Annotated in this window: 105 protein-coding genes, 1 tRNA gene and 2 pseudogenes (1 of these 108 running past the window's edge); 42 read left to right on the forward strand and 66 right to left on the reverse strand. The window is 71.6% G+C overall.

Annotation, left to right across the window (positions count from 1 at the left end):
- Positions 1-137 precede the first annotated feature (137 nt).
- Together IF22_RS0104630 and IF22_RS0104635 are read right to left on the reverse strand one after the other, a co-directional pair.
- Entirely contained in the window at positions 138-1,508 is a 1,371-nt protein-coding gene (locus IF22_RS0104630; RefSeq protein ID WP_030328739.1) for a cystathionine beta-synthase, read from the reverse strand.
- A gap of 72 nt (positions 1,509-1,580) precedes the next feature.
- Positions 1,581-1,937, reverse strand: a complete 357-nt coding sequence (locus IF22_RS0104635) for a YkvA family protein (RefSeq protein ID WP_030328742.1) — start codon at positions 1,935-1,937, stop codon at positions 1,581-1,583.
- A 150-nt stretch (positions 1,938-2,087) separates the two neighbouring features.
- On the opposite strand from IF22_RS0104635, the pseudogene IF22_RS0104640 reads away from it, so the two are divergent.
- From IF22_RS0104640 to IF22_RS0104650, 3 genes and pseudogenes are all read left to right on the forward strand, one after another.
- Positions 2,088-3,151, forward strand: a pseudogene (locus IF22_RS0104640) (SGNH/GDSL hydrolase family protein); the annotation flags it as partial.
- Positions 3,137-3,949 (forward strand): SGNH/GDSL hydrolase family protein, encoded by an 813-nt coding sequence (locus tag IF22_RS0104645; RefSeq protein ID WP_030328747.1) that lies wholly within the window; start codon positions 3,137-3,139, stop codon positions 3,947-3,949. The pseudogene IF22_RS0104640 and the gene IF22_RS0104645, both read left to right, overlap by 15 nt.
- Before the next feature lie 78 nt (positions 3,950-4,027).
- Positions 4,028-5,290, forward strand: a complete 1,263-nt coding sequence (locus tag IF22_RS0104650) for an acetyl-CoA C-acetyltransferase (protein ID WP_030328749.1) — start codon at positions 4,028-4,030, stop codon at positions 5,288-5,290.
- Between the two features lie 7 nt (positions 5,291-5,297).
- On the opposite strand, the gene IF22_RS0104655 is transcribed toward IF22_RS0104650, so the two are convergent.
- From IF22_RS0104655 to IF22_RS0104670, 4 genes are all read right to left on the reverse strand, one after another.
- Entirely contained in the window at positions 5,298-5,618 is a 321-nt protein-coding gene (locus IF22_RS0104655; protein ID WP_030328751.1) for a hypothetical protein, read from the reverse strand.
- A gap of 46 nt (positions 5,619-5,664) precedes the next feature.
- Positions 5,665-6,423 (reverse strand): Bax inhibitor-1/YccA family protein, encoded by a 759-nt coding sequence (locus IF22_RS0104660; protein ID WP_030328753.1) that lies wholly within the window; start codon positions 6,421-6,423, stop codon positions 5,665-5,667.
- 154 nt (positions 6,424-6,577) lie between these two features.
- The gene (locus IF22_RS0104665; RefSeq protein ID WP_030328756.1) at positions 6,578-7,393 is read right to left on the reverse strand and encodes a Bax inhibitor-1/YccA family protein; all 816 of its coding nucleotides are present in this window, start codon (positions 7,391-7,393) and stop codon (positions 6,578-6,580) included.
- A gap of 107 nt (positions 7,394-7,500) precedes the next feature.
- Positions 7,501-7,581 (reverse strand) — tRNA-Leu (locus IF22_RS0104670).
- 101 nt (positions 7,582-7,682) lie between these two features.
- Here IF22_RS0104670 and IF22_RS0104675 point away from each other — a divergent pair.
- Positions 7,683-9,533, forward strand: coding sequence for a hypothetical protein (locus IF22_RS0104675; protein ID WP_030328759.1), 1,851 nt, complete (start codon positions 7,683-7,685; stop codon positions 9,531-9,533).
- Between the two features lie 133 nt (positions 9,534-9,666).
- Here the strand turns inward: IF22_RS0104675 and IF22_RS0104680 are convergent, their stop codons facing one another.
- From IF22_RS0104680 to IF22_RS0104740, 13 genes are all read right to left on the reverse strand, one after another.
- On the reverse strand, positions 9,667-10,998 hold the full coding sequence (locus IF22_RS0104680; protein ID WP_030328762.1) for an NAD(P)/FAD-dependent oxidoreductase: 1,332 nt from the start codon (positions 10,996-10,998) through the stop codon (positions 9,667-9,669).
- 102 nt (positions 10,999-11,100) lie between these two features.
- On the reverse strand, positions 11,101-11,661 hold the full coding sequence (locus IF22_RS0104685; protein WP_030328764.1) for a hypothetical protein: 561 nt from the start codon (positions 11,659-11,661) through the stop codon (positions 11,101-11,103).
- A 16-nt stretch (positions 11,662-11,677) separates the two neighbouring features.
- Entirely contained in the window at positions 11,678-13,120 is a 1,443-nt protein-coding gene (locus IF22_RS0104690; protein WP_030328766.1) for a DUF58 domain-containing protein, read from the reverse strand.
- Positions 13,120-14,127, reverse strand: a complete 1,008-nt coding sequence (locus IF22_RS0104695; RefSeq protein WP_030328768.1) for an AAA family ATPase — start codon at positions 14,125-14,127, stop codon at positions 13,120-13,122. Before IF22_RS0104695 ends, IF22_RS0104690 begins: the two co-directional genes overlap by 1 nt.
- A complete protein-coding gene (locus IF22_RS0104700; RefSeq protein ID WP_030328770.1) occupies positions 14,127-14,711 on the reverse strand; it encodes a hypothetical protein in 585 nt (194 codons plus the stop codon). The genes IF22_RS0104695 and IF22_RS0104700 overlap by 1 nt, the downstream gene beginning before the upstream one ends.
- On the reverse strand, positions 14,708-15,484 hold the full coding sequence (locus IF22_RS0104705) for a DUF4129 domain-containing protein (protein WP_030328772.1): 777 nt from the start codon (positions 15,482-15,484) through the stop codon (positions 14,708-14,710). Before IF22_RS0104705 ends, IF22_RS0104700 begins: the two co-directional genes overlap by 4 nt.
- A 22-nt stretch (positions 15,485-15,506) precedes the next feature.
- Positions 15,507-16,247 carry a uracil-DNA glycosylase gene (locus IF22_RS0104710; protein ID WP_030328775.1) on the reverse strand — a complete coding sequence of 247 codons (741 nt, stop codon included), beginning with the start codon at positions 16,245-16,247 and terminating at the stop codon, positions 15,507-15,509.
- Positions 16,240-16,926, reverse strand: coding sequence for a dienelactone hydrolase family protein (locus tag IF22_RS0104715; protein ID WP_030328776.1), 687 nt, complete (start codon positions 16,924-16,926; stop codon positions 16,240-16,242). Before IF22_RS0104715 ends, IF22_RS0104710 begins: the two co-directional genes overlap by 8 nt.
- A gap of 198 nt (positions 16,927-17,124) precedes the next feature.
- Entirely contained in the window at positions 17,125-17,661 is a 537-nt protein-coding gene (locus IF22_RS0104720) for an LppU/SCO3897 family protein (RefSeq protein WP_030328778.1), read from the reverse strand.
- A gap of 130 nt (positions 17,662-17,791) precedes the next feature.
- Positions 17,792-18,799, reverse strand: a complete 1,008-nt coding sequence (locus tag IF22_RS0104725) for an HAAS signaling domain-containing protein (RefSeq protein WP_030328780.1) — start codon at positions 18,797-18,799, stop codon at positions 17,792-17,794.
- Positions 18,796-19,128, reverse strand: coding sequence for a PadR family transcriptional regulator (locus IF22_RS0104730; protein ID WP_030328782.1), 333 nt, complete (start codon positions 19,126-19,128; stop codon positions 18,796-18,798). The genes IF22_RS0104725 and IF22_RS0104730 overlap by 4 nt, the downstream gene beginning before the upstream one ends.
- Positions 19,129-19,292: 164 nt before the next feature.
- On the reverse strand, positions 19,293-20,234 hold the full coding sequence (locus IF22_RS0104735) for a Ppx/GppA phosphatase family protein (RefSeq protein ID WP_036410843.1): 942 nt from the start codon (positions 20,232-20,234) through the stop codon (positions 19,293-19,295).
- A 22-nt stretch (positions 20,235-20,256) separates the two neighbouring features.
- Positions 20,257-21,297, reverse strand: coding sequence for an ArsR/SmtB family transcription factor (locus IF22_RS0104740; protein WP_051708185.1), 1,041 nt, complete (start codon positions 21,295-21,297; stop codon positions 20,257-20,259).
- A gap of 142 nt (positions 21,298-21,439) precedes the next feature.
- Between IF22_RS0104740 and IF22_RS0104745 the strand changes: the two genes are divergently transcribed.
- On the forward strand, positions 21,440-22,285 hold the full coding sequence (locus tag IF22_RS0104745) for a CE1 family esterase (protein ID WP_245233527.1): 846 nt from the start codon (positions 21,440-21,442) through the stop codon (positions 22,283-22,285).
- Here the strand turns inward: IF22_RS0104745 and IF22_RS0104750 are convergent, their stop codons facing one another.
- The 4 genes from IF22_RS0104750 to eno are packed head-to-tail and all read right to left on the reverse strand — an operon-like array spanning position 22,286 to position 25,360.
- The gene (locus tag IF22_RS0104750; protein ID WP_030328789.1) at positions 22,286-22,807 is read right to left on the reverse strand and encodes an amino-acid N-acetyltransferase; all 522 of its coding nucleotides are present in this window, start codon (positions 22,805-22,807) and stop codon (positions 22,286-22,288) included.
- The gene (locus IF22_RS0104755) at positions 22,804-23,361 is read right to left on the reverse strand and encodes a DUF501 domain-containing protein (RefSeq protein ID WP_030328791.1); all 558 of its coding nucleotides are present in this window, start codon (positions 23,359-23,361) and stop codon (positions 22,804-22,806) included. Before IF22_RS0104755 ends, IF22_RS0104750 begins: the two co-directional genes overlap by 4 nt.
- A 44-nt stretch (positions 23,362-23,405) precedes the next feature.
- Positions 23,406-24,044: an FtsB family cell division protein gene (locus IF22_RS0104760; RefSeq protein ID WP_030328793.1), complete on the reverse strand. Its 639-nt coding sequence runs from the start codon at positions 24,042-24,044 to the stop codon at positions 23,406-23,408.
- 32 nt (positions 24,045-24,076) lie between these two features.
- The gene (gene eno / locus IF22_RS0104765; protein WP_030328795.1) at positions 24,077-25,360 is read right to left on the reverse strand and encodes a phosphopyruvate hydratase; all 1,284 of its coding nucleotides are present in this window, start codon (positions 25,358-25,360) and stop codon (positions 24,077-24,079) included.
- A 213-nt stretch (positions 25,361-25,573) separates the two neighbouring features.
- On the opposite strand from eno, the gene IF22_RS0104770 reads away from it, so the two are divergent.
- Complete coding sequence (locus tag IF22_RS0104770; RefSeq protein WP_030328797.1) at positions 25,574-26,266, forward strand: hypothetical protein; 693 nt, start codon at positions 25,574-25,576, stop codon at positions 26,264-26,266.
- A 143-nt stretch (positions 26,267-26,409) separates the two neighbouring features.
- On the opposite strand, the gene IF22_RS0104775 is transcribed toward IF22_RS0104770, so the two are convergent.
- The 4 genes from IF22_RS0104775 to mfd form a co-directional block, all read right to left on the reverse strand.
- Positions 26,410-28,029, reverse strand: coding sequence for a DUF885 domain-containing protein (locus IF22_RS0104775; RefSeq protein WP_030328800.1), 1,620 nt, complete (start codon positions 28,027-28,029; stop codon positions 26,410-26,412).
- Positions 28,030-28,137: 108 nt separating this feature from the next.
- Positions 28,138-29,124, reverse strand: a complete 987-nt coding sequence (locus IF22_RS0104780; RefSeq protein WP_030328802.1) for a nucleoside triphosphate pyrophosphohydrolase — start codon at positions 29,122-29,124, stop codon at positions 28,138-28,140.
- Between the two features lie 2 nt (positions 29,125-29,126).
- Positions 29,127-29,933: a hypothetical protein gene (locus tag IF22_RS0104785; protein ID WP_030328805.1), complete on the reverse strand. Its 807-nt coding sequence runs from the start codon at positions 29,931-29,933 to the stop codon at positions 29,127-29,129.
- Positions 29,934-29,996: 63 nt separating this feature from the next.
- The gene (gene mfd / locus IF22_RS0104790; protein ID WP_030328807.1) at positions 29,997-33,626 is read right to left on the reverse strand and encodes a transcription-repair coupling factor; all 3,630 of its coding nucleotides are present in this window, start codon (positions 33,624-33,626) and stop codon (positions 29,997-29,999) included.
- A gap of 297 nt (positions 33,627-33,923) precedes the next feature.
- Between mfd and IF22_RS0104795 the strand changes: the two genes are divergently transcribed.
- The 3 genes from IF22_RS0104795 to ppc all read left to right on the forward strand — a co-directional run bounded on the left by IF22_RS0104795 (position 33,924) and on the right by ppc (position 38,983).
- Complete coding sequence (locus IF22_RS0104795) at positions 33,924-34,844, forward strand: cyclase family protein (RefSeq protein ID WP_030328810.1); 921 nt, start codon at positions 33,924-33,926, stop codon at positions 34,842-34,844.
- A gap of 53 nt (positions 34,845-34,897) precedes the next feature.
- The gene (locus IF22_RS35770) at positions 34,898-35,809 is read left to right on the forward strand and encodes a helix-turn-helix domain-containing protein (protein WP_051708186.1); all 912 of its coding nucleotides are present in this window, start codon (positions 34,898-34,900) and stop codon (positions 35,807-35,809) included.
- A 387-nt stretch (positions 35,810-36,196) separates the two neighbouring features.
- On the forward strand, positions 36,197-38,983 hold the full coding sequence (gene ppc, locus IF22_RS0104805; protein ID WP_030328814.1) for a phosphoenolpyruvate carboxylase: 2,787 nt from the start codon (positions 36,197-36,199) through the stop codon (positions 38,981-38,983).
- Between the two features lie 68 nt (positions 38,984-39,051).
- Here ppc and IF22_RS0104810 read toward each other — a convergent pair whose 3' ends face one another.
- Complete coding sequence (locus IF22_RS0104810; RefSeq protein WP_030328816.1) at positions 39,052-39,879, reverse strand: hypothetical protein; 828 nt, start codon at positions 39,877-39,879, stop codon at positions 39,052-39,054.
- Positions 39,880-39,933: 54 nt separating this feature from the next.
- On the opposite strand from IF22_RS0104810, the gene rmuC reads away from it, so the two are divergent.
- Positions 39,934-41,109, forward strand: coding sequence for a DNA recombination protein RmuC (rmuC, locus tag IF22_RS0104815; RefSeq protein WP_030328818.1), 1,176 nt, complete (start codon positions 39,934-39,936; stop codon positions 41,107-41,109).
- A 137-nt stretch (positions 41,110-41,246) separates the two neighbouring features.
- Positions 41,247-44,534, forward strand: a complete 3,288-nt coding sequence (locus IF22_RS0104820; RefSeq protein WP_030328820.1) for a S8 family serine peptidase — start codon at positions 41,247-41,249, stop codon at positions 44,532-44,534.
- Positions 44,535-44,604: 70 nt separating this feature from the next.
- On the opposite strand, the gene IF22_RS0104825 is transcribed toward IF22_RS0104820, so the two are convergent.
- Together IF22_RS0104825 and IF22_RS0104830 are read right to left on the reverse strand one after the other, a co-directional pair.
- The gene (locus tag IF22_RS0104825) at positions 44,605-45,039 is read right to left on the reverse strand and encodes a hypothetical protein (RefSeq protein ID WP_030328822.1); all 435 of its coding nucleotides are present in this window, start codon (positions 45,037-45,039) and stop codon (positions 44,605-44,607) included.
- A gap of 40 nt (positions 45,040-45,079) precedes the next feature.
- A complete protein-coding gene (locus IF22_RS0104830) occupies positions 45,080-46,066 on the reverse strand; it encodes a 4-hydroxy-3-methylbut-2-enyl diphosphate reductase (RefSeq protein ID WP_030328824.1) in 987 nt (328 codons plus the stop codon).
- 143 nt (positions 46,067-46,209) lie between these two features.
- On the opposite strand from IF22_RS0104830, the gene xseA reads away from it, so the two are divergent.
- Together xseA and IF22_RS0104840 are read left to right on the forward strand one after the other, a co-directional pair.
- Positions 46,210-47,442, forward strand: coding sequence for an exodeoxyribonuclease VII large subunit (gene xseA, locus IF22_RS0104835; protein WP_245233528.1), 1,233 nt, complete (start codon positions 46,210-46,212; stop codon positions 47,440-47,442).
- A 45-nt stretch (positions 47,443-47,487) separates the two neighbouring features.
- A complete protein-coding gene (locus IF22_RS0104840; RefSeq protein WP_030328827.1) occupies positions 47,488-47,709 on the forward strand; it encodes an exodeoxyribonuclease VII small subunit in 222 nt (73 codons plus the stop codon).
- A gap of 39 nt (positions 47,710-47,748) precedes the next feature.
- Here IF22_RS0104840 and IF22_RS0104845 read toward each other — a convergent pair whose 3' ends face one another.
- Both IF22_RS0104845 and IF22_RS0104850 read right to left on the reverse strand, forming a co-directional pair.
- Positions 47,749-48,594: a hypothetical protein gene (locus IF22_RS0104845; protein ID WP_030328829.1), complete on the reverse strand. Its 846-nt coding sequence runs from the start codon at positions 48,592-48,594 to the stop codon at positions 47,749-47,751.
- 208 nt (positions 48,595-48,802) lie between these two features.
- Positions 48,803-49,450 carry a DUF4245 domain-containing protein gene (locus IF22_RS0104850; RefSeq protein ID WP_030328831.1) on the reverse strand — a complete coding sequence of 216 codons (648 nt, stop codon included), beginning with the start codon at positions 49,448-49,450 and terminating at the stop codon, positions 48,803-48,805.
- Between the two features lie 159 nt (positions 49,451-49,609).
- Between IF22_RS0104850 and glpX the strand changes: the two genes are divergently transcribed.
- Together glpX and IF22_RS0104860 are read left to right on the forward strand one after the other, a co-directional pair.
- Positions 49,610-50,641, forward strand: coding sequence for a class II fructose-bisphosphatase (glpX, locus tag IF22_RS0104855; protein WP_030328833.1), 1,032 nt, complete (start codon positions 49,610-49,612; stop codon positions 50,639-50,641).
- Positions 50,638-51,609, forward strand: a complete 972-nt coding sequence (locus IF22_RS0104860; RefSeq protein WP_051708187.1) for a DMT family transporter — start codon at positions 50,638-50,640, stop codon at positions 51,607-51,609. Before glpX ends, IF22_RS0104860 begins: the two co-directional genes overlap by 4 nt.
- 163 nt (positions 51,610-51,772) lie before the next feature.
- Here IF22_RS0104860 and IF22_RS0104865 read toward each other — a convergent pair whose 3' ends face one another.
- The 7 genes from IF22_RS0104865 to IF22_RS0104895 form a co-directional block, all read right to left on the reverse strand.
- Positions 51,773-53,605 carry a hypothetical protein gene (locus IF22_RS0104865; protein WP_030328837.1) on the reverse strand — a complete coding sequence of 611 codons (1,833 nt, stop codon included), beginning with the start codon at positions 53,603-53,605 and terminating at the stop codon, positions 51,773-51,775.
- A 65-nt stretch (positions 53,606-53,670) separates the two neighbouring features.
- Complete coding sequence (locus IF22_RS0104870) at positions 53,671-54,639, reverse strand: NAD(P)/FAD-dependent oxidoreductase (protein WP_030328840.1); 969 nt, start codon at positions 54,637-54,639, stop codon at positions 53,671-53,673.
- 106 nt (positions 54,640-54,745) lie between these two features.
- On the reverse strand, positions 54,746-55,399 hold the full coding sequence (locus IF22_RS0104875) for a rhomboid family intramembrane serine protease (RefSeq protein WP_030328841.1): 654 nt from the start codon (positions 55,397-55,399) through the stop codon (positions 54,746-54,748).
- Positions 55,400-55,504: 105 nt separating this feature from the next.
- Entirely contained in the window at positions 55,505-56,182 is a 678-nt protein-coding gene (locus IF22_RS0104880; RefSeq protein WP_030328842.1) for an aggregation-promoting factor C-terminal-like domain-containing protein, read from the reverse strand.
- Between the two features lie 277 nt (positions 56,183-56,459).
- Positions 56,460-57,875, reverse strand: a complete 1,416-nt coding sequence (phoH2, locus tag IF22_RS0104885; protein ID WP_030328848.1) for an RNA 5'-3' helicase PhoH2 — start codon at positions 57,873-57,875, stop codon at positions 56,460-56,462.
- Positions 57,876-58,290: 415 nt separating this feature from the next.
- Complete coding sequence (locus IF22_RS0104890) at positions 58,291-58,626, reverse strand: hypothetical protein (protein WP_030328854.1); 336 nt, start codon at positions 58,624-58,626, stop codon at positions 58,291-58,293.
- A 31-nt stretch (positions 58,627-58,657) separates the two neighbouring features.
- A complete protein-coding gene (locus tag IF22_RS0104895) occupies positions 58,658-59,002 on the reverse strand; it encodes a hypothetical protein (RefSeq protein WP_030328857.1) in 345 nt (114 codons plus the stop codon).
- A gap of 264 nt (positions 59,003-59,266) precedes the next feature.
- Between IF22_RS0104895 and IF22_RS0104900 the strand changes: the two genes are divergently transcribed.
- The 3 genes from IF22_RS0104900 to otsB all read left to right on the forward strand — a co-directional run bounded on the left by IF22_RS0104900 (position 59,267) and on the right by otsB (position 61,118).
- Positions 59,267-59,710 (forward strand): XRE family transcriptional regulator, encoded by a 444-nt coding sequence (locus tag IF22_RS0104900; protein WP_030328859.1) that lies wholly within the window; start codon positions 59,267-59,269, stop codon positions 59,708-59,710.
- 162 nt (positions 59,711-59,872) lie between these two features.
- Complete coding sequence (locus tag IF22_RS0104905) at positions 59,873-60,226, forward strand: hypothetical protein (protein WP_030328864.1); 354 nt, start codon at positions 59,873-59,875, stop codon at positions 60,224-60,226.
- Positions 60,227-60,293: 67 nt separating this feature from the next.
- Positions 60,294-61,118 carry a trehalose-phosphatase gene (gene otsB / locus IF22_RS0104910; protein ID WP_030328865.1) on the forward strand — a complete coding sequence of 275 codons (825 nt, stop codon included), beginning with the start codon at positions 60,294-60,296 and terminating at the stop codon, positions 61,116-61,118.
- A 75-nt stretch (positions 61,119-61,193) separates the two neighbouring features.
- Here otsB and IF22_RS0104915 read toward each other — a convergent pair whose 3' ends face one another.
- The 4 genes and pseudogenes from IF22_RS0104915 to IF22_RS0104930 form a co-directional block, all read right to left on the reverse strand.
- Complete coding sequence (locus tag IF22_RS0104915; RefSeq protein WP_030328867.1) at positions 61,194-61,964, reverse strand: isoprenyl transferase; 771 nt, start codon at positions 61,962-61,964, stop codon at positions 61,194-61,196.
- A gap of 31 nt (positions 61,965-61,995) precedes the next feature.
- A complete protein-coding gene (locus tag IF22_RS0104920; RefSeq protein WP_030328869.1) occupies positions 61,996-63,138 on the reverse strand; it encodes a geranylgeranyl reductase family protein in 1,143 nt (380 codons plus the stop codon).
- Between the two features lie 406 nt (positions 63,139-63,544).
- Positions 63,545-64,393: pseudogene (locus IF22_RS0104925) on the reverse strand (hypothetical protein); the annotation flags it as partial.
- A gap of 36 nt (positions 64,394-64,429) precedes the next feature.
- Entirely contained in the window at positions 64,430-66,274 is a 1,845-nt protein-coding gene (locus IF22_RS0104930) for a phosphoenolpyruvate carboxykinase (GTP) (RefSeq protein WP_030328874.1), read from the reverse strand.
- A 440-nt stretch (positions 66,275-66,714) separates the two neighbouring features.
- Between IF22_RS0104930 and IF22_RS36390 the strand changes: the two genes are divergently transcribed.
- From IF22_RS36390 to IF22_RS34905, 3 genes are all read left to right on the forward strand, one after another.
- Entirely contained in the window at positions 66,715-67,251 is a 537-nt protein-coding gene (locus IF22_RS36390) for a GtrA family protein (protein WP_030328876.1), read from the forward strand.
- A gap of 63 nt (positions 67,252-67,314) precedes the next feature.
- Entirely contained in the window at positions 67,315-68,022 is a 708-nt protein-coding gene (locus tag IF22_RS0104940) for a GtrA family protein (RefSeq protein ID WP_030328879.1), read from the forward strand.
- Positions 68,019-68,795, forward strand: coding sequence for a MaoC/PaaZ C-terminal domain-containing protein (locus tag IF22_RS34905; RefSeq protein ID WP_051708188.1), 777 nt, complete (start codon positions 68,019-68,021; stop codon positions 68,793-68,795). The genes IF22_RS0104940 and IF22_RS34905 overlap by 4 nt, the downstream gene beginning before the upstream one ends.
- Positions 68,796-68,840: 45 nt before the next feature.
- Here the strand turns inward: IF22_RS34905 and IF22_RS0104950 are convergent, their stop codons facing one another.
- Positions 68,841-69,413, reverse strand: a complete 573-nt coding sequence (locus IF22_RS0104950; protein WP_030328888.1) for a PH domain-containing protein — start codon at positions 69,411-69,413, stop codon at positions 68,841-68,843.
- Between the two features lie 188 nt (positions 69,414-69,601).
- Complete coding sequence (locus IF22_RS0104955) at positions 69,602-70,477, reverse strand: biotin--[acetyl-CoA-carboxylase] ligase (protein ID WP_030328890.1); 876 nt, start codon at positions 70,475-70,477, stop codon at positions 69,602-69,604.
- Positions 70,478-70,561: 84 nt separating this feature from the next.
- On the opposite strand from IF22_RS0104955, the gene IF22_RS0104960 reads away from it, so the two are divergent.
- The gene (locus tag IF22_RS0104960; protein ID WP_030328892.1) at positions 70,562-72,145 is read left to right on the forward strand and encodes an acyl-CoA carboxylase subunit beta; all 1,584 of its coding nucleotides are present in this window, start codon (positions 70,562-70,564) and stop codon (positions 72,143-72,145) included.
- 30 nt (positions 72,146-72,175) lie between these two features.
- Here IF22_RS0104960 and IF22_RS0104965 read toward each other — a convergent pair whose 3' ends face one another.
- From IF22_RS0104965 to IF22_RS0104980, 4 genes are all read right to left on the reverse strand, one after another.
- A complete protein-coding gene (locus IF22_RS0104965; RefSeq protein ID WP_030328894.1) occupies positions 72,176-73,057 on the reverse strand; it encodes a hypothetical protein in 882 nt (293 codons plus the stop codon).
- Complete coding sequence (locus tag IF22_RS0104970) at positions 73,050-73,550, reverse strand: SigE family RNA polymerase sigma factor (RefSeq protein WP_030328895.1); 501 nt, start codon at positions 73,548-73,550, stop codon at positions 73,050-73,052. Before IF22_RS0104970 ends, IF22_RS0104965 begins: the two co-directional genes overlap by 8 nt.
- Positions 73,551-73,612: 62 nt before the next feature.
- Positions 73,613-74,596, reverse strand: coding sequence for a ketopantoate reductase family protein (locus IF22_RS0104975; protein ID WP_030328897.1), 984 nt, complete (start codon positions 74,594-74,596; stop codon positions 73,613-73,615).
- Positions 74,597-74,657: 61 nt separating this feature from the next.
- Entirely contained in the window at positions 74,658-75,401 is a 744-nt protein-coding gene (locus IF22_RS0104980) for a M50 family metallopeptidase (RefSeq protein WP_030328900.1), read from the reverse strand.
- 222 nt (positions 75,402-75,623) lie between these two features.
- Between IF22_RS0104980 and IF22_RS36280 the strand changes: the two genes are divergently transcribed.
- Both IF22_RS36280 and IF22_RS0104990 read left to right on the forward strand, forming a co-directional pair.
- Entirely contained in the window at positions 75,624-75,812 is a 189-nt protein-coding gene (locus IF22_RS36280) for a PDDEXK family nuclease (protein ID WP_247675686.1), read from the forward strand.
- Between the two features lie 124 nt (positions 75,813-75,936).
- The gene (locus IF22_RS0104990) at positions 75,937-76,689 is read left to right on the forward strand and encodes a GH25 family lysozyme (RefSeq protein WP_030328902.1); all 753 of its coding nucleotides are present in this window, start codon (positions 75,937-75,939) and stop codon (positions 76,687-76,689) included.
- A gap of 83 nt (positions 76,690-76,772) precedes the next feature.
- Here the strand turns inward: IF22_RS0104990 and IF22_RS0104995 are convergent, their stop codons facing one another.
- A complete protein-coding gene (locus IF22_RS0104995) occupies positions 76,773-77,000 on the reverse strand; it encodes a hypothetical protein (protein WP_030328904.1) in 228 nt (75 codons plus the stop codon).
- A 65-nt stretch (positions 77,001-77,065) separates the two neighbouring features.
- Complete coding sequence (locus IF22_RS0105000) at positions 77,066-79,105, reverse strand: serine/threonine-protein kinase (protein ID WP_030328906.1); 2,040 nt, start codon at positions 79,103-79,105, stop codon at positions 77,066-77,068.
- 90 nt (positions 79,106-79,195) lie between these two features.
- Between IF22_RS0105000 and IF22_RS0105005 the strand changes: the two genes are divergently transcribed.
- From IF22_RS0105005 to IF22_RS0105025, 5 genes are all read left to right on the forward strand, one after another.
- Positions 79,196-79,390 carry an acyl-CoA carboxylase subunit epsilon gene (locus IF22_RS0105005; RefSeq protein WP_030328908.1) on the forward strand — a complete coding sequence of 65 codons (195 nt, stop codon included), beginning with the start codon at positions 79,196-79,198 and terminating at the stop codon, positions 79,388-79,390.
- Between the two features lie 91 nt (positions 79,391-79,481).
- Entirely contained in the window at positions 79,482-79,940 is a 459-nt protein-coding gene (locus IF22_RS0105010; protein ID WP_030328910.1) for a hypothetical protein, read from the forward strand.
- Positions 79,941-81,339: 1,399 nt separating this feature from the next.
- Positions 81,340-82,482 (forward strand): S8 family serine peptidase, encoded by a 1,143-nt coding sequence (locus IF22_RS34200; protein WP_245233530.1) that lies wholly within the window; start codon positions 81,340-81,342, stop codon positions 82,480-82,482.
- Positions 82,483-82,700: 218 nt separating this feature from the next.
- A complete protein-coding gene (locus IF22_RS0105020) occupies positions 82,701-83,432 on the forward strand; it encodes a Maf family protein (protein ID WP_081883710.1) in 732 nt (243 codons plus the stop codon).
- Positions 83,429-84,082: an O-methyltransferase gene (locus IF22_RS0105025; protein WP_030328914.1), complete on the forward strand. Its 654-nt coding sequence runs from the start codon at positions 83,429-83,431 to the stop codon at positions 84,080-84,082. The genes IF22_RS0105020 and IF22_RS0105025 overlap by 4 nt, the downstream gene beginning before the upstream one ends.
- A 157-nt stretch (positions 84,083-84,239) precedes the next feature.
- On the opposite strand, the gene IF22_RS0105030 is transcribed toward IF22_RS0105025, so the two are convergent.
- The 3 genes from IF22_RS0105030 to IF22_RS0105040 all read right to left on the reverse strand — a co-directional run bounded on the left by IF22_RS0105030 (position 84,240) and on the right by IF22_RS0105040 (position 86,705).
- Positions 84,240-84,995, reverse strand: a complete 756-nt coding sequence (locus IF22_RS0105030) for an ABC transporter permease (RefSeq protein ID WP_030328917.1) — start codon at positions 84,993-84,995, stop codon at positions 84,240-84,242.
- A gap of 17 nt (positions 84,996-85,012) precedes the next feature.
- The gene (locus IF22_RS0105035; RefSeq protein WP_030328919.1) at positions 85,013-85,972 is read right to left on the reverse strand and encodes a daunorubicin resistance protein DrrA family ABC transporter ATP-binding protein; all 960 of its coding nucleotides are present in this window, start codon (positions 85,970-85,972) and stop codon (positions 85,013-85,015) included.
- A gap of 121 nt (positions 85,973-86,093) precedes the next feature.
- Positions 86,094-86,705, reverse strand: coding sequence for a PadR family transcriptional regulator (locus IF22_RS0105040; RefSeq protein ID WP_030328921.1), 612 nt, complete (start codon positions 86,703-86,705; stop codon positions 86,094-86,096).
- 150 nt (positions 86,706-86,855) lie between these two features.
- Between IF22_RS0105040 and IF22_RS0105045 the strand changes: the two genes are divergently transcribed.
- Entirely contained in the window at positions 86,856-88,607 is a 1,752-nt protein-coding gene (locus IF22_RS0105045) for an acetyl/propionyl/methylcrotonyl-CoA carboxylase subunit alpha (protein ID WP_030328923.1), read from the forward strand.
- An 18-nt stretch (positions 88,608-88,625) separates the two neighbouring features.
- Here the strand turns inward: IF22_RS0105045 and IF22_RS0105050 are convergent, their stop codons facing one another.
- Entirely contained in the window at positions 88,626-89,519 is an 894-nt protein-coding gene (locus IF22_RS0105050; RefSeq protein WP_030328926.1) for a LysR family transcriptional regulator ArgP, read from the reverse strand.
- A gap of 70 nt (positions 89,520-89,589) precedes the next feature.
- Between IF22_RS0105050 and IF22_RS0105055 the strand changes: the two genes are divergently transcribed.
- Together IF22_RS0105055 and IF22_RS0105060 are read left to right on the forward strand one after the other, a co-directional pair.
- Positions 89,590-90,186, forward strand: coding sequence for a LysE/ArgO family amino acid transporter (locus tag IF22_RS0105055; RefSeq protein WP_030328928.1), 597 nt, complete (start codon positions 89,590-89,592; stop codon positions 90,184-90,186).
- Between the two features lie 157 nt (positions 90,187-90,343).
- Positions 90,344-91,783 (forward strand): GuaB1 family IMP dehydrogenase-related protein, encoded by a 1,440-nt coding sequence (locus IF22_RS0105060; protein WP_030328931.1) that lies wholly within the window; start codon positions 90,344-90,346, stop codon positions 91,781-91,783.
- A gap of 94 nt (positions 91,784-91,877) precedes the next feature.
- Here the strand turns inward: IF22_RS0105060 and IF22_RS0105065 are convergent, their stop codons facing one another.
- Complete coding sequence (locus IF22_RS0105065; RefSeq protein ID WP_030328933.1) at positions 91,878-92,438, reverse strand: TetR/AcrR family transcriptional regulator; 561 nt, start codon at positions 92,436-92,438, stop codon at positions 91,878-91,880.
- An 83-nt stretch (positions 92,439-92,521) separates the two neighbouring features.
- On the opposite strand from IF22_RS0105065, the gene IF22_RS0105070 reads away from it, so the two are divergent.
- The 4 genes from IF22_RS0105070 (at position 92,522) to IF22_RS0105085 (ending at position 97,308) form a co-directional block, all read left to right on the forward strand.
- Positions 92,522-92,968, forward strand: a complete 447-nt coding sequence (locus IF22_RS0105070) for a DoxX family protein (protein WP_030328935.1) — start codon at positions 92,522-92,524, stop codon at positions 92,966-92,968.
- A 25-nt stretch (positions 92,969-92,993) separates the two neighbouring features.
- Positions 92,994-93,476: a MarR family transcriptional regulator gene (locus IF22_RS0105075; RefSeq protein ID WP_030328938.1), complete on the forward strand. Its 483-nt coding sequence runs from the start codon at positions 92,994-92,996 to the stop codon at positions 93,474-93,476.
- The gene (locus tag IF22_RS0105080; RefSeq protein WP_030328940.1) at positions 93,470-95,203 is read left to right on the forward strand and encodes an ABC transporter ATP-binding protein; all 1,734 of its coding nucleotides are present in this window, start codon (positions 93,470-93,472) and stop codon (positions 95,201-95,203) included. The genes IF22_RS0105075 and IF22_RS0105080 overlap by 7 nt, the downstream gene beginning before the upstream one ends.
- A gap of 179 nt (positions 95,204-95,382) precedes the next feature.
- Entirely contained in the window at positions 95,383-97,308 is a 1,926-nt protein-coding gene (locus IF22_RS0105085) for an ABC transporter ATP-binding protein (RefSeq protein ID WP_425339840.1), read from the forward strand.
- Between the two features lie 47 nt (positions 97,309-97,355).
- Here IF22_RS0105085 and thrS read toward each other — a convergent pair whose 3' ends face one another.
- Entirely contained in the window at positions 97,356-98,573 is a 1,218-nt protein-coding gene (thrS, locus tag IF22_RS0105090; protein WP_030328944.1) for a threonine--tRNA ligase, read from the reverse strand.
- A gap of 502 nt (positions 98,574-99,075) precedes the next feature.
- On the opposite strand from thrS, the gene IF22_RS0105095 reads away from it, so the two are divergent.
- Positions 99,076-99,696 (forward strand): DedA family protein, encoded by a 621-nt coding sequence (locus tag IF22_RS0105095; protein ID WP_036410846.1) that lies wholly within the window; start codon positions 99,076-99,078, stop codon positions 99,694-99,696.
- A 182-nt stretch (positions 99,697-99,878) separates the two neighbouring features.
- Positions 99,879-100,520, forward strand: coding sequence for a DUF998 domain-containing protein (locus IF22_RS0105100; protein WP_030328949.1), 642 nt, complete (start codon positions 99,879-99,881; stop codon positions 100,518-100,520).
- Positions 100,521-100,559: 39 nt separating this feature from the next.
- Here the strand turns inward: IF22_RS0105100 and IF22_RS0105105 are convergent, their stop codons facing one another.
- Positions 100,560-101,963, reverse strand: a complete 1,404-nt coding sequence (locus tag IF22_RS0105105) for an NAD(P)H-quinone dehydrogenase (RefSeq protein WP_030328951.1) — start codon at positions 101,961-101,963, stop codon at positions 100,560-100,562.
- A 106-nt stretch (positions 101,964-102,069) separates the two neighbouring features.
- Between IF22_RS0105105 and IF22_RS0105110 the strand changes: the two genes are divergently transcribed.
- The gene (locus IF22_RS0105110) at positions 102,070-102,525 is read left to right on the forward strand and encodes a gamma-glutamylcyclotransferase family protein (RefSeq protein ID WP_030328953.1); all 456 of its coding nucleotides are present in this window, start codon (positions 102,070-102,072) and stop codon (positions 102,523-102,525) included.
- A gap of 75 nt (positions 102,526-102,600) precedes the next feature.
- On the opposite strand, the gene IF22_RS0105115 is transcribed toward IF22_RS0105110, so the two are convergent.
- From IF22_RS0105115 to IF22_RS0105130, 4 genes are all read right to left on the reverse strand, one after another.
- Entirely contained in the window at positions 102,601-103,560 is a 960-nt protein-coding gene (locus IF22_RS0105115) for a GNAT family N-acetyltransferase (protein WP_030328955.1), read from the reverse strand.
- Between the two features lie 60 nt (positions 103,561-103,620).
- Positions 103,621-104,355 carry an SCO6745 family protein gene (locus IF22_RS0105120; RefSeq protein WP_030328958.1) on the reverse strand — a complete coding sequence of 245 codons (735 nt, stop codon included), beginning with the start codon at positions 104,353-104,355 and terminating at the stop codon, positions 103,621-103,623.
- A gap of 104 nt (positions 104,356-104,459) precedes the next feature.
- A complete protein-coding gene (locus IF22_RS0105125; protein WP_030328962.1) occupies positions 104,460-105,434 on the reverse strand; it encodes a coiled-coil domain-containing protein in 975 nt (324 codons plus the stop codon).
- Positions 105,435-105,438: 4 nt separating this feature from the next.
- On the reverse strand, positions 105,439-106,071 hold the full coding sequence (locus IF22_RS0105130; protein ID WP_030328964.1) for an MBL fold metallo-hydrolase: 633 nt from the start codon (positions 106,069-106,071) through the stop codon (positions 105,439-105,441).
- A 92-nt stretch (positions 106,072-106,163) separates the two neighbouring features.
- On the opposite strand from IF22_RS0105130, the gene IF22_RS0105135 reads away from it, so the two are divergent.
- Positions 106,164-107,126, forward strand: coding sequence for a DUF4349 domain-containing protein (locus IF22_RS0105135; RefSeq protein ID WP_081883711.1), 963 nt, complete (start codon positions 106,164-106,166; stop codon positions 107,124-107,126).
- Here the strand turns inward: IF22_RS0105135 and IF22_RS0105140 are convergent.
- Both IF22_RS0105140 and IF22_RS0105150 read right to left on the reverse strand, forming a co-directional pair.
- Positions 107,083-108,342 carry an amidohydrolase gene (locus IF22_RS0105140; RefSeq protein WP_030328968.1) on the reverse strand — a complete coding sequence of 420 codons (1,260 nt, stop codon included), beginning with the start codon at positions 108,340-108,342 and terminating at the stop codon, positions 107,083-107,085. The genes IF22_RS0105135 and IF22_RS0105140 overlap by 44 nt on opposite strands.
- 459 nt (positions 108,343-108,801) lie before the next feature.
- Positions 108,802-110,385, reverse strand: coding sequence for an acyl-CoA mutase large subunit family protein (locus IF22_RS0105150; RefSeq protein WP_030328970.1), 1,584 nt, complete (start codon positions 110,383-110,385; stop codon positions 108,802-108,804).
- A gap of 206 nt (positions 110,386-110,591) precedes the next feature.
- Here IF22_RS0105150 and IF22_RS0105155 point away from each other — a divergent pair, with 206 nt between their 5' ends.
- Complete coding sequence (locus tag IF22_RS0105155) at positions 110,592-112,661, forward strand: serine/threonine-protein kinase (RefSeq protein ID WP_030328973.1); 2,070 nt, start codon at positions 110,592-110,594, stop codon at positions 112,659-112,661.
- A gap of 48 nt (positions 112,662-112,709) precedes the next feature.
- Positions 112,710-114,377 (forward strand): phospho-sugar mutase, encoded by a 1,668-nt coding sequence (locus tag IF22_RS0105160; protein ID WP_030328976.1) that lies wholly within the window; start codon positions 112,710-112,712, stop codon positions 114,375-114,377.
- 130 nt (positions 114,378-114,507) lie between these two features.
- Here the strand turns inward: IF22_RS0105160 and IF22_RS0105165 are convergent, their stop codons facing one another.
- Positions 114,508-115,185, reverse strand: coding sequence for a GOLPH3/VPS74 family protein (locus IF22_RS0105165; protein WP_030328978.1), 678 nt, complete (start codon positions 115,183-115,185; stop codon positions 114,508-114,510).
- Between the two features lie 72 nt (positions 115,186-115,257).
- Positions 115,258-115,343: the final stretch of a uracil phosphoribosyltransferase gene (gene upp / locus IF22_RS0105170; RefSeq protein ID WP_030328980.1), read on the reverse strand. Its footprint extends 547 nt past the window's final position; only the last 86 of its 633 coding nucleotides appear in the window; the start codon falls outside the window, past its right edge — the gene reads right to left on this strand; the stop codon is at positions 115,258-115,260.

Genomic DNA, 115,343 nt, shown 5'->3' on the forward strand with positions numbered 1-115,343 from the left:
GCCCCCGCCCCCGCCCTCCTGTCCCGCCGATCTTGCACTTTTTTTCGCCGCAATTCGGGGCACAAGCCGCTTATGGTCGACCGAAAACGCAAGATCGGCGGGACAGGAGGGCGGGGGCGCGGGGCTGGGGTTGGGGGTTAGTGGGCTCCGAGGTGGGACAGGAGGTCCTGGCGGGTCAGGACGCCCTTGGGCTTGCCGTCGACCAGGACCAGCGCCGCGTCGGACTTCTCCAGCATGCCGACCGCCTCGCTCACCGGCTGACCCCCACCGATCATCGGCAGTGGGTCGCCCATGTGCCGCTCGATGGTGTCGTGCAGGTGAGCCTGACCGGTGAACAGCGCGTCGAGCAGGTCCCGCTCGGCGATCGAGCCGGCGACCTCACCGGTCACCACGGGTGGCTCGGCCTTGAGCACCGGCAGCTGCGAGACGCCGTACTCGCGCATGTAGTCGATCGCGTCGCGGACCGTCTCGGTCGGGTGCACGTGCACCAGCTCAGGCAGCCCGCCCGGCTTGCTGGCCAGCGCGTCGGCCACCGTCGGCTCGGCGCCGGAGTTGTCGAGGAAGCCGTACCGGGCCATCCACGAGTCGTTGAAGATCTTGGATAGGTAGCCTCGGCCGCCGTCGGGCAGCAGCACCACCACCACGTCGTCCGGGCCGGCCCGGCGGGCGACGTCCAGCGCGGCGACCACCGCCATCCCGCAGGAACCGCCGACCAGCAGCCCCTCCTCGCGGGCCAGTCGCCGGGTCATCTCGAACGACGCCTTGTCGGAGACCTCCACGATCTCGTCGGCGACGCCCCGGTCGTACGTCTCCGGCCAGAAGTCCTCGCCGACGCCCTCCACCAGGTACGGACGGCCGGTGCCGCCCGAGTAGACCGAGCCCTCCGGGTCGGCCCCGACGACGCGCACCCGACCCTCGGAGGCCTCCTTCAGGTAGCGGCCGATGCCGGAGATGGTGCCTCCGGTGCCGACGCCTGCCACGAAGTGGGTGAGCTCGCCGTCGGTCTGCTTCCACAGCTCCGGGCCGGTCGTCTCGTAGTGCGACCGAGGGTTGGCTGGGTTGCTGTACTGGTTGGGCTTCCAGGCGCCGGGGATCTCCCGGGTCAGCCGGTCCGAGACGTTGTAGTACGAGCGCGGGTCCTCCGGCGCGACGGCGGTCGGGCAGACCACCACCTCGGCGCCGTACGCCCGAAGCACGTCCTGCTTGTCCTGGCTGACCTTGTCGGGGCAGACGAACACACACCGGTAGCCCTTGAGTTGGGCCACCAGGGCCAACCCGACACCGGTGTTGCCGCTGGTCGGCTCGACGATGGTGCCGCCGGGCTTGAGCAGACCGGCAGCCTCGGCGTCCTCCACCATCCGCAGCGCGATCCGGTCCTTCACCGAACCACCCGGGTTGACGTACTCCACCTTGGCCAGCACGGTGGCCTGGATGCCCTCGGTGACGTTACGCAGACGCACCAGCGGGGTGTTTCCGATCATGTCGACGACGTTGTCGTAGTACTGCACGGTGTGCCCTTCGTTGCGGTGCCGACGGTGGCGACCGGGAAGACGGTTCCTCGCCGCCCAGCGTACGTGTCGTCAGGGCACCAACCCCCCGGGGATGACCGAGCTGCGACGGGCCTCCCACTCCAGGAAGCGATCGGTTTCGGCGAGCACGCTGCCGGCCAGCCAGGTGACCATGACCGCGTCGTCGGCCAGCCCGAAGATCGCCAACGGGATCTCCGGGAGCAGGTCGATCGGCGAGACGATGTACGCCGTCGCCGCGGTCATCAGGGCCAGCCGAAGGCCGCCGTCGTACTCCCCCTTGGCGGTGGCCCGGATCATCCGGGGCAACGCGGCCAACCGGGTGCCGATCGACGGCCCGTTGCGCGCCCCCGCCGCCAGGGCCCGCGCCAGGGCCGTGAACGCCGCGCTGCGCTTCAGTGTCTTACCCATCGTCGCGCTCCTCTCCGCCGGATCAGCGTGGCGGGTCGGCGCAAGTCGGCCGGCCTCTCCCATTCAGATACCCCGTCGCGTCGGGTTCCAGGCACCCGGGTGCCGTCACGACGACAGCGGGGTGTCGGACCAGCGCGATAATGTCGCGGTATGGGGGTGGCAGATTCCGTCGTACCCGGTAGTGATCGCTGGCGGCAGGCCCGGCGGTTCGTCCGGCTGGCAGCCATCGGGACAGGCGCCACCGCGGCGGCCGTGGTGGCGACCGGCGGGGTGCTGGTCGGCCAGGCCCGGCAGGCTCGACGGACCATCCCGATGGCCGAGGCGCCGCCACCCCGCTGCGATGGGATGTACGGCGCGAAGTTCCCCGGCCCGGCGCTCACCATGGTGGTGCTCGGTGACTCGTCGGCGGCCGGCTACGGCGTGCACCGCCGCCGGGAGACGCCTGGGGCGCTGCTCGCCACGGGCCTGTCCCGTCGACTGCACCGGCCGGTTCAGCTGCACCGCTTCGCAGTGGTCGGCGCCATCTCGGCGGCGCTACGCCACCAGGTGGAGGCGGCGCTGGAGTGCCGGCCCGACATCGCGGTGATCCTCATCGGCGGCAACGACATCACCAACCGCACCCCGCGCGGCCTCGCGGTGCGCTACCTGGTCGAGGCGGTGCACACCCTGCGTGACGCCGGGTGCGAGGTGGTCGTCGGCACCTGCCCCGACCTGGGCGCGATCCGCCCGATCCAGCCACCGCTGCGCTGGCTGGCGCACCGCTGGAGCCGCCAGCTCGCCGCCGCCCAGACGGTGGCAGTGGTCGAGGCGGGCGGCTGGACGGTCTCCCTCGGTGACCTGCTCGGCCCCCGGTTCGCGGCCGAGCCGACCCGGATGTTCGCCTGGGACCGGTTCCATCCCTCCGCCGAGGGGTACGCGATGGCTGCCGCCGCGCTCCTGCCGACGATGCTCTCCGCCCTCGGCGCGACCCCGGAACGACGGGCCACACCGATGCGCGGCGACGGCGTACGGTCGCTGCCGGAGGCCGCGCAGGAGGCGGCTCGACACGCCGGCACGGAGGTCAGCGGCGTCCAGGTGCGGGGCCGCGACCGAGGGCCGGCCGGCCGGTGGGCGCAGCTGCGCCGACGGGCGTTCTTCGGTGTCGGTGCGGTGCCGCAGCACGGGTCCGCCTCGGACACCTCGACAGTGGAGGGACTGGCATGAACGAGCGCAGCGCGCGGAGCGTGACCTCCGGCCTCGCCGGCCGGCTGGGTCGGGCGGCGGCGTTCTCGCTGCTCGCCGGCACTGTCGGAGGCGCCGCCGTCCTCGCCGGTGAGGCGTTCGTCGCCCGGCACCGACGCTACGCCCAACCGGAGCTGGGCCTGGCCCTGCGCGCCACGATCGGCCGGGCGGGCGCTGCACCGCTGCGACTGGTGCTGCTGGGTGACTCGTCGGCACTCGGTGTCGGTGTGGACCGGCTGGAGGACACCATCGGCGGGCAGTTGGCCAACCTGCTCGCCGAGGGCCCGACCGGCCGCCGGGTGCACCTGTCCAGCGTCGGCGTGTCCGGGTCCCGCTCGACCGACCTCGCCACCCAGGTGGCCCGGGCCCTGCTCGGTGAGCGGCCCGACGTGGCGTTGATCCTGATCGGCGCGAACGACGCCACCGGGCTGCGCCGGCCCGCCGACGCGGCGGCCTACCTCGGTGCGGCGGTGCACCGGCTGCGTGAGGCGCGCGTCGAGGTGGTCGTGGGCACCTGCCCCGACCTCGGCGCGGTGCGTGCGATCGCTCCCCCGCTGCGCCAGGTGGTCGGCTGGTCCGGGCGTCGGGTGGCCCGCGCGCAGACCAGCGCCGTGTTGCAGGCGGGCGGCTCGGTGGTCGACCTGGGCACCGAGACCGGGCCGGTGTTCCGGGCCGATGCGGGGACGCTCTGCCCGGACCGTTTCCACCCCTCCGCCGATGGTTACCGGGTGTGGGCGCACGCGCTGCTGCCCGCCATCGTCGCCGCGGCGGCGGCCACCACCCGGCGCTAGATCGTCGCCGGCCGCTGGTGACATTTCCCGCTGTGCCGGCTTCTTCCGCGCATGTTACCGGCGGGTTAACGTTGGTCCATGCCGATTGAGTCGTCCCGCGACGCCGTCATCGTCGCCACCGCCCGCTCCCCCATCGGCCGGGCGCACAAGGGTTCCCTGCGCGATGTCCGCTCCGACGACCTCGCCGCGACCATCGTCCGAGCCGCGCTGGACAAGATCCCCGCGCTCGATCCGACCACGATCGACGACCTCTACCTCGGGTGCGGCCTGCCCGGCGGCGAACAGGGCTTCAACATGGCCCGGGTGGTGTCCACCCTCCTCGGCCTGGACACTGTCCCCGGCGCCACGCTGACCCGCTACTGCGCCTCCTCGTTGCAGACCACCCGGATGGCGATGCACGCGATCCGGGCCGGCGAGGGCGACGTGTTCGTCTCCGCCGGCGTGGAGATGGTCTCCCGCTACGCCCGGGGCAGTTCCGACGGGCTGCCGCCCGAGGCGCAGGCGCTGGTCGGCGGCGGCTGGGAAAACCCGCGCTTCGCGGCGGCCGGCGAGCGCTCGAAGCGCCGCGCGCAGGGCGGCGCCGAGGTGTGGACCGACCCGCGCGAGGCCGGTGAGCTGCCCGACATCTACCTCACCATGGGGCAGACCGCGGAGAACCTGGCTCAGGTGTACGACGTCACCCGCGCCGACATGGACGAGTTCGGCGTACGCAGCCAGAACCTCGCCGAGAAGGCCATCGCCGACGGCTTCTGGGCCCGGGAGATCACCCCGGTCACCGCGCCGGACGGCACTGTGGTGAGCACCGACGACGGGCCCCGGGCCGGCGTCACCCTCGACGCGGTCGCCGGTCTGAAGCCGGTGTTCCGCCCGGACGGTCGGATCACCGCCGGCAACTGCTGCCCGCTCAACGACGGTGCGGCGGCAGTGGTGGTGATGAGTGCCCAGCGGGCCGAGGAGCTCGGGATCACCCCGCTGGCCCGGATCGTCTCGACCGGTGTGACCGCCCTGTCGCCGGAGATCATGGGCCTCGGGCCGGTCGAGGCGTCCCGGCAGGCGCTGCGCCGGGCCGGTATGACGATCGACGACGTCGACCTCGTCGAGATCAACGAGGCGTTCGCCGCGCAGGTCATCCCCTCCTACCGCCAGCTGGGCATCCCCGAGGAGAAGCTGAACGTGATGGGTGGGGCCATCGCTGTCGGCCACCCGTTCGGCATGACCGGCGCGCGGATCACCGGCACCCTGCTCAACGCGCTGGAGTGGCACGACAAGACCATCGGTCTGGAGACCATGTGCGTGGGCGGCGGCCAGGGCATGGCCATGGTGCTCGAACGGCTCAGCTGAGTCGCCCTCAGAGCGCGCTGCGGGTCGCCGTCACCTCGGCGGCGGCCCGGGTCAGCGCCTCGGCCCCCGGGTCGGCGGCCAACAGGTCCGCCGTGACCACCCGCAGCTGGTCGGGCAGGGCCAGGTCGTTGTCGAGCCGGGGCACCACCCGCCGGGGCTGCCCCTCGGCGTCGGCCGCCAGGTTGGCGACCTCCTGCACCAGGCGGTGCACGAGGTCGGCGCGGGACACGTTGCCGGCGGTCGCGGCCGCCGCCCACCTCGGCTGCTGCCAGTGCGCGATCTGACCGACCAGCAACCGCACGGCCTTGTCCAACTCCGCTGCGCTCATCGCCGCCGAGTCTACGGCCGACGCCTGCCGCTGCTGTTCGGGCCGGTCAGCGACGCAGGTAACTGAGCAGCCGCAGCAGCTGCCAGTAGAGAAAGACCAACCCGGTGAGCAGGCCGAACGCGCTCAGCCACGCGTACCGGCGGGCTCGACCGTCGCGCACCGAACGCTCGACGAGATCGAAGTCGAGGATGAAACTGAACGCCCCGGCGATGATGGCCACCACCGAGATCGCGTACGGCACCCAGCCGACCTCCCCGCTGACGCTGTAACCCGCCAGGCCCGGTCGCCCGCTGATCAGGTACGACACCAGGTTGACCACGCTGAGCACGGCGATGCCGAGCAGGGTGCCGATCACCAGGCGGGCCAGCCGGGGCGTCGCCCGGATCACCCGGGCCCGGTACAGCGCCGCCATGCCGAGGAAGACGCCGAAGGTGCCGGCCACCGCCTGCACCACGATGCCCGGATAGACCTGCTCGAAGGTGCGGCTCGCCACCCCCAGCAGCAGGCCCTGCAGGATGGCGTAGCCGACGATCGGCACCGGGTTGGTGATTCCCCGCAACGAGATGACCAGGACCAGCGCGATCGAGGCGAGCGCGCTGCCGGCCAACGCGGCACCCAGCCACACGGCGTCGGGAATCACCGCCCAGGACACCGCCGCGGCGACGCCGGTCACCAGCAGCAACCCGACGGTACGGACCACCACGTCGTCGACGGTCATCGGCTCGACGTCACGGGAACCGAGCACCCGGGCCTCCACCCGGCCGGCCTCGTCCAGCCGGTTGAGCACCGGGTTGTTGCTGCGCACCGTCGCCTCCTCCACCCGCGTACCCCAGGGCTTGTGTCAAAGCCTCGCAGTCACTCTGCCCCGGGCGGGCCGGCGGCGGCGGGGAAACGGCGCGGACGACGGCGCCCGCCCCCAACGACGTTGGAGGCGGGCGCCGGTCGCAGTGCGGACGAGGTCAGTCGTCGCCCTGGAAGTAGCTCAGCAGGCGCAGGATCTCGATGTAGAGCCAGACCAGGCTGACCAGGATGCCGAACGCGGCCGTCCAGGAGTAGCGCTGGGGCAGGCCCATCCGGACGCCGTCCTCGATCTCCTTGAAGCTGAGCACGAAGCTCAGCGAGGCGACCACGATGCAGACCAGGCTGAAGCCGATGGCCAGCGGGCTGCCGTCACGCAGGCCCGTGTTGACGCCGAACAGCGCCAGCACCAGGTTGATCATCATGACGGCGAAGAGACCGACCATCACGGCGATCATGCCCTTGACGAAGGCCGGGGTGGCCCGGATGACCTTCGCCCGGTAGAGCATCGCCATCAGGAAGAAGATGCCGAAGCTGGCCGCGGCGGCCTGGAGCACGATGCCGTCGTAGGCCGTCTCGAACGCCTTGCTGACCATGCCGACGAAGACACCCTCGACGACCGCGTACGCGATCACGAGCGCCGGGTTGGCCATCCGGGAGAACGAGATGATCAAGCCGAGGACCAGGCCGACCACCGCCGCGCCGATCCAGGCGGTACCGACCAACGCGTCGGGCACGAGCACCCAGGCGGCCGCGGCGGTGATGCCGAGGATGCCGAGCAGAGCGACCGTCTTGACGACCACGTCGTCGACGGTCATCGGCGCCACGGTCGGCGGCGCGGCCGGGTAACCGGCCTGGGACGGGTACTGCTGGGGAATGCCGGGCTGTCCGTACGGCCCGGCCGGGGCGTACCCGGCGGAGCGCTCCCGCTCGGCCGCCTGGCCGAGCCGGGCGAGCACCGGGTTCGAGGTCTTCACTGTCTGGCCTCCCTCAGGGGGTCGTGTGCACGTGAACGTGCCCTCCAAGAGTAAACGGCGCAGTCACGTCTTGGAGATCACGGATGAGAATGGGTGAGGTCGACCGGTGCCCGGGGCGGGGGTCGAACCCGCACGCCTTTCGGCAGCCGCTTTTAAGGCGGCCGTGTCTGCCGTTCCACCACCCGGGCGAGTGACACCGGCGCGCCGACACGCCTGGTGCAATGTCACCGTAGCCGGTCTGCGGCGACCCGGCGTACCCCGCCGGCCTGGCCACATTAGGGTCGATGCCGTGAGCAGCGCAGCCCCCACGGCCCCCGACGCCGCGCCTGAGCAGGCATTCCGCCTCGCCGATCAGGTCAACCGCCGGCCCCGGGCCACCCGGCTGCTGGCCGCCGTCCGGTGTCACCGGGCGGATCTGCTGGCCGCTCTGATCTTCGCGGTGCTGGCCGGTTGGCTCACCCACGGGCTGTGGCCCGACCCGGGAGCCCGCACCCTGGCGCTCAACCCGGAGGACCAGACCCTCTACGAGTGGTTCCTGGCGGTGGACGCCCGCGCGCTGCTCGGCGACTTCGATCTGCTCACCGACCGGCTCAACGCCCCCGACGGGGTCAACCTGATGGCCAACACCACGGTGATCGCGCTGGGCGTCGTCTTCGCGCCGGTCACCCTGCTGCTGGGCGCACCGGTCACCTTCGCGCTGATCGCCGCCGCCAACCTCGCCGGCACCGCCCTCGCCTGGTACCTGCTGTTCCATCGGACGCTGCGCGCCCGTCGGTTGGCCGCCGCACTCGGCGGCGGGCTGTGCGGCTTCGGACCCGGCATGGTCTCGCAGACCAACAGTCACCTGCACATGACCGCCCAGTGGCTGGTGCCGGTGATCGTCTGGCTGGTGGTCCGGCTGCTGAGGGCGGCCGACCCGGGGCCCGGGACACCCGACGGGACCGGCGCCACCGGGCCGGACCGACGACGGTTGTTCACCTCGGCGGCGGGGCTGGCCGGCGCGGTCACCGCGCAGGTCTTCATCGGCGAGGAGGTGCTCTTCCTCGCCGCGATCACGCTGCTGGTGATGTCGATCAGCTATGCCGTGGTGGACCGGGACCTGGCCCGCCGGGCGCTCCCCGGGTTCGCCGCAGGGTTGGCGATCACCGCCGGGCTCGCCCTGCTGGTGCTGGGCTATCCGCTGTGGTTCCAGTTCGCCGGGCCGCAGGGAGTCGCCGACGGGATGTTCACCCCGGCCTACTTCTCCGCCGACCTGAGCAGCTGGTGGACCCTCTCCCCACTGTCGGTGGCCGGCAGCGCCGAGTCCGCCCGGCTGACCACCGGCCCCGCCGAGTACAACACGTTCCTCGGCTGGCCACTGCTGCTGGTCGCCGCGGCCTGCGCGATCTGGGCCGGGCGACGCCGGCTGGTCTTCGCCTGCGTCGTGGCGGGCCTGGTGATGGGGTCGCTCTCGCTCGGCCCCGAGGTGGTGTTCGGCGGCACCAGGACGGCGATCCCCGGTCCGTACGCAGTGATCGCCGGGCTGCCGGTGGTGGACGGGGCGTTGCCGATGCGGTTCGCGCTGGCGTTGCTGCCGATCGTCGCGACGCTGCTGGTGCTCGCTGTCGACCGGGCCCTGGGCAGCTCCGGTCGGGCACGACGGCTGGTACCACTGGCCGTCGGGGTGGCGCTGCTGCCGCTCTTCCCGACCCCGCTGCCCACCGCCGGACGACCAGCCGTGCCGACATTCATCAGCGGCGGCCACTGGCGGCAGTGCGTACCACCGGGCGGGGTGTTGGTCCCGGTGCCGTTGCCGACGCCGAAGGAGCCCTGGCCGATGCGCTGGGCGACCGCCGCCGACGCCGGTTTCGGGCTGCCGGAAGGCTTCTTCATCGGCCCGTACGGAAGGCGCGGCACCGCGGCGATGGGCACCTTCAAACAGCCCACCTCCGCACTGCTCGCCGATGTCGCCCGGCGCGGCGACCAACCGGCCATCGGCGATGAGCAGCGCCGCCAGGCCGCCCGCGACGCGGACTTCTGGGGTGCCTCCTGCGTGGCGCTGACCGACGACGCTCCGCACGCGGAGAGCCTGCGGGCAACCCTGGAACAGCTCTACGGCCCGCCCACCCGCATCGCCGACGCCTGGACCTGGCGGGTCTGAGCCCGCCTCGCCGGACCCAAAAACCCCGCCGATCTTGCACTTTCTGCTCGGACAAGACGGGCCAAAAGGCGCATCACGGCATCCGAAAGTGCAAGATCGACGGGGTTGGAGGGTCTGGGTTTTTGGGTTCTGGTCAGACGCGGGGCGCACCGACGGGCTGGGACGCCTCGACGAACTCCTCGCGCGGGTCGTGCAACTGACCCAGGGCGACCACCTCACGCTTGAGGAAGAACGCCAACGACCAGTCCACCACCACGCGGATCTTGCGGTTGAACGACGGGATCCGGCTCATGTGGTACGTCCGGTGCATCACCCAGGCCGGCCAACCGGTCATCTTGATCCCGTACACCTGGGCCACGCCCTTGTGCAGGCCGAGGCTCGCCACGCTGCCGACGTGCTTGTGCTTGTAGTTCACCGGCTCACGGCCCCGGACCACGGCCACGATGTTGTCGGCCATCCGGGCGGCCTGACGCACCGCGTGCTGGGCGCTCGGCGAGCAGAAGTTGCCCGGCTCCTTGGTGAGGTCCGGAACGGCGGCGCAGTCACCGGCGCTCCAGGCACCCTCGACCACCTGGTCACCGTCGACCACCTGCAGGGTGGGCAGGCAGGTGATCCGCCGACGGTCGTCGCGCGGGAAGTCGGTCGCGTCCAGCATCGGCGACGGCTTCACACCGGCCGTCCAGACGATCGTGTCGGAGCGGAAGCTGTCACCGTCGGAGAGCTTGACCACCCCGTCGACGCAGGACTCGAGCCGGGTGTCCAGCCGGATGTCCATGTTCCGCTTCAGCAGCTGCTGCACGGTGTAGGCACCCATGTCCCGGTCGACCTCGGGCAGCACCCGCTGGGTCGCCTCGACCAGCACCCACCGAACCTCGTCCTGCTTGAGCTCCGGGTAGTAGCGCAGGGCGTCGCGAGCCATGTCCTCCATCTCGGCGAGCGCCTCGATGCCGGCGTACCCACCACCGACGAAGGTGAAGGTCAGCGCCGAACGGCGGACGTCCGGATCCGGCGTGGCAGCCGCCACGTCGAGCCGATCCAGCACGTGGTTGCGCAGGTAGATCGCCTCACCGATGGTCTTGAACCCGATGCCCTGCTCGTGCAGGCCGGGAATCGGCAGGGTGCGGGAGACCGAACCCGGGGCCACGATCACGTGGTCGTAGGTGATCTCCCGGGCCGGGCCGCTGATCGGCTGCACGGTGGCCACCTTGCGGTCGTGCTCGATCCGCGTGACCGTACCGGCCACCATCTTGCACCGGCGCAACTCCCGCCGCAGCGGCACCACGGAGTGCCGCGGGGAGATGTTGCCCGCCGCCGCCTCGGGCAGGAACGGCTGATAGGTCATGTGGGGTTGGGGGTCCACCACCATGACCTCAGCCTCACGGGAGCTGAGCTTCTTCGACAGGCGCAGGGCGGCGTACAGACCGACGTGCCCGGCACCAACCACAAGGATCCGCTTCGGATTCACGTTGTCTATCTTTCCCCGGCCGGCTCAGGTAATCCCGCTCGCGCCCCCCATCTGTGACGGAGCACAACCCATGTGACCTGCGTAACCCTCAGGTCACAGCGGTCACCGACGCCGCAGGAGCCAACCGAGCAACGCCGCCGTCCCCACCGCCACCAGCAACCCCAGCACGGTGACCCACTGGTATCCGGCTCCCCCACCCGTCCCCGCCGCCTGCAACAGCAGCACGCCCAACACGGCGGCACCCAACAGCACGGCGGCCGAGCGCACCAACCATCGGCTGATCAACTCCGGGTCCACCACCGCGTCGTAGGGCAGCAGCGCGGCCAGCGCGCAGAGGGTGTGGCCCAGATACAGCAGGGCCGCGACGGCCAGCAGCCGCCAGAGCGCGACCGGACGGCCGTACCCGTCGGTGGCGAGCAGCCAACCCCCGACAGTGACCAACGCCGTGAAGGTCATCCAGACCCGACGCGGGCCGAACGCGGGCAACAGGGCGGCGAACGCCAGGAAGAGGATCGGCCGGCCGGAAAGCACCTCCGCCGGAAACGCCAGGGCGAACCCGGCAAGCACGATGACGAAGATCGCCGCCCGCACCAGCAGCGGGGCGACGCTGATCCGGGCGACGGCGTTCCGCGTCGCCCGAGCCCGCTCCACGACCGGGTTCACCGCACTGACCTTTCGTTCACCGGCCACCCACCCTGGGGGCCGTCGCCAACCGCGCCACGTCCCGCAGCACCTGGTCCAGGCTGCCGGCGCCCGCCCAGCGGACCACCGGCACGCCGTGCTCGCGGAGCTGCCCGATCATGATCTCCCGGTCCAGGCGCCACAGCCGGTACGCCACCTCGGCCCAGCCCCGGTCCTTCGGTGACGCCAGGTCCGTCGGCAACGTGTCGACGGCCACCACGAACCGCCCGCCGCGAGCCAACCGGGCGAGCATCTGCGCCGACCGTTCGTCCAGCAGCGGGGTGAGCACCACCACCAACGCGTCCGAGGAGAGCAACTGCGGGCCGAAGACCTGGTCGTACGGTTCGTGCGCGGACGCGTGCACCCGGACGTCGAGCAGCCACTCCAGGACGGTGAGGTACTGCCGCCGCCCGGCGGCCGGCCGGAGCCGACGGGCGGCCGGCCCGTACTCCAGCAGGGAGACCCGGTCGCCACGGTGCAGGTAGTGCTCGGCGATCGCGGCGGTGGCCCGGACGGTGGTGTCCAGCACCGAGGCGGCACCGTCCACCCCACCGGAGCGGCCCGCCTCGGCGAGCACGTCGAGCAGCACCACCACCTCTGCGTCCCGGTCGGAGAGGGTGGCGGCCACGTGCAGTTGCCGGGCCCGCAACGAGACCCGCCAGTCGATGCGGCGCAGCCGGTCACCGGGGGCGAAGACGCGTACGCCGGCCAGCTCGCCGCCCTCTCCGGGTCGGCGGGAGTGGTGCGCCCCGACCAGGCCGGCTGCGCGGGGCATCGCCTCCACCGCCTCGAACGGCTCGGTACGCGGGTACACCCGCACCCGGACCGGCTCGGTGATCACCGCCCGGGAGACCAGCAGACCGCCCGCCGTGGCGACTCGGGCACCGGCGGGGCCTATCGGGTGCCGGCCCCAGCGCAGGGCCCTGCCGGCCAACTCAAGGTCGACAGCGGCACCGATCGGCACCGAGGTCACGAACGGTCGGTCGGCGACGGAACGGCCCCCGTTGTTACCCGGAGCGGTCACCCCGGTCGCCGCGACGGCACTCTGTGCCCCGTCGCCGGCGGCCTCGTCGCTGGCGAAGCCGGCCCTGTCGATCCGCAGCCACGGCGACACCCGGGACCGCATCACCACCAGGTCGTAGTCGACAGTGTCCGGGTTGCCGACGCTCACCGCCGCCGCCACGTCACCGCCCTCGACAAGCGGCCCGCCGTCACCCTGGGTGATCCAGACCTGGGGCAGCGCCGTGGGCCGTCGACGCAACGCGTACGCGGTGCCCAGCGCGAACGGAGCGGCCAGCACGATCAGGTCCACCCTGCCCAGCAGCACGCCGGCCACCAGCAGCAGGCCGGCGAGCAGCACCGCGCGGCCGAGCGCCGGGGTGGGCGCCCAACCGGCGGCCGGTTCCGCTTCGGTGGCCCTCGGCACTGTCGGTCCGGTCATCAGTGCCGGGGCCCGCCGGCGGCGTAGCTGGGCAGCGCGCCACTGGCCGGGGCGGGAGTCGCCTCCAGCACCTCGCCCACCACGAACGCCGGGTCGACCCGGCGCAACCACATCTCCGGGCGCAGGGTGATCCGGTGTGCCAGGGCGGGCGCGGCCACCGACTTGACGTCCTCCGGCACCACGTAGTCCCGGCCGCCGAACACCGCGCGGACCCGGGCCAGCAACAGCAACGCCAGCGAACCACGAGGTGAGGCGCCGACCAGCACCGACGGGTGCTCCCGGGTGGCCGCGGTGAGCGACACGATGTAGCGGCCGATGGAGTCCTCCACCACCACGTCCTCCAGGGCGGCCTGCATGGCCCGCAGCGTCGCCGCGTCGACCACCGGCTTGATGTCCGCCTCCTCCCGGCGACGGCCCATCCGGCGGCGCAGCACCTCCCACTCCTCTTCGTGCTGCGGGTACCCGAACGAGACCCGCAGCAGGAACCGGTCCAGCTGCGCCTCGGGTAGCGGGTAGGTGCCCTCGTACTCGATGGGGTTGGCGGTGGCCAGCACGTGGAACGGCTCGTCGAGCTTGTAGGTCACCCCCTCCACCGACACCTGCTTCTCCTGCATCGCCTCCAGCAGCGCGGACTGGGTCTTCGGCGGCGTCCGGTTGATCTCGTCGGCGAGGAGCAGGTTGGTGAAGACCGGGCCGGCCCGGAAGCTGAAGTCGCCGTTGCGCTGGTCGTAGAGGAAGGAGCCGGTGACGTCGGCGGGGAGCAGGTCGGGGGTGAACTGCAACCGACGGAAGTCCAACCCGAGCGCCTGGGCGAACGATCGGGCGGTGAGCGTCTTACCGAGCCCCGGCAGGTCCTCCAGGAGCACGTGCCCGCCGGCGAGGATGCCGGCGAGGACCAACTCCAACGCGTCCCGTTTGCCGACCACGACGGTGCCGACCGCATCCAGGACCGCCCGGGCCAGGTGCCCGACCTCGGCGGGGGCAATGCTCCGGTCCACGTCGTTCATCAAATACTCTCCAGTTCGGCGACGATCACCGCGAGGTCGCGCGGCGACGGGGTGCGGCGAGGCGGGGTCTCCAGGAACGTCCACAGGCGCTCACCCAGCAGGGCGCGAGCGCGGGCGGGATCCGACTCACGGGTCACGCCGTGTTTCAGCCGCATCCGCTCGTCGGCCAGTTCACCGATCCGGGGCAGGACCGTCCCGGTGAACCGTTCGGGTCGGGTCGAGGACCAGTCCAGCGGCCACTCCCACCTGTTGATCGCGCTGCGCAGCGCGTCCCGGGCACCCCAGTTGTAGCTGCCGTCCTCCTCGCCGGTGCCGACCCGAGCACCGCCCGGCGGCGGGGGCGGCGGCGCGAGCAGTGCGGTGACCCGGCGCACCGCCAACACGGCGAGCACCCCGGCGATCAGTACCGGCAGCGAGACCTGAAGGCCCACCGCGCGGAGGCCGACGAGCAGGACCGCGACCAGCGCGGCGGCCCAGGCGAGGGAACGCAGCATCGGACGCCAGCGGGAGTCGCGCGCCCCCGGACCGGTCGGCGCCGCCTCCTCCTCGAAGGCGAGCAGATCGTCGATGCTGGTGCTGCTCATGGGGTCACCACCGCGGTGAGTTCTCCGCGCAGCCGGCGAAGTGCGGCGCGGGCCTGGTCCCGGGTGCGTTCGTCGACCGGGTGGGTGGCGTACCGGGCCTCCCGGTAGACGTGCGCGAACTCCGCCAGCACGTCGGTGCTGGCGATGGCCGGCACGCCCGCCTCCGGGTCGCCCTGCAACAGCCGGCTGACCAGGTCGGTGGGGGTGTCCCCGGCGAGCCTCGGCACACCGGCCGCGGCGGCGGTCTCCTCCAGCCGCACCCAGCAGGCGATCACCGCCACCCGGGGGTCGGTGTCCCGGTCGTCGAGTTCCACCAGGCCGGCGTCGAGGGCGGCGACGACCTCGCGGGCGGTGCCCTCGGCGGTCCGACGGCCCCGCTGCGCCGGTAGCGCCCGGGTGGTGCGGCGCAGCGCGCCCCGGACTAGGACCCAGCAGAGGTAGCCGAGCGCGGCCAGGATGGCCAGCCCGAGCAGGGCCACGGCCACCTTGCCGACCCACTCCGGAATGTGCGCCTGGGTGGCCTCGCCCGCGTCGCGTGGCTCGATCGGGATGGACGGTGACGGCTCGACGGTCGGGTACTCCGGAACCCAGGGAACGTTGTCCGCGGCCGGCGGGATCCGACTGGCCCCGATCGACGAGTGGGCGGACGCCAGCGCGGCACCGGCGAGCAGGACGGCGACCGCGCCGACCGGCCACCACCGGCGGAGCAGGCCGAGCACCGGACGCAGCGCCGGCTCGGCCAACGGCGCGGGCGGGCGGGTTCCGTCTGTCATCGCCACCACCCCACGCGTCGTCTCAGTCCACTCCGGCCAGCTGTTTAGCCTGGCCGAAGACGTCGTCCAACATCCCTGGTGTCAACCGCCCGGTGAAGGTGTTCTGCTGACTGACGTGGTAACAGCCCAGCAAGTCCGGGGCGTCCGTGCCGGACCAGTGTGCCCCATGACCGAACGCCGGTCGCGGGCTGGGCGGGCGCTGCCCGTACACCGCGCGGAGCACCGGCCACCACGCGGCCCAGGCGAACGCGCCCAGCGCGACCACGACCCGCAGCGTGGGCTGGACCAACGCGACCTCACGGTGCAGCCAGGGCGCGCAGGTGTCCCGTTCCGCCGGGGTCGGCTTGTTGTCCGGTGGCGCACACCGGACGGCCGAGAAGACCCGCAGGTCCCGCAGGGCGAGCCCGTCGTCGGCGGCCACACTCGTCGGCTGGTTGGCCAGCCCGGCTCGGTGCAGCGCGGCGAACAGCACGTCACCCGACCGGTCACCGGTGAAGATCCGGCCGGTGCGGTTGCCACCGTGCGCGGCGGGCGCCAACCCGAGGATCGCGATCCGCGCGTCCGAGGTGCCGAAGCCCGGCACCGGCCGACCCCAGTACTCCTGGTCGCGGAAGGCGGCCCGGCGGGTGCGGGCGACCTCCTCCCGCCACCGGACCAGCCGTGGACAGGCGAAACAGTCGCTCACCGCCGCGTCGAGGTCGGCCAGGTCGGCCGCCCGCGGTGCGCGGGCGACCACCTGTTCGGGGGTACGCGTCTCAGCCAAGCTTGGCCCGGAAGAGTTCCAGGGTGCGGGCCCAGGCGCTGGCGGCGGCGCGCTGGTCGAACGCCTCCGGCCGGTCGTCGTTGAAGAAGGCGTGCGAGGTGCCCGGGTAGTCGTAGAGGTGGCAGTCACCGCCGGCCTCCTCGATGGCCCGACGGGCGGTCTGCACGCCCTCGGCGGTCGAGGTGCCGTCCTCTTCGGAGCAGTGGATGACCGCTGCCTTGCCGGCGTAGTCGGCCCAGTCGGGGCGCATCGACTCCCAGGGCAGCACGGGATAGAACCCGGCGGTGGCGACGATCCGCTCGGAGATGGTGGCCGACCAGAGGGCCAGGCTGCCACCGGCGCAGAAGCCCACGGCACCGACCTTACCGGTGACCTCGGGCCGCCCGGCGAGATAGTCGGCCGCTCCGGCGATGTCCTTCGCCGCCTCGTCCATCCGCATCGCCAGCAGCAGCCGCTGCGCCTCGTCCGGCTCGCTGGTCGTCTCACCGTGGTAGAAGTCCGGGGCGAGGGCCACGAAACCGGCCTCGGCGAACCGGTCGGCCACCGACCGGATGTGCGGGACCAGACCCCACCATTCCTGAATGACGATGACGGCGGGGCTGGCCGTGCCGCTGGCGGGTATCGCGAGATACCCCTCGCTCGTGCCCCCGTTGCTGCGGTAGCTCACCATTTCGCCCATGGGCCGTCCTCCTAGCGGTCAGTCATCGTTGGCTGGTCGCCCAGTGGTCCTACGTGCCGGTAGCCTGCCACGCCACGCGGCCGTCGGGAAGACGCCGGAACAGTGGCATTCACCTCCTGTTCGCCCCCTGGTGACTCCGGGTACGCCGACGGCGGCGGGATGTCTCCCGCCGCCGTCGACACCGGTCCGCCGCTCCGGTCAGACCTTCTTGGTCAGGCAGAGCACGTAGCCCGTCTTGCCCGGCTCGATGCTGGAGAAGATGTACCCCTCCTCGCCCTCCTTGAAGAACTGGGTGCAGGTGGTGTCGGCCTTGGCCTGAGCCTCGCTCTGGCCGTCCACCCGACCGACCACGTTGTACGCCGCGTCGGTGGAGGTGCACTCGACGACCTTGGCGCCGTCGACCTCCTCCTGCTCGGTGCCGGTGATCTCGGGCAGCTCGGCGATGCAGTCGCCGGTCTTGGCGTCCGCGGTCTCGTCCTTGTTGAAGTAGTTGCCGATCGCCGAGGCGACGCCGAACTTCAGGCCGGCGATGACGACGACGGCAAGGACCGCACCGACGATGCCGAGGACCTTCCTACCACCGGACTTCTCCGCCTTCGGCTCGGCTGGCTGCGGCTCGGTCGCCTGCGGCGACTCGCCAGCGGGTTGCTGCGGCGCGGCCGCTTGCGGCGTCTCGACGGCCGGCTCAGGGGTTGCGGCGTCGGACGCGGGGGGCGGTGCGACCTGCTCTGACACGGGGGTTCCTTCCGAGGGGTTGATGAGCAGACGACACCGTAACGATCATTGATTTTCGGTGCCGTCCCGCTCGCCTCGTCCGTTCAGCTATTTCCCAGCTTCACCCGCATGATCCAGTTCACACCTCGGTTCACCGGGTCGGGGTGGGGGTTGGTGTCCCGCTCGGCGGCACTGCGGTGGGCGTACCGTCTGGCGGCGGCGTCCCGGTCGGCCCGGGTGTGCCGCTCGGGTCCGGGGTGCTGGTCGGGTCCGGAGGGCTGGTCGCTGAACCGCGCGGGAGGGGTGCGCCGGGCGCGCGGGGCACGAAGGGCGCCTGCTCCGGGCAGTACGGGTACGCCCGCAGGTTCGGCTTGTCATAGACCTCTTCCGAGCAGTCCGGGTAGCCGAGCCGGATCGGATTGCCGTTCTGGTCGAAGAGTCGGGCGTTCTCCACCAGTCGGCCCTCGCTGTCGTAGACGAAGACGTCCCGGACCCGGTCGTACTGGCTGTCGACCGAGGTCTGGTCGTAGCCGTAGTCGCCGTAGCGCATCCGGTCCTCGGCCTGCATCAGCGCGGCGAACGCGAAGATCACCAGCACCACGCTGCCGACCTGCACGGCCGAGCGCGGCCAGCGGGTCAGCTGAGCCGAGCGGCGGCCGATCCAGATGGAGGCGACCACGAAACCGATCAGCATGATCATGCCGGCGAGCAACTCACCGCCGAACCTCGGCAGCAACCCGAAGCTGCCGCCGGTGCTGATCACGGTGACCAGCATCGCCGCCAGGTAGCCCCGGAGCACCCACCAGCCGGGGCGCAGCAGGTGGAGGAAGTCGCTGGCCGTCGCGTACCCCAGGGGTGGGCCGAGACGGGTGTCCAGGGTGCGCAGCCGGCCGCGGACCCGGGCCATCGCGGTGGCCACCCGCTGGTCGAGGTTGCGCCCGCCGCCCGGTGCGGCGCCGGCCGCGGCGCGCAGCTCGGCGGCGTACGTCTCGGGCTCGCCCAGTCGCTCGAGAAGGGTGCCCTCGGCCTCGGCGGCGACCTCGGTGAGGTGGTCGGCGAGGTCCTCGGTCAGCTCGTCGCGTTGCGCGGTCGGCAGGTCGGCCAGAGCGGCCCGGACCCGCGCCACGTAGTCGGTGATCTCCTGCTCCGTGACGGTCATGCCGCCATCCCCCGATCGTCGAGCAGACTGTCCATGGTGGTGGCGAACGAGCGCCAGAGCTTGCCGGAGCGGGTCAGTTGGTCGCGCCCCGCGGCGTTGAGTGAGTAGTACTTGCGGTGCGGCCCGGATTCGCTCGGCACCACATAGGTGGTGAGCAGGCCGGCGGCGAAGAGGCGACGCAGCGTCCCGTAGACCGAGGCGTCGCCGACCTCCTCCAGGCCGGCCTCGCGCAACCGGCGCAGGATGTCGTAACCGTAGCCGTCCTCCTCCCGGAGAACAGCCAGGACGGCCATGTCGAGCACGCCCTTCAGCAGCTGTGTGGTGTCCACGCATTGCACACTACTGTGCAATGCGAAATAGCGTCAACGAATCCGCCTCAACACGCCGAGCCGGTCAGGCGCGCGGAAGATTGATCGACTCGGTTTTCAGGAAGTCGGGGCATCCGAGGCACACGGATACCGCGACTTCAAGGAAGGCGAGTTGATCGAGCCGGCTAGCGCGTGGCCGGCTGGAGGCTCCAGGCGATGCCGTCGAGGATGTCGTGCTCGGATGCCACCACCGACGGCATCCCGGCCCGTTCCATGATCACCCGAAGCACCAGCGCGCCCGCACCGATCACGTCGGCCCGGCCCGGGTGCATCACCGGGTTCGCCAACCGCTGCTCGCGGGTCTGACCCAGCAGCTCAGCGGTCACCCGGGCGACCTCCTCGTACGACACCCGGGCGTGGTGGATGCGCTCCGGGTCGTACTCCCGCAGGCCCTGCGCGAGCGCGACCACAGTGGTGACCGACCCGGCTAGGCCGACCAGGGTGGCCGCCTCGCGACCGGGCACCACGGCGAGCGCCCGGTCCACCACTGCCGCGATGTCGGCCTGCGCCGCCGCTACCTGCTCGGGCGTCGGCGGGTCACCGGGCAGGTGCCGCTCGGTCATCCGGACGCAGCCGATGTCGACCGAGATCGCCGCACGCACCCCGTCGGCCCGGCCGCCGACCACGAACTCGGTGGAACCACCACCGATGTCGACGACCAGGAACGGCTCCTTCGCGTCGGCGGGCAACCCACGCACCGCGCCGGTGAACGACAACCGGGCCTCCTCGTCGCCGCTGACCACCTCGGGCTCGACACCGAGGGTGGCCCGCACCATCTCGGTGAAGTCAGCGGCGTTGGCGGCATCGCGGGAGGCCGAGGTGGCACACATCCGCACCCGCTGGGCGCCCAGCTTCTCGATGTCGGCGGCGTACGACGCCAACGCCACCCGGGTCCGCTCGATCGCCTCCGGCGCCAGTCGACCGGTGCGGTCCACGCCCTGCCCCAGCCGGACGATCTCCATCCGCCGGGTCAGGTCGACAAGCGGCGCCTGCGGCCCGGCCGACGCGTCGGGCAGGTCGGCGACCAGCAGTCGGATCGAGTTGGTCCCGCAGTCGATGGCCGCCACACGCGTCGTCACGGCAGCAACCTTACGGCAGGACGGGCGGCCACCTGGCGGCTTGGCCGGCCGTGGGCACCGACTCGCCCGCGTCGCCCGACGGGCCCCGTAACAAGCTCGCCCCCAGCGCGGTCAGGTGATGTCGGACGGCCCCGCCCTCGCGCACGCTGGCCACCAGACCGGCGGTCCGCAGGGCGTGGGCGTGCTCCGAGGCCGAGGAGAGACTGATCCCGACCGACCGGGACAACACGGTGGTGGTCAACCCGCCGTCGGCCGCCAGCCGGCGCAGCACCAGCGCCCGGGTGACGCCGAGCAGCCGACCGAGGGAATCGGCGGCGGCGGAGGCCCCGAGCGTGGGCATGACCACCGGATAGACGAGCAGGATCGGATGACCCTGCTGGAGCAGCACCCGGGGCCGTGGCCCGGCCAGCGGGGAGGGCAGCAGGATCAGCCCGTGGCCGGTGCCGGGGAGATCACCGTCCCACCACGTGTGTACCTCCAGCACCGGCTCCCGCCACCGGATCCCCGGGTGCAGACCCGAGAAGAGGCGGGCCAGGCCATGCTGCGCCAGCCGCTGACTGGCAGCCGCCACCTGCTGGCGGTACGCGGACGTCAGCTCGGCCCAGTGCGGTTCGAGGACCGCGTCGAACCAGGCCCGCACGGCCCCGCCGAACAGGTCCAGCACCTCCGGGTCGGCCGCCGCGAACCGCCGCCGCAGCGGGCTGACCGGCGTGTCCGCGTACGCCATGGTGACCTCGGCGCGGACCCGCCGTGCCGGGGTGGCCCGAATCGCCTCCAGGCCGGCCTCCACCGACTCCAGACCGGCGAAGGGCGTGACGAAGTCCGGCAGACGCCCCTGGCCGGGCAGCAGGTGCCGCAGGATCGCGGTGGCAGCCTGGGCGGCAGGCGTGCCCTCGGCCGCCACCGCCCGCTCGGCCAGCGCCGGCGCCAGCGCCGCGACAGTGGGATCGCGCAGCCACTGACCGGCCAGCAGCGCGTTCGCGACCGGGTGGAGCCGGTCGGCGAACCGCACCCGGCACAGGTCGGCCGACCCGAGCTGGAGGCGAAGCATGACACCAGCCTGCCCGCCTTCGGCCAGGACCGAAAGGGTTGTTTACCGGCCGAAGGATCTCCAGTGTGGACGGCGGGGTCGACGGGGGGTGACCGGCGTGCGGCGATCGGTGGCGGTGTTGACGGGGCTTTGCCTCCTGATCGTGGCCGCAGCCTGTAGTGAGCGGGGGCAACCCTCGTCGGCCCCGCCAGCCGCGCCGTCCGCGTCGAGCGAACGACCGGCGGCCGGCGACCACCAGCTCACCCTGAAACACAACGGGCTCGACCGCACCTACCTGCTGCACGCGCCGGCAGGGTACGACCCGACCCGGTCACCCGCACTGGTCATCGCGCTGCACTTCTATCCCGGCACCGGCTCCGCGATGCGGGAGCTGGCGGGCCTGGACGCCAGGGCCGACAAGGACAACGTGCTGGTCGCCTACCCCGACGGGCAGGGCGGCGGTTTCAACGCTCTCATCTGCTGCGGCAGCGCCGACGACGTCGGCTTCCTCGACGCCCTCACCGACCATCTGGTGCAGACCTGGCACGCGGACCCGAACCGGGTGTTCCTCACCGGCATCTCGAACGGCGGCGACATGAGCTTCCGGGCGGCGGTGGAGAGCACCGGCACCTTCGCCGCGATCGGGGTGGTCAGCGGTGGCTACAGCGGGGAGTTGACCACGGCCGGTAGCTACGTGCCGAAGAGCCCGGTCTCCGTGATCACCTTCATCGGCGGTCAGGACCGGTACGCCACGATCTTCCAGACCGGGATACGGACCTGGCAGCAGCGGCTCAACTGCCGGCCGAGCCCGAAGGCAGCCGGGGTGCCGGGCGTGACGCACACGGTGGCGGGCTGCGCGGACGGCAGCGAGGTCAGCGTCTACACCCTCGCCGACATGGGTCACAGTTGGCCGGGCGCGACAGCGGGCCAACTCGCCGCGTCCTCCGCGGGGCTGTCCGCCACCGACCTGATGTGGGACTTCTTCGCCGCCCACCCCCGCAAGGGCTGATCACAGGCGCAGCAGCATCCGGGTGTTGCCCAGCGTGTTCGGCTTGACCCGCTCCAGGTCGAGGAACTCCGCGACACCCTCGTCGTACGACCGCAGCAGCTGCTCGTAGACCGGCTGCGGCACCGGCGCGCCGTCGATCTCGCGGAAGCCGAACGAGGCGAAGAACCGGGTCTCGAAGGTGAGCACGAAGATGCGGGCCACGCCCAACTCCCGGGCCGCGTCGATCAGCTCACCGACCAGCCGGTGACCGATCCGCCGGCCCCGGCAGGACGGGTCCACCGCCACCGTGCGGATCTCCGCCAGGTCCTCCCACATGACGTGCAGCGCCCCGCAGCCCACCACGACGTCGTCCTCGGCCCGGACCGCGACCCGGAACTCCTGCACGTCCTCGAAGAGGGTGACGGTGGCCTTGCTCAGCAGCCGCCGGTCGTCGGTGTAGGTGTCGACGAGTCGCCGGATGCCCCGCACATCCCCGGTGCGTGCCCGCCGTACCGTGATCTGATCCGCAGTCGGCGTGCTCATTCGCCCGCCGGCACGTCCACGCACGGCCCCGTCGACCACCAGGGCTCGACCAGCTCCAACGTCTCGTCGCCGAACGGGTTCACCCCGGGGCCGGCGCCCAACGCGTGGCCCAGGTGCACGTGCAGGCACTTCACCCGGCCCGGCATCCCGCCGGCCGAGATGCCGGCGATCTCCGGCACCTCGCCGATCGCCTCCCGGCGGGTGAGGTAGTCCTCGTGCGCCGCACGGTAGTGGGCCGCCAACTCCGGGTCCGTCGTCAGCCGGTCCGCCATCTCCTTCATCAGCCCCGCCGACTCCAGTCGGCTGCACGCCGCGGTGGCCCGGGGGCAGGTCAGGTAGTAGAGGGTCGGGAACGGGGTGCCGTCGGAGAGGCGGGGGGTCGTCTCCACCACGTCCGGCAGGCCGCACGGGCACCGGTGGGCGACCGCCCGGGTGCCGCGGGGCGTCCGGCCCAGCTGTGCGGCCACCGCGGCCAGGTCGGCCTCGGTGGCCGGCTCACGCTGCGGCAGGGGTACGGAATCCGCCGCCGGCTCCGACGGTGGTACGACAGTCACGGTGCCATCTCTCCTGGTGCGGTGCGGTGCGGTGGGTCGGTGGCTCACTTGCCCGGCTGCTGGCTGTCCGCCGCCTGCACGCTCGACCAGAGCGTGTCGTACCAGGTCACCGGCCCGGCCGGGGCGGCCGAGCCGGCCGGCTTCCCGGCGTCCCGGGCGGCGCCCTCCGGGTCGTGCAGCACCACCATCATCTTCTCGCCCGGCCGGCCCATGAAGAACCGTTCCCGAGCCTGCGTCTTGATGTACTCGGGGTCCTTCCAGTTGGCGGCCTCGGCGGCGAGCTTGGCGATCTCCGCCTCCTGTGCCGCCTGGGCGGCCTCCATCCGCTCGATGTCGGCCTGCTGGTCCAGGTAGACCCGGACCGGGTAGGTGTAGGCCAGCGCGAGCGCGATCAGGACCGCGAACAGCACCGTGGCCCGACCGGTGAAGCCACGGGGGTGGGGTGCGGCGAGCCGCTTCACGGCACCGCCGGCGGCGGTACGCCGAGCGGCGGCCGGACGGTTCGCGGAGCGCACGCCCTCGGCGCCCCGGGCAGCACCCGGCGCGCGACCGGCGGCGCGCGGCTCGGCGCGTACGCCGGCCTCCCGGACCGATCCCCGCGTGGCGCGCCCGCCGCCCGGCCGGCCGGACTGACCCGGCCGGCGAGCGGGACGCTGACCACCCGGTGTGCGGCGCTGCTGCATCGTCACACCCCTCCCCCGAGGCTTCGTGCGTCTCAGGCCGAACGGTAGCGCGGGAACGCGCCAGCGCCGGCGTAGCGCGCCGCGTCGGCCAGCTCCTCCTCGATCCGGAGCAGCTGGTTGTACTTGGCGACCCGGTCCGAACGGGCCGGCGCGCCGGTCTTGATCTGGCCGCAGCCGGTGGCCACCGCCAGGTCGGCGATGGTGGTGTCCTCGGTCTCGCCGGAACGGTGGCTCATCATGCACTTGAAGCCGGCCCGGTGGGCCAGGTCCACCGCGTCCAGGGTCTCGGTCAGCGAACCGATCTGGTTGACCTTGACGAGAACCGCGTTCGCCGCCTTCTCCGCGATGCCGCGGGCGATGCGCTGCGGGTTGGTCACGAACAGGTCGTCGCCCACGATCTGCACCCGGTCACCGATCGAGGCGGTCAGCGTCTGCCAACCGCTCCAGTCGTCCTCGGCCAGCGGGTCCTCGATCGACACGATCGGGTACTCGTCGGCCAGCTTGGTGTAGTAGGTGCTCATCTCCTCGGCGGACTTCGCGGCGCCCTCGAAGGTGTAGGTGCCGTTGTCGAAGAACTCCGTGGCCGCCACGTCGAGCGCGAACACGATGTCGGTGCCGAGCCGGTAACCGGCCTTCTCGACCGCCTCGGCGATCAGGTCCAGGGCCGCCGCGTTCGTCGGCAGGTTCGGCGCGAAGCCACCCTCGTCGCCGAGCCCGGTGGAGAGGCCCTTCTTCTTCAGCACCGACTTCAGCGCGTGGTAGACCTCCGCGCCCGAGCGCAGCGCCTCCCGGAACGTGGGCGCGCCGATCGGCGCGATCATGAACTCCTGGATGTCGACGTTCGAGTCGGCGTGCGCGCCACCGTTGAGGATGTTCATCATCGGCACGGGCAGGAGGTGCGCGTTCGGGCCGCCCAGGTAGCGGAAGAGGCTCAGCTCGGCGCTGCCGGCAGCGGCCTTCGCCACCGCCAGGGAGACCCCCAGGATGGCGTTCGCGCCCAGCTCCGACTTGCTGTCGGTGCCGTCGATGTCGAGCATCTTCTGGTCGATCAGCCGCTGCTCGCTGGCCTCGTACCCGATGATCTGGTCGACGATCTTGTCTTCGACGTTGGAGACCGCCTTCTCCACGCCCTTGCCCTGGTAGCGGTCGGCGTCACCGTCGCGCAGCTCGATCGCCTCGAAGGCGCCGGTGGAGGCGCCGGAGGGCACGGCGGCGCGGGCTACCGTGCCGTCGTCCAGACCGACCTCGACCTCGACCGTCGGGTTGCCCCGCGAGTCGAGAATCTCCCGGGCGACGATTCCCTCGATGGTTGCCACTAAGTCGCTCCTCGTTGTTGTTATCCGGTCCGTGGGTGGGCCGCGACGGTGCGGCTGAGGCAGGTGTTGAACGCAGCGTATCGGGCGGCGCGAACGGGCACGGCGTCGCCCGCGCACCCGGGTCACCCCGCGTTGACGGACATTCCCGGATTTCCGGGCGTCAACCGGCAACGGGTTTGCGCTGCACGGACCAAATCCACCAGGCTGGTCGCCATGCCCGCCGCCTCGACCACCCTCCGCATGCTCGCCGTGTCGGTCATCGCGTCGCTCACGGTCACCGGCTGTCAGACATTCGAGGACGCCGGAGTCGCCATGGGCCGCTCGGAACTCGTCAACGATCTCGCCGCCCGGCTCGACCGGGCACTGGAGTTGACCTACTCGGCCACCTACCAGTTGCCCGGCGGCCAGCGCGCCGCGATCGTGCAGGCACAGGACCCGGCGCGATCCACGTACACCTACCCGGGCGGGCAACTCACCGTCACCCCGGACGCCATCACCCGGTGCACGACAACCGGCACCCGCCCGGAGTGCACGCTGGTCGCCCCGCCGACCCCGGGCAGCAAGCCCACCGTGACGCTGTTCGGCGAGGCCAACCGGCAGGGCCTCGTCACGCCGCCGGTGGTGGTCGGCCTGCTCACCGCCGCCGCGCTCGACCCGCAGGCGGTCATCAAGCAGAGCGACACCACGGTCGCCGGGCACCACGCCGCCTGCGTGGCGGTGGAGAGCTCGTCCGGCGACTTCACCGCCTGCGTGACCACCGAGGGCGTGCTCGGCAGCTTCACCGGGCCGGTCGACGGCAAGCCGGTGGAGCTGGCGTTGAGCGACTACTCCGCGACCGTCGACGAGGACGCGTTCGAGCCGCCCGCCGGTGCCGGCGTCGTCGACCGCCGCCCCGGCGGCTCCTGACCGAACCGGCCGAGCCCAGGCCGGGCGACCGCCCGGCGGCGGGCCCGCGTCCGGCGCAACCGCTGCCCGCGTACGCCATCTCGCGCCGGCACATCGACGCGACGGTGACCGACGGCGGCGCCAAGCCCGCGCGGCGGCCCTGCTCAGAGACCGAGCAGGGTGCGCAGGTGGCGCGGGGGCGGGCAGTCGTGGGCGAGCATCGCGTCGTGCCAGTCGCGGACCGACACCCCGTCCGGGCGGGCGGCGGCGATGTCGGCCACCTCGCTGTAGCCGACGAAGTAGGTGGACAGCTGGGTCGAGGTGAGTTGGGCACGCCGCCACTTGCCGGCCGCCTCGCCCTCCTCCTGGAAGCCGCGCCCGGTCATCAACGCCATCGCCTCGGCCTCGGGCAGGTCCTCGGCGTGCACCAACTGGTCGAGCAACGCGTTGATGGTCATCCGTAGCTGCATCTTGAGCTGCTGCAACCGCACCGGCAGACCACCGAAGCCGAGACCCGTCATCACCTCCTCCGCGTAGACCGCCCAGCCCTCGATGAACGGGCCGGACTCGGCCAGCGCGCGGACCCGGGTGCCACCGACGTAGCGGCGGGCGTGGGCGAGTTGGAGGAAGTGCCCCGGCATCGCCTCGTGCACCGTCAGGTTGCGGATCATGTGGTCGTTGTATTCGCGGTAGAACGACTCGACCCGGTGCGCCGACCAGTCCGACGGCGTGGGCGCGATGCAGTAGAAGGTCGGCACGGCGGCGGTCTCCAGCGGGCCGGGCGCGTCGCAGTACGCCACCGCGACGCCCCTGGCGAACTCCGGCATCTCCTGGATCACGCACCGGTCGTCGACCAGGGTGACCAGGTCGTGTGCGCGGACGAAGTCGGTGGCCTCGTCCAGTGTCACAGCGGCCAGCTCGACGATCGTCGCGTCGTTCGGGTGCTCGGCGGCGAGCAGGTCCAGCGCCCGCCGTACGGACGCGTCGTCGGCCGGCCCGCCGACCAGCTCGACGGCCGCCGCACGGATCTCGGCGGTGACCCGGTCCAGGTTGGCCCACGCGCGCCGCTGGATCTCGGCGGCGCCCAGCTCGGTGTCGAGGGTGTGCCAGAGCCGGGCCTCCCAGCGACGTCGGCCCAGTCGCGGGTCACGGCCGGGACCGGCATCGGCGGCCAGGCCGGCCCGGAGCCAGGCGACGAACTCGTCCAGCGCGGCGATCGCGGCGGTGGCCGCCGGCTCGACCCGGTCGAGCTGGCTCGGCGCCTGGGCGAGCAGCGCCGGCAGCTCGTCGCGGATCAGCGCGGCCGTGCCGGTGAACTGCCCGACGGCCGTCTCCGCGTGGATCCGCGGCATGTCCCGCAGCGTCGCGCGGGCGGTGGCGAGGGCGTCCGGTACGGCGGCGAGCCGCCCGGCCAGTTGGGTCAGTCGCACCTCGGCGGGGGCGTACGGGCGGGCCAGCAGCGGGTGCAGCAGCGGGCCGGGGTTGTGCCGCAACGGATCCCACTCGTGCGACCGGATCTCGGTCAGCTCGAACAGCTCCCGGTCCACGAATGAGGTGAGCAGCGCGTGGTCGACCTGTTCGTCGACGTCGAGGGAGTCCGGGTCCAGTTCGGACAGCGCGTTGGCCGCGTCGGAGAGCATCGCCCGGTCGGCGGTCAACCCGTCGGCGGACAGGTCCGGCAGCCGGTCGTCGAACCGGTGGTCCCCGGCGGCGGTGGCGACCCCCGGCCGCGACTCCAGCAACGCCTCGACGACCCGCTCAGCCAGCACCCCAAACGCTTCCACCCGCCCACCCTACCGACCGCCCCACCGTGGTCGGCCGGTTCCGCCCCGTTCCGTCGATCATGAAGTTGTTGCCGTTCGCCTCGGCGTGTCGGGGCAACAACTTCATGGTCAACGCGGGTCTGCCGGTGGCGGTTCGGCGGTGCGGATGAGATCGGCGTGGGCCAGGGTGGCGCGGCGGAGGGCGGCTTCGGGGTCGAGGCCTGCCTCGCGGGCCGCCGCGACCGTGGCCAGCAGGCTGGCTCCCAGCCTCGCTTCGGCGTCCGGTTGGGCGTCGGGCAGCGGCGGCGCAACCTCGATGCCCCGGCGGGCGGCACGGTCCAGGATCTGCGCCGCCAGAGCCAGCGCGGGCTGACTCAGGGCCACGCCGTCCAGCACCGAACTTCGCGCCTTCTCCGCGCGCTTGATCCGCTCCCAGTTCTCGGTGATCTCCTCCAGGGTGCCCACCTCGGCACCGGCGAAGACGTGCGGATTACGCCGGATCATCTTGTCGACCAGGCCACCGGCCACGTCGTCGATGGACCACCGCTCATCCTCGGGCAACTCCTCGGCGAGCCGCGCGTGCAGCACCACCTGCAACAACACGTCGCCCAACTCCTCGCGCAGCGCGTCGGTGTCGTCGGCGCTGATCGCGTCGTACGCCTCGTAGCTCTCCTCCAGCAGGTAGCCGGCGAGGCTGCGGTGCGTCTGCGCCCGCTTCCACGGGTCGCCACCCGGCGAGGCCAGCCGGTCCAGCACGGCCACCGCGTCGAGCAGCCGGGCGCCCGGCGGATCCCACGAGCCGTACATCAGCTCCATCTCGGCCAACCCCGGTTGCCGGGCCAGCCGCAGGCCCAACTCCCGGGCCAGCGCCTCGTCACCCGTCGGACCGGCCAACCACACCACGGTGCCGTGCGCCGCCACCGCGTCCAGCAACGGCTGCGTGGCCGGGCCGTCCACCACAGTGACCTCGGCGCCCGCCTGACGCACGGCCGTGACCATCTCACTGTCCGAGCCGGTCAACACCGGGTGCTGGCGTACGACGTCCCAGGCCGCGGAGGTCAACAGGCCGGCCGGCAGCCGGGGTGAGGTGACCAGCAGGACGATCCGCGCCGACATGCTCAGCTGGCCGTGCCCTGCTCCGGTGCGGGAGCCTCGTCGCTCGGCGCGCCGCTCGACGGCAGCGGCTCCGGGGTGGAGATGTCAGTGACCGGGCCGGCCTCGTTGATGTACGGCAGCGAGTAGAAGACCAGCGACTGGCCGGTGCTCACCACCGACGGCACGCCCACCGCCCGGTAGCGCGGGTTGATCGTGACGTCGACCCGGCGCGCCTCTTCCTCGAGCGCGGTGCTGAGGGCGGTGGCGCTACGCACGAAGCCGCCGTCGCCGAACGCCTGACGGACGTTGGCCACCGACATCCCGGCGTCGATCGCCCCGGTCTTGGTCAGGGCGTCGTAGACGGCCATCAGCGAATCGTCGCTCAGCTCGGCCGGCGGGAGCTGCTGGTTGAGCACCTGGAGCAGGTCGATCCAGTCACCCCAGAGCTTGGCGTACTCGGTGCTCGCCGGCACCCGCAGGTTCTGCTCAAGCTGCTGCGGGCTGACCTCGTCGGGCACCTGGATGTTCTTCGCCGCCGCCACCCGCTTGCCGAGGTCCAGGCTGACCAGCAGGTTGACCACGTCCTGACGGGTCACCGCGGCGCGCAACTGCTCCGGAGACGGCGTCGCCCCCGCCTGACCGGCCTCCCGCCGGACGGCGTCACCGTACTTCGTCTGCGCGTCGTCGTAGATCGCGTCGACCCGGTCCACGGAATAGGCGGTGTCACCGACATAAGCGGCGATGTTCGGTGCGGACTTGCCGCAGGCAGCGAGGGAGAGGACACCCAGGGCCGCGACGCTGGCGGCGGCGATCACACGGCGAGCACGCATACCCGTCACTCTCTCATGCCCTCCCCCAGCCTGTGACGGCCCCCACCACACCACGGACCCGCCTCAACCCGCCGCGACGGCGAGCGGGGCGGGAGCACCGAGCACATCGGAGAGCAGTTGTGCACACCACTGCAGCAGCGCCTGGTCCCGCAGCGGCTCGCCGCCGATGCGCCGGGTGGTCGGTCGGGGCACGCTGACCTGGTCGGTGGCCTGCTTGTAGACGGCATCCGGGTGGTAGCGCTTGAGCCGCATCTGCTTCGAATCCGGCAACGGCAACGGCCCGAAGCGGACGTGCTTGCCCTGCATGGACACGTCGGTCAGGCCGTAGCGGCGGGCCAACAGGCGGAACCGGGCCACCTCCACCAGGTTCTGCACCGGGGCCGGCGGCTCGCCGTACCGGTCGGTCATCTCGGCGATGACCTCGCCCAGTCGCTCCTCGTCGCGCGCCTCGGCGAGCTTGCGGTACATCTCCAGACGCAGTCGCTCCACGCTCACGTAGTCGTGCGGCAGGTGCGCGTCGACCGGCAGGTCGATCTTGACGTCGGTCTCCTCCTCCGACCGCTCACCCTTGAACGCGGAGACCGCCTCGCCGACCATCCGCACGTACAGGTCGAAGCCGACACCCTCGATGTGCCCGGACTGCTCGCCACCGAGCAGGTTGCCGGCGCCCCGGATCTCCAGGTCCTTCATCGCCACGTACATGCCGGCACCCAACTCGGTGTGCTGGGCGATGGTCGCCAACCGCTCGTGGGCATGCTCGGTCAGCGGCTTCTCCGGCGGGTAGAGGAAGTAGGCGTACGCCCGCTCCCGGCCCCGGCCGACCCGGCCGCGGATCTGGTGCAGCTGGGCCAGGCCGAGCAGGTCGGCCCGCTCCACGATCAGGGTGTTGGCGTTCGGGATGTCGATGCCCGACTCGACGATCGTGGTGCAGACCAGGACGTCGAACTCCTTCTCCCAGAAGCCGACCATGACCTTCTCCAGGGCGTCCTCGCCCATCTGGCCGTGCGCCACCGCTACCCGCGCCTCGGGCACCAGCTCCCGCAGCCGCCGTGCCGCCCGGTCGATCGACTCGACCCGGTTGTGCAGGTAGAAGACCTGCCCGTCGCGGAGCAGCTCACGGTGGATGGACGCGGCCACCTGCCGGTCGTCCTGCGCGCCGACGAAGGTGAGCACCGGGTGCCGCTCCTCCGGTGGCGTGGCGATGGTGGACATCTCCCGGATGCCGGTGATCGCCATCTCCAGCGTGCGCGGGATCGGGGTGGCCGACATGCTCAGCACGTCGACCGACGCGCGCAGCGTCTTCAGGTGCTCCTTGTGCTCCACACCGAAGCGCTGCTCCTCGTCGACGATCACCAGGCCCAGCTGCTTGAAGCGGGTGGCGGTCTGGAGCAGCCGGTGGGTGCCGATGACGATGTCGACGGTGCCGTCGGCGACCATCTCCAACGTCCGCTCGGTCTCCTTCGCCGTCTGGAACCGCGACAGCTGCCGGATCTGGACCGGGAACTGGCTCATCCGCTCGGCGAACGTGTTGTAGTGCTGCTGCACCAGCAGGGTGGTCGGCACCAGCACCGCCACCTGCTTACCGTCCTGCACCGCCTTGAACGCCGCCCGGACCGCGATCTCGGTCTTGCCGTAGCCGACGTCGCCGCAGATCAGCCGGTCCATCGGGACGGTCTGCTCCATGTCCCGCTTGACTTCCTCGATGGCGGCGAGCTGGTCCGGAGTCTCCTGCCACGGGAAGGCGTCCTCCAGCTCCCGCTGCCACGGCGTGTCCGGGCCGAACGAGTGACCCTTGGACGCCTTGCGGGCGGCGTAGAGCTGGATGAGCTGCGCGGCGATCTCCCGGACCGCCTTGCGGGCCCGGGCCTTGGACTTCTGCCAGTCCGAGCCGCCCATCTTGTGCAGGGTCGGCTGCTCACCGCCCACGTAGCGGGAGAGCTGGTCGAGCTGGTCGGTGGGGACGAACAACCGGTCGCCGGGCTGGCCCCGCTTGCTGGCCGCGTACTCGATGACCAGGTATTCCCGGCTGGCCCCGTTGACGGTCCGCTGCACCAACTCGACGTAGCGGCCGATGCCGTGCTGCTCGTGCACCACGAAGTCGCCGGCCTTGAGCTCCAGCGGGTCGATGGTGTTGCGCCGCCGGCTCGGCATCTTGCGCATGTCCCGCGTCGAGGTGCCCCGACCGCCTGTCACATCGTTGCCGGTGAGCAGCACGAAGCGCGACGCCTCGTCGACGAACCCGCTGCCCAGCGCGCCGCAGGTGACCACCAGCTCGCCGGGGGCGGGCGCGGTCGGCACCTCCTGCACCAACCGGGCGCCGAGGCCGGCGTCGCGCAGCACCTCCACCGCCCGTTGGGCGGGGCCGTGCCCCTCGAAGACCAGCGCGATCGACCAGCCGTCGCCGGACCAACGCTTGAGGTCCTCGACGACCCGCGAGGTCTCACCGTGATAGAGCGGTGCCGGCTGGGCGGAGAGGGTCACCGCGATGGCGTCGTCAGGGGTGACGGCGGCCTGCTCCGGCGCGTCCTCCCAGGGCTGCCGCGTCTCGGCCGTCTCGCCCTCCACCAGACCGAACGGGGACAGCGTCCACCACGGCTGGCCGAGCTTGCCGGCGGCGGCGCGTACCTCGCCGAGGGTGCGGAAGGCGGCGGCGCCGACGTCCACCGGGGCCTGGCCGCCGACCGCGGCGGCGGCCCAACTGGCCTGCAAAAACTCCTCCGAGGTACGCACCAGGTCGTGCGCCCTCGTGCGGATCCGCTCCGGGTCGCAGAGCAGGACGTGGGTGCCGACCGGCATGGCGTCCAGCAGCAGCTCCAGCGAGTCGGGACCGACCAGCACCGGGGCCAACGACTCCATCCCCTCCACCGGAATTCCCTCGGCCAGCCTGTCGAGGATCTCGGCCAACTCCGGGTGCTGCTCGGCGAGCGCGGCGGCCCGGTCGCGCACCGCCGGGGTGAGCAGCAGCTCGCGACACGGCGGCGCCCACAGCAGCGGGACCTGTTCGATGGTCCGCTGGTCGGCGACGGCGAAGGTGCGGATCTCCTCCACCTCGTCGCCCCAGAACTCGACCCGGGACGGGTGCTCGTCGGTGGGCGGGAAGACGTCCAGGATGCCGCCGCGTACCGCGAACTCGCCGCGCTTGGTGACCAGGTCGACCCGGGCGTACGCCATGTCGATCAACCGGCGGGCGACCTCTTCCAGGTCCGCCTCCTCGCCTGCGGCGAGCTGCACCGGCTCCAGGTCACCGAGCCCTTTGAGCTGGGGCTGGAGCAGCGAACGCACCGGGGCCACGACCACCCGCAGCGGCCCGGTCCGGCCGTGCGCGTCGGCAGACTCGGGGTGCGCGAGGCGGCGCAGCACGGCCAGCCGTCGACCCACGGTGTCCGAGCGTGGGGAGAGCCGCTCGTGCGGCAGCGTCTCCCAGGAGGGGAAGACCACTACCTGTTCGGCCGGCAGCAGCCCGCCGAGCGCGGCGGCCAGGTCGTCGGCCTCCCGGGTGGTGGCGGTCACCGCGAGCACCGGGCGCCCGGCCCCGTCGTTGTCGGCGGCGACCGCCGCGACGGCGAACGGGCGCAGCGCCGCCGGGGCGGTGATGTCGAGGCCGTCTACCTGGGCGGCACCGGAGCGCGCCAGGTCACGCGCCCGGGCCAGCCCGGGGTCGGCCAGGGCGGCGGAAAACAGACCGGTGAGCAAGGGAAATCCTTCCCGGGGAGTCGACGCACACGACGGCGGCCCCTCGTCCAGTCGGACGGGGGGTGCACGACGACAAGCCTAGCCCCGTCGACCGACAGTCACCCCCTTCCGCCCAGGTCCACGCCGCCCCGCGCCCCGCGCCGAAGATCGCGCTCGAACCAGGATGTAGTGGCCTCAGCGACGCGCCGATGCCACTACATCCTGGATATTGCGAGATCTTGGGACCGCGCCGCCCGGCGCCACCAGCCCTCGCAGCGGATCTTGACCGAATGGCGGCTGGCGTGGTCGGGTTTCGGGATGGGTGAGCAGTGGCGGGCACAGTTCGACGCGGAGGTGAGCTTCGCCAACGGCGGCGGGCTGCGTACCGAGGGGTTCCGACTGGACATTCCCGGTCGGCAGATCAGCGACGACGACCTGGCGGCGTTGTTCGTCCGGCACCTCGGGCTGCTGATGGTGGCCGAGGTTCGGATCAGCGCCAAGACGATCATCGAGGAACCGCACAAGGGCGGCCGGGGCGTCGCCGTCGATCAGCCGACGTCCGGCCGCAGGCTGGTCGAGCTGAGCCACGTGATCAGCGAAGGGATGACCACCCTGCCCGGTTGGCCGGGCCCCCGGATCACCGACTGGTTGACCTTCGCCGCCTCCCGGGAGCGGTACGCCCCGGGCACCGAGTTCCACGTGGCCCGAATCGACATGATCGCCAACACCGGCACGTACCTGGACACGCCCGCTCACCGATGGGCCGGCCGGGACGACCTGACCGCTGTGTCGCTGGACCGTCTCGCCGACCTACCGGGGGTGGTGGTCCGGGTGCCGGCCGGCATCCGCGCGGTTGACCGGCTCATGCTGGCCCCGTACGAGGTGGCCGGTCGGGCGGTGTTGCTGCACACCGGGTGGGATGCGCACTTCGGCACCGAGCGGTACGGCGCGCCGGAAGCGCCGTACCTGACCGGGGACGCCGCCCAGGCGCTTGTCGAGGCTGGGGCGGCGCTGGTCGGCATCGACTCGATCAACATCGACGACATGGGCCCGGCTGCCGCCGGCGTACGCCCCGCGCACAGCGCGCTGCTCGCCGCCGGCATCCCGATCGTGGAGCACCTGACCGGCCTGGGCGCGTTGCCGCCGAGCGGGTTCCGGTTCACGGCGGCCCCCCCGATGGTGGCCGGCATGGGCACGTTCCCCGTTCGCGCCTTCGCCGTCGTCTCCGCCGGCACGTGAGGCCCGACAGCAGCGACACCTGACCCACCACCGTCACGTCTGGGGAGGGAACGATGCCCGCCGAGGGAGTCGGCAGTGATCCGCGTCGCCGCACCACACCCGCCCGGTGGCGGGTGCTGGGGCACCCGGAGGGGATGCTCGCCTACCAGGCGCGGTGCATCGTGGAGGACCACGGCTGGACGGAGTCCACCGTCGTGGACCGGCACAAGGTCATCCTGGGCCGTTCCGGGGCGTACCGGCGTCGGCTCAACGGTCGGGTCGAGCTCTCCGACGCCACCTCGGTGCTGCTCACCCGCCCCGGCGACGAACTCGCCGTGGCCCACCCGTTCGGCTGCGGTGACTCGTACACCTGCCTGGAGATCGACCCGGTGGTGCTGGCGGCCCGCCCGGACGCGGAGGGTTGGCTGGACCGGGGTGGGTGGTCCGGATCCTCCGACGCGGCGCTGGACCTGGCGCACCGGCTTCTGGTGGCGGAGTTCCGGCGCGGGCTGGACGGGTTCGAGATGGCCGAGCGGCTGCACCGGTTCCTGACCCACCTGCTGCGGCACAGCCCGCTCGGCGCGGACGAGGGGCTCGACCCGGCGGTCCGCCGTCGACCGGCGACGCTGGTCGCCCACCGGCGGTTGGCCGACCGGGCTCGGGAGGTGCTGGCCAACTCCGGTTTCACGCTCAGCCTGGACGAGGTCGCCCGGGAGGTGGGCAGCTCGCCGCACCACCTCAGCCGGGTCTTCCACCGGATGACCGGCAGCAGCCTGACCAGTTACCGGAACCGGCTGCGGGTACGGGCGGTGCTGGACACGCTCGCCGAGCCCGACGGTCGTCCGCTCGGTGCGTTGGCCACCGAGTACGGGTTCGCTGACCAGGCACACCTGACCCGGGTGGTCCGGGAGCAGGTGGGCCATCCACCGGCCCGCCTGCGCCGGTTGCTCACCCCCGCGGTCGAGACCCGGACCGGGTCGGGCTGACCCGTCGGCGGGTGCGGACACCGTCGGGGAGGCCCCGTCAGCGGACCTGCGGCGCCCTCTCGGGCACGCGCGACCGGGGCGTCGGGCCTCCCCGAACAGGCCCGCGTGCCCCCGCCGCCAGGACGGCCTCCGGTCCGGCAGGAACCATCCTCGGGCCGTCGGGCCGCCGCGTCTTGAAGAAAATTGCTCAGTAGCGCCCTATGTTCCGGTCCCGGCGCACACCACCGTCTGCCCGCGCGGACCGATCATGGTGGTTGAGATCACGCCGCAAAACACACGTCCGGAGGCAGTGGATCACCCGGGGGCCCTCCAGACATCCGGTCCGCGCGGATACCATCCAGTAAGTCGGACAGCGCTGTCCTTCGTACCCACGCAAGGGAGCGCATCGTGACCGACCAGCACGACCACGACGGCCCGGACGCCGCACTGCGCGCCGACATCCGCCGACTCGGCACCCTGCTCGGCCAGACCCTGGCCCGCCAGGAGGGTCGCCCGCTGCTCGACCTCGTCGAGGAGATCCGCGCCCAGGTCCGCAGCGACGCCCCGGCGGCCGCGCAGCGCCTCGGCGGGCTCGACGTGACCACCGGCACCAAGTTGGCCCGCGCCTTCTCCACCTACTTCCACCTGGCCAACATCACCGAGCAGGTGCACCGCGCCCGGGATCTGCGCCGCCGTCGCGCGGTGCAGGGCGGCTGGCTGGACCAGGCCGCCAAGATGATCGCCGAGCGGGGGGTGCCGGCCGAGGAGATCGCCAACGCCGCTCGCCGGCTCGCGGTGCGACCGGTCTTCACCGCGCACCCGACCGAGGCGGCCCGTCGGTCGATCCTGTCCAAGCTGCGGGCGATCGCCGACGAGTTGGACACCGAGACCGCCAACGCGATCCTCTACGGCGCCAGCGACGAGGGCCCGGCCAACCGCCGGTTGGCCGAGCTGCTCGACCTGATGTGGCAGACCGACGAGCTGCGACTCGACCGGCCGGACCCGACCGACGAGGCCCGCAACGCGATCTACTACCTGCGCGACCTGTACGCGGAGGCCGCCCCGCAGGTGCTCGACGATCTGGCCGACACGCTGCGCACGCTCGGCGTGGAGACCTCACCGACGGCCCGGCCGTTGAGCTTCGGCACCTGGATCGGCGGCGACCGCGACGGCAACCCGTTCGTCACCCCGGCGGTCACCCGCGAGGTGCTGACCATCCAGCACGAGCACGGCATCGCCGCCACCGAGAAGGCGATGGACCACCTGATCAACGAGGTCTCGGTGTCCCGCCGACTGCGCGGGGTGTCCCTGGACCTCTCCGCCAGCCTCGCCGCCGACCTGGACGCGCTGCCCGAGGTGGCGCAGCGTTTCCGCCGGGTCAACGCGGAGGAGCCGTACCGGCTCAAGGCGCGCTGTGTGAAGGCGAAGCTCGCCAACACCCGGCTGCGGTTGCGTCAGGGCACCGCGCACGTGCCCGGTCGGGACTACCGGGGCTCCGCCGAGCTGGTCGCCGACCTGGACCTGCTGCGCGCCTCGCTGGCCCGCAACTCCGGGCAGCTCACCGCGGTCGGCCGGCTGGCCTCCACCATCCGTACGGTCTCCGCGTTCGGCCTGCACCTGGCCACCATGGATGTCCGGGAGCACGCCGAGGCGCACCACGCGGTGCTCGCGCAGCTCTACGAGGCGGTCGGCGAGGTCTCCGACTACCCGGCGCTGACCCGGCTGGAACGCACCAAGCTGCTCGCCGACGAGCTGACCGGCCGCCGGCCGCTGTCCACGCTGGACACGTCGCTCACCGAGCCGGCCCGCAAGACGTTCGACGTGTTCGGCACCATCCGGGAGGCACAGGACCGGTTCGGCGCCGAGGTGATCGAGTCGTACATCATCTCGATGACCCTGGGCGTCGACGACGTGCTGGCCGCCGTGGTGCTGGCCCGCGAGGCCGGCCTGGTGGACGTGCACAGCGGGCGGGCCCGGATCGGGTTCGTGCCGCTGCTGGAGACCCCGGCCGAGCTGAACGCCGGCGGTGAGCTCCTCGACGAGTTGCTGTCACTGCCCGCGTACCGGGCGCTGGTCACCGCCCGCGGCGACGTGCAGGAGGTCATGCTCGGCTACTCCGACTCGAACAAGGAGGCCGGGATCACCACCAGCCAGTGGTCGATCCACCGGGCGCAGCGCGCGCTGCGCGACGTGGCCGCCCGGCACGGCGTGCACCTGCGGCTCTTCCACGGCCGGGGTGGCACGGTCGGGCGTGGTGGCGGTCCGACGCACGAGGCGATCCTGGCGCAGCCCTACGGCACGATGGACGGCGCGATCAAGGTGACCGAGCAGGGCGAGGTGATCTCCGACAAGTACACCCTGCCCTCGCTGGCCCGGGAGAACCTGGAGTTGACCCTCGCCGCGGTGCTCCAGGCGACCCTGCTGCACACCGCGCCCCGGCAGCCGGCCGAGATGTTGGAGCGCTGGGACGCGACGATGGACGTGGTCTCCGAGTCGGCGTTCCGGTCCTACCGGTCGCTCGTCGAGGACCCGGACCTGCCGGCGTACTTCTGGGCGTCCACCCCCACCGAACTGCTCGGCGCGCTCAACATCGGCTCCCGGCCGGCGAAGCGCCCGAACACCGGCGCGGGACTGTCCGGGCTGCGGGCCATCCCGTGGGTGTTCGGCTGGACGCAGACCCGGCAGATCGTGCCGGGCTGGTTCGGCGTCGGTTCCGGGCTGGCCGCCGCCCGCGAGGCGGGGCTGGCGGACGTGTTGGCCGAGATGCACCGTAACTGGCACTTCTTCCGCACGTTCCTGTCGAACGTCGAGATGATGCTGACCAAGACCGACCTGAGCATCGCCCGCCGGTACGTCGAGACGCTGGTGCCGAAGAAGCTGCACCCGATCTTCGAGCAGATCGAGCGGGAGTACGAGCTGACCAAGCGGGAGGTGCTGGCGGTCACCGCCTCACCGGCCCTGCTGGAAAACTCGCCGGTGCTCCAGCGCACCCTGGCCGTCCGCGACACCTACCTGGAGCCGCTGCACCACCTGCAGGTGGCGCTGCTGCGGCAGTACCGGGAGTCGGGTGCCGCCGGGCGGGCCATCGCCACCGCCCCGGGTGGTCGACGCGCACCGAGCGACGGCACCGCCCTGGAACGCGCGCTGCTCACCACCGTGAACGGCATCGCCGCCGGAATGCGCAACACCGGCTGATCATCAGGTACGACGACGGGCCCCGGTCGCTGTGACCGGGGCCCGTTTCGTGGGTCTGCGGACGACTGTCAGAAGTCGCCGCCGCCGAAATCCCCGCCCCCGAAGTCACCGCCGCCGAAGCCCCCACCGCCGAAGTCACCGCCGCCGAAATCCCCACCGGCGTAGTCGCCGCCGCCGAAATCCCCACCCTGGTCGCCGCCGCCGAAGTCCTGGTCGCCGCCGTCGCCGCCCTGGTCGACGCCGTCACCGAAGCCCTCCTGGTAGCCGGCGTCGTAGCCGTACCCGGGGTCGGCGAAGGCGGGCGAGAAGAGCGCGTCGGCGATCAGGATGCCGCCGAGCACGCCGGCCCCGGCGCCCAGCGCCGTCTTCCACCACGGCGTCGAATACCAGCCGGCGGGCACCGGCCGACCCTGATAACGCCCACCGGGGTAGTAGTAGGGCGTTTCCCGGCCGGGTTGCGGCCCGGCCCGGAAGGTCTGCCCCTGCACGTCGACCTCGCGCTCCTTGGTGAGCTGCCCCACGCCCCGCGCGGCGGCCAGGGTCGGCAGTTCGGGGCCCGGGTCGATGCCCAACGCCGTACGCGCCGCCCGGATGTACGCCAACCCCTCCAGCGCGGTCTCCCGGGCCAGCGCGAACTGGTGCGGCGTGGACGCCTGCTCCAGTTGGGAGCCCGCCGCGTTGTACCGCTCACCGGCGTCGGCCAGCGCCTGGCGCACCGCCGGGTCGTCGCCGTGCAGGTTCATCAACTGGCCGCCGAGGCGCTCGTACCACCGCTGCGCCTCCGCGCGGGCGTCGCCGAGCTCGGTGCGTCGGCGGGCACCGGCCTGGGCGCGGATGAGCGCGGCTGCGCCCAGCGCGCCGACCAGCACCACGGCGAGGCAGAGCAGAAGTTCCATGTCATCGAACGTACCCCCGGGTGTCACGTCGTATCCGTCTGGCAAGCTCCGGTGATGGACGTCTCGACGCTGCTCCTGGTGATCGTGTGCCTCGGTGTCGGCGGGGCGGTGGGCTGGCTCGCGGCCCGGTCCCGCTCGGCGGCCGACATCGCCCGCCTCGACGCCACCCTGGCCGCCACCCGGGAGGGCGAGGGCCGGCTGGAGCAGTCCATGCGGGCGTTGAGCTACGAAGCCACCGCGCAGTCCCAGGAGGCGGTGGCCCGGGCGGTCGCGCCGCTGCACGACACCCTGCGCCGCTACGAGCAGCGGGTGGCCGAGCTGGAGCACGACCGGGTCGACGCGTACGCCGAGCTGCGTGAGCAGGTCCGCTCGATGAACGCGGTCTCCGGTGAGCTGCGCACCGAGACAAAGCAGCTGGTGGCGGCGCTGCGCGCACCGCAGGTGCGGGGCCGCTGGGGCGAGCACCAACTGCGCCGGATCGTCGAGGCTGCCGGCATGCTGGAGCACTGCGACTTCTCCGAGCAGGTCACCGCCGACAACGACGGGCAGGTTGTCCGCCCGGACCTGGTGGTCCGGCTGCACGGCGGTCGCTCGGTGGTGGTGGACGCCAAGGCGCCGTTCGACGCGTACCTGACCGCCATGGAGGCCCGCGACGAGCGGGGCCGGGACACCCACCTCGACGCGCACGCGCGGCACCTGCGGGGGCACGTGGACGCGTTGGCCGCCAAGTCGTACTGGTCGGCGTTCGACAGCGCACCCGAGTTCGTGGTGCTGTTCGTCCCCGCCGACCCGTTCCTCGACGTCGCGCTCCAGCGTGACCCGACGCTGCTGGAGCACGCCTTCACCCGCAACGTGGTGCTCGCCACGCCGGCCACGCTCGTCGCCCTGCTCCGCACCGTCGCCTACTCGTGGCGGCAGGAGGCGCTGGCCCGCAACGCGCTCGCGGTGCACACCCTCGCCCGGGAGCTGTACGGCCGGTTGTCCACCCTGGGCGATCACGTGGGCAAGCTCGGGTCCTCGTTGGCGGGCGCGGTGACCGCCTACAACCGGGCGGTCGGCTCGCTGGAGGCCCGGGTGCTGGTCAGCGCCCGCAAGCTCGCCGAGTTGGGCGTCTCGGACGACGAGTTGGCCACGCCGGCCCAGGTCGAGCTGACGCCCCGGCAGCCGCAGGCACCCGAGTTGGTCGATCCGACCGACGGCGAGGTCGAGGCCCGCTCACCGGCCATGTGACAGTGCGTGTGCCCTCATGTCACGAAGTGGTCACAAGGGACTGACCGGTAGTGACAGTGTTCATCGATACCACGAAAGATTCTGCTCACCCGAGCGCCCTTCTCTGAGGGGCCCTGTTCTCTGGAGGTAAAGAGAACGTGAGCAGACTCCGAAACCTGAGCCGGCGCACCTCAGCCGCGCTCTTCGCGTCGGTCCTGGCGGCGAGCGCCGTCGGCGGTGCCGCCACCGCGGCCGCCGCTCCCGCCACCACACCTGACGCTTCCCCGGCCACCGCCGCCGAGACGCTGGGCGCGCACGACGCCAAACTGCTCGGCGAGGCCCGCGCCAAGAAGGCCCCGACGGTCACCCTGATCGTCGCCACCGAGAAGGGTGAGGCAGGGGACGTCGCCGACAGCCTGACCAAGCTCGGCGGGACGGTCAGCCAGCGGCAGGACCGGGTCGGCTTCGTGCTGGCCAAGGTCCCGACCGACAGCGTTCTCAAGGCGGCGCGGCTGCCCGGCGTCTCGGCCGTCGACCTGGACGAGGTCATCCAACTGCCGGACCCGACCCCGGAGCGCACCACCACCGGCACCGCTGGCGCTCGGCAGGCCACCGTCGGGGCGCCGGGAGCGACCACCCCGGCCGACAACCCGTACATGCCGACGAACGAGACCGGCGCGGTGGCGTTCACCGCGGCCCACCCGGAGTGGGACGGCCGGGGCGTCACGATCGGCATCATGGACTCCGGCGTGGACCTGGCCCACCCGGCCCTGCAGCAGACCACCACCGGCGAGCGCAAGATCGTCGACTGGGTCACCGCCACCGACCCGCTGGAGGACGGCACCTGGCGGCGGATGCAGGCCGAGGTCGCCGGCCCGTCGTTCACCGTCGCCGGTGGCACCTGGACGGCGCCGGCCGGCGCGTACCGGTTCAACCTGTTCAGCGAGTCGGTGACCACCAACAGCGACGCCCGGGGTGACGTCAACCGCGACGGCGACACCACCGACACCTGGGGTGTGCTCTACGACCCGGCCACCAACAACATTTGGGTGGACGCCAACCAGAACCTCAACTTCACCGACGACCCGATCATGCGGCCGTACAAGGAGAAGTACGACATCGGCTACTTCGGCACCGACAACCCGGCGACGCCGGTCGCCGAGCGGCAGCCCTTCGTCGTCGAGTTCCGCAAGAACGTGAACACCACGCCGATCGGGCTGCCGGGCACCTACGACTACGTCAACATCGGCATCGTCGAGAGCACCCACGGCACCCACGTCGCCGGCATCACCGCCGCCAACGACATGCTCGGCAACGGGGCCTTCGACGGCGCCGCGCCCGGCGCCAAGCTGGTCTCCGCCCGGGCCTGCTCCTGGGGCGGCGGCTGCACCGCGGCGGCCCTCACCACCGGCATGATCGACCTGGTGGCCAACCGTGGCGTCGACATCGTCAACATGTCGATCGGTGGCCTGCCGGGCCTGAACGACGGCAACAACGCGCGGACGAACCTCTACAACGAACTGATCGAGACGTACGGCGTGCAGTTGGTCATCTCGGCCGGCAACTCCGGCCCGGGTCTCAACACCGTCGGCGACCCGTCGGTGGCCAGCAACGTGATCAGCGTTGCCGCCTCCATCAGCAAGGACACCTGGCTGGCCAACTACGGCTCGGTCGTCAAGAAGAAGAACGCCCTGTTCAACTTCTCCTCCCGTGGCCCGCGCGAGGACGGCGGCTTCAAGCCGAACATCGCCGCCCCCGGTTCGGCCATCTCCACCGCACCGACCTGGCAGCTCGGCGCTCCGGTCCCCGAGGCCGGATACGCGCTGCCTCCGGGCTACGCGATGCTGAACGGCACGTCGATGGCGTCCCCGCAGACCGCTGGCGCTGGCGCACTGCTGCTGTCGGCCGCCAAGGCCACCGACCGGGGCGTCAGCCCGGCCGCGCTGCGGCGGGCGCTGTTCAGCTCCGCCAAGCCGATCGCTGACGTGCCGACGTACGCGCAGGGCTACGGCATGGTCAACGTTCCGGGTGCCTGGCAGCTGCTGCGTCAGGGCGTCGAAACCCGGTCGTACGTCTCCGACGCGCCGGTCTGCAGCCCCCTGGCCGACCAGCTGACCATCTGGAACGGTGTGAAGTTCGTGCCGAACCCGGGTCGGGGCACCGGCGTCTACAACCGTTGCACCTCGTCCGAGGGCGGCCACAGGGTCGGCCAGAGCAAGACCTACCCGGTCAAGCTGACCCGCACCAGCGGGCCGGCCGGCACCATCAGGCACGACGTCACGCTCCAGGGCAACGACGGCACCTTCAAGGCACCGAAGAGCGTCGCGTTGCCGCTCAACAAGACCGTCACCATCAGCGTCACCGCCAAGCCGGCCATCGAGGGTGCGCACGGGGCGATCATGCGGATCGACGACCCGGCCACCAACGTCGTCGACTTCGAGGTGTCCACAGTGGTGGTGGCCTCGAACGACGTGAAGAAGCCCACCTTCTCGTACGCCAACGAGGGCTCGGTCGACCGGAACGGCTTCACGTCGTACTTCGTCACGGTGCCGGAGGGCGCCAAGGCGCTCCAGGTGAACCTTTCCGGGATCGCCACCGGTTCGCAGACCCGCTTCATCGCGATCAACCCGCTGGGTGTGCCGGTGGAGGCCACCACGAGCACCGTCTGCTACACCAACTTCTCCGACGTCAACGTCTGCAAGCCGCAGGAGCGTGACTACCAGAACCCGCTTCCCGGGGTCTGGGAGATCGAGGTGGAGTCGCGGCGGACGTCCCCCGCGCTGAACAACCCGTTCAAGCTCCAGGTGCGGGTGCAGGGCCTGACTGTCGAGCCGGCGCTGGTCGAGCTGCCCAGCGTCGAGGCCGGCGAGCCGACCCCGGTGAGCTGGAACGTCACCAACGCCTTCGGCCCGGTCTCGGTCAGCGGCCGCAGTGGCGCGCTGACCGGTGTCCGCACCGAGCGTCCGACCATCACCGAGGGCGGCCCCAACCAGGAGTGGACCGTCGAGATCCCGGCGGGCACCTCGACGTTCACCGCCCGGATCGGCAACCCCGCGAACGCGGGCGCAGACCTGGACCTGTTCGTCTACCGGGGTGCCACCGAGGTCGGTCGGGCCGCCGACGGCGACTCGGAGGAGGCGGTGACGTTGAACAACCCGCCGGCCGGCACCTACCGCGTCGTGGTGGAGCCGTACGGGGTCGACGGGCCGGGCACGAGCACCGCCTACGACTACTACGACGCGTTCGCGTCCGCGTCGCTGGGCACGATCACCGCTCCGGCCGTCGCGGTGCCGCTGATGCACGGCGAGTCGGCCACCATCACCGGCACGGTGACCGCGGTGGCCGTTCCGGCCGACGGGCGTCAGCTCTCCGGTGAGCTGGCGATCGTCACGTCCGAGGGCGCGATCGTGGGTCGCGGCAACGTGTCCATCGGGGCCGTGAACTGATCCGCTGGTAACGCCGGCAGGAGCCCGTCCCCATGTTCGGGGGCGGGCTCCCGCGTGTCAGGGTGGGTGGTCAGGACCGGTGGGCGCTCTCCACCACGAACGGGGTGCCCTGCTGGCAGGTGGTCATCATGCCGGGCTCCACCCGACCGGTGACCTCGACGCGTGCGCCCGGCGTCAGCACGTCACGCGGGCCACCGAGCAGCAGGTATTCGCCGAGCAGTACGCACCCGGGCTCCACACCGCTCTGCACGGTGCCGCTCACCGTGGTGGCCCCGACGCCCGGCGGCGTGCTCGGGCCGCCCGGTTTCGGAGTCTTTCCTCCGGGCGGCGGGGTGGGGGTGACTGTCGCTGGCGAGACGGTCGGGTCGGGCGTGGGCTGGCTGGTCACCGGCTGCGCTCCCGTCGGGGTGGGGGTTGGTGTGCCGCCCACCCCGCCCTGGTTGCCGCAGGCGCTCAGCGCCACGCAGACAGCAAGCGCGGGGACGGCGAACCGAAGAGTCCTCATGCCGAATCTGACGTACGCCGACCCGAGTTCGTTCCCGTGTTCAGCCGCGCGCCGCAGCGGCCTTCATGTCCCGCTTCAGCTCCTGCGGCAGCGAGAACGTGAGCCGTTCGTTGGCGGTGGTGATCTCCTCCACGTCGGCGAAACCGCGCGCGGCGAGGTGGGCCAGCACCTCCTGGACCAGGTCGTCCGGGACGCTCGCGCCCGAGGTCAGGCCGACGGTGGTGGCGCCCTCCAGCCAGGCGTCGTCGATCTCGTGCGCGAAGTCGACCAGGTGACCGGCGCGGGCGCCGGCGTCCAGGGCGACCTCGACCAGGCGCACCGAGTTGGAGGAGTTCGTCGAGCCGACGACGATCACCACGTCACAGTCGGCGGCGATCTCCTTGACCACGTGCTGCCGGTTGGAGGTGGCGTAGCAGATGTCGTCACTGGGCGGGGACTGCAACAGCGGCAGCCGCTTCTTGAGCCGGGCCACCGTCTCCAGCGTCTCGTCGACCGAGAGCGTGGTCTGGGAGAGCCAGACCACCTTCTCCGGATCACGTACGGTGATCTTGTCGGCGTCGTCCGGGCCGTCCACCAGCTGGATGTGCGCGGGGGCCTCACCGGCGGTGCCGATGACCTCCTCGTGCCCCTCGTGGCCGATGAGCAGGATGTCGTAGTCCTCGGCCGCGAAGCGCCGCGCCTCGTGGTGCACCTTGGTGACCAGCGGGCAGGTCGCGTCGATCGCCTTCAGCGAACGCGCCTTGGCCTGCTCGTACACCTCCGGCGCCACGCCGTGCGCAGAGAAGATGACGGTGGCGCCCTCGGGCACCTCCTCGTTCTCCTCCACGAAGATCGCGCCCTGGGCCTCCAGGGTCTGCACCACGTGCTTGTTGTGCACGATCTGCTTGCGCACGTAGATGGGGGCACCGTAGAGCTTCAGCGCCTCCTCCACGGTCTGCACCGCGCGGTCGACACCCGCGCAGTAGCCGCGGGGCTTGGCCAGGAGCACGCGCTTGCCGGTCCGGTGAGTCGCCTGAGCCTCAGTCACCACCCCATCGTACGTGCCGGCTTTCCCACCGGCAGTGGGCCGCGACCCGCCCAGAGCCCCGGTGATCAAGAGGTTTGCGTCAAAAACGCGCCCAGCACTGACGCAAACCTCTTGATCACCGGGAGGGTCCGTAGGGTGGGCGGGTGAGCGGAGACGGGCGGGTGGGGGGCGGCGGGGCCAGCAGCGCTGAGGAGCCCTGGCCGGTACGGGTGGTCAGCCAGAAGGTGGGTGCCTGGATCGCCAAGCTGGGCTGGGTGTGGGTGGACGGGCAGGTGGCGCAGATCAGCCGTCGCCCCGGAGCCAGCACCGTCTTCCTCACCCTGCGCGACCCGTCGGCCGACCTGAGCCTCACCGTCACCACCAACCGGGACGTCCTGGACGCCGGCGCACCCGAGCTGCGCGAAGGCGCCCGCGTGGTGCTGCACGCCAAGCCGGAGTTCTACGCCGCGCGGGGCACGCTGAGCCTGCGCGCCGACGAGATCCGCCAGGTGGGCCTCGGCGAGCTGCTGGCCCGGCTGGAGAAGCTCAAGAAGCTGCTCGCCGCCGAAGGACTCTTCGACCGCGCCCGCAAGCGTCGGCTGCCCTTCCTGCCCGGCCGGATCGGGCTCATCACCGGTCGCGCCTCGGCGGCCGAACGGGACGTGCTGACCAACGCCCGACGGCGCTGGCCGGCGGTCGAGTTCCGGACGGTCAACGTGGCAGTGCAGGGCCCGTCGGCGGTCCCGCAGATCGTCGACGCGCTCAAGGTGCTGGACGCCGACCCGAGCATCGATGTGATCATCATCGCCCGGGGTGGCGGCGGCATCGAGGACCTGCTGCCCTTCTCCGACGAGGCGCTCTGCCGCGCGGTGTTCGGCTGTCGTACGCCGGTGGTCAGCGCGATCGGCCACGAGACGGACGCGCCACTGATCGACTACGTGGCCGACGTCCGCGCCTCCACCCCGACCGACGCGGCCAAGCGGGTCGTCCCCGACCTCACCGAGGAGGTACGCCTCATCGGTCAGGCCCGACACCGCCTCGAACGAGCGGTGCGCAACCTGGTCGACCGGGAGACACACCGGCTCGACGGGCTGCGGTCCCGGCCGGTGCTGGCCCGGCCGCAGGTGATGGTGGAGCACCGGGCGACCGAGCTGACCGCGTTGCGGCAGCGAGCCGGCCGATGCCTGGAGCACCGGCTCACCGCCGCCGAGGATGACCTGCGGCACACCCTCGCGCGGCTGCGCGCCCTGTCCCCCGCCGCCACCCTCGACCGGGGGTACGCGATCGTGCAACGCGCGGACGGCCAGGTGGTCCGCGCGGCGGCGGAGGTCGGCAAGGGCGACCCGCTGCGGGTACGCCTGGCCGACGGCGAGCTGGCCGCCACAGTCGATGGCTGAGTGGCGACGCGCCGCAGCGGGGAGGGGTGTGCTGAGATGAACGCGATGACTGACGACACGAAGGCCGGGCCGGACGAGCGGCTCAGTTACGAGCAGGCCCGCGCCGAGCTGGCCTCGGTGGTGGAGCGGCTGGAGGCCGGCGGCACGTCCCTGGAGGAGTCGCTGGCGCTCTGGGAGCGCGGCGAGGCGCTGGCGGTGATCTGTCAACGCTGGCTGGATGGCGCGCGGGCGCGGATCGACGCCGCCCGGCAGGAACCAGCTTCCTGACCGCCGGTGGGGCGGCCGGAGCCGCCCCACCGGGGCAGGTCAGTTGAACAGGCTGTACAGCTCGGCCGGCGCCTCGACGACCTGGTCCGCCGGCGGCTTCTGCGCGGCGGTGGCGGCACCGTAGTCGGAGTACGTCATCTTGATCTCCTGGGCGGCGGTCTGCCCGGCGGCCGGCAGTTGCAGCACCAGCTCACTGAGCCGGCCCTGCGGGTCCACCTTCGCGGTGAACGGGACGGTCTTCGCCTGGGTGCCGAGCGCGGCGATCGTGGCGGCGTTCAACGAGCCCGCCTCGGCGGCCTTGGTGACGTCGATGGTGCCGGCGTACGTGCCGGTGCCGGTGCTGCGGACCTCGGTGATGCCCTGGGTGAGCACCGCGCTGCCGGCCGGGTCGACCTTGTCGAAGTCGAAGCCGAGGTTGCGGTTGCCCTTGATCCGGTTCTGGTCCAGGTGCTGGTACTTGCCGAGGTTGAGCTGCTTGATGGCGGGCAGGCTGTTGGCGGTGGGGCCGGTCAGCTCCAGCTTGACCCAGCTGTCCGGCTTGTAGTGGATCACGTCGAGCTTCATCGCCAGGTCGGACGAGGGACCACCGATGGCGATCTTCAACGCCGCGCTCTGGCTCGGCTGGTGCACCAGCCCCTCCGCCGTCGAGCCGGCGCCGGCCAGCGTGAACCGGAAGTTCCCGTTGCTGATCTCCTTGGTGGAGTCGAGCAGGGCCTGCTTGGCGTCGCCCGCCACCGGGGCACCGGACGGGCTCGCCGTGCCGGACGCCGTCACCGTCGGGGACGGCGTCGAGCCGGTGGTGCCGGTTCCGCTGGCGCAGGCGGCCAGTGCGGGCGTGATCAGAGCGGCGGCTACCAGGCCGGCGCCAAGTCGTCGAACAGTCATACGTGTCTCCCAAGGGGGTCACCCGACGACCTGGACGGCGCCGGAAACCGGGCGACGCAGCAGCACCGTCGGCTGCGTCGCGCGATCCGGGCCGAGCAGCGCGCCCGGATCACCCCCTCCTTGTTCCCTGTCGAGGCGTCGGACAATCACCCTTCGGGCTGGTTGCCCAGATTCGGCGCCGGCGGGTCCATCGACCGCCGAGGTCCCCTCAGCGCAGTGAGCCGGCCAGTTCGCGTAGTTCGTTGTCCCGGGCGTCGCCGACGACGATCACCGTGCGGGTCGGCTCCAGCAGGACCAGCGCCTGTTGGTTGCCCCGCGCGGTGTAGAGCTGCCAGGTGCGCCCGGCCAGCTCGGTGGGGCCCTGCGGCTGGCCCTGGCTGGTCAGCTCGGCGGGGAGCAGACGATCCGCCGGGACGCTGCTCTGCAGCAGTTGGACGCCGCGCCCCTCCGGGGTGAGGTAGCCGAGTCGCAGGTTCGCGCCGTTCTCGACGGTCTGGTAGCGGGCGCTGACCGTCTTCCAGTCGGAGCCGAGCCCCTGCGGCTGGCTCACCGGGAAGACGTTCGCCGACCGGGCCTGCTCGATCGCGGGCGCCGGATCGACGGTGGTGGCCTGGTCGCCGCCGAGGAATCCCCGGTAGAACGCCAGCAGGAGCGCGATCGGGACGAGCAGCACCAGCAACGAGATCGCCATGTCCTTCGGCGACCGCTCGGACTTGCCGGCCGCCGCCGCTGGCGGCGGGGTCGGGGTCGGATCGGTCGCGGCGGGCTCACCACCGGCGGGGACGTCGGCCGGCGGCTGACCGTCGGGCGGCGTGCGGTCGGCGGGTACGCGGTCGGCTGGCTGTGCGGGTTCCACCCCGCTATCTTCGCAGCCGCCCGACCGGCGGTATCCGGGCCATCACCGCCCCGCGCCGACGCCCCGTCGGCCATCGTGTGAGGATCAGCGACAAAGCTGGCGGTGGGGGCCTCCCCGCGGCCGGTCGTCCCCGCACCGTCGCGAGGAGGAGTAGCCGTCATGACGAACACCAGGACGCGGATCCCACAGGATCTCGACCGTAACCTTGCCCTCGACCTGGTCCGGGTCACCGAGGCCGCGGCGATGGCCGCCGGCCGGTGGGTCGGTCGGGGCGACAAGGAGGGCGGCGACGGAGCAGCTGTCGACGCGATGCGCAAGCTGATCAACTCGATCCAGATGCGCGGTGTGGTGGTGATCGGCGAGGGCGAGAAGGACAACGCCCCGATGCTCTTCAACGGCGAACATGTCGGCGACGGCACGGGCCCGGAGGTGGACGTCGCCGTCGACCCGGTGGACGGCACCACCCTGATGAGCAAGGGCATGCCGAACGCCGTGGCGGTGCTCGCCGTCTCCGAGCGGGGTGCGATGTTCGACCCCAGCGCCGTGTTCTACATGGAGAAGCTCGCCGTCGGGCCCGCGTACGCCGACGTGATCGACATCAACGCCGGGGTGGCGGAGAACCTGCGCCGGATCGCCAAGGTCAAGGGCACCGACGTCTCCGAGGTGACGGTCTGCGTGCTGGACCGCAGCCGCCACGACGACCTGGTCACGCAGATCCGCCGGGCCGGGGCGGGTATCCGGTTCATCTCCGACGGCGACATCGCCGGCTCCATCGCCGCCGCCCGGGGCGAGTCGGACGTGGACGTGCTGATGGGCATCGGCGGCACCCCGGAGGGCATCATCTCCGCGTGCGCGCTCAAGTGCATGGGCGGTGCGATGCAGGCCAAGCTCTGGCCGCGCGACGAGCAGGAGCGGGAGAAGGCGATCGCCGCCGGGCACGACCTGGACCGGGTGCTGGGCACCGATGATCTCGTCACCGGCGACAACTGCTTCTTCGTGGCGACCGGGGTCACCTCCGGCGACCTGCTGCGCGGTGTGCGGTACCGGGCGGGCGGGGCGTACACCCAGTCGATCGTGATGCGCTCGAAGAGCGGCACCATCCGGGTGATCGACTCGTACCACCGGCTGGAGAAGCTGGCGCTCTACTCCGCTGTCGACTTCGATGGTCGACCGCTGGCTGAACAGGAGTGACAGCCACCGACACGGCGACCCCGCAGACCCTGTCGGCCGCCCGCCGGATCACTGGCGTCGCGCTCGCGTCGGCCTCCGGGGTCGCGGTGGCGGTGCAGTCGCGGATCAACGGCGAGCTGGGGGTACGCCTCGAGGACGGTTTCGCCGCCGCGGTGGTGTCGTTCGGCCTCGGCCTGCTGGTGCTGCTGGTGCTGGTGCCCGCGACCCCTGGTGGCCGGCGCGGGCTGGCCGCGACCCGGCGGGCCCTGCGGACGGGCGCGTTGCGGCCGTGGCAGTGCCTCGGTGGCATGTGCGGGGCGTTCCTGGTGGCCACTCAAGGGCTCACCATCGGCACGTTGGGCGTGGCGGTCTTCACCGTGGCGGTGGTGGCCGGCCAGACCGGCAGCAGCCTTGCCGTGGATCGGGCCGGGATCGGGCCCACCGGCCGGCAGCCGGTCACCCGGCAGCGGCTGGCCGGCGCGGTGCTCACCGTGTTGGCGGTCTGCCTGGCGGTCGGTGACCGCCTGGGCGACCCGGGCGCGCTGGCGCTGGCTCTGCTGCCGCTGCTCGCCGGGGTGGGCATCGCCTGGCAGCAGGCCGTCAACGGTCGGGTCCGGGCGGCGGCCGACAGCGCGTTGACCGCCACGCTCGTCAACTTCGCCGTCGGCACTGTCACCCTGCTGGTCGCGTTCGCGATCGACATCGCCGTACGCGGCTGGCCCGGCGGCCACCTGCCGTCCGAGCCGTGGCTCTACCTGGGCGGCCCGATCGGCATCGTGTTCATCGCGATCGCCGCCGCGATCGTGCGTTTCACCGGTGTGCTGCTGCTCGGCCTGGCCACCATCGCCGGGCAGATCGTCGGCGCCGTGCTGCTGGACCTGGTCCTCCCCACGGCGGCCTCGCACCCCGGGGTGAACACCCTGCTGGGGGCGGCGCTGACCATGGTGGCAGTGCTGATCGCCGCGCTCGCCCCGCCGGCCCGCCGCTGAGCCGTCAGCGGGCCGGCGACGCAACTGGCGCGGATCGGCCGCCCAGGGCCCCCACGGTCGCCGTGAGCGCACCGGGGTCGACTTCGTCATCGTGCGGCCGGGCCGAACGGCGCCAGCCCGCACCACGGCACCCGGACCTCAAACACGCGCCGACCTGAGCGGCCTACCCCGACTCGGCTGACGGATCCGGCACGGAAGGCCGGAGCACCGGATGGGACGACTCCGGCGGCGCCGGGGATGTCGGGGGCGTCGGGGGCGCTGGCGGCGTCCTAGACGACAGCCGATCCGGCGGTTCGAACGGGTAGGGCGGGTCGAGCGGGTAGGACGGATCGGGCACCGCGGGCGGGTGCGGTGGGTAGGGCGGGTAGGGCCGATCGGGAACCGCGGGCGGGTGCGGCGGGTACTGCGGGTAGGGCGGATCGGACGGGTGCGGTGGGTATCGGCGCCCAAACGCCCGGGCCGGGTCGTACAGCCGGGCGATCCGGACGGCGAGCAGCACGCCCGGCACCAGGGCCAGCAGGGCGAGCGCCACGGCGACCCTGCTCTGCGCAGGGTTCCCGCCCAGCCAACCCACGAGCGGCACCAGGGACAGGAGCGCGGTGAGCAGCAGCCCGGTGAGTGCCCATCCGCTCCATCGGGTCAGTGCGTCCTGGTAGGAGACCCGAACGAGCATGGCCGTCGCTGTCACGACGTTCAGGGGCAGAACGACGAACAGCAGGGCCATGCCCGTCGAGGAGTCATCGTTGCGCCCCCAGGCGCCGGCCAGCACGATCCCCGCGACCACTATCGCCCCGCTGCCGGCGACCCCCCACCAGCGCGGACCGCCCCCGCGACGGATCGCCAGATGACCAGCGAGCACGGTGACCGTAACGCCGAGGGTCAGCGCGAGCGCGAGGGCGAGCTGCAGGTCCGTGTCGCGGCTGCCGAGCCCGCCGTCCAGCGCGGGCGGCTCGGTCCAGCCTCCGTCGTCCGGTCCCGCGTGATGTCGGAAGCCGTCGCGTTGCCATCCGCCGTCCGCTCTCCGGTGCAGGATGCCGTCGCGCCCGTTGGCGACCAGCACCTCGTGGCCGCCACCGGCGGCCGGATAGACGATCAGATCGCGGGAGGCGAAGTGCCGGCGGATGTCACCTGGGTTGGCGAACCGGCGGGCCATCCCCTCGCGGCGCGCGTCCGACACCTCCCAGGCCACCTGCCAGGTCACGCCCGCGTCGTCACTCTGCTCCACCCGCAGGTGCTCGGCGACCGCCCGGTAGCACCGCTGCGGCTCGGTGGGCACACACGCCTGCCGCTGCCCGGGGCCCTGGCGGGACAACCGCTGTTCCTCGCCGTCGGCGGCGGGCCGCCAGGTGTTCCCCCCGTCCTGGCTGATCGACCATCGGCCGTCAGCCGGCCCCTCCGGCCAGGTCCGATCGTTGTATCCCACGCCGATCGAGATCGCCGGGTGACCGTCGAGCAGGGCGGTGCCCACGGCGTACGGGTACTGGTACTGGCTGGTGGCGGCCACCGCGAAGACCGCCGGTGGCAGCACCACCAGCATCCGGACCAGCCGGGCGGTCCGTCGGCGCACCGGGCGGCGACGTGACCGCCGCCAGCTCCACCAGGCCAGGCCGAGCGCCGGCAGGGTGAACAGGTCGGTCCAGTCGGCCCGGACCAGCGACGGCCCGGCCAGCACGGTCCAGGCCGAGGAGGCGAGTTCGGCGGCGTACCCACTGGATTTGACCACCGCGAACCCGGCACCCACAGTGGCCAGGGCGACCGACGCGGCCCTCCGGGCCGGCAGTCGTGGCAGCAGGAGGGTCAGCAGCACCGCGACCAGCGGTGGGGCGAGCACCAGCCCGGCGACGTCGCTCAGCTTGCCGGTCACCGGGCCGGGGAAGGCCGCCTTCAGCACATGATCGTTGACCAGCAGCAGGGCCAGCGCGAACAGGGTGGCAGGGTGGCAGAGCCAGGACAGCGTGGTGGGTGCGCCGTCCTGGGGAGTGGCGGAACCCGTCATCCCCTCAGGATCGGGTCGACCCGTCTCGATCCGGACTCAGGTCGGTCTGGGTCCGGTACCGACGCTCAGCCGGCATCGGAGGAGTGCCCCGGGAAGAGGTGGGCGCTCGGGTCGATGGCCACCGCCGCGTTGTTGACCGCCGTCGCCGCCTCACCGAAGCCGGTGGCGATCAGCCGGACCTTGCCCGGGTACTCGGTGATGTCGCCCGCCGCGAAGACCCGGGGCAGGTTGGTGGCCATCGCGCTGTCCACCAGGATGTGGCGGCGGTCCAGCCGTAGCCCCCACTCGGCGAGCGGGCCCAGGTCGGCGGTGAAACCGAGGGCGGCCACCACCACGTCCACCGGCAAGGTTTCGGTGGCGCCGCCGCGCACTGTCACCTCGGCACCGGTCACCGTGCCGTCCCCGAGCAGCCTGGTGACCTCGGCGTTGACCACGACCCGCACCGGCAGCGCGAGCACCCGGGCGACGGTCGAGGCGTGCGCCCGGAACTTCTCCCGTCGGTGTACGAGGGTCACCGACCGGGCCAGCGGTTGCAGGGCCAACGCCCAGTCGAAGGCGGAGTCGCCACCACCGACGATCAGCACGTCCCGATCGGCCAGCTCGGTCGGCTCCGTCACGAAGTAGACGATCCCTGACCCGGGGGCGCCGTCGGCGCACGGCAACGGCCGAGGGCTGAAGCTGCCGAGCCCGCCGGTGACCACTATCGCGCCGCAGGCGAGTTGCTCACCGCCGGCCAGGCCCAGCACCGGTCGGCCGTCAGCGTACGAGAGCTTCTCCGCCCGGGTGCCGAGCAGGTACCGCGGATTGAACGGCGCTGCCTGGGCCACCAGGTTGGCCACCAGATCACGGCCCTTGACGGCGGGAAAGCCGGCGACGTCGAGGATCAGCTTCTCCGGGTACATGGCAGTGACCTGGCCGCCCGGTTCGGGCAACGCGTCGATCACCGCCACCGACAGCCCTCGGAACCCGGCGTAGTACGCGGCGAAGAGGCCGGCCGGACCGGCCCCGATCACGGCGACATCGACCTCGCGCATGGCGTACCGTCGCTTTCCGCTTACGGATCAACGCGTGCTGATCTCGACCGTAGGCGGGCGGCGACAGTCGGGCAAGGACGTCCCAGAGGCGCGCCGGAGAATCGGCTCAGGGCAGGCTGAGCGTGGAACCTGAATAGTCCGGGCCGTCCACCGCCGGTCGCCGCCGCCGGAACAGGATCGCCGCCACCACCCCGCCGAGCAGGCCGAACAGGTGACCCTGCCAGGAGATCCGCTCGTCGGTGGGGAGGATGCCGACCAGTTGCCAGCCGTAGAGCAGACCGACCAGGAGGAAGACCGCGAAGTTCCACCAACTGCGCTCGACGATGCCTCGGGTGAGCAGGATGCCCAGGTAGCCGAAGATGACACCGCTGGCGCCGACCACCACCGAGTTGGGCGAGCCGGTGAACCACACGCCGAGCCCACTGACCAGGATGATGATCAGGGTCGACCAGAGGAACCGGCGGGCACCGGCGGCGAGGACGAAGGTGCCCAGCAGGATCAGCGGGATGCTGTTGCTGTAGAGGTGGTCGAAGCCGTGGTGCAGGAACGGGGAGAAGAAGACCCCGTCCAGCCCGTCGATGCGTTGCGGGATGATGCCGGCGGTGGCGTCCAGGCCGAACGCCAGCCCCTGGTCGACGGCCTCGATGAGAAACAGGAACGGGACCACCGCGCACATGGCGACGAAGGCCCGGCCGAGCGAGGCGTAGAACGCCTCGGTGCCGAACCGGAACGGGTCGCCGCTTGACGGGTGCAGGGTCACCGTACAACTGCTATCAGCAAAAGCGGCCGACCGCCACTCACGTCCCGACCGGGGTACGCGCGACAGCGGGGCGGGTGGTCTCCCACCCGCCCCGCGTCGAGAGCGTCAGTAGTGCCCGTTGTTCTGGAAGTAGGTCCAGGCACCGCAGGGCGTCTTGTACCTGCCCTTGATGTAACCCAACCCCCACTTGATCTGGGTGGCCGGGTTGGTTCGCCAGTCGGATGCGACGGAGCCCATCTTGCTGCCCGGCAGCGACTGCGGGATGCCGTACGCACCGGACGAGGAGTTGCTGGCCTTGTGGTTCCAGCCGCTCTCCTTGGTCCAGAGCTTCTCCAGGCAGGGGAACTCGGAGATGCCGAAGCCGGCGTCGATCATCAGAGCGCAGCCGGTCTTGCGGTTGCCGCTGTACTCGGCGCAGGACGCCGGGATCGGCCCGTCGTACGGCTTGGCGGCCGCGTTCGCGGCCGCGCGCTCACGTTTGCGCGACGCCGCGGCGGCCTCGGCCTGGCGTGCCCGCTCGGCGGCTTCCTTCGCGGCCTGCTTCGCCCGCAGCTTCGCCTGGTACTCGGCGGCGCGTTGCTTGGAGAACTGCACCTGGTGCGCGGCCTGCCGCTCACGCTGGTACGCGAGGTCGGCCCGGTCGACCTCGACGCTGACCTTGTCGGTCAGGCCCTGTTGCTGGGTTTCCCGGTCTTCGCCCAGGTAGAAGCCACCGGCAACGCCCACGGAGAGCAGCGCTACAGCAGCCGTACGGGCGCCCAACCGGCTCCACAGCCGACTCACGAAGTGGTCCCTTCGTCGGGAGCAAGGACGTGGCGCGGCGCGGGCCGCAGGTGGGCCGTCAGCCGTGCCACGAGCGCCCCGACCGGTTGCCGGTCGCGCTGACGCACCGATCTTCGCTGATGTCGTCCGTCTCGCGACGTTCGATCACCAACGATTCCTCTGATGCGTGGACGCTCGTGGGACACGATTGCGCACAGTGAGGCTGATGGGAAACGGACCGGGCCGTTTGTGACCTGGGCCACACCGAAAATAGGGACGAAACTCCGCAAAGCGCCCGTCAGATCGGGATGTCCTCCAGGAGGTCGGTGACCATCGCGGCGATCGGCGACCGCTCCGAACGGCTGAGGGTGACGTGTGCGAAGAGCTGATGGCCCTTGAGTGCCTCGATGACAGCCGTCACCCCATCGTGTCGACCGACCCGCAGATTGTCCCGCTGGGCCACGTCGTGGGTGAGCACCACCCGCGAGCCCTGCCCAATCCGGGACAGCACCGTCAACAACACCCCGCGCTCCAGCGACTGGGCCTCGTCCACGATCACGTAGGCGTCGTGCAGGCTGCGCCCCCGGATGTGGGTCAGCGGCAGCACCTCCAGGATGCCCCGCGAGGTGACCTCCTCCAGCACGTTCTCGTGCACCACCGCGCCGAGCGTGTCAAAGACCGCCTGCGCCCACGGCGACATCTTCTCCGACTCCGAACCCGGCAGGTAGCCCAACTCCTGGCCACCTACCGCGTACAGCGGGCGGAACACGATCACCTTCTTGTGCCGACGACGCTCCATCACCGCCTCCAGCCCGGCGCAGAGCGCCAGCGCCGACTTTCCGGTGCCGGCCCGGCCGCCCAGCGAGACGATCCCGATCGACTCGTCCAGCAGCAGGTCGAGAGCGATCCGCTGCTCGGCCGAGCGACCGTGCAGCCCGAACGCCTCCCGGTCGCCCCGGACCAGCCGCACCGACTTGTCCGGCAGCACCCGGCCGAGCGCCGAGCCACGCGCCGAGTGCAGCACCAGACCGGTGTGACAGGGCAGCCCGGCCGCCTCGTCGAGGTCGAGCGTCTCGCCGGCGTAGAGCTGGCCGATCTGCTCCTCGCTCAACTCCAGCTCCGACATGCCGGTCCAGGTCGGGTCACTGGCCTGGCCGTGGCGGTACTCGTCGGCGCGCAGGCCCACCGAGGCGGCCTTGACCCGCAGCGGCATGTCCTTGCTGACCAGGGTCACCTCCCGCCCCTCGGCGGCGAGGTTCAGCGCGACGGAGAGGATCCGGGCGTCGTTGCTCTCGGTGCGGAAGCCGGGCGGCAGGACACCGTCGTCGGTGTGGTTCAGCTCCACCCGCAGGGTGCCGCCGACGTCGTTGGCGGGCACCGGGTGGTCGAGTCGACCATGCCGGACCCGCAGGTCGTCGAGCATCCGCAGCGACTGCCGGGCGAACCAGCCCAGCTCCGGATGGTGCCGCTTGCCCTCCAGCTCGGTGATGACCACCAGAGGCAGCACCACCTCGTGCTCCGCGAACCGGTGGAATGCCGCCGGATCGGAGAGCAGCACCGACGTGTCCAGGACGAAGGCCTGGCCGGCTGGTCGTGGCTCCTTGGGGTCGGCCGGCGCGGCGGCCGCCGAACGGCGGCTCCTGGTGGCGCGGCGGGTCGTGGCAGTCGCGGCCGGGGTCTGGTCGGCACCGGCGATGGTACGGCGAGTCGTCACAGGCCTGCTCCGACGGATGGGCACCCGCCACCCGTGTTCCGCCTCCTCCGGCGCCCGGGGACACGGGGTCGGATGCGGAACCCCGTGCGCGAGGTCGCAGATCCGGGCGGACCGGCTGGCTCGGGAGAACCCCGTGCCATGCCTAGACGCTAGCCCCGCCGGACCTTCCCGGCTAGAGGCCGAACGTGGATCTCCCACGGCGCGCTCGTGAACAGCGCCGCGCCGACGCCGGCACCAGCCGAAAGGCACCGTCGCGGGCACGGCGGAACCGGCCGGGATGCATGCCCCCTGCGCGCATCCCGGCCGGTTGGGGCCACCGTCACCGGTCTGACGTGACCCCGACGGTGCGTGTCCGCCGCGGACGACGCACCGCGTTCGTGGCGCCGGTCGGCGGGGCGGACCCCGCCGACCGACCTCAACCGGTCCGTCGGACGAGCGTGCCGGTCGGGTGCCGCCCGGTGATCGGGGCGGCCGGCGCGCTGAACGACGAGCCGGTGTACGTGGTGCCGGGGCGGGCGACGGCACCAGCGGAGCGGACCACTCCCGCGGGCGAGACCGACAGGGCCGAGGCGATGGCCGCCTGGGCGTCCCGCCGACGCCGGTTCCAGGCGCCCCGGTCACCGTCGAAGTAGCCCTGCCGGTAACCGAAGCGGTAACCGATGCGGTAGCTGAGCTGCCCGTGCAGCCGCCCGGCCGCGTAGCTGGTGGCGCCGAGCACCAGGACGAGGAACACCGCGAGAAAAGGGCTCATCGGGCAGCTCCGGCCCAGCCGGGACGCCAGGTCATCGCTCCTCCGGCTCGATCGTGGTGGGGTCGGCGACGAGCAGCCGGTCCAGGTCGTCGGTGCTGACCTCTTCGACCAGCTCGACGCTGATCCGGCAGCCGTCCAGCACGACTTCGGCCACCGAGGACCGGCGGATCTCGCCGCCGGCGTCGTAGACCCGGACACTCAGCTCGGGGCAGCCGAGATGGGTACGCCAGGCGTTCCACTCGGCACGATCGCCGACGCTCAGCGACAGGTAACGGCAGCCTCGGGCGAGGTAGAGGCGCCAGGGGGCGGTCAGCCCCGCAGCGACGCCCTCGGCGATCAGCCCGAAGGCCTGGGCGCGGGTGGCGAGCTCGGTCACCACGGCCCCCTGGCACCGGGGGCGTGACGCATGTGAGCACCAGTCGTCTCATGCACGTGACACACCGTAGATTGTCCCATGGACGTGACAGTATCAGCTTTTCGTCCGGTTACGTTTGCCACTACGTTCATCTATTCTGCCCGCGTGACACCCCTCAACAGTGGCACTGACTCGTTTACCGGAAATCCGAACACCTCGTCACGTCCGCGTGACAGTGGCGAGCCGGCGTACCCACCCTCCGCCGGCTGGCCGTACCGTCACGGAGTGACCGAGACGGCCAATGCGCGGAAGATCGCCTTCGCCACCTTCGTCCGACGGGCCCTGGACGAGGCACGGGCGACCCGAGCCTGGAGCGGCACCGAGGTGTCCCGGCGCACCGGCGTCTCCCGGCAGACCATCAACCGCTGGGTCCGGGGCGACTGGGCCAGCGACCCGGAGGCCGAACGGGTGGTCGCCTTCTGCGAGGGGCTGGGCCTGAACCCGGCCGCCGCCTTCGCCGCCCTCGGCTGGGACCGCACCGCGACCGGCCCCCGCACCGGCCAGGCCGCCCCTCCGATGGACCCCGACGTCGAGGCCCTGCTGCGCCGCCTGGTCGACCCGCAGGTGTCGGACGCGGAGAAGTTCCACATCCGCGAAACCATCAGATACCTCGCATACCGCCCAACGCTGCCGGTCGATGTCCGAAAAAGGGGCAATCAGGCGGGCTAGTTCCTCAGATAGCGAAAGAACGCCTGGTCAGGTTCATTCGTTTACCTCCGGGGTTGGAACGGGCACGCTAGCGTCCCTATTCGTACTGCTTGGGCTCGTCATCGGCGGGGGGACGGGACAAGGCCGAACCCAGCCCTGCGGGACAGAAGGAGGGGTCTGTCCATGACCCTGAAGTGGTTGGCAGTCGTGGTCGCAACGGTGTCGGTGACATTGTGGGTGACCGGCAACACAGTGACCCTCGTGGTCGACGGCGGGCAGCTTCCGCTGCTCGTCAACCTCTTTGCGCTCATCACCGCCGGCACCGCGGTCGTCCTGGCCGTCGTCGCCGAGCTGCACGAGCGCCTGAACAACCGGATCAGCGCGCTCACCGAGTTCCTGGTGGCCCGGCTCAACGAGATCGAACACCACACCGGCGATCGGAACACCGGGTTCGTGGAGGGCTACCTGTTGAGCCACGGCCAGGAGGCGGCGGTGGTGCCGTTCGGCCGGCGCGGACGAGGAGCTGCCGAACGCTGATCGCCTACCGCACAACGGGTCCGCTCGGCCAGGAATGAGCCTGGATCGCCGGGGTACGCTGACGCGCGTGCCGCCGTTGAATCTGGGCAATCAGCAGCCGAAAACCCCGTTGGACGCCGACCAGGCCTGGCGGGCAACCGCCAGTCGGGCGGCCGGGACCGTGCTCTTCTTCGACTTCGACGGCACGCTCGCGCCCGTCGACGACGATCCGACCGCGGTACGCCCGGCTCCCAACGCGTTGGCCGCGATCGAGGCGCTCGCCCCGGTCGTACAGCGGGTCGCGATCGTCTCCGCCCGACCCGTCGAGTTCCTTCGGGACCAGCTCGGCGGGCTCGCCGGCGTGGACCTCTACGGTCTCTACGGGCTGGAGCACAGCCACTCCGGCGGGGAGACCGTCACCGAACCGACGGCGCTGCCCTGGGTTCCGACAATGTCCGAGCTGGCCGACCTGGCCCGGGCGGAGCTGCCCCCCGGCACGCTGGTGGAGTACAAGCGGCTCTCGGTCGCGCTGCACTGGCGTACCGCCCCGCAACTCGGCCCGACGGTGCAGCAGTGGGGTCAGGCGCAGGCCGACCGCCTGGGGTTGCGTTCGCAGGCCGGGCGGATGGTGCTGGAGCTCAAGCCGCCGGTCGACCGGGACAAGGGCATGGTCATCGGCGAGGCGATCAAGGGCGCCACCGGCGCCTGGTACTTCGGCGACGACGTCTCCGACATCAAGGCCTTCGCCGCGCTGCGCGCTCGCGCCGCCGCCGATCCGGACTTCCTCGGCGTGTGCGTGGCGGTGGCCAACTCGGAGACCGGACATGAGGTGGCCAACGCCGCCGACCTGACGATCGAGTCGCCGGCCGCCCTGGGCGACTTCCTCACCCGGGCGCTGACCCACCTGCCCTGACCGGCCTTGCTCTGTACCGGCCTGCTCTGACCGGGCTGCTCTGATCGAGCGGCGACCGACGGCGTCGCCGCCCGGTCAGGTGCCGTAGCGGCGTTGCCTGTTGGCGTACGAGCGCAGGGCCCGCAGGAAGTCGATATGCCGGAAATCCGGCCAGTTGAGCTCGCAGAAGTAGAACTCCGAGTGCGCGGACTGCCACAGCATGAAGTCGGAGAGCCGCTGCTCGCCGCTGGTGCGGATGACCAGGTCAGGGTCGGGCTGGCCGCGCGTGTAGAGGTGCTCGCTGATGTGCTCGACGTCCAGCACCTCGGCCAGTTCCTCAAGGGTCCCGCCGGCGGCTGCGTGTTCCAGCAGCAGGGAGCGGACCGCGTCGGTGATCTCCCGCCGACCGCCGTAGCCCACCGCGATGTTCACCTCCGCCCCTCCGCTGCGGTCGAGGGTGCGTTCCTCGGCGCCCTTGAGCGCCGCCGCGGTCTGCGCCGGCAGCAGGTCGAGCGCACCGACCATGCGCAGCCGCCAGGGGTTGCCCTCCTCGGCCAGCTCCACCACCAGATCCTCGATGATCTTCACCAGTGGATCCAGCTCGCTCGCCGGGCGACGCAGGTTGTCGGTGGCCAGCAGGTAGAGGGTCACGTGCCCGACGCCAGCCTGGTCACACCAGGCGAGGACATGCTTGATCTTCGCGGCGCCGACCCGGTGCCCGTCGTTCGGGTCGACGAAGCCCATCTCCCGCGCCCAGCGGCGGTTGCCGTCGCACATCACCCCGACATGGCGGGGCACGGGCTTACCGGCGAGCTTTGCCGTGAGCCGGCGCTCGTACACGGAGTAGATAAGGTTCCGCAGCGTCATCACCTAGCAGCGTAGCGACCCTTGCGCCAGTTCACCGCCTCGGAGCCCCATCCCCACCGCCCAGACCGATGCCGATCATCGCGAGCGTACGAGCGGTGAGGCGTCCGTCACCCAGACCCAGCTCGACCACGTCGTAGAAGACCCGGTCGTCCCGACGGGCCGCCCGGACCGCCGCGTCCACCACCCGGCGTCGCCGGGCCAACCAGGCCGCGACCGAACTGTGCCGCAGGTGGGTGCCGAGACGGCGACGCAACCCGTGGGCGTAGCGGCCGGCGGCGTCCTCGGGCGACCGGGCCGCCGCCGACCCGGCCAGCGCGCCGGAGAGCAACGCGTAGAAGATCCCCTCCCCGGTGAACGGGTTGATCAGCGACAGGGCGTCCCCGGCCAGCAGGGTGCGCCCCCGCCCCGGCGACGGCCGGTGCGTGGAGAGCGGCAGGTGATGGGCCCGCAACGCGGTCACTGTCGCCAGGTCGGTGCCGGGTAGCAGCGCGGCCAGCCGGTCCAGCAGGTACGCCCGGCTCAGCGGCTCACCGCGCAGGACCTCCCCGTACCCGACGTTCGCCCGTCCGTCACCGATCGGAAAGGACCATGCGTACGCCGGCCAACGCGCCTTCGAGGTGACGATGAGCTGCTCGGACGGGCCGGGCAGCGCCGGGGCGTACCCCCGGATGGCCAGCGCGAGGTGCCGGTCGGGGTTCTGCGGGTGGCCGAGCGCCCGACGCACCACCGAGCCGGCGCCGTCCGCACCGATCACCACCCGCCCGGACACCTGCCCGTCGAGCACCACCCGGTCGGCTCGTGGCTCGACCTGGCGCACGGTGTGCCGGCGCAGCTGCGCGCCGGCGGCCACCGCGGCCGCCACCAAGCGCGCGTCGAAGACCTCCCGGGGCACTGTGTACGCGGGTCGGGGCAGCGCCCGGGCCACCGCACCGCCTCCCGGCGAGATCATGCGGAGCGCCGGCAACGGCGCGTAACCCGCCACCGCCTCGGTCACCCCCAGCTCGGCGAGCACGTCCACCGAGTGCGCGGCGATCCCGTCACCACACGCCTTGTCCCGGGGGAAGTCCGCCCGGTCCAGCAGCAGCACGCTGGCACCGGCCCGGCACGCCGTCAGCGCCGCTGCCGCGCCGGCCGGCCCCGCCCCCACCACCACCACGTCGAACTCGTCGTCCACCGCGCGCCTCCCTCCAGTCCGACGCGGCGCGGCCGCTCCCGCCGGGCGACCTGGTCGGCCCTCCGGCCGGCCACACCGACGATCTCCGCAGCTGCCCCGACGCCGATCGCTGTGACCGACGCCACCCGCCATCCTGCCCCCTGCCCGCCCGAGAAGACCGTTCCCGCACTGGACCGACAGGTCTCACCGCCCTCCTTTGCTCTGCACCCGCGGACGCGACGGTTACCGTCCGCCACTGTCGCCTATAGAGGTGCAGAGCAAAGGGGGAATGGGCCGTGGTCGGGCCTGCGCCGTGGTCGGGCCTGCGCCGTGGCCGGGCCAGCGCCATGGCCGGGCCAGCGCCATGGCCGGGCCAGCGCCATGGCCGGGCCAGCGCCATGGCCGGGCCAGCGCCATGGCCAGGTTGGGCGGCGTCGGGGGCGCGGGCGGCGCGGCGCAGGCCGTACAGGGTCAACCCCGCCGCCGCGACCAGGGGGCCGCCGTCGCGGACCAGGCCGTCGACCCCCAGCAGCCACCAGCACAGCGGCAGATCCACAGCGAGTACGGCCACCGTGACGACGATCAGCAGGCCACGGGCCCAGTCCTTGCCCCGCATCAGGAACGCGGTGCAGAACAGCACGGCGTAGCTGGCCGTGATGCCAGCGCCGAACCAGAACAGCACGGCCGGCACCGCGGTCAGCCGACCGTCCAGGATGGAGCCCCCGGCCACCAGCGCTGGCACCAGCATCAACGGGCTGTAGGTGAAGGCCGCCACGCGACTGGTCAACAACCAGGCGCTGGCCTGTGGTCGGCGGGGCGGGGTCTCCCGCCAGGAGATGCCGTCCCGGTCGATGACGAGACGCGGACGGTGCCGGACCAGGTGCCCGGCCAACGCCGACGAGCGGTAGAGCAGCCAGACCACAGCGACACAGAGCGCCGTGAGGATCGCGAAACCGAGCAGGCCGGGCAACGGCGGCACCCCCTGCCGGGGCACGATGAGCCGGCCGACCGCGAAGATCGTGGTGACCGCGAGGATCAGCCCGAACGGGCGGGCCACCGTACGACCCCGTTGCACATGCCCGATCAGCAGCAGGAAACCGAACGAGCGCAGCAGTGCCCAGCCGGTCCGGACGGCCAACCCGAAACCCTGCTCCGGGGCGTACCACCAATTGAGCAGCTCGACCACGACGGTGGCCGCCGCCGTCGTGGCCAGCAGGATGACGAGCACCCGGACGGCGGACGGCCGCCGGACCTGGGTCTCGGCGGCCGTCCTCATGAAATCGATGTTGCCCGCGAAGGGCCTCGTTCACACCTACCGCTGCGGCTGTGCGGCGTCCAGGCGCGCGCGCAGTGCGTCCAGCTCGGCCCAGAGCACGCCGGGCAGCTTGTCACCGAACTTCTCGAACCAATCGGTGATCATCGGAAGCTCGTTGCGCCACTCGTCCGGGTCGACCTTCAGCGCGATCCGGACATCCTCTGGGGTCATGTCCAGGCCCTCGACATCCAGGGCGTCCGGCGCGGGGACCATGCCGACCGGCGTCTCGACCGCGTCGGCGGTGCCCTCGATCCGCTCCACGATCCACTTGAGCACCCGCGAGTTCTCGCCGAAGCCGGGCCAGAGGAAGGAACCGTCCGGGTCCTTGCGGAACCAGTTGACGTAGTAGATCTTCGGCAGCTTCGCCTCGTCGCCGTCGGTGCCCTTGCCCATCTCGATCCAGTGCCGGAAGTAGTCACCGGCGTGGTAGCCGATGAACGGCAGCATCGCCATCGGGTCCCGGCGGACCACGCCGACCGCGCCGGACGCGGCGGCGGTCGTCTCCGAGGAGAGCGTGGCACCCATGTAGACGCCGTGCACCCAGTCGCGGGCCTCGGTCACCAGCGGGACGGTGTCCTTACGGCGTCCGCCGAAGAGGATCGCGTCGATCGGAACGCCGTTCGGGTCGAAGTACTCGTCGGCGAGGATCGGGCACTGCGTGATCGGAGTGCAGAACCGGCTGTTCGCGTGGGACGAGAGGCTGTCGCTCTCCGGCGTCCAGTCGTTGCCCTTCCAGTCGATCAGGTGCGCCGGCGGCTCGCCCATGCCCTCCCACCAGATGTCACCGTCGTCGGTGAGGCCGACGTTGGTGAAGATCGAGTTGCCCCGGTCCAGGGTGCGCATGGCGTTGGCGTTGGTCTTCCAGTCGGTGCCGGGCGCGACGCCGAAGAGACCGTACTCGGGGTTGACCGCGTAGAGGCGGCCGTCCGGGCCGAACCGCATCCAGGCGATGTCGTCGCCGATGGTCTCGACCTTCCAGCCGGGGATCGTCGGCTCCACCATGGCGAGGTTGGTCTTGCCGCAGGCCGACGGGAACGCGCCGGCGATGTGGTAGACCCGGCCCTCCGGCGAGGTGATCTTCAGGATCAGCATGTGCTCGGCGAGCCAGCCCTCGTCCCGGCCCATCACGCTGGCGATCCGCAACGAGTAGCACTTCTTGCCCAGCAGCGAGTTGCCGCCGTAACCCGAGCCGAACGACCAGATCTCCCGGGTCTCCGGGAAGTGCGAGATGTACTTGGTGTCGTTGCACGGCCAGGCGACATCCTCCTGGCCGGGGGCGAGCGGGGCGCCGATGGAGTGCAGCGCGTGCACGAAGTCCGCGTCGTCGCCCATGGCCTCAAGGACCCGGGCGCCCATCCGCGTCATGATCCGCATGGAGGCGACCACGTACGGGCTGTCGGTGATCTCCACACCGAACATCGGGGACTCGGCCTCCACCGGGCCCATGACGAACGGGATGACGTACATGGTGCGACCGCGCATGGAGCCCCGGTACAACTCCGTCATCGTCCGCTTCATCTCGGCCGGCGCCATCCAGTTGTTGGTGGGGCCGGCATCCGCCTCGTCGACGGAACAGATGTAGGTGCGCTCCTCGACCCGGGCGACGTCCGTCGGGTCGGTGCGCGCGTAGAACGAGTTGGGCTTCTTCTCGGGGTTGAGCCGGATCAGAGTGCCGGCCTCGACCAGTTCATCGGTGAGGCGGCGCCACTCCTCGTCGGACCCGTCCACCCAGACGACACGGTCGGGGGTGGTCAGTTCTGCGACCTCACGGACCCAGGCGAGCAGTTTCGGGTGGGACGTCGGGGCCTGATCGATTCCCCGCACAACAGCCGGAGCAACCATGACACATCTCCTTGTGGTCGACGCTGACCGATCTATGGGATGCACGAGACTCGGCGGCGCGAAGCGTCGCCTTCGTGGAAACCTGGGATTGGCCTCAGCGTAAACCGGGCAGCCTTCCGAGTCAGTGGGACAGGTTGTGAAGAACTGCACAAGCTACGGCCTCGCTGCGGCATCACGAGCTGATACCCGCTTTCCCGCGCAGTTTCACGCAAATCTTGTTGTGCACCCCGGCGGCGGCTTGTTGCGGTCGGGCCGTGGACCTGCCCCGCCGACCGGTGCGAGGATTCCCGTTCCGCAGCGGCTCAGTCCTCCCAATTGGCTACGCTCTGTGCAGTGGTCACGTACGCAGACGCTGGGCCCCTCCGGGACACCGCGCCCGCTCGCCGTTGCTACCCCTCTGACTGGCCGGCAGCCGGTAGGCTCCCTGCGTGGCCGCCACGATGACCGGGGAACAACCGGGTTCCCCGCAGACCCGACGGGGTCTCGTCGGCACACTGCTCGACCGCTTCGGTCATCTCCTCCGCGAGCTGAGCAAGTTCGCCACCGTGGGTGGTTTCGCCTTCCTCATCGACTTCGCGCTCTTCAACTACCTGACGAGCAGGCACGGCGTCGAGGAGCTGACCGCGAAGACGATCTCCACAGTGATCGCGGCCACCGTCGCCTTCGTCGGCAACCGGTTCTGGACGTGGCGGCACCGTCAGCGCAACAACGCGGCCCGCGAGTACGCGCTCTTCTTCTTCTTCAACGCGGTCGGCCTCGGCATCACCGTCGCCTGCCTGGCGCTGAGCCGCTACGGGCTCGGGGCCATCTGGCCGGCAGTGTTCCAGACCCGCCTCGCCGACAACCTCGCCAGCTACATCGTCGGCACGGGGCTCGCCACGCTGTTCCGATTCTGGTCCTACCGGCGGTTCGTCTTCGTCGAAGCGGGAACCCCGACCGTTCCGCAGGTGAATCCCGACCGTGACCACGGGGCGTGACCTGCCGCCCACCTCGTTCGGCCGGTGATCGCCGGCCGCACCGACTGCCCTAAGGTGTTTCGCATGCGTCTTGTCCGTCTGCTGCCTGAGCGCTGGCAGAAGTTCATCCACGAGGCGCTCAAGTTCGGCATCGTCGGCGGCATCAACACCGTCATCAATTACGCGGTGTTCAATGCCCTCGCACTGACCGTTTTCGTCAATGGTCAGTTGAAGGCGACCGTGATCGCGACCATCGTCGCGACCATCACGTCGTACCTCATGAATCGGCACTGGACGTACCGCGATCGCCCGAAATCGGCGCTTCGTCGGGAATATCTGCTCTTCTTCCTTTTCAACGGCGCCGGCCTGCTCATTGAGCTGGGTGCCGTGGCGGCCGCCAAGTACGGTCTCGGCGTACACGGCCTGCTGGCGCTGAACGTGGCCAAGACCGTCGGCGTCATGCTGGCCACGCTGTTCCGGTTCTGGTCCTACCGGACCTTCGTCTTCCAACCTGTCGCACCAGCAGCGGACGAGGCTGCGAAGCCCCAGTCCACCTGGCACAGCATTCCGCGCGACGAGTGGGACACCATGGCGGAGATGGACCCGGTCGCCGAGCTCGCGGAATCCGTGTCCGAGCTGGAGGAGTCGGAGCCCGCACAGCGCGCCGACTACCCGCCCGGCACACCCGCCCAGGGCCGGCCCCCGCACCTGAGCGTCAGCCCCGCCGCCGACCTGGACGCGGAACTCGCCGCGGAACTGCACGTCGGCACCCGTCGCGCGCCCCGCCGGTGACCACACCCGACGCCCGCTCTGGCACGGGCCGACCAGCCGAGCTGTTCTTCGAGGACCTCGTCCCGGGGCTGACCGTCGATCTCGGCGTGGTCACCGTGGACGCCGACGAGATGGTCGCCTTCGCCCGCCGCTTCGACCCGCAGTGGTACCACGTCGACAGCGACCTGGCCGCGGCGAGCCGGCACGGCGGTGTGATCGCCAGTGGCTTCTACACGGTCAGCCTGTTCATGCGCGCGTACGTCGACCACCTGCTGTCCCGGGCCGCCGCGGACGCGTCCCCCGGCCTGGAGGAGCTGCGGTGGCTCGCCCCCGTGCGGGCCGGCGACCGGCTCGCCGTCCGGGTCGACGTGATGGGCGCCCGACCGTCGACCGCCCGTCCCGGGCTCGGCACCGTCAGCCTCACCGGCACCATGCTGCGCCTCGGCCCGGACGACCGGCCGGAGCAGGAGGTGCTGCGGACCCGCTTCCGTGGCTGGTTCGCCGTCCGGCCGGTCGAGGCCGACCCCGCCGAAGCCGAAGCTGTCGGAGCCGCCCCTGTCGGAGCCGCCGCGGCCGACGCTGACCGGCCCGGAGCTGACCGGCCCGAAGCTGACCGGCCCGGAGCTGACCGGCCCGAAGCTGATCGGCCCGCCGACGGCCCGATCGCGGCGGACCCGTCCGCCGCCGTGCCGTCCGCCGTCGCGCCGTCCGCCGCCGTGCCGTCCGCCGCCGCGCCGTCCGACGGTGACCCGACGGAGATCAGCGGCTCCGCCGAGGCACAACGACACGACTGACCCGCCCCCGACACCGTGGCAGGGGGCGGGTGTCAACCGCACCGGTCAGGTGGTGGTGTCGCGCAGCGACTTGCCGTCCTGCATGTCGGCGAGCATGTCGCGCATCTCGCCATCGCCCAGTGAGTGCTTGTCGTGCTGTGCCTCGACCAACTCGTACAGGGTGGTCTGCACCTTTCCGACGTCCGGCACGTCGGAGAGCACCGACTGGCCGCGCTCACCGGCCGACTCGATGGTGAGCGTGCCGCAGCCGAGCAGACGCTCGACGAAACGCTGGTTCATCGAGTGGTCGTTGACGCGGGCGAGCGGGAGGTCCCGCCGGTCCCGGGAGAAGACACCCTGCTGGAGCAGGACCCGCTCGTTCGTGAACAGGTAGTGGGTGGTGCGCCAGACCAGGAACGGCCACAGCGCGAGCCAGAGCACCGCGACCAGGGCGATCGCCCCGATCACGGCCAGCACGATCGAACCCCCGCTGCCCTCGGGCAACAGGACCACGCCGACCACCACCGCGGCGATGGCCAGCACCAGCACCGCGATCGGCCGGATCAACGCCTTCCAGTGCGGGTGCAGGTGCAGCACGACATGCTCGTCCTCGGTGAGCACGTCCTCAGGAAACGCCACGGGAACCTCCAACGCGATTTTCTAGACGCGCAGACGGTAAACCCCACAAGCCCCACCACAACATCCGCCACGCGGCCCCCACCCGTGCTTCCGCGATCTTGCACTTCCGGTCGCCGTTACGCGGCTTTCACCCCTTGTGCCGCGACAGGAAGTGCAAGATCGCGCGGTTGGGGGTGGGGCGGGGTGGGTTAGCGGAGGTGTAGGACGTCGCCGGCTGCCAGGGTTCGGGTTTCGGTGGGGGTGGTGACGATGAGTTGGCCGTCCGGGTCCACTCCGGTGGCGGTGCCGGTCAGGGAGTCGCCGTTGGGGAGCAGGACGCGTACCTCCCGACCGACCGTCGCGCAGGCCGCCAGGTAGGCGTCGCGCAGGCCGCTGGCCACCGCGTCGCCGCCCGCCGAACGCCAACGGTCGTACCAGTCGGCGACCGCCCGCAGCAGCGCCCGCAGCAGCGGATCCCGATCGGTGGCCGCCGCGCCGGCCAGCTGGAGCGAGGTGGCCGGCAGCCCGGTCGGATTCACCGGCAACTCGTCGGCGCGCAGCGTCACGTTGAGCCCGATGCCCAGCACGATCGCCGGCGGTTGGTCCGGCGTACGTCCGGGCACCGCCTCGGCCAGCACGCCGGCGCACTTCGCGTCGTCGATCAACAGGTCGTTGGGCCACTTCAGGGTGGCCTCCAGCTCGGCCAGCCGGGCCACCGCCTCGACCAGCGCCACGCCGGCCAGCAACGGCAGCCACCCGTACCCCGTGGGTGCGGCCGGCGACCAACCGCGGTCCGGCACGGCCTCGCCGGGCCGCAGCAGCACGCTCGTCGCGATGCCGGCCCGGGCCGGCGACTGCCAGACCCGACCACGGCGACCACGACCAGCGGTCTGCCGTTCGGCGACCACCACCAGGCCCTCGGGCTCGTCGGTCCGGGCCGCCTCGGCCACGTCGGCGTTGGTGGAGCCGGTCTCGGCACGCAACTCCAGCCGGGCCCACGGCCCGTTCGGCGCGACCAACGCGCGGCGCAGCCGGGCCGCCGACAGCGGCGGCCGGTCCAGATCGGTGTACGGGGAACCCGGCATTCCGCCAGCCTACGGCGGTGCCCTGATCGACACTGAGGCGTACTGCACAGGGGCACCCACCTGAACCATCGTTATATTCCCAGGGTGACTACCGAGACCGGGACCAACATGCACAGCACCGCGGGCAAGCTGGCGGACCTGGAGCGCCGGGTCGACGAGGCGGTGCACGCCGGGTCGGCCCGCGCCGTGGAGAAACAGCACGCGCGCGGCAAGAAGACCGCCCGCGAGCGGATCGAGATGCTGCTCGACGAGGGATCCTTCGTCGAACTCGACGAACTGGCCCGGCACCGGTCCACGGCCTTCGGGCTGGAGAAGAACCGGCCGTACGGCGACGGTGTGGTCACCGGCTACGGCACGGTGGACGGCCGGCAGGTGTGCGTCTTCGCCCAGGACTTCACGGTCTTCGGTGGTTCGCTCGGCGAGGTCTTCGGCGAGAAGATCGTCAAGGTGATGGACCTGGCCATGAAGATCGGCTGCCCGGTGGTCGGCATCAACGACTCCGGTGGCGCGCGCATCCAGGAGGGCGTCGTCTCGCTCGGCCTCTACGGTGAGATCTTCTTCCGCAACGTCCGGGCCTCCGGTGTCATCCCACAGATCTCGCTGGTGATGGGCCCCTGCGCCGGCGGCGCGGTCTACTCCCCCGCGGTCACCGACTTCACAGTGATGGTCGACCAGACCTCGCACATGTTCATCACCGGCCCCGACGTGATCAAGACGGTGACCGGCGAGGACGTCGGCATGGAGGAGCTGGGCGGCGCGCGTACGCACAACTCCCGCAGCGGTAACGCGCACTACCTCGCCACCGACGAGGAGGACGCTGTCGACTACGTCAAGGCGCTGCTGTCGTACCTGCCGTCGAACAACCTCGACGAGCCGGTCGTCGTCGAGGCCCCCGCCGACCTGACGATCACCGACGAGGACCGCGAGCTGGACACCCTCGTCCCGGACTCCGCCAACCAGCCGTACGACATCCACACCGTCATCGAGCACGTCCTCGACGACGGGGAGTTCCTCGAGGTCCAGCCCCTCTACGCGCAGAACATCGTGGTCGGCTACGGCCGGGTCGAGGGGCGACCGGTCGGTGTGGTCGCCAACCAGCCCATGCACTTCGCCGGCACCCTGGACATCGCCGCCTCGGAGAAGGCAGCCCGGTTCGTGCGCACCTGCGACGCGTTCAACATCCCGGTGCTGACCTTCGTGGACGTACCCGGCTTCCTGCCCGGCACCGGCCAGGAGTGGGACGGCATCATCCGCCGGGGCGCCAAGCTCATCTACGCGTACGCCGAGGCCACCGTCCCCAAGGTCACGGTGATCACCCGCAAGGCGTACGGCGGGGCGTACGACGTGATGGGCTCCAAGCACCTCGGCGCGGACCTGAACTTCGCCTGGCCGACCGCGCAGATCGCGGTGATGGGTGCGCAGGGCGCGGTGAACATCCTCTACCGCTCCGAGCTGGCGGGTGCCGAGGACCCGGCGGCGGTCCGGGCCGAGAAGATCGCCGAGTACGAGGACACCCTGGCCAACCCGTACGTGGCCGCCGAGCGGGGGTACGTCGACGCGGTGATCCCGCCGCACGAGACGCGCACCCAGATCGTGCGGGCGCTGCGCATCCTGCGCACCAAGCGGGAGACCCTGCCGCCGAAGAAGCACGGCAACATCCCGCTGTAACGCGGGGTCCAGTTCCTTCGATCCGCGCCCTCAGCAGTTCGGGGGTGGGGCGTTGGCGTTCGGGCACAGGCGCGCCACGGCCGCGACGGCGAACTGTTGGAGTTCCGCCTCGGTGCCGTCGCGACCGAGGCTGAGCACCGAGACGAGATCGCCGACCTGCACCACCGCAGTGTTGGTCGGGCGCGTCTCGTCGTCGAGCGTCGCGCCGGTGTTCACGTCCCGGGCCTGGGAAATCGTGTGGGTCAGCAGGACGCCGCCTTGCCCCCCAGAGTCCAGCGGCCGGACCTGCCACCGGTGCACCACCTCCGCCGTACCGGTCTGCCCCTTCCGCTCGTACGGCCCGCGGCTGCGCCACTCGTCGCACGGGTCCACCAGACCCTGGAGGGTCACGAGGGCCAACGTCGCCTCGTCCTGTGTTGCCATCCGGTAGACGTCCTGCATCACGAGAACGTCGGCGTTGCCGGGCTCGGTTCCGGCGGGACGCGCCCGAAGCAGGGTCTGTGAGCGGGACAGGCGGGAGAACCGCCACCCCTCCGGCAGCCCCAGGTTCGCCCGGCACTGATCGAGCATCGCGTCGACCCGGACCGGCTCTCCCATGCCCGCCTGGCTGAGCTGCACCTCGATCGGGCGCGTCAGGTCGGCCGGCTGGAGCAGGGCGTCGGTGGTGATCTCGTGCTGGGTCGGCGTGGCGTCGGGCGAGGCGGAGGCGGCCGGAAGAGCCGACGGCGGAGATGTCCTCGGCGCGGCGACCGCGGCGGCGGACACCCCGGCGAGGGCCAGCACGACGGTGGCCGCCACGATCCTGCGCTGGCTGCGGCGACGGGCCCGGGCACGGATCTCCTCCGGGCCGAGCCAGCGCACGTCCCGCAGGTCGCGCTGAATCTGTTCGACCAAGGTCGGGTCGTCACGCATCGGTGGCCTCCTCCAGGTCAGAGACGGCGAGCAGACCGGCGAGCGCAGCGCGCCCCCGGGAGAGTCGGGCCTTCACCGTGCCCACCGGGGCCGCGGTCTCCCGGGCGACCTCGGCGACAGGCATGCCCACCAGGTAGTAGAGGGCGATGGCGACGCGTTGCTCCTCGGGCAGCCGGCGCAGGGCGGCGACCACCGCGACGGTGTCGGTGCCCGGCCCGGGAACGCTCTCGGTGGCCCCGTGTCGCAGGTAGGCACGGGCCCTGCTCCGCAGACTGCGCCAGCGGCTGACCGCGATCCGACTGGCCACCACCCGAACCCACGCCTCCGGGTCGTCGTACGCGCTGATCGTCGACCAGCGCTGCCACGCCCGGACGTACGCCTCCTGCACGGCGTCCTGCGCCTCGCCCCGATCGCCGGTGAGGGCGTAGACGAACCCGAGGAGTCGTTGTCGACTCCCCCGGTAGAACTCGTCGAACCCGTCGACGTCCGGCACCAGCTACCTCCCCGTGTCGGTCGCTGGGAACACGCACCGCGCGGGGTGGTCGGTTGCCCCGGTCAGGCGATCATCTTCTCCAGCTCGGCGAGCGGGAACGCGCCGGCCGCGATCCGCTCCCGGGCCGCCCGGCGTACGGCCCGCTGCACCGCCACGTTGGCCGGTGTCGGTACGCCGTGCAGCCGGCCGAGCAGGGCGATCTCCCCGTTGAGGTGGTCGACCTCGGTCGAGCCGGTGCCCCGGGCCAGGCTCTGCCAGGTGGAGCCGCCGGAACGGGCCTCTCCGGCGACCGGGCGTTGCCCGACCAGGTCGCCCCGTTCGGCCTTCTCCTCCTCCGGCGAGGTGTGCGCGATGCCGGCGGCGGCGAGCGCGGCGACGCCCTCGGCGCGTACCCGCTCGGCCAGCGCGTCCGGGATGTCCCGGCCGAGCAGCGCCTGGAGGCCGTTACCGAGGTTGCTGAGCAGCTTGCCGTACTTCCAGCGCAGCACGTCGGCGCGGACCGGGGCGACGAAGCCGGCGGCGGTCAGGTCGGCGGCGATCGCCCGGTCGGTGTCGTCGGCACCTGCGGGGTACCGGCCGATGTGGAGCATCCCGGGGTGCGGGTACCCGTTGGCGACCACCACGCCCGGGTCCAGGTGGGTGGCCGGCAGCCAGACACAGACCGGGTGCACGTCGGCGAAGAGCCGCAGCGCGGCCCGCTCGTTGGCCACCCCGTTCTGCGCGGTCACCAGCGGCAGACGTTCGCCGGCCGTGCCGCCGCCGACCACCGGCGCGTCCACCCAGGTGGCCAACCCGCCGGCGGTGTCCTGCGACTTCACGGTGAGGATCAGCACGGTGTCCGCTGGCAGCGGCTGGTCACCGGGCCGGTCCACCGCCGCGAGCCGGGCGGTGACCTCACCGTCGGGCTGCCGCAGGGTCAGACCCCGCCTCCGGATCGCGTCCAGGTGGGCGCCGCGGGCCACCACTGTCACGTCCCGGTCGGCCTGGGCCAGCCGTACGCCGATGGTGCCGCCGACCGCACCGGCCCCGATGATCACGTATCGCATGGCCTCATTCTGCCCGCCCGTGCGCCAGCCGCCCGGTGCGCCGCCCGCCGGTTGCCTTCCGTCAGCTGGCCAGGCCGGCGTCGGTGAGGAACGGGCCGGCGAGCAGGAGTGCGCCGGCGATCAGCGCCGCGAGGTTGATCACTGCGAAGAGGCTCACCCAGAAGAACCCCGGAAACGGGGTGAGCCCGGCGAGTTGGTCGGCGTCGGAGGCGGGCATCCGGCCCCGGGAGCGCAGCCGTTGCAGCTCGACCACCGGCCGCACCCCACCGAGCAGCAGGAACCACACCCCGGTGTACGCGAAGGCGGCCTGGACCTGCGGCGTCGCGTACCACGAGACGGCGAACACCAGCGCGCCGGTGACCAGCAACGACACCACGCCGAAGGCGTTACGGATCATGACGAGCATGGCCAGCAGCAGCGCCACCGCCACCCAGAGCAGCAGGGTGATCCGGTTGCCGCCGAGCAGCCAGGCGCCGGCCAGCCCGACCAACGGCGGTGCGACATATCCGGCGAGCAGGGTGAGGATCATGCCCGGCCCGGTGGGACGACCGGCGGAGAGCGTCAAACCCGACGTGTCCGAGTGCAGCCGGATGCCGCGCAGCTTGCGGCCGGTGAGCAGGGCGACGAGGGCGTGCCCACCCTCGTGGGCGATGGTGATGGCGTTACGGGCGATCCGCCACGGCAGCCGGGTGGAGACCACCACCAGCGCCACCGCCCCGGTGATCAGCACCAGCAGCGCGGGCGGGTCCGGCTGCGCGCCGAACAACGTGTCCCACTTCTCGCCCAGCCCGTCGATCGACATCATGGGGCGCGAGCCTACCGGCGGCGTTCCGTGTCGCTCCCGAGGCACCGGCTCGCATCCTGTGAGACTGATCGGGTGGCGAGTGAAACGGGAGGTGAGCGCTGATGAGCGCGGAACCCCGGGGGCACCACGTCGGGCTCTGGACCGAGGCCGACTACTTCGCCCTGGGTGAAACCCCGGACCGGATCGAGCTGCTCGACGGGAGCCGCCGATCGCCTGGTCAAAATGCAGCTCTACGCCATCGCGCGAATCCTCTGGTACCTGCTGGTCGAGCAGGACGGGGACGGTCACTCGTTGCGGCTGTTCCGGCTCGACGGCGAGCACTACGTCGAGGACCAGGTTGCCAAGCCCGGCGAGACGCTGACAGTCGTCGAGCCGTTCCGCTGGCAGCTCGACCCGGCCACACTGCGCTGACCCGTTCCTCTCGTCACCAGGGCGACAGACGGCCGCCGATGAAGCTTTTTTCAGCCGCCCTTGCGATCTAGGGCACTTACCTCCAAAGATGTACGTCGATAGAGCGACGTCCTTGGAGGCACTCATGGCCCGTACCTCATCAACGCTGCGCCGCGCACTCGCGGCCGGCCTCACCGTCCTCGCCACCGCGGCGGCGGCCCTGGTAGCGACCGCCGGACCGGCGGCCGCAGCCACCACACCCGGCATCGACGTGTCCCGCTACCAGGGCAGCATCAACTGGACCAGCGTCCGCAACGCGGGCATCCAGTTCGCCTTCATCAAGGCGACCGAGGGCACCAGCTACAAGGACCCGAACTTCAACGCCAACTACGTCAACGCGTACAACGCCGGGGTGATCCGCGGGGCGTACCACTTCGCCCGCCCGAACATCTCCGCCGGCTCCACCCAGGCCAACTACCTGGCGTCCAACGGCGGCGCCTGGTCCGCTGACAGCCGCACCCTGCCCGCCGCACTGGACATCGAGGGCAACCCGTACAGCGGCGGCTACTGCTACGGCCTCAGCACGACCGGGATGCGCAACTGGATCCAGGACTTCCTGAACACCTACCGCTCCCGCACCGGCCGGTACGCGGTCATCTACACCACCACGAGCTGGTGGAACCAGTGCACCGGCAGCTGGACCGGCCCGTGGGCGAACCACCCGCTCTGGCTGGCCCGCTGGGCGAGCGCGCCGGGCACGCTGCCGGCCGGCGCGTCGGTGTGGAGCTTCTGGCAGTACACCAGCACCGGCGCGGTCTCCGGGATCAGCGGCAACGTGGACCGCAACTACTGGAACGGCGACCGGAGCCGCCTGATCGCGTTGGCCAACAACACCTGACCGGGCCGTTGGCGGCAGCGGGATCGACGGTCACCAGCACGGTCGACAATCGGTCCGGCTGCCGCCACACCACCGGGTACGGGTCAGGCCCGCCGCCGGCTCAGGGCCGGCACCACAGCATCCTCACGAGCCAGCGCGCCCCGGCGGGTCATCCGCCAGGCAGCAACGCCAAGGCCGGCAACGATCACGACGCCGAGCAGTGCGACGAGCACCGAAACCCCCGCGCTGACCAGCAGCAGAATCGCGTCGCCGAGCGCCACGAGCATCCACAGTGCCAGCCGGGGCCGAGTGTCCCTCCGTCGGTAACCCATGTCGTGCCTCCTTCCGTCGTCAAAGGTCAATTACCCCGGACGACGGAAGGTCATGCGAATGAGTTTCAGTCCTGCCGGTCGGGCACGAAACCCTTGGCGATCCGGTCGAAGTTCGGCAGGTTGGCCTGCCAGTCCTTCTCCGCGATCTCCCACCGCAGGGCGTAGCCCCGGTTGCTGGCCGTCACGAACCCCCGGTTGCGGACGTGGATCCGCTGCCCGTCCCGAGTCTCCAGCCACTCCCAGTCCGCACAGGTCTTCCAGAAGTTACAGCGCTTGATGCCGAGGTTCTGGTAGTTCTTGACGATCTCTCTGCGGTCCGGCTCGATGCGCTGCCAGTCCTTGTAGGCGTCGTCCTTTGGGGTCGGCGTCCACTGCACGAGCAGCTCCCCCGGCCCGTTGGACTCGTCGAAGACGACAGTGTTCTGACCAGCGTCGCGGCGCACCCAACCGTCGGGGATCGGCAGGGCGAAGCCTTCCGGGTCCCGGTGCAGCTTCCAGCCGGCCGGCAGCGCGTTCGGGTCGACCGAGGGAGTGGCCGAGGCCGACGGGGTCGGCGCACCGGTGGTGGGCGGCGGTGGCGCGGCAGCGGAGGTCGGCGCGGGCGCCGAGGTGGCGGCAGCACCGGTCGGGTCGGCCTGCGGGGTCTTGTCGCCGTCGCCGCTGGTCAGCATCGGCACGACCACCGCGAGGCCGATCAGCAGCAGCGCGACCAGCGCCCCGATCAGCACGTTACGTCGGGTGTTGTTCGGCTTCGTGCCGTCCGAGGGCGGCACCGACGCGCGGCCGGCCGGACCCACCGGCGGCATCAGCGACGTCGGCGTGGTCGGCTTGCGCTGCTCCGGAGCCACCGGCGGCCCGTCGACCACCGTCGGCTCGTCGTCGACGTTCGTCGTACCGTCGCCGCTCGTGTCGGGCGCGGCCGCGACCGTCGCGGTCGGCTCGGCCCCGGACGCGGCAGCATCGGACGCGGCGGCCCCGGACGCGGCGGCCCCGGACGGGCGGTCGACAGGGGCGGTCGGCTCGGCCGGTGCCGCTACCGTCGGGTCGGCCGGCACCACAGCGGTCGGGTCGGCGGCCGCACCTGAGGAAACCACTGCCGTCGGCGTGGCATCAGCCGCAGCGGTCGCGGCAGCAGCGGGGGCCGCAGCGGCAGCCGGCGGCGGCGACACCGGCTGGTCGACGCTCTCGGCAGGTCGCGGCGCCGGCACGTGCGGCGGGCGCGGCTCGCGCGGACCGTTCGGCCCCGGCCGACGTACGCCATCAAGCAGGGATATCCCGCGCGACCGCTTGCCCCCGGCGCGGCGCAGCAACCGCTCCGCCACCTCGGCGGTGATCCGCTCGTTCGGGTCCTTGCGCAGCAGCCCGTTGAGGACGGCCTTCAGCGGACCCGCGTTCTTCGGCGGCGGAATCGGCTCGGTGGCCAACGCGGCCAGGGTGCCGATCGCCGACGGGCGGGCGTACGGCGACTTGCCCTCGACCGCCGCGTAGAGCGTCGCGCCAAGCGACCACAGGTCGGCCTCCGGACCGGCGGTGCCGTCCCGGGCCCGCTCCGGCGAGATGTACGCGGGTGAGCCGAGCACCATGCCGGTGCGGGTCACGTTGGGGTCGCCGGGGATCGTGGCCAGACCGAAATCGGTCAGCACCACCCGGCCGTCCTCGCCCAGCAACACGTTGCCGGGCTTCACGTCGCGGTGCATGACGCCCGCCTTGTGCGCGGCGCTGAGCGCGCCCAGCACACCCAGGCCGATCTCCACCGTGCGGGCCACCGAAACCGGGCCGTCCTCGGCGAGAGTGTCCTGCAACGACTTCGACGCCACGTACTCCATGACGATCCACGGATCGCCGTCGGTGCGCAGCACGTCGAAGATGCGGACGACATTGGCGTGGTTGAGCCGGGCGATGGCCCGCGCCTCCCGCAGCGAGCGCTCGCGCATCTCGCGGCGCTCCTCATCGGTGAGACCGGGCGGCGGCACCAACTCCTTGATGGCGACGTCCCGGTGCAGCACCTCGTCGCGCGCCTTCCACACCCGGCCCATGCCGCCCTGGCCGAGCGGCGACAGGAGCCGGTATCGGTCAGCGACGAGTTGGGGAAGCGCGTTCGACATCGGTGAGACGGTACCCGGACCCGCTGACGCTCACACCGCCGGCACGCCACTGTGCGCTTCGGGTAACTTCGCGCCGCGTACCCTGACGGCATGTCTGCCGAAGAGCCGCTGTTCCGGGTCGTCCGCGGCGTGCCCACCGCCGAGGAGTTGGCCGCTCTGGTGGGGGCGATCATCATCCGGTCCCGCCCGGCCGCCGCCCCCACGCCGACGGCCCCGTCCGCCTGGGCGCGCAGCGGCCGACCGGGCAGCTCCCGCGGCTGGCGCGCCGCCGGCCTGCCTCGCTGACCCGCCAGACCGCCGTACGGGGGCTGCCAGGGTGGCGTTGAGCCGTTAACCTCACTCAGGGAAACGGTGCCGCTACGGGTAGGGAGGATCCATGATCCCCGAAGAGGACCGGCCAGCACCCTGGCTACGCGGTTACGGCGGCATCGAAGCCGACATCAGCCAGCTCAGAGAGTTCGCCGACCGGCTCGCCGCCGACGTCGAGAGCAACTACGCGCCGCACCTGTCGTACATCGCCGAAGACATGTCCGCGAAGCTGCCCAACCCCTGCGACGCCTTCATCGAGCTGGTCACCTTCCTGCGCGCGCACCACGAGACGCAGCAGGCCACCGCCGACATGGTGTACGCCGTCCGAGGCGCCACCGGCCACCTCGCCGCCGCCGCCGACCAGGTCGCCACCCACTACGCCGACAGCGACGCCTTCACCGCCGCCAGAGTCGTGGACGTGCAACGAGCCCTCGCCAACCCTTTGAACATGCTGCCCGGCGGCCCCACGTCGGTGCTGACTGACCCGACCAGCCCCGACGCCCAGCCGCCGGTGGTGCTGCCGTGATCGAACGGGGCAGCGGCCGGACCACCGGCCTCACCGACTGGCAACTCATGGACGTCAACAGCATGTGGGCCTGCCTGCAGGACCACGACACCGCCAACCACTGGAAGCAGGTCGCCGGCTGGCGCAAGGTCTGCGACCTCGCGCAAACCCACCTCGGCCGCCTCCAGCAGTACCGACGCGGCCTCGCCGCAGCCTGGCCCCCCGAAACCAGCGCCGCCTCCCGCACGTACCTCGCCGAACTCGACGAACTCATCGACAAGGTGCAACGCACCCACGATGCCGCCGCCGCGAACTACACCGCCCTCTCCGCCGCAACCCAGGCCATCGGCACCACCCGCGCCGCGCTCCGCAAGATCTATGAGGAGTACGCGACCAAGTACCAGCAGAAGCAGGCGTACCAGGCGATGGTCGCCGACCCGAAGGCGGTCATGGGCAACCGGGCCACCCAACCGCCTGTCGCCGATGGGGAACTGGAACAGCTGAACGCGCAGGCCCGGTCGATGATGTTCAGCTTGAGCGGCGAACTCCAACAAGCCCAAGCAACCCTGCAAAAACCACCCCCGCCACCACCTCGCCCCGGCCATCAGCCAAATGATCCCGACGTTTATGAGACGAGCGGGCAGAGTCCGGTCATCCCTCCGGTCGTCGCAGTGCCGATGGCGCCGCCAGCCCCGCCGTCACAAACTCCGACGGTGACTCCGGGCCCTACGCCTACCCTGACTCCCCCGACCATAGGGCCCGTACTGGGTGGAGTGAGTACGGCCTTAACGCCGAGCACGCCAAACCCAAATCCAGCCGGATTGGCAAGCCCTCCGCCGATGCCCCCAGGCGCTCCCATAGGCCCGCCGCCCGGCATCTCCATTCGACCCGTTGGCGAGATGGCCCCCCAAGGGCCACCAGGGTCAATTGGCAGGCCGCAGGCCGGGGCCGAAGGTTCTGCCCATCGGTCAACGCCACCGGTCTCCAGTAGAGCAATGCCGCCGGGAGGCATCATCGGAAGTCCACCGACAATCGGTTTGGGCCAGCCCGGGTCAGGGGCGAACTCACCTCGCCGCGTAAACCCGATTGGTGGCGTGATTGGGGGTGGGGGTGCGGGCACTGCGCCAAGTGGAGGGGCTGGTTCTCGGCCTGGCGTGGGTCGCAGTTTCTCGGCGACGCAGAGCTTCCCACCGATCGGCGGTGGCCCCGGCCTAACCAGCCCAGCTTATTTGCAACCGAATTCTGCCCAGCCGATCGCCCGCAGACAGCCTGATAACGGCCCGCCCCACTGGGACCCGGACAACCCGTGGGAGACCGAAAAGGGGGTGACTCCGGTAGTCCGGCCACCCGACGACGAAGGACCCATCGATCCAGGTCCGGCCATCGGTTTCAAGCGGTAATGCTAATCATTACCCGAGCCATGCTGGTCATGATGGTCCTGCCGATCGCGGTCTTCAGCCCAGCCGCAGCGGCTCGGCCGTTTTTGCACGGCGCATCAACGCTCGATCAAGCCGAGAAAATTCGAGCCGACCAATGGCATCTTCGCTTCCTAAACGTCTCCCGAGCACAGGCGATTAGCCAGGGCGAGGGAGTTGTCGTCGCAGTTCCAGACACTGGCGTCGATCCGCACCCCGACCTGCGAGAGAATTTACTCAAGGGCACAGACACTGTGGCGGGTGGCGTGGGAGATGGTCAGCAGGACTTGAACAGCCACGGCACGAGCATGGCGGGGTTGATCGCGGCGCACGGCAGGGGCGCAAGTTCTGGCGCACTCGGCATTGCACCGAGGTCCAAAATCCTTCCAATAAGGGCAGCCGGTACGGACAACTTCGGCGAAGCCGATGATCTCGCAGCAGCCGTCGAATACGCGATAGCCAACAGCGCTCAAGTTATTAGTATCTCAAGCGGGGGCGCATCGACACCGCGCCTCGTCCGGGCAATCAAATCGGCCCTCGCAGCTAACATCACAGTTGTGGCATCGGTAGGTAATGCACCCCATAGTCCGACTGCATACCCAGCCAGCGAAGAGGGCGTTATCGCGGTTGGGGGTGCCGATCGCGCTGGCCGACACGCTGCCATCTCGGTCACCGGGCCGAAGATCGATGTGGTCGCCCCTGCGGTCGATATCTACAGCACCAGCTACGGCGGAAAGTACTCGAAGGGGACGGGCACTTCCAGCGCGACGGCGATCGTGGCGGGCGCGGCAGCACTGATCAGGTCGAAGTACCCCTACCTGCCGGCGAGAGAGGTGGCGCACCGGCTCACGGCTACCGCCGTCGACAAGGGCCCTCCTGGGCGCGACGACGAGTACGGCTATGGAGTGATCGATCTTGTGGCGGCGCTGACGGCAGACGTACCGCCGCTGGGTTTTGAATCGGTGAGCGCTCCGGCCGGTGCTGGCCCGACCACGACGGCTGCCGCTCAGCCGGGTGGTCAGGATGATGGCTCGACCGTGCGCGGCCTGGCCACTCTTGGGGTGATCGTGGCCGCCGGGGTGGGATGGGTCGTGATAGCGCGACGTCGCCGTCGTGGTGATGATCCGCCGCCCAGAATCAGCCGGTGATCGCGGTGATCCACTCGGCTTTCAGGAAACCGCCGTGTCCGGGGCGATGGGATAGCGCGTTTTCCTGAAAGGCGAGTGGATCAAGGGTGCCGGCGGGCGAACCGCCGGGCTACGACGGCTGCCAAGGCCCCGGACCACCCAGGCCGCCGGGACGGCATCGGTGAGGGCGCTGGGCGGGGTGTCGGGCCTGGTGGGGGTTGGGCGGTAACGTCGGGCTCGTGTCTGAGACTTTGCCGCTCCGCCTCGTGCTCGCTTCGGCGAGCCCTGCCCGTCGTAAGTTGCTCCAGGCTGCCGGTGTGGAGCCGGAAGTGCTGGTCAGCGGGGTGGACGAGTCCCTGGTGGTGACCGAGCGGGCCGAGGATCTGTGTCTGGAGTTGGCGAGGCTGAAGGCGCAGGCGGTGGTGAGCCGACTGAACCCGACCGCTGATCAGCGGACGTTGGTGATTGGCTGCGACTCGGTGCTGGCCTTCGACGGGGAGATCCTCGGCAAGCCTGACGATGCAGCCGACGCGACCCGGCGGTGGCGGCGGATGCGCGGACGCAGCGGTGTGCTGCACAGCGGGCACTGCCTGATCGACCTTGATGCGGGGCGGCAGGCGGAGGCGGTCGCCTCGACCACGGTCCACTTCGCTGACATCAGCGACGACGAGATCGCCGCGTACGTGGCCACGGGTGAGCCGTTGGCGGTGGCCGGCGCGTTCACTATCGACGGGCTGGGCGGGCCGTTCGTGGAGCGGATCGAGGGTGACCCGGGAACTGTGGTCGGGTTGTCGATGCCACTGCTGCGCCGGCTCCTCGCCGAGCTGGATCTGCGGATCACCGACCTGTGGACGAAGGTCGCACCGGGCGGCCAATCCGTCGAGCCCGGCGGCCAACCTGCCGAGCCCGGCGGCCAACCTGCCGTGGCGGGCGGTCAATCCGTCGAGCCGCTCGGTAACGTCCGGTCATGACCACCAAGTCGATCCCGCTCACCGAAGAGCTGCACGCCTATCTGGTCGCACACGGCTCCCCGCCGGACGAGATCATCCGGGACCTGGCCGAGGAGACCCGGTCGGTGCTGCCGGAGCACGCCTCGATGCAGGTGGCGCCGGAGCAGGCCGCGTTCCTGACGTTCCTCACCCGGTTGCTCGACGTACGGCAGGCCGTCGAGGTCGGCACGTTCACCGGGCTGTCGTCGCTGGCGATCGCCCGCGGGTTGCCCGAGGGCGGGCGACTGACCTGTTTCGACATTTCCGAGGAGTTCACCGGCATCGCCCGGCGCTACTGGGCGCGCGCCGGCGTGCAGGATCTGATCGACCTGCAGATCGGCCCGGCCGCGGACGGGCTGCGGGCGTTGCCGCACGAGCGGCACCTGGACTTCGCGTTCATCGACGCGGACAAGACCGGTTACCCGATCTACTGGGCGGAGCTGGTGCCCCGGATGCGCCCGGGTGGGGTGATCGCCGTCGACAACGTGCTGCGTGGTGGGCGGGTCATCGCCCCGCAGGACGAAGGTGACCGGGCCATCGCCGCGTTCAACGACGAGGTCCTCGCCGACGTACGGGTGGACCCGGTGATGCTGCCGATCGCGGACGGCCTGACCCTCGCCCGGGTCCGCTGACCGCCGACCCCCGCCGAACGCCGGCCACCCGCCGACAACCACCAAACGCCGGCCGCCGGCAACGCCGGGCGCCGGGTGCCGGCCGCCTAACACGGAAAACGGGGTGTCCCCCAGCAGGGGACACCCCGTTTTTCAGGAACTCGCGCGCAGGGGACGGTCAGCGGACGCTGCGGGCGAACTGGCGGGCGGCCCAGTAGACGCCCAGTGCGGCGAGCACCGCGGTGATGCTGAGGCCCTGCCAGACCTTGTCGCTGCCCAGGTCACCGGCGAACAGCGAACGGGTGCCGTCGACCGCCCAGGAGAACGGGTTCCAGTTGGCGATGCCCTGCAACCAGCCGGGTGCGAAGGTCAGCGGCAGCAGGATGCCGGAGAGCAGGAGCACCGGCTGCGCCACGGTGTTCATCAGTGGGGCCAGCGCGTCCTCGCTCTTGACCTTGAGGGCGACACCGTAGGAGACGGCCGAGGTCATGAGGGCGATCAGAGCGAGCATCAGGTACGCCAGCAGCAGGTCACCAATGAACACCCGCAGGTCGAACAGGAGCGCCAGCAGGGTGATGATGACCGCCTGCACGATGAGCGAGACGACGTCGCGCAGCGAGCGGCCGAGCAGCAGGGCGAGCCGGCTGATCGGGGTGACCCGGGAGCGTTCGATGACGCCGGCTCGCAGCTCGGCAATCAGGCCGAAGCCCTGGAACAGGCCACCGAAGATGGCCAGCAGCACCAGCAGGCCCGGTACGAAGATCTTGTAGGCCTCGGCCTGGGTGGGGGCGTTCAGTGCGGGTTTGAGCAGCGGGGCGAAGAGCAGCAGGTACATGACCGGCTGGAAGACGCCGACGAAGACCCAGACCGGGTTGCGCAGCAGGAGTTGGGTCTGGCGCTGGAAGATCAGCCAGGTGTCACGGGCGAATTTCATGAGAGTCGTCTCCGGGGTCAGGACTCGCGCAGCGAGCGGCCGGTCTTGGTGAGGAAGACGTCGTCCAGGCTGGGTCGGTGCAGCTCGATCGAGCGCAGCTCCAGCCCGGCGTGGTCGAGTCGGCGCAGCACCTGCGGAATGGCGGTGGCGCCCTCGTCGACATAGAGGCGCAGGCCGCCCTCGTCGGCGGTTTCCAGCTTGTTGACGTACGGTTCGCCGTCGAGTGCCTGGGCGGCCTGCGGGGTGGCGGCCAGGTCGAGACCGACCAGCACCACGTCTCCGGAGATCTCCCGCTTGAGCTCGGCCGGGGTGCCCTCGGCCACCACCTCGCCGTTGTCCATGATCGCGATCCGGTCGCAGAGCGCGTCGGCCTCGTCCAGGTAGTGCGTGGTGATGAAGACGGTCATGCCGTCGCTGCGGAGCCGCCGGATCTCGTCCCACATGTGGGCGCGGCTCTGCGGGTCGAGGCCGGTGGTCGGCTCGTCCAGGAAGACGATCTTCGGCTCGTGGATGATGCCGAGGGCGATCTCGACCCGGCGTCGCTGGCCGCCGGAGTAGGTCTTGCACTTGCGGTCGGCGTACTCGGTGAGCTGGAAGGCGTCCAGGGCGCGGGCGGCGCGGCGTTGCGCGTCGGCCTTGCTGATGCCGTACATCCGGGCGTGCAGCACCAGTTCCTCACGGGCGGTGGACTCGTCCCAGGTGCTGCCGCCCTGCGGGACGTACCCGATGCGGCGGCGCACCTCGGCCGGGTCCTTGCGCAGGTCGGCGCCCGCGATGGTGGCCTCGCCGCCATCCGGCTCGATCAGCGTGGCGAGCATCCGCAGCGTGGTGGTCTTGCCGGCGCCGTTCGGGCCGAGGAAGCCAAAGATCTCGCCCTTGGCGACGTCAAGGTCGACGCCCCGCACGGCGTCCACCGTCTTCGTCTCTCGACCCGCGCGGGAGCGGAACGACTTCCGCAGCCCCCTGGTCTCGATCATTTCTGCTCCTGGTCGTTCAGGCCGGTAGCGCCGGCCGTCGAGTGGGACGACGCCGGACGGCGCACTCCCCCGCTGTGCCGCCAGCAGGCTAACGCGATATAACTTTTCTAGTCAACGTTGATTATTCCGTGTCGGTGCCGGACGGCACCTCGCCGTCCTTCCACCCCGACCAACCCTGCGCTTCATCCAGCTCAGCAGGCAGGTACGACACTCCGGAATCGATCCGCTCCGCGATCCGCTCGCACCAGCTCATCTCCGCCTCGGCCCGCGCCGACCACAGCTCGAACATCCAGCCCACGTGCGCCGGCTTGCGGTTGCGCACCCAGTCCGACTCGAGCGAGGCACGCATCGACTCGATGCCGGCGCGCAGCAGGTTGGCCCGGTTACGCAGGGCCGCGGCCGCCTCGGCGCGCGGCATGGCCGGCAGGAAGGAGAAGGCCGCCACGAACGGGTCGGCGGGCTCGCTGATGTTCCACCACAGATTGCGCAGCAACGTCTCGAACTCGTCCTCCCCCTTGGGGGTCACCTCGTACGTGGTGCGCGCCGGGCGGGCGCCGACCTGCTCGGTCGCGACGGCGCGGAGCAGCCCCTCCTCGGTGAGCTTGCGCAGAGCGTGATAGATCGATCCGGGTTGCACGTTCGCCCACTTGTCGGCGCTCCAGCTCAGCAGCTCGCGGCGCACGTCGTAGCCGTGCACGGGCTGCATCCACCGCACCAGACCGAGAATCATCATCCGAGTCGAAGACACCCGATAAGCGTAATAGCCAAGTTTGACTAAACCGTGGCGGGCGCAGTGCGGCATCCCACACTGAGCGATCGTTAGGGCCACCGTGGGCGGCCGATACACTCCCCGTCAGTAACCTGCCCGGGAGGAGCCACGAAGGTGCGCAAGGTACTCATCGCCAACCGCGGCGAGATCGCCGTCCGGGTGATCCGCGCGTGCCGCGACGCCGGCCTGGGCAGCGTCGCCGTCTACGCGGACTCCGACCGCGACGCCCTGCACGCCACGCTCGCGGACGAGGCGTACGCGCTCGGCGGGGACAGTGCGACCGAGACCTATCTGCGCATCGACAAGCTGCTCGACGTCGCCGCTCGGGCCGGTGCCGACGCCGTACACCCGGGTTATGGCTTCCTCAGTGAGAACGCCGACTTCGCCCAGGCCGTCATCGACGCCGGGCTGACCTGGATCGGCCCCACCCCGCAGGCCATCCGCGACCTCGGTGACAAGGTGACCGCCCGGCACATCGCCCAGCGGGCCGGCGCGCCGCTGGTCCCGGGCACCCCGGACCCGGTGGGCAGCCCGGACGAGGTGATGGCGTTCGCCGTCGACCACGGCCTGCCGGTCGCCATCAAGGCCGCCTTCGGTGGCGGTGGGCGCGGCCTCAAGGTGGCCCGCACCATGGAGGAGATCCCGCAGCTCTTCGAGTCGGCCACCCGGGAGGCGGTCGCCGCGTTCGGTCGGGGCGAGTGCTTCGTCGAGCGGTACCTCGACCAGCCCCGGCACGTCGAGGCGCAGGTCCTCGCCGACCAGCACGGCAACGTGATCGTGGTGGGCACCCGGGACTGCTCGTTGCAACGACGCCACCAGAAGCTCGTGGAGGAGGCGCCCGCGCCGTTCCTCACCGACGCCCAGCGGGCCCAGATCCACGACAGCGCCAAGGCGATCTGCCGCGAAGCCGGCTACCACGGCGCCGGCACCGTGGAATACCTGGTCGGCGTCGACGGCACCATCTCCTTCCTGGAGGTCAACACCCGCCTTCAGGTCGAGCACCCGGTCACCGAGGAGACCGCCGGCATCGACCTGGTCCGGGAGCAGTTCCGGATCGCCGACGGCGAGAAGCTGCGTATCACCGAGGACCCGACCCCGCGCGGGCACGCGATCGAGTTCCGGATCAACGGCGAGGACCCGGGCCGCAACTTCCTGCCCGCCCCGGGCACTGTCACCGCGCTGCGCCTGCCCAGCGGGCCGGGGGTTCGGGTCGACACCGGCATCTCGGCCGGCGACGTGATCGGCGGCAACTTCGACTCACTGCTCGCCAAGGTGATCATCACGGGTGAGACGCGGACCGAGGCGTTGGAGCGCGCCCGCCGCGCGCTGGACGAGATGGTCCTCGACGGCATGGCCACCGCGCTGCCGTTCCACCGGCTCGTGGTGCGGGACGAGGCGTTCACCGCCGAGCCGTTCACAGTGCACACCCGGTGGATCGAGACGGAGTTCCACAACACCGTGCCGCCGTTCACCGCCGCCGCCGGCACCGCCGACGCGCCGGCCGAACGCGACACCGTCGTGGTCGAGGTGGGCGGCAAGCGCCTCGAGGTCAGCCTCCCCGCCGGCTTCGGCGGGAGTACGACCACAGCGGCACCCGCCTCCCGCAAGCCGACCCGGCGCGGCGGCGGTGCCAAGGCCGGCGCTCCGGTCGGCGGCGACACGCTCACCTCGCCGATGCAGGGCACCATCGTCAAGATCGCGGTGGCGGACGGCGACACCGTGGCCGAGGGTGACCTGGTCGTGGTGTTGGAGGCGATGAAGATGGAGCAGCCGCTGCACGCGCACAAGGCGGGCACGGTCAGCGGCCTCAGCGCCGAGGTCGGTGCCGTGATCACCGCTGGCGCCCCCATCTGCACCATCGCCTGAGCCGCCGCTCGGCGCCAGTCAGCGCAGGGTTTCGGTGGCGACCGCGCGGACGGCGGCGGTCAGCGCGGTCAGCACGTCCGACTCCAGCCGCCAGTGCTGCCAGTACAGCGGGACGTCGAGGTGTCGGCCCGGCGCGAGGTCGACCCAGCGGCCGGCGTCCAGGTCGGCCTGGGCGATCTGTTCGGGCACCAGGCTCCAGCCCAACCCGAGCCGGATCGTCTCGCTGAACGCCGGCACCGACGGCACGTAGTGCACCGGCGGGTCGAGCGGCCGACCGGCCACCGCCCGGATGAAGCGGTGCTGCACCCGGTCCTTCCGATCGAAGACGACAAGTGGCGCGCTCGCCAGCGTGACGGCGGTGAATCCGCCGGCGAAGTGGGACGCCGCGAACTCCGGGGTGGCCAGCGCGCGGTAGCGCATGGCGCCGAGTCGCAGCACCCGGCAGCCCTGCACGGCATCCCGCTGGGCGGTGACCGCCGCCGTCACCGAGCCGTCGCGGAGCAGTTCGGCGGTGTGGTCCTGGTCGTCCTGCCGCAGGTCGAACGAGAGCCCGGCCCGCTGCGGCAACCGGGCCAGCGCGGCGGGGAACCAGGTGGCCAGGGAGTCCGCGTTGACCACCACGGCGACCCGGATCCGGCCACCGCCGGCCAGCGGGCCGCGGGCGTCGGCCAGCGCCTCCCGTTCGAGCAGCAGCAGCTGGCCGGCGAGGCGCAGCAGCGGGCGGCCGGCGTCGGTCGCCACGCACGGTCGGGCGCGGCGGACCAGCACCTGGCCGACGGTCTCCTCCAACGCCTTGATCCGTTGACTCACCGCCGACGGCGTGACGTGCAGCAGCCGGGCCGCCGCGTCGAAGCTGCCCTCCGCCACCACCGCCGCGAGCGTCCGCAGCTGCGCCGAGTCGAGACCATCCATCAGCTCAGCTTAAGTTGCGTCAGAATCTTTAGTTGGACTGGTGATCGTCGGCAGCCCTAGCGTCGAGTCCGTGCTCACCTCCGCCGTCGCCGGCTTCTCGATCTCCATCGCGCTCATCGTCGCCATCGGCGCCCAGAACGCCTTCGTCCTGCGCCAGGGTCTGCGCCGCGAGCACGTGGTACCCGTGGTGCTGACCTGCGCCGTGTCGGACGCGCTGCTGATCACCGCGGGCGTCGCCGGGGTCGGCACGCTGGTGGCCGACCGACCGGGCCTGCTGGCCGCGATCCGGTGGGGCGGCGCGGCGTTCCTGCTCTGCTACGCGGGGCTCGCCGCCCGCCGTGCCCTGCGTCCGGGCGCCCTGCTGCCCACCGAACGGCCGCCGGCCTCCCTGGGGGCCACCCTGCTCGCGTGCGCCGCCTTCACCTACCTGAACCCCCACGTCTACCTGGACACCGTGCTGCTCCTCGGCGGGGTGGCCCAACAACACCCGCACCGGTGGGTCTTCGGCGCCGGCGCCGCAGTGGCCAGCGGGGTCTGGTTCACCGCGCTCGGCGTCGGCGCACAGCGCCTCGCGCCACTGCTCGCCCGTGCCGCCGCCTGGCGGGTGCTGGACGCGGTCATCGCCGTGGTGATGACCGGCCTGGCCGTGGCACTCCTGCTGGGCTGACCGGCCCCGCCGGCGGAGAACGACCAGGCCACCCGGGCCAGGCGGGCCCCCGGCCGGACCGTGCGGGCGGGCGCCAACCGGGCCAGGCCAGCAACGACGCGAGTGTTTTCCACGACCACCGGCGGTGGAACCGACCGCGAGCGGGAATGATTGCCGGGTGCGGTTCCTTCACGGCGCGGTCCCCGCGCACGACCTGACCTATACCGACGTCTTCATGGCGCCGGCCCGCTCCGACCTGGGTTCCCGGCTCGACGTCGACCTGTCCACCGGCGACGGCACCGGCACCACCATCCCGTTGGTGGTGTCGAACATGACGGCGGTCGCCGGACGGCGGATGGCGGAGACGGTCGCCCGCCGGGGTGCCATCACGGTGATCCCGCAGGACATTCCGATCGAGGTGGTGGCGAATGTCGTCGCCTGGGTGAAACAGCGCCACCTCGTCTACGACACGCCGATCACGCTCGGCCCGACCGACACCGTGGGCGACGCCATCCACCTGCTGCCCAAGCGCTCGCACGGTGCGGTCATCGTGGTCGACGACGCCGGCCGGCCGATGGGTGTGGTCACCGAGGCGGACACCACGGGCGTGGACCGGTTCGCCCAGCTGCGGCACGTGATGTCCACCGAGCTGCACACCGTCCCGGCGGACTCGGATCCGCGTACCGGCTTCGATCTGCTCTCGGCGGGCCGTCGCCGACTCGCCCCGGTGGTGGACACCGAGGGCCGGCTGGTCGGGGTGCTGACCCGACAGGGCGCGTTGCGGGCCACCCTCTACACGCCGGCCGTGGACGACCGGGGTCGGCTGCGGATCGCCGCCGCCGTCGGAATCAACGGTGACGTGACCGGCAAGGCCTCGGCGCTGCTGGAGGCGGGGGTGGACACGTTGGTGGTGGACACCGCGCACGGCCACCAGGCACGGATGATCTCCGCACTCCAGGCGGTCCGCAAGCTGGACCCGGGGGTGCCGGTGGCGGCCGGCAACGTGGTCACCGCCGAGGGCGTACGCGACCTGGTGGAGGCGGGTGCGGACATCATCAAGGTCGGCGTCGGCCCCGGTGCGATGTGCACCACCCGGATGATGACCGGCGTGGGTCGGCCGCAGTTCTCGGCCGTCCTCGACTGCGCGGCGGCCGCCCGCCAACTGGGCCGGCACGTGTGGGCCGACGGTGGGGTGCGGCACCCCCGGGACGTGGCGCTCGCGCTCGCCGCCGGGGCGTCGAACGTGATGATCGGTTCCTGGTTCGCCGGCACCTACGAGTCCCCCGGTGACCTGTACACCGACGTGGACGGCCGGCGGTACAAGGAGAGCTTCGGGATGGCCTCGGCCCGGGCGGTCAGCGCCCGAACCGCCGACGACAGCCCGTACGACCGGGCCCGCAAGGCGGTGTTCGAGGAGGGCATCTCCTCGGCCCGGATGCACCTGGACCCGGCCCGTCCCGGCGTCGAGGACCTGATCGACGAGATCATCGCGGGGGTACGCAGCGCCTTCACCTACGCCGGCGCCCGGAACCTCACCCAGTTCCACGAGCGGGCGATCGTCGGCGTCCAGAGCGCCGCCGGCTTCACCGAAGGAATGCCCCTCCCCACCAGCTGGTAACCCCCACCCCACTCCGGTTGACCATGAAGTTGTTGCCTCCCGCGTCGGCGTGTCATGGCAACAACTTCATGATCAACAGAGGAGAGGGCGGGGGTTAGGTTGTCAGTCGGCGCAGGACTGTGCGGGCTGCCTCGCGGGGGTTGTCGCCCACTCGGTCGGGTAGCGCGCCGGCCAGCCAGAGGGTGGCGAAGCCGTGGGCGATCGACCAGGCGGCGAGCGCGTCCCGCCCGGGGTCGGCGGGCGCGTCGCCGGTGGGTAGTGTCGCCACCCCGGCGCGGAGCGCGGCGCCGGCCCGGCCCTGGGCGGCGATCAGCTCGGCGTCGTCGGAACGGTGCAGCTCCGGCCGGAACATCACCTCGAAGTACGCGCGGCGCGTGACGGCGAAGTCGACGTAGGCGACGCCGGCCTCCAGCAGGTCGCCATCCGCCTCGGTCAACGTCTGGGTCAGCAGGTCGAAGCCCTGCGTGGCGAGCGCGGTGAGCAGGCCCGCCTTGTCGCCGAAGTGGTGGGCGGGCGCGGCGTGCGAGACGCCGGCCCGTCGGGCCAGGTCGCGCAGGCTCAGCGCGACGGGCCCGACCTCCTCGATGGCCTCCAGCGCCGCGGCGAGCAGCGCGCGGCGCAGGTCGCCGTGATGGTACGAGCGGCTGTCGGTCACCAGCGAATCCTAATCTTGTCATTGACAAGATGTCACGCGTCGGCGAATCTTGTCACTGACAAGTTTCGTTGAGGAGGATTCCGATGGCACCCCTGATCGCCCTGATCGCCGGCACCGCTCTGGCCCGACTCGCCGGCCTGGCCGGCATCGCCGCACTGGACGGCTGGATCCCCGCGCTGCGCGTCGGACTGGCCGTGATGTTCACGCTGACCGCCGTCGCGCACTTCGCCGGCCCCCGCCGGGCCGGACTGATCGCCATGGTCCCGCCCCGCCTGCCCCGGCCGGACCTGCTGGTCACCGTCACCGGCGTACTGGAGCTGGTCGGCGCGATCGGCCTGCTGCTGCCGGCGACCGCCCGGGTGGCGGCGGCCGGACTCGGCCTGCTCATGCTGGCCATGTTTCCGGCGAACGTCTCGGCCGCCCGTCGCCAGCTGACCCTCGCCGGCCGCCCGGTCACCCCGCTGGCCCAGCGCACCGCCCTGCAGATCCTGTTCGTGGCCGCCGCCACGGTAATTTCGTTTGGTGCCTGACTATCAGGGGGCTAATCTACCTCTCGTGGAACTCATCACCCTCCAGGACGTGCCGCTCGGCCGTCTCCTGGTGGTGGCCGGGCACCTCGTCGGGCAGCGGTGGAACCGCTACCTCGCCGAGGAGCACGGCCTCACCCAGGCCGGCATGATCACCCTGATGACGCTCGCCCGACACGGTGAGCTACCCCACCGCAAGGTTGCCGAGAAGGGGTTCGTCCGCCCGGCGACCCTGACCGGCATCGTGGACACGCTGGAGCGTGACGGCCTGGTCGAGCGGCAGCGCGACGACAGCGACCGACGCAGCATCCGACTCGCCATCACTCCCGCCGGCCGGGAACGAGTGGCTGCGCTCGGCGCACTCATGCACTCCGGACGGCCACTCACCTCGGTCGACGCCGACCCGGCGAAAGCCCAGGTGATCCGGGAGTTTCTGCTTGAGGTCATCGGCAGCGGAGACGACCCGCGGATGACCGGACGCCCCACCGAAGCGGAGGACCCGGCGTGCTGATCCGACTCCTGCGCGGCCAACTGCGCACCTATCAGAAACCGTTGCTGGCGGTGGTGCTGCTCCAGTTCGTGGGCACCATGGCCTCGCTCTACCTGCCCAGCCTCAACGCGGACATCATCGACCAGGGCGTGGCCCGGGGCGACACCGACTACATCGTGCGCACCGGCGGCTGGATGCTGCTGGTCAGCCTGATCCAGATCATCTGTTCGATCGCCGCCGTCTACCTGGGCGCCCGGGTCGCGATGGGCTTCGGCCGGGACGTACGCGCCGAACTGTTCGGGCACGTCAACCGCTTCTCCGCCCGCGAGGTGGCCCGGTTCGGGGCGCCGTCGCTGATCACCCGCAACACCAACGACGTGCAGCAGGTGCAGATGCTCGTGCTGATGAGCTGCACGATGCTGGTCGCCGCACCGATCATGAGCGTCGGTGGGGTGTTCATGGCGCTGCGTGAGGACGTCGGGCTCTCCTGGCTGATGCTGGTCAGCGTGCCGGTGCTGGCCATCGCCCTCGGCGCGATCATCCGCCGGATGGTGCCGGGCTTCCGGCTGATGCAGACCCGCATCGACACTGTCAACCGCGTGCTGCGGGAGCAGATCACCGGCATCCGGGTGGTCCGCGCGTTCGTCCGCGAGCCGTACGAAACGGACCGTTTCGCCGTCGCCAACGCCGACCTGACCGCCACCGCGCTGCGTACCGGTCGACTGTTGGCGTTGATCTTCCCGGTGGTCATGCTGGTGCTGAACGTCTCCAGCGTGGCGGTGCTCTGGTTCGGCGCGCAGCGGGTGGACGCCGGCGCGATCCAGGTCGGCGCGCTCACCGCGTTCCTGCAGTACCTGATGCAGATCCTGATGGCGGTCATGATGGCCACCTTCATGCTGATGATGGTGCCGCGCGCGGCGGTGTGCGCCGAGCGGATCGTCGAGGTGCTGGACACCGACTCCTCGGTGGTTCCGGCCACCGCGCCGGTCACCGAGTTGCCCACCCGGGCCGAGCTGGAGCTGCGCGGGGTGCGCTTCCAGTACCCGGGAGCGGTGGAGCCGGTGCTGCGCGACATCTCCTTCCGGGCGACCCCGGGCACCACCACGGCCATCATCGGCAGCACCGGAGCGGGCAAGACGACACTGCTGTCGCTGATCCCCCGCCTGGTCGACGTGACCGCCGGCGCGGTGCTGGTCGACGGGGTGGACGTGCGGGAGTTGTCACCGGACGAGCTGTGGCGACGCATCGGCCTGGTGCCGCAGCGGCCGTACCTGTTCACCGGGACGGTCGCCAGCAACCTGCGCTACGGCAACCCGGACGCCACCGACGAGGAGCTGTGGACGGCGCTGGAGATCGCCCAGGCCCGGGACTTCGTGGCCCAGATGCCCGGCGGGCTGGACGCCCCGATCGCGCAGGGCGGCACCACCGTCTCCGGTGGGCAGCGGCAGCGTCTCGCCATCGCCCGAGCGCTGGTCCGGCAACCGGAGATCTACCTCTTCGACGACTCGTTCTCCGCGCTCGACCTGGGCACCGACGCACGGCTGCGAGCGGCACTACGGCCGGTCACCGCACAGTCCGCGGTGGTGATCGTGGCCCAGCGGGTCTCCACGATCATCGACGCCGACCAGATCATCGTTCTCGAGAACGGAGGGGTCGTCGGAGTGGGACGACATGCCGAGCTGTTGGAGACCTGCCCGACGTACGCCGAGATCGTGGCCTCGCAGCAGACGACGGAGGTGGCGGCATGAGCGAGCGTGAGGAGCCCCGCACCGCGGCCGTACCCAGTCAGAAGCCGGCCGGCGAGCCGCGGACGCCGGGAGGCGACGCGCCACAACAGCCCGGCGGCGACGCCGCGCAGCAGCCCGGCGGGGACGCGCGGACGCCGAAGCGGCTGCCGCCCGGCCGTCAGGGCGGCGGCCCGGGGTGGATGGGCGCCGGGATGCCCGCCGAGAAGTCGATGAACTTCGGCCCGTCGGCCCGACGATTGCTCGGCCGGCTGCGCTCACACCGGTTGCACCTGGCCGCGATCATCACGTTGGCAGTGGTGAGCGTCGGGTTCAGCGTGGCCGGGCCGAAGATCCTCGGCCACGCCACCGACCTGATCTTCACTGGGGTGATCGGCCGGCAACTGCCCGCCGGCACCACCGCCGACCAGGCCGTCGCGGCGGCCCGGGCCAGCGGCAACGACAGCTTCGCCGACATGCTGGCCCGGATGGACGTGGTGCCCGGGGTGGGCATCGACTTCAGCGCGCTGAGTCGGGTGCTGCTGCTGGCGCTCGGGCTCTACCTGGCGGCGAGCCTGCTGTCCTGGTGGCAGGGCTGGCTGCTCAACGGCGTGGTCCAGCGCACGGTGCTGCGACTGCGCGCCGAGGTGGAGGAGAAGCTCAACCGGCTGCCGCTGCCCTACTTCGACAGGCAGCCGCGCGGTGAGTTGCTCAGCCGGGTCACCAACGACATCGACAACATCTCCACCAGCCTCCAGCAGACCCTCAGCCAGCTCCTCACCTCGCTGCTGACCGTCATCGGGGTGCTGGCCGTGATGTTCTGGATCTCGCCGGTGCTGGCTCTGGTGGCCCTGGTCGCGGTGCCGTTGTCGGTGCTGGTCACCCAGCGCATCGCCAAGCGCTCGCAGAAGCAGTTCATCGCCCAGTGGGCGCACACCGGCGAGTTGAACGGCCAGATCGAGGAGGCGTACACCGGTCACGAGCTGGTGAAGGTCTTCGGCCGGCAGCGTGAGGTCGAGGCCGCCTTCCACGCGAAGAACGAGGAGCTGTTCCGGGCCAGCTTCGGGGCGCAGTTCATCTCCGGGATCATCATGCCGTCGATGATGTTCATCGGAAACCTGAGCTACGTGGCGATCGCCGTGGTCGGTGGGCTGCGGGTGGCCTCCGGCACGATGAGCCTCGGCGACGTGCAGGCGTTCATCCAGTACTCCCGCCAGTTCACCCAGCCGCTCACCCAGCTCGCCTCGATGGCCAACCTGCTCCAGTCCGGGGTGGCCTCGGCCGAGCGGGTCTTCGCGGTGCTCGACGCGGACGAGCAGACCCCCGACCCGGTCGAACCGGCCCGGGTCACCGACCCGCACGGTCGGGTGGAGTTCGAGCACGTCTCGTTCCGCTACGAGGCGGACAAGCCGCTGATCGACGACCTGTCACTGGTCGCCGAGCCCGGTCACACGGTGGCCATCGTCGGCCCGACCGGTGCCGGCAAGACCACACTGGTCAACCTGGTGATGCGCTTCTACGAGCTGGACGCCGGCCGGATCACACTCGACGGGGTGGACATCACCACGATGCGCCGCGACGACCTGCGCGGCCGGATCGGCATGGTGCTCCAGGACACCTGGCTCTTCGGCGGAACCATCCGGGACAACATCGCCTACGGGCGGCCGGACGCCACCGAGGAGGAGATCCTCGCCGCGGCCCGGGCCACCTTCGTGGACCGGTTCGTGCGCAGCCTGCCCGACGGCTACGACACGGTCATCGACGAGGAGGGCAGCAACGTCAGCGCCGGCGAGAAGCAGCTCATCACCATCGCGCGGGCGTTCCTCGCCGAGCCGTCCCTGCTGATCCTGGACGAGGCCACCAGCTCGGTGGACACCCGCACCGAGGTGCTGCTGCAACGGGCGATGGCCGCGCTGCGCTCGGACAGGACCAGCTTCGTCATCGCGCACCGGCTCTCCACCATCCGCGACGCCGACCTGATCCTGATGATGGAGGACGGTCGGATCGTCGAGCAGGGCACCCACGAACAGTTGCTCGCCGCCCAGGGGGCGTACGACCGGCTCTACCGCTCGCAGTTCACCGGTGCGGTGGTCGACGAGGAACCCGCCGCGCAACCGGCGTCGGTGTAGGGCGGACCGCCATGCGTACAGCGGTCCGCCCCGGATCCGGCAGTCGGTCAGCCCTGCGGCAGCAGGTCGGTGGCGCGGGCCGCGACCTGCCCACCGATCAGGGCGAGCGCGGCGTCGGCGGGCATCGGAGCCAGGGCGTGGCCGCCGCGCAGCCGCAGCGCGAGGTGGCCGTCGGCAACCTCCCGGGCACCCAACACCCCGAGGTACGGGACGCGGCGGCGGGCCGCGTCCCGTACCCGGGCGCCCAGCGAGCCGGCGACGTCGACAGCGACCCGCAGCCCGACCTCGGTCGCCCGGCGGGCCAGGTCGGCCGCCGCGTCGGCCTGGCCGTCGTCGACCGGCAGAAGCACCAGTTGCACCGGCGCGTACCAGGCCGGGAACGCCCCCTCGTGCACCTCGATGAGGTACGCGAACAGCCGCTCCATGCTGCCGACCAGACTGCGGTGCAGCATCACCGGTCGACGCCGGCCGCCATCCGAATCGGTGTACGACAGGTCGAACCGTTCCGGTTTGTCGAAGTCCACCTGGATGGTGGAGATGGTCGACTCCCGGCCGGCCGCGTCGACGATCTGGATGTCGATCTTCGGGCCGTAGAAGGCGGCCTCCCCCGGCGCCTCCACGTACTCCACCCCGGCCAGCGCCTCTCGGAGCAGCGCCTCGGCGCGGGCCCACTGCGCGTCGTCGCCGACGTACTTCTCGCCCGGCCCGCGCAGCGACAACCGGAACCCGGCCGGACGGACGCCGAGCGCGGCGTGCGCGGCGCGGATCAGCCCGAGGATCTCGACGACCTCCGCGCCGACCTGCTCGGGGGCACAGAAGGTGTGCGCGTCGTTGAGCGAGATGGCGCGGACCCGGGACAGCCCGCCGAGCACGCCGGAACGCTCCGAGCGGTACATCCCGCCCAGCTCGGCGATCCGCAACGGCAACTCCCGGTAGGAGCGGCCCCGCGCCCGGAAGACCAGCGCGTGGTGCGGGCAGAGCGCCGGCCGGAGCACGAACTCGTCGTCGGCGCTCAGCCGCATCGGCGGGAACATGTCGTCGGCGAAGTAGCCGAGATGACCGGAGAGTTCGAAGAGTTCCCGCTTACCCAGCGGCGGCGAGTAGACGTGCTGGTGGCCGGAGCGGCGCTCCAACTCCCGGACGTACTCCTCGACGGCATGCCGGGCGGCGGCGCCCGCCGGCAGCCAGATCGGCAGGCCGGCGCCGGCCAGCGGATCGGAGACGAAGAGGTCCAGCTCGCGGCCGAGCCTACGGTGGTCGATCATGTCGGGCTCCTGGATCGGGTACGACCCGGAGGCGACCTGAGCTCCGTTCGGCGCGCTGCCCTCGGGGGCGGATCGCCCCGGGGCCTGGTCGACGGTGGTTACGTCAGAGCGGCGCGCCGGGGATTCCCGGCGTCGTGGTCTGCATTACCGCGCTGCGCATGGGGCGACCGTACCCGCGTGACGATCGGGGACGCACCTGGATTTACGGGGTGGGCCGCCGGCGCGGGACCCGCCGGCGGCCCTGGCGGCCGAATCGTCAGGAACGGGGGACCCGACGGGCGTGGCCGCGCCGACAACGGTACGCCGACGAACGCCGATCCGCCGCCCGCCTCGAACGGGTGGACCGCCCCCCGAACCCGTCACCCGGCAGCGACCAGTCTCGTTGCAGGTGGGTGGCCCAGTGGTGTCGACGGTCACGACGGGCCGGGGCCCTCCACGGTGACGCCGGACACGACGTCAGGCTCAAGACACCCAATCGGCCGCATCCGGCGAGGTGGCAGGCGTGCCCGAACTTCTGACTGACGTCGCGTCGCCGACGTGGGCGTACCTGGTGCTGCTCGCTCTGCTGATCGCGGACGCCTTCGTACCGGTGATACCCACCCAGATCGTCATGATCACCAGTGGTGCGCTCACCGTCTACGGCGGGCTCAGCCTGCCGGTCACCATCGCCGTCGGCGCACTCGGCGTGTTCGCCGGTGACCTGGCCTGCTACCTGCTCGGACGCAGCGCGCCGGACCGGCGCCCGCCCCGGCACGCCGAACTGAGCCGCGCCCGCCGGGTGGCCAGCCGGGTCACCCAGGGGCTGCGACAACCCGGGCCGATGGTCATCCTGCTCTGCCGGTTCGTGCCCGGCGGCCGGATGGCGGCCTGCTTCTCGGCCGGGCGCAGCCGCTACCCCTACCGCCTGTTCGTGCTCTACGAGGCCGTCGCCGCACTGGGTTGGGCCACCTACGGCGCCCTGGTCGGGCACCTCGGAGGCACCGCGCTGACCGAGTCGGCGTGGCGGCTGGCCATCATCGCCACCGCCGCGGCGGCCGGCTTCGCCGCGGCCGGCTGGGCCATGACCCTGGTCAGCGCCCGCCACGCCCGCGCCGCAGCCACAGTCGACGTCCCCATCGACTGAGTGTCGCAACCTTCGCGATCTTGCACTTTCTGTCCCAACAATTGGGGCATGCCCGCAGATAAGAACGACCGAAAGTGCAAGATCGCGGCGGGTTGGCGGCGGGCCTCTAGGGGTGGTCCCGGGGAGAGATTTCGGTGGCTGTCCCGGATCCGGCTGGGGTGCCCACGGCGACAGGCTGAGGCATGCCTGGAACCCGGAGTACCGGTCTGCTGGCCCTGGGCGGGATCGCCCTGGCGGCGCTGCTCACCGTCATCGGTCACCTCGAAGTCAACGACGACCTCAACCCCTGGGCGTTGACCATCAGCGACTTCGCCGTCTCCGACCGCGGCGGCGTGATCGACGTCGCCATGGTGGTGCTGGCGCTCGCCACCGTGGCGCTGCTGTACGGACTGCGTCGCGCCGCGCCGGCACGGCCCGCCCCGGCAACCGACCTGCTGCTCGGCGCGTGGGTGACCGGGCTGCTCCTGGCCGCGGTGGTGCCCACGAACGAGCCAGGCACCGCCATGACCACGGCGGCCTACGTGCACCGGTACGCCTCGGTGGTCGCCTTTCTGGCACTGCCGGCGGCCGGTTGGCTGCTCGCCCGTCGATCCGAGCTGGCGCCGGTCGCCCGAACGCTACGCACCCTCGTCCTGCTGAGCCTGACCCTGGCGGCGGCGATGATCTGGTCCGCCTACCCCGGCGACCGTCTGCTGATCGGCCTGGCCGAGCGACTGCTCATCGTCACCGAGGTGGCAGTGCTGGCGACCATCGCGCTGGCCCAGACCCGCGCGGCCGTCGATCATGGAGTTGTGGCACCTCACCAAGGGGGCATCGCGGCGTGAACCACCCACCACAACTCCACGATCGTCGAGAAGGTGCGGCTACTCCAGCTCGTGCAGCATGAGCTGGCGGGCCGCCTCGGTGATCGAGCCGGACAACGAGGGGTAGATGGTGATGGTCTGGGCCAGCTCGTTGACGGTGAGGTTGTTCTCCACCGCCATGGTGATGGGCAGGATCAGCTCGCTGGCCTTCGGAGCGACCACCACACCACCGATCACCTGACCACTGGCCGGACGGCAGAACAACTTCACGAAGCCGTCGGAGAGGTCGTCCATCTTGGCCCGGGCGTTGCCGGACAACGGCAGCATCACCTGTCGGGCCGGCACCTTGCCCGCGTCCACCTCGTCCTGCGAGACACCCACCGTGGCCAGCTCGGGATCGGTGAAGACGTTCGCCGCGACGGTCCGCAGCCGCAGCGGGCGGACCGCCTCGCCGAGCGCGTGCCACATGGCGATCCGGCCCTGCATGGCGGCGACGCTGGCCAGCAGCAGCACGCCGGTGCAGTCACCGGCGGCGTAGATGCCGGGCACGTTGGTCCGGGAGGCCCTGTCGACTGTCACGTAGCCGCCCCGGCCCAGCTGCACCCCGTACTCGGTCAGGCCCAGGTTGGCGGTGTTCGGGATCGACCCGACGGTGATCAGCGCGTGCGAGCCGGTCACCTTACGGCCGTCGGAGAGTTCCACCTCGACGCCGTCGGCGGTACGCCGGACCGCGTCGGCCCGGGAGTTGTTGAGGATCTCCATGCCCCGGTTGCGGAACACCCGCTCGATCGCGGAGGCGGCGTCGGCGTCCTCGTGGGGCATCACCCGGTCGCGGCTGGAGACCAGGGTCACCTCGACCCCCATGGCCAGGTACGCGCTGGCGAACTCCGCACCGGTCACGCCGGACCCGACGACGATCAGGTGCTCGGGCAGCTCCGGCAGGTCGTACACCTGTCGCCAGGTCAGGATGCGCTCACCGTCCGGTACGGCGGTGGGCAGCTGACGGGGGGTCGAACCGGTGGCCACCAGCACGGTGGACGCGTCGATCGAGTACTCCTCGCCGCCGTCGGCGGGGCTGACGACGACCCGGTGGGTGTGCCCGAGGGAGTCCTCGCCGAGCCGGGCGGTGCCGGCGACGAAGGTGACGCCCGCCTTCAGCAGCTTGGCGTGAATGTCAGCGGACTGCGCCAGGGCCAGCCGCTTGACCCGCTCGTGCACCGCCCGCGCGTCAACGGTGACCGCCTCCAGGCCGTCCGAGTGCACCCCGAACTCCTCGGTGTCCCGGTATCCGGTGACCACCCCCGAGCTGGCGATGAAGGTCTTCGACGGTACGCAGTCGGAGAGCACGCAGGCGCCGCCGGCCCCGTCGGCCTCCACCACGGTGACATCGGCATCCAGCTGGGCGGCGACCAGTGCCGCCTCGTACCCGGCCGGCCCCCCACCGATGATCACGATCTGGCTCACAGCGTTCGCCCTTCGTCCATGCTCACAGTGACTTTCTTCTCCCGAACGCGTTCGACACGCACTGTCGTATTCTCCCCCACCCGTCGGCCGGGCTATCGTCATCGCCGTGCGTCATCACGCCGCCTACGGCTCAAATCTCGACCCCGCCCGGATGCGTGCCTACTGTCCGCATTCGCCGATGGTGGGCACCGGCTGGCTGGAGGGCTGGCGGCTGACCTTCGCCGGGGCGGACGTGATCGGCTGGGAGGGTGCGGTGAGCACCCTCGTCGAGTCTCCCGGTGACCGGGTCTTCGTGGCTCTCTACGACATCCACCCGTACGACGCCGAGCAGCTCGACGAGCTGGAGGGCGTCGCCGCCGGGACGTACCGCAAGCTGCACGTCCGGGTTTCCACCCTCGACGGCGACGTGACCGCGTGGATCTACGTCTTCAACGGGTACGAGGGTGGCCTGCCGACCTCGTGGTACCTGTCGGAGATCGCGAACGCCGCCGAGAAGGCGGGCGCCCCGGACGACTACGTCACCGAGTTGCGGGCCCGCCCCACCGGCACCGCGTCGGCGTAGCAGCGCGTATCGCACGCCTCCAGTCTGCTACCGCTGTCGACCGCGACCCCGGTCGGGCCCGCCCGGGGTCGTCAATCACACACGGGCCGCCGGGACGGACCGTTCGTACATGTCGGTCCAGTGGGTTTCCCGCAGGCCCACCGACCGGTAGAGCGACAGCGGGGCGGTCGGGTTGGTGAGGTCGACGCCCAGACCGGCCGACTTCCGCCCCTTCTCGGCGTAGCGGGCGAAGGCGCGGCGCAGCAGCGCCGCACCCACACCCCGGCGACGGTACGCGGACAGCACCGACAGGGTCTTCACCCAGCCCGACTGTTGGTCGAGTGCCTGATCCGAGGACTGCAACGCGCCGACCGGCACCCCGTCCACCTCGGCGACGAACCACTCGTCCCAGGCGGTCAGGTCGCCGATGCGGGCACGCCACCGCTCGTACGACAACGGTTCGTGGTCCGGGGTGTCACCGAAGGCGGCCTCGTAGATCCGGTGGAACTCCACCAGGTCGGTCTCGTGGTCCGGGCGGACCTGCCGCACGGTCACGCCCGCGGGTGCGGCCGGCTCGTCGGGCAGATCGTCCAACGGTCGGCTCATTCGGACGTACCGCTTGACGCGGGCGAAATCGAGCGCGCGAAGGGTCTGTTCCCAGTCATGTTCGGGGGCGAAGACCGCGCAGCGGACGGTGAGCGACGGCAACCCCCGCTCGGCCGCGCGTTCGGCGACCCGGTCCAGTTGGCGAACCAGCAGCGGCGCGCGGACGGCGGCGCCCCGCACCGGCTCGACGTAGACCTCCACGAACTCCCGGCCCACCCCGCTCGGGTTGTCCACCGTCGCCCAGCCGACCACTGTGTCGTCCGGGTCGATCGCCAACCAGGAGTCCCGGGTCGGGTCGAAGTGGCTGGCGGTCAGTGACGCCGTGACGTCCTCGGCGTCGAAGTCGGGGTGGCCGATGGCGAAGGTGTCGGCGGCGTGCACCACCGCGAGGATCGCCGGTACGTCGTCGAGGGTGGGGCGGCGCGTTGTCCAACCAGCGGGAAGGGTCACGGCAGGACATCCTGGCAGCCGAGCCGCCGGGGCGCCGCCCATTTTCCGGCTGGCGGAGGCTCAGCCGAGGTCGACCCGGGTGCGGTGCAGCAACTCCACCAACTCGGCGCCGTCGGCGGGCCCGAGGGCGGTGAACGCCGGCGCGGCCAACCGGTTGGTCACCGCCTCCGCCCAGAGCCGGCGGCGCACCAGCGGCCCGATCGGCGGGTACGGCGGCGGCCACCCGCAGGCCACCGCCCCGGCCTCCCCCTCCGGCCCGGCCAGCACCGCCTCCAGCGGAGTCATCCCGGCGGCCCGTACCGCGAGCAGGTAGGCGCCGGTGAAGTGTTCCCGGAGCAGCCGCAGCCCGGCGGCGCTGCGGGCCCCGGGAGAGAGGTCCGGAAGGGGCATGGCCCGCCACGCGGCGAAGAGCGGCATCCCGCTGGCGTCGGCCGCGACGACGGCCCGCTCGACGAGCGCGGACAGGCGTTCGGCACCGGGCAGGGGGCCGAGCTGCTGCGCCCCCCACCGGCAGCATTCGGCGAGGCTCGCGGCGGCCACCTGGAACGGCGGGACGACCCGGGCGGCGGCGTCCCAACCGTCGGCGACGGCGTCCGGGGCGATGAACCCGAGGGCGGCGGCGGCCGTCTCGGCCCGCACATCGCCGAGCGCGCCGGCCCGGCCGCTGATGTAGAAGGCCCACCCGGAGATCCCGAGCAGTCGGGCCCGGCGCAACGTGGTCGGGTCCCGGCTGAAGGCGTCGCCCAGGTCGAGCACGACGGGCTTGCTGGCAGCCGCGACCTGCTCCGGAGTCACCGCGGGGCCCTCTTCGCGCGGCCCGAACCGCCGCGCCCGACCACGCCCCGATCCACGGCCACCCACCGTGCACGGCCCGCGCACTCGTCGTCGTCCATCAATGCTCAGTCTGCCGCGCCACCGCCCGCGTCCGCATCCCCCTCTTCGGCCGCCAGTGCCTCGATCGCCGCCTCGACCTCCCCGGCGCGCCGCCGGGCCACGGTGACCGCCCGCTCGGCGGCCCGCCGGGCGAGCTTGGCCCGGCTGAGATCCTGCTCGGCGACCGCGCGCCGCCGCTCCAGCTCGGCCAGCTCCGCCTCAAGCCCATCGAGTACGGCCGCACCGTCGCGCTCCTGCCCGGTCGCCTCAATCAGTTCCGCCTCGGCCCGCTCCTGGTCGGCCTGGGCCTTCGCCAACTCGCGGTCCAGGGCGCGGCGCTGCCGGGCCCGCTCGGCTCGGGCCGCCCGCTGCGCGGCCCGCTCGGCCCGCTCGGCCGCCCGATCCGTACGGGGTGCCGCCTCGGGTCGCCCTCGCTGGGCGCCGGGTCGGCGGGCCGGGCGTTCCTCGTCGGGCTCCTCGCCGTCGCCGGTGACCAGCCGCAGTTGTGGCCGGGGCACCTCACCGAAGCCGGCGTAGCTGGCCGCCCGCAGCAGCCGACCCGCCCGCACCTGCTCGGCGACCTCGACGTCGGAGAACGCCGCGTTCAACGTCGCCTCCACCTCGGCCAGGGGCAGCCGGTTCGCCGGTGGCGCGTCCGGCTCGGCCGCGGCGAGCTTGCGCACCTCGGCGACCAGGGAGCCGACCACCGCCCGGCGCTGCGCGGACAGCTCCCGCAGTTTGGGCCCGCGCAGCTCCCGTTGGGCGGACCGTAGGGCGTCGGCGAGCTGCACCAGATCGGCGACCAGCTCCGGACGTCGGATGGCGAGCAGGTTCACCAACCAGGCGGCCACCGTCGGGCGACGCAGCCGGGCCAGCTCCCGGGCGGTGGCCGGGTCACCGGCCTGGCGGGCCTGCGCCACGGCGGCCGCCCGGGCGGCCACGAACCGGTCCGGTGGGGTGCGGTAGAGCTGTTGCACCAGCTCCGCGGAGAGGCCGGGCATCGGGTCAGACGTCCACCCGACTGCCGGGTTCCAGTCGCTGGTACTCGGTGCCGGACATCGCCGAGTACTGCCGGTTCAGCACACCCAGCCCGTTGTCGTTGAGTAGCGCGTCGTGCAGGGCGTACGCGCGCCGCGGCGCGACCGCGCGGATGAAGTCGAGCACCTCGGAGAACTTCGACCAGGGGGCGTGGATCGGCGCGAAGAGCGTGTCGACGGGTGTCTCGTCGGGCACCACCAGGGAGTCGCCCGGGTGGTAGACCACGTCGTTGATCAGGTAACCGAGGTTGTCGATCACCGGGATCTCGGGGTGGATCACGGCGTGCCGCCCCCCGTACGCGCGCACGGCGACCCCGGCGGCGGTGAACGACTCACCGACGTCGACCGGGCGCAGCGCGTCGGCCGCGTCCCCAAGGGCCTCGGCGAGCGAGGCGGGGCCGTGGATCGGGAACGGCCGTCGGTCGAGCTGGAGGCGCACCGCTGCCAGGTCGAGGTGGTCGGGGTGCGCGTGGGTGATCAGCACCGCGTCCGCACCGTCCAGCGCCGCCGTGGTGTCGCTGAACACCCCGGGGTCGACGACGAGGATTCCCCCATCGTGTTCCACCCGAAGGCAGGAGTGGGCGTACTTGGTGAGTCGCATCGTGACTCCTCGATTATCGAATCGTGACGTCCTCAGCGCAGTCTGCCGGAACCAGCCGGAGTGTGCGTCGCGTCCGAGCTATCGCACACCGGTTGACGACGATGGGAGCGGGGATGGACGGACGGGTGGGACGACGCCGCGGTGCGCTGCTGGCGGCGACAGCACTGGCGGCCGCGCTGGCACTGACAGGATGCGGCGCCGGCGACAGTGGGGCACAGGACACCGCCGGCTCGGCGGTCGAGGCGCCGCCGGCCAAGGGCGGTGAGGTGCCCCGGGACGCCGCCGCGGGCGCACCGGAGGCGGCCGGTGCCGGCGCACCGGACCTGCGGGTGGACCAGCGGGCGATCATCTACACCGGAACGATGCGGGTGCAGGTGGACGATGTGGACTCGGCCGCCCGCGAGGCCACCGCCGTGGCCACTCGGGCCGGTGGTTTCGTCGGTGGGGACCAGCGGCGCAGCGCCGACGCCGACGCGGTGGCGGAGCTGGTGCTGCGAGTGCCGGCGGCGAAGTTCACCGGCGTGGTGGAGGAGATCGCGAAGCTCGGTCGGCAGCAGAACCGGGAGATCAACACTCAGGACGTCACCGAGGAGACCGTCGACCTGGACGCCCGGATCACCAGTCAGCGGGCACGGGTGGACAGCGCCCGCCGGTTGCTGGCCCGGGCCACCTCGATCACCGACCTGGTGTCGTTGGAGAACGAGCTGGGTCGCCGGGAGGCGGACCTGGCCTCGCTGGAGGCCAAGAAGCGACGCCTGGCCGACCTGACCGCCCTCTCCACGATCACCGTGGCGCTGGCCGGACCGGCGGCGAAGGCCACCGAGGAGAAGGACGAGACCGGCTTCCTGGTGGGGCTCAGGGGCGGCTGGAAGGCGTTCGTCGTCTCGATGACCGTCCTGCTGACGGTGCTGGGCGCGTTGCTGCCGTGGCTGGTGGCGCTCGGCGTACCGCTGGCGGTGTTGTTGGTGGTGCTGCGCCGGCGGCGCAGGTCCCCGGCGCTGGTCGCACCGGTCAGCGCGCCGCCGCCAGTGCCCGCAGCGCGGTCTGGACCATGACCCGGACGCCGACCGGGATGGCCCGCTCGTCCACGTCGAAGCTCCCCCGGTGCAGGTCGACGTTGGGGCCGGAACGACCCACGCCGAGCCGGGCGAGGGCGCCGGGGACGTACTCCAGATACCAGGAGAAGTCCTCGCCGCCCATGCTCTGCGGTGTCTCGGCGATCCCCTCCGGGCCGAGCGCGGCGGCGGTGGCGGCGGTCAGCACCTGGATGGCGCGGGAGTCGTTGCACACCGGCGGACGGCCGCGCAGGTATTCCAGGTCGACAGTGGCGCCGGTCGGCGCGATCACGTCCCGTACCACCTGAGCGACGATCTTGGGAGCCTGCTCCCAGGTGTCGCGGTCCATCACCCGGAGGGTGCCGGAGGCGCTCGCCTCGGACGGGATGACGTTGTAGCGGGTGCCGGCCGAGGCGTGGCCGAAGACCAGCAGCAGGCCGCTGTTGGCCGGCACCCGGCGGCTGACCAGGGCGGGCACCTCGGTGATCAGCCGACCGAGCGCGTCGACCAGGTCGACGGTCAGGTGCGGGCGGGCGGTGTGCCCGCCCGGGCCGGAGAGCCGGACTGTCACGTTGTCGGCGGCCGCGGTGATCGGACCGACCCGCAGGCCGACCTGGCCCACCGGCAGGTTCGGGTCGCAGTGCAGCGCGAAGATCTGCACCACGTCGTCCAGGCCGCCGGCCTCGATGACCTCCAGCGAACCGCAGGGCAGGATCTCCTCGGCCGGCTGGAAGATCAGCCGGACCCGGCCGTCCAGCTCCCCGAGGTCGGCGAGCTGGGCGAGCAGCATGCCGACGCCGAGCAGGATCGTGGTGTGCACGTCGTGCCCGCAGGCGTGGCAGACGCCCTCCACGGTCGACCGGTACGGGACGTCCTTGGGGTCGTCGAGCGGCAGGGCGTCGATGTCGGCGCGCAGCGCCACGACCGGGCCGTCCGGCCGGCCGTTGATGTCGCAGATCACGCCGTTGCCCTTGGGCAGCAGGCGCGGGCTCAACCCGGCCAGCGACAACTCCCGGGCGATCAGCGCGGCCGTCTCGAACTCGTTGCCGGAGAGCTCAGGGTGCGAGTGGATGTGACGGCGCGTAGCGATCAGCCCCGGTACCCGGAGCGCGAGAAGGTGATCCAGCTCGCGGGGCAACGGCTGGGATCCGGGTGGCGTCTCCGGCCAGGACGACGCCAGCTGGCCACCCGTGGGCAGCGTCAACGCACTCGTCACGTCGAATTCTCGATCACTAGAGATGGATGGATCATCGGGGACAGCAGACAGCCTAGACCTCCGACGGTGACGCTGCGCAACCTCGTTACGGTAATGATCGGACCGCACAGAGTCACGTATGCCCTGCTGAGGGCGTTCGTCGAGGCGGGGGACAGCAGGTAGATCACGGTCGAACGCCGTCATCGGCCCCTCACCTCCTACAACGCGTAACCAATCGCGGCGGTCACGAATCCCGGAACCAGTCGGAACCCGTTGCCAAATTGTCGCATTAGTCGGGGTGGTGAACTGACACTCCGACAATTAGCCGACCACACTCCGCAACGAGCCGGATAAGGACGCTCACACGCACCCACCCACCGTGGGCGCACAGGGTGTGCGTCCCGGCTCAACCGACCGGATACCCGCTCGGCCCGACTGACACACAGTGCCCTCGGGCCGTAGAGCCGCGACCGAGCGCGCTCAGAAGCGGTCGGAGGGTCGGTACAACCCCCACACCTCGCGCAGCGTCCCGCACACCTCGCCCACCGTCGCCCGGGCCCGCAGCGCCTCCTTCATCGGGTACAGCACGTTCTCCGCACCCTCGGCGGCGGCCCGAAGATCGGCCAGCGCCCGCGCCACCGCGTCGGCGTCCCGCTCGGCGCGCAGCCGGGCCAGCCGGTCGGCCTGGGCCGCCTCGATCGCCGGGTCGACCCGCAGCGGCTCGTACGGCTCCTCCTCGTCCACGGTGAACCGGTTGAGCCCGACCACCACCCGCTCCGCCGAGTCGATCTCCTGGGCGATCCGGTACGCGGACTGCTCGATCTCCCGCTTCTGGAAGCCGGCCTCGATCGCGTCCACCGCCGAACCGTGGTCGGCCACCCGCTCCATCAGCTCGACGGCGGCAGCCTCGATCTCGGCGGTCATCGCCTCCACCACGTACGAGCCGGCGAACGGGTCGACGGTGGCGGTCAGGTCCGTCTCGTAGGCCAGCACCTGCTGGGTACGCAGCGCGAGCCGGGCCGCCTTCTCGGTGGGCAGCGCGATCGCCTCGTCGAAGCTGTTGGTGTGCAGCGACTGGGTGCCGCCGAGCACCGCGGCCAACCCCTGCACCGCCACCCGGACCAGGTTCACCTCCGGCTGCTGCGCGGTGAGCTGCACGCCGGCGGTCTGGGTGTGGAACCGCAGCATCATCGACTTCGGATCCTTGGCGCCGAAGTCGTCGCGCATCAGTCGGGCCCAGATCCGCCGGGCGGCGCGGAACTTCGCCACCTCCTCGAGCAGCGTGGTGCGGGCCACGAAGAAGAACGACAGCCGGGGCGCGAAGTCGTCGACGGCGAGCCCCGCGGCCAGCGCCGCCCGCACGTACTCCACGCCGTTGGCCAGGGTGAACGCGATCTCCTGCGCGGGCGTCGCACCGGCCTCCGCCATGTGGTAGCCGGAGATGGAGATGGTGTTCCACTTCGGCACCTCCTTGCGGCAGTACGCGAAGGTGTCGGCCACCAGGCGCAGCGACGGCTTCGGCGGGAAGATGTACGTCCCCCGGGCGATGTACTCCTTGAGGATGTCGTTCTGGATGGTGCCGTTGAGTGCCGTCCCCGGCACCCCGTTCTCCTCGGCGACGAGCTGGTAGAGCAGCAGCAGCACCGAGCCGGGCGCGTTGATGGTCATCGAGGTGGACACCTTGTTCAGTGGGATGTCGGCGAAGAGCAGCCGCATGTCCTCGATGGAGTCGATGGCGACGCCCACCTTGCCGACCTCGCCGTGCGCGATCGGGTCGTCGGAGTCGTAGCCCATCTGGGTCGGTAGGTCGAACGCGACCGAGAGTCCCATGGTGCCGGCCCGCAACAGCTGGTGGTACCGCGCGTTGGACTCGGTGGCGGTGCCGAAGCCGGCGTACTGGCGCATGGTCCACGGGCGGGAGGTGTACATGGTGGGGTAGACGCCCCGGGTGTACGGAAACTCGCCGGGGCTGCCGAGCCGGGAGTCCAGGTCCTCCGGAAGGTCGGCCTCCGTGTAGACGCCGTTGATCGGGAAACCGGACTCACTTGACCGCCGTTGGTTCATCCCCGGATGGTAGGACGCCTGGCCACGTCGTCGGGTGAGGGATACCGCACAGTGCGTCCCGACCGGTCGACACCAGGTGAACGACAGGGCACGTTCTGTTGACTTCGATAAACGTCCGTCGCGTCGGCTTTCGCATCGGGCGTCGGAACCAGCAAGATAGGGGGGTTGTGTCCCAGCCCCCCTCGATTTCCCCCGGTGGCTTTTCTGTGACTCAGATCCCGACGTGGAGCGGCGGACCAGTTAGTCCCGCCAACGGACGAGCGGCGCCCGGCACCACCATTGGTGACCGGTACTCGCTGCGGTCCTCGGTGGGCAACGGCGGCATGGGCACGGTGTGGCGTGCCACAGACACCCTGCTGCGCCGTGACGTGGCGGTGAAGGAGGTCGTCCTGCCCCCTGGGCTGGCCCCCAGCGACCGCGACGCGATGTACGAACGCACCCTGCGCGAGGCCCGCGCCGCCGCCGCCATCCAGCACCCCGCCGTCGTGCAGGTGTACGACGTGGTCACCGAGGCCGGCCGGCCGTGGATCGTGATGGAGCTGCTGGACGCCCGCAGCCTGGCCGACATGGTGATCGAGGACGGGCCGGTCGCGCCCCGCGCCGTCGCGAAGATCGGCATCGCGCTGCTCGGCGCGTTGGAGGTCGCCCACGCGATCGGCGTACTGCACCGCGACGTCAAACCGGCCAACGTGCTGATCTGCGCCGACGGGCGGTGCGTGCTGACCGACTTCGGGGTCGCCCGGATGCCCACGGACGTGCAGCTCACCACCCCCGGCATGGTGCTCGGCTCGCCGCACTTCATCTCGCCCGAGCGGGCCATGGGCCAGGAGTTCGGCCCGCCCAGCGATCTCTTCTCGCTGGGTGTGACGCTCTACACCGCTGTCGAGGGGCGGCCCCCGTTCGACAAGGGCGACCCGATCGAGACCATGCACGCCGTGGTGGAGGACCCACCCGCCCCGCCGCAGCGCAGCGGCCCGCTGACCCGCGTGCTGATGGGTCTGCTGGAGAAGGACCCGGCGCGTCGACTGGACGTGCACACCTCCCGGGCCATGCTGCGCGAGCTGCTCGCCGGCCCGCTGGGCAGCACGGCGACGGCGGTGCACTCGGTCACCGACCCGTACGCCGTGGTGCCGGTGCAGCAGCGCCCCGTGCCCGTCCTCCCGCCGGCCCAGCCGGAGCCCAAGCCGGACAGCCAGATCGGTGGCCCGGCGATGCTGGCCCCGGGTGAGTCCCTGACCGACCGGCTGTCCTCGTTGCGCCGGGGCAAGCGTCAGCAGGCAGCGTCCGCTGCCGGTGCCACGGGTGGGCTCGACGAGACCAGCGCCGACGCGTTGGCCGGCCCGCTGCACACGCCGACCGGCGCGATGCCGGCCGCCGGCCGACCGGCGGCCGGGCGCACCTACGGCGGCAACGCGGACGCCACCCAGCGGGTGGACGCCGGCGGGCACCCCGACGCCACCCAGCGGGTCAGCTACGGCAACCCGGCCGAGGCCACCCAGCAGGTCGGGTACGGCGGCGCACCGGAGGCCACCCAGCGCGTCGGCGGCACCTACGGCGGCAACCAGTGGTCGGTGCCGGGCACCGGCCAGCCCTGGGCCACCGCGCCCGCCACCTCCGGCGGCAGCGCTCTGGACAAGGTCCGCGCCACCGGGGGTCAGCTGGTCACCACGGTCAAGGGCTGGCCGCGCAAGGTCCAGCTCGCCGCTGCCGGCGGGTTGGTCGTCGTGCTGCTGCTCAGCGTGGTGGCGCTCTCCGGCGGCGACGACGACAAGACGTCGCCGAACACCCCGGCGGCGCAGCCCACCCCGTCCGCCCCGGCGGCCCCCACCGTCGAGATGCAGGAGCACGCGGCGCGCGGGATCCAGGTCATGGTGCCGAAGGGCTGGAAGAAGGCCACCGGCGGTTCGTACACCGACTACATCGACCCGGAGGACAGCGGCCGCAAGGTCCGCATCATCACCGAGAAGTGGACCAGCAGCTCCGCCCGGTGGGCGGAGACGGCCGAGAACGGCCTCAAGACCAGGAGCACCTCCTGCGTCAAGCCGTACAACCAGGTCTCGTCCTCCACCGAAACCCAGCTGGCCAGCAAGCCCGCCGCCGAATTCGAGTACACCTGCGGCGAGGGTGACGTGATGCGGCACGGCATCTGGCGGGGCGTGGCGCAGGACGGCAAGGCGTACTCGTTCTACCTCACCGCCACCGACGCCAAGTTCGCGGAGAGCAAGCCGATCTTCGACGAGATGGCGCGCACGTTCCAGCTCACCGGGGACGGCTGAGCCGGAGGGAACCGACAGGGATGATCCGTCGCCGTGCTATCAAGGGGCATGGCGGCGGACACCACTGACATCGACGACATTCGTGAGCAAGCCCGGCGCTGGCTGGCCGACGACCCCGACCCGGCCAGCCGGGACGAGCTGACGGCGGTGCTCGACGGGCTGCCCGCGAGCGCGCCGGAGCTGGCCGACCGGTTCGCCGGCCCGCTGACCTTCGGCACGGCGGGCCTGCGCGGCCCGCTGCGCGCCGGCCCGAACGGCATGAACCTCGCCGTGGTCACCCAGGCCGCTGCCGGCCTGGTCACCTGGCTCGCGGCCCAGGGTGGCACCGGCCCGCTGGTGATCGGGTACGACGCCCGGCACGGCTCGCGGCAGTTCGCCGAGCGCACCGCCCAGGTGGCCACCGGCGCTGGCCGCCCGGCGCTGCTGCTGCCCCGCCCGCTGCCCACCCCGGTGCTGGCGTACGCCGTGCGGCACCTCGGCGGGGTCGCCGGCGTGATGGTCACGGCCAGCCACAACCCGCCGCAGGACAACGGCTACAAGGTCTATCTCGGCGCGGAGCTGGGCGGCGAGTTGGGCGCCGGGGCGCAGATCGTGCCGCCCGCCGACGCCGGAATCGAGGCGGCCATCCGGTCGGTCGGGCCGCTGACCCAGGTGCCGTTGGGCGAGCCCGGTCAGGTGCTCGGCGACGACCTGGTCGCCTCGTACGTCGAACGGGCCACCGCGGTGATCGACCCGGACGGGCCACGGGACCTGACGGTGGCGTACACCCCGCTGCACGGGGTGGGCGCGGCGGTGCTGACCGCCGCCTTCGCCCGCGCCGGTTTCCCGACCCCCGGGGTGGTGCCCGACCAGGCCGAGCCGGACCCGGCGTTCCCCACCGTGTCGTTCCCCAACCCGGAGGAACCGGGTGCGGTGGACCGGCTGATCGCCCTGGCCGACTCCACCGGCGCGGACCTGGCCATCGCCAACGACCCGGACGCCGACCGGTGCGCGGTGGTCGTCCGGGACCACCGCGACGGCTGGCGGATGCTGCGCGGCGACGAGGTGGGCGTCCTGCTCGCCGACCACCTGATGCGCCGGGGGGTGACCGGGCTCTACGCCACCACGATCGTGTCGTCGTCGCTGCTGCGGGCGATGTGCGCGGCCCGGGGTCTGCCCTACGACGAGACGCTCACCGGCTTCAAGTGGATCGTGCGGGCCGGCGGTGGCAGCGCGCCGCTGGTCTTCGGCTACGAGGAGGCGCTCGGCTACTGCGTGGCCCCGGAGCACGTCCGGGACAAGGACGGCATCACCGCCGCGCTGACCGTGGCGGAGTTGGCCGCCGGCCTGAAGACGCAGGGCCGGACGTTGACCGACCGGCTCGACGAGCTGGCCGCCGAGTTCGGCGTGCACCACACCGACCAGCTCTCCGCCCGGGTGGACGACCTGCGGATCATCGCCGACGCGATGGCCCGGATCCGGACGACCACCCCGGCCACCCTGCTCGGACAGCCGGTGGACAGCGTTCGGGACCTGCTGCCCGAGTCGGATGTGGTGATCCTGCGCACCGCTGTGGCCCGGGTGGTGATCCGCCCGTCCGGGACCGAGCCGAAGCTCAAGGCGTACCTCGAGGTGGTGGAACCGGTCGTGGACGGTGACGTACCGACGGCCCGCAGCAGGGCGGCGTCGGCCGTCACCGCGCTCCGCGCCGAGGTCAGCGCTGCCCTTGGCATCTGAACCCCGCAGCACCCACCCACAACAAGTCCGCCCTTTGCTCTGCACCCGCGGAAGCGCCATTCGACTGTCGTCCGGTGGCGCCTGGGCGGGTGCAGAGCAAAGGGCACGTCGAGCGGGGTCGACCCGACGGTCAGCGGCGCGGGCCGAGCGCCTGGTCGACGGCGGTGGCCAGGGCGGCGACGACCAGGCCGACCGACGGGCGGACCACCGAGTCGTCGGTGCTCACCTCGCCGGAGAACCCGGCGCCGGTGGCGATCTCCGACAGCCGGCGGCGAGCGTCGGCGGCGGCCTCTCCGCTCACCCCGAGCGCGGACTCCATGCGGAGCACCACGACCAGGGTGGCCAGCGCGGCGGTGCGCTCGTCCGGGGCCGCCGCGCCGGTCAGCGCCTCGGCCAGCCGCTGCCGGGTCTCCGCCTCGACGGAGGAGTCCACGACCGGGTAGCGGTGCACGTGGATGAAGCCCAGCTCGGTCTCGTCCACGTCCCGGACGACGCCCTGCCGGCACAGGTCGGCGAGGATCCGGTCGCGCAGGCCGTGCCGCAGGCGCTGCACCCAGGACGCCGGGGTGTGCGGGGTGTCGGCGGCGATCCGGCTGAGGACGTCGTCGCTGAACGGCTCGCCCGTCGGCGTCGGGTCGAGCACCGTCAACGACCCGTCGGCGTACGCGATCCGGCCGGCCAGGGCCAGCTCGACCAGCACCGCGGCGGCCATGCCCAGGTCCAGGCTGATCCGCGGCATGGTCGCCTTGCCGGTCGTGTCGTCGTAGGCGAGGAGCAGCAACTCCTCGGCGAGCGCAACACCAGTCATGGCCGGAGACGGTAGCGGGTCCGCGCACCCCGTGCACGGACCCGCCGAACCCGGTTCCCACCGGGTATCACCTCAGAAGCGGGGCATGCCACCGAACTGGCGGTCTCCGGCGTCGCCGAGCCCGGGGACGATGAACATGCTGTCGTTGAGCCCTTCGT

It is taken from the genome of Micromonospora parva (assembly GCF_000718515.1).
GTDB lineage: Bacteria > Actinomycetota > Actinomycetes > Mycobacteriales > Micromonosporaceae > Micromonospora > Micromonospora parva.

What these genes read in the sequence shown, in the direction of transcription:
- IF22_RS0104695 (WP_030328768.1), bottom strand. Translation starts at nt 14,127, where the DNA reads ATGAACGACGTGGACCGGAGCATTGCCCCCGCCGAGGTCGGGCACCTG.
- IF22_RS0104980 (WP_030328900.1), bottom strand. Translation starts at nt 75,401, where the DNA reads ATGATGTCGATCGACGGGCTGGGCGAGAAGTGGGACACGTTGTTCGGC.
- IF22_RS0104975 (WP_030328897.1), bottom strand. Translation starts at nt 74,596, where the DNA reads ATGCGATACGTGATCATCGGGGCCGGTGCGGTCGGCGGCACCATCGGC.
- IF22_RS0104990 (WP_030328902.1), top strand. Translation starts at nt 75,937, where the DNA reads ATGGCCCGTACCTCATCAACGCTGCGCCGCGCACTCGCGGCCGGCCTC.
- IF22_RS0105030 (WP_030328917.1), bottom strand. Translation starts at nt 84,995, where the DNA reads ATGAAATTCGCCCGTGACACCTGGCTGATCTTCCAGCGCCAGACCCAA.
- IF22_RS0104750 (WP_030328789.1), bottom strand. Translation starts at nt 22,807, where the DNA reads ATGAGCACGCCGACTGCGGATCAGATCACGGTACGGCGGGCACGCACC.
- IF22_RS0104890 (WP_030328854.1), bottom strand. Translation starts at nt 58,626, where the DNA reads ATGAGCCCTTTTCTCGCGGTGTTCCTCGTCCTGGTGCTCGGCGCCACC.
- IF22_RS0105040 (WP_030328921.1), bottom strand. Translation starts at nt 86,705, where the DNA reads ATGATGATTCTCGGTCTGGTGCGGTGGATGCAGCCCGTGCACGGCTAC.
- IF22_RS0104845 (WP_030328829.1), bottom strand. Translation starts at nt 48,594, where the DNA reads ATGACTGTTCGACGACTTGGCGCCGGCCTGGTAGCCGCCGCTCTGATC.
- IF22_RS0105035 (WP_030328919.1), bottom strand. Translation starts at nt 85,972, where the DNA reads ATGATCGAGACCAGGGGGCTGCGGAAGTCGTTCCGCTCCCGCGCGGGT.
- IF22_RS0104915 (WP_030328867.1), bottom strand. Translation starts at nt 61,964, where the DNA reads ATGACGCTGCGGAACCTTATCTACTCCGTGTACGAGCGCCGGCTCACG.
- IF22_RS0104760 (WP_030328793.1), bottom strand. Translation starts at nt 24,044, where the DNA reads ATGCAGCAGCGCCGCACACCGGGTGGTCAGCGTCCCGCTCGCCGGCCG.
- IF22_RS0105160 (WP_030328976.1), top strand. Translation starts at nt 112,710, where the DNA reads ATGGCGGCGGACACCACTGACATCGACGACATTCGTGAGCAAGCCCGG.
- thrS (WP_030328944.1), bottom strand. Translation starts at nt 98,573, where the DNA reads ATGATCGACCACCGTAGGCTCGGCCGCGAGCTGGACCTCTTCGTCTCC.
- IF22_RS0105085 (WP_425339840.1), top strand. Translation starts at nt 95,383, where the DNA reads ATGGGCGCCGGGATGCCCGCCGAGAAGTCGATGAACTTCGGCCCGTCG.
- IF22_RS0104840 (WP_030328827.1), top strand. Translation starts at nt 47,488, where the DNA reads ATGACTGACGACACGAAGGCCGGGCCGGACGAGCGGCTCAGTTACGAG.
- IF22_RS0105165 (WP_030328978.1), bottom strand. Translation starts at nt 115,185, where the DNA reads ATGACTGGTGTTGCGCTCGCCGAGGAGTTGCTGCTCCTCGCCTACGAC.
- IF22_RS0105130 (WP_030328964.1), bottom strand. Translation starts at nt 106,071, where the DNA reads ATGCGACTCACCAAGTACGCCCACTCCTGCCTTCGGGTGGAACACGAT.
- IF22_RS0104655 (WP_030328751.1), bottom strand. Translation starts at nt 5,618, where the DNA reads ATGAGCGCAGCGGAGTTGGACAAGGCCGTGCGGTTGCTGGTCGGTCAG.
- IF22_RS0104650 (WP_030328749.1), top strand. Translation starts at nt 4,028, where the DNA reads ATGCCGATTGAGTCGTCCCGCGACGCCGTCATCGTCGCCACCGCCCGC.
- IF22_RS0104865 (WP_030328837.1), bottom strand. Translation starts at nt 53,605, where the DNA reads ATGACGGGTTCCGCCACTCCCCAGGACGGCGCACCCACCACGCTGTCC.
- IF22_RS0104870 (WP_030328840.1), bottom strand. Translation starts at nt 54,639, where the DNA reads ATGCGCGAGGTCGATGTCGCCGTGATCGGGGCCGGTCCGGCCGGCCTC.
- IF22_RS0104905 (WP_030328864.1), top strand. Translation starts at nt 59,873, where the DNA reads ATGACCCTGAAGTGGTTGGCAGTCGTGGTCGCAACGGTGTCGGTGACA.
- IF22_RS0105070 (WP_030328935.1), top strand. Translation starts at nt 92,522, where the DNA reads ATGGCACCCCTGATCGCCCTGATCGCCGGCACCGCTCTGGCCCGACTC.
- IF22_RS0104995 (WP_030328904.1), bottom strand. Translation starts at nt 77,000, where the DNA reads ATGGGTTACCGACGGAGGGACACTCGGCCCCGGCTGGCACTGTGGATG.
- IF22_RS34200 (WP_245233530.1), top strand. Translation starts at nt 81,340, where the DNA reads ATGCTGGTCATGATGGTCCTGCCGATCGCGGTCTTCAGCCCAGCCGCA.
- IF22_RS0104770 (WP_030328797.1), top strand. Translation starts at nt 25,574, where the DNA reads ATGCCCGCCGCCTCGACCACCCTCCGCATGCTCGCCGTGTCGGTCATC.
- IF22_RS0104810 (WP_030328816.1), bottom strand. Translation starts at nt 39,879, where the DNA reads ATGGAACTTCTGCTCTGCCTCGCCGTGGTGCTGGTCGGCGCGCTGGGC.
- IF22_RS0105005 (WP_030328908.1), top strand. Translation starts at nt 79,196, where the DNA reads ATGTCTGCCGAAGAGCCGCTGTTCCGGGTCGTCCGCGGCGTGCCCACC.
- IF22_RS0104955 (WP_030328890.1), bottom strand. Translation starts at nt 70,477, where the DNA reads ATGCCGGGTTCCCCGTACACCGATCTGGACCGGCCGCCGCTGTCGGCG.
- IF22_RS0104780 (WP_030328802.1), bottom strand. Translation starts at nt 29,124, where the DNA reads ATGTCGGCGCGGATCGTCCTGCTGGTCACCTCACCCCGGCTGCCGGCC.
- IF22_RS0105125 (WP_030328962.1), bottom strand. Translation starts at nt 105,434, where the DNA reads ATGCCCGGCCTCTCCGCGGAGCTGGTGCAACAGCTCTACCGCACCCCA.
- IF22_RS0104700 (WP_030328770.1), bottom strand. Translation starts at nt 14,711, where the DNA reads ATGAGCAGCACCAGCATCGACGATCTGCTCGCCTTCGAGGAGGAGGCG.
- IF22_RS0104930 (WP_030328874.1), bottom strand. Translation starts at nt 66,274, where the DNA reads ATGGTTGCTCCGGCTGTTGTGCGGGGAATCGATCAGGCCCCGACGTCC.
- IF22_RS36280 (WP_247675686.1), top strand. Translation starts at nt 75,624, where the DNA reads ATGCAGCTCTACGCCATCGCGCGAATCCTCTGGTACCTGCTGGTCGAG.
- IF22_RS35770 (WP_051708186.1), top strand. Translation starts at nt 34,898, where the DNA reads ATGCCCGCCGAGGGAGTCGGCAGTGATCCGCGTCGCCGCACCACACCC.
- IF22_RS0105100 (WP_030328949.1), top strand. Translation starts at nt 99,879, where the DNA reads ATGCCTGGAACCCGGAGTACCGGTCTGCTGGCCCTGGGCGGGATCGCC.
- IF22_RS0105000 (WP_030328906.1), bottom strand. Translation starts at nt 79,105, where the DNA reads ATGTCGAACGCGCTTCCCCAACTCGTCGCTGACCGATACCGGCTCCTG.
- IF22_RS0105025 (WP_030328914.1), top strand. Translation starts at nt 83,429, where the DNA reads ATGACCACCAAGTCGATCCCGCTCACCGAAGAGCTGCACGCCTATCTG.
- IF22_RS0104740 (WP_051708185.1), bottom strand. Translation starts at nt 21,297, where the DNA reads ATGCTTCGCCTCCAGCTCGGGTCGGCCGACCTGTGCCGGGTGCGGTTC.
- IF22_RS0104965 (WP_030328894.1), bottom strand. Translation starts at nt 73,057, where the DNA reads ATGCGTGACGACCCGACCTTGGTCGAACAGATTCAGCGCGACCTGCGG.
- IF22_RS0104795 (WP_030328810.1), top strand. Translation starts at nt 33,924, where the DNA reads ATGGGTGAGCAGTGGCGGGCACAGTTCGACGCGGAGGTGAGCTTCGCC.
- rmuC (WP_030328818.1), top strand. Translation starts at nt 39,934, where the DNA reads ATGGACGTCTCGACGCTGCTCCTGGTGATCGTGTGCCTCGGTGTCGGC.
- IF22_RS0104940 (WP_030328879.1), top strand. Translation starts at nt 67,315, where the DNA reads ATGCGTCTTGTCCGTCTGCTGCCTGAGCGCTGGCAGAAGTTCATCCAC.
- IF22_RS0104785 (WP_030328805.1), bottom strand. Translation starts at nt 29,933, where the DNA reads ATGCGTGCTCGCCGTGTGATCGCCGCCGCCAGCGTCGCGGCCCTGGGT.
- IF22_RS0104635 (WP_030328742.1), bottom strand. Translation starts at nt 1,937, where the DNA reads ATGGGTAAGACACTGAAGCGCAGCGCGGCGTTCACGGCCCTGGCGCGG.
- IF22_RS36390 (WP_030328876.1), top strand. Translation starts at nt 66,715, where the DNA reads ATGACCGGGGAACAACCGGGTTCCCCGCAGACCCGACGGGGTCTCGTC.
- IF22_RS0104825 (WP_030328822.1), bottom strand. Translation starts at nt 45,039, where the DNA reads ATGAGGACTCTTCGGTTCGCCGTCCCCGCGCTTGCTGTCTGCGTGGCG.
- IF22_RS0105050 (WP_030328926.1), bottom strand. Translation starts at nt 89,519, where the DNA reads ATGGATGGTCTCGACTCGGCGCAGCTGCGGACGCTCGCGGCGGTGGTG.
- IF22_RS0105150 (WP_030328970.1), bottom strand. Translation starts at nt 110,385, where the DNA reads ATGAACCAACGGCGGTCAAGTGAGTCCGGTTTCCCGATCAACGGCGTC.
- IF22_RS0104705 (WP_030328772.1), bottom strand. Translation starts at nt 15,484, where the DNA reads ATGACAGACGGAACCCGCCCGCCCGCGCCGTTGGCCGAGCCGGCGCTG.
- IF22_RS0104690 (WP_030328766.1), bottom strand. Translation starts at nt 13,120, where the DNA reads ATGACCGGACCGACAGTGCCGAGGGCCACCGAAGCGGAACCGGCCGCC.
- IF22_RS0104645 (WP_030328747.1), top strand. Translation starts at nt 3,137, where the DNA reads ATGAACGAGCGCAGCGCGCGGAGCGTGACCTCCGGCCTCGCCGGCCGG.
- glpX (WP_030328833.1), top strand. Translation starts at nt 49,610, where the DNA reads ATGACGAACACCAGGACGCGGATCCCACAGGATCTCGACCGTAACCTT.
- IF22_RS0104725 (WP_030328780.1), bottom strand. Translation starts at nt 18,799, where the DNA reads ATGACCGTCACGGAGCAGGAGATCACCGACTACGTGGCGCGGGTCCGG.
- IF22_RS0105010 (WP_030328910.1), top strand. Translation starts at nt 79,482, where the DNA reads ATGATCCCCGAAGAGGACCGGCCAGCACCCTGGCTACGCGGTTACGGC.
- IF22_RS0104715 (WP_030328776.1), bottom strand. Translation starts at nt 16,926, where the DNA reads ATGGGCGAAATGGTGAGCTACCGCAGCAACGGGGGCACGAGCGAGGGG.